We start from the raw sequence: 114,962 nt of genomic DNA, 5'->3' as shown, positions 1-114,962 counted from the left end.
CCAACAGGCCAAGCCCGATGAGGGGCAGCGAGATCATCGGATGGGCCTGGCTGAGCGTACCCATCAGGACCGAGGCGGTCTGCAAGGATTGCAAGCCCGAGCCGTAGAGATCGCCGAAGTAGGTCCCCGCGATGTAGTCGATCAGCTCCGATGTCGTCGGCGGCAGCGGCAGGTATTCAGAATATGCGGTCGATGGGGCCTGCGTGACCCAGGCCAGATAGAGATACTGGCTCGCCCCGGCCAAGAGCAACGCCAGAACCGCAAGCAGAACACGCGGGCGCAAGAGAATGCGGTGGTGGGTGGCCATCACCAGCAGGCCAATCGGCGCCAGCATGACCATCATGAGGTGATTACCGAAAGACAGCGCGTAGATCGCGCAGGCAATGATGAAATAGGAGGGCCGCTTTGTCTCGATGAAGAGGATCAGCGCAAACACGACCGAAAGGATGAAGGCAAGTGCAAGGGGATAGACCTCTGCCTCGGTCGATTGCACGGCCATCAGACCGGCACTGCCCAGCAGAAATGCGGCCGAAACGCCAAAGAGAGCACTACGGGTCAGCCGTCCAACGATCAGGAACGCCATCGCATTCGCCAGCGCGCCGGGCAGCGAAGCCAGGGCAATGGTCATGACGCGCCAGGGCTCAAACGGTAAATCCAGCGCCCGCACGACCGTCCCGATCATCAGGACAAACGGGTATCCCGGCCCATGGACGAGAATGGAGGTATGACCCAGGGTCTGGAACTTGGCGGAATCCCCCGCATTCAGCATTCCCCCGAGCCCGGGAAAGAGAAGGCTTGCATAGTAGGTCAGCCAGAAGAGAAAAATTGCGATGACCAACCAGGGGCTCTGGTAGGCGGGTCGATGGGAGGTCGGGGCGCTGGTGGACATCTCGTTCTCGCTTCACATGACCTGTTCGGCAATCACACCCTTGGGCAACTGCCATCCGGCATCGGAACACTGGACCTAATTTCGGATGGTGCTGCCTGGTCGTGTTAAGGGCGCGACGGTGCTGCGCGTCGCGATTTCAAACTGCGGCACGCCAGCAGCGAGCATAGGAGAAAAGACCGTCCCGCCGATCCCGAAGGGCAGATCGACGTTTCTGGCGACCTGCTCTGTTTCGGGCTCTGGTGTGGCGAACAGCTGGGCGTTGCCCATGACATACATCGCGCCGCTTTTCAGGCCGACTTCGCCCAGCATGTCGATCTCGAGCCGTTCGCCCACGATATTCAGCCGCGAAATCTGAACGGTTCCGGCCTCGATACCAACCTGACCCTCGATAAGGTCGAATTGGGTCCGGCCAGCGGCAGGAATGAGCGGGCCTTTTTCCTTGGTCATGAACTGACGGCCCTGCGCCAGTGTCTCAAGAGTTGCTGTCACATCGGCCCCCGTCAGGCTGCCGTTCACCATCGAGGCGGTTACCCAACCGGCAAGGCTTTCAAAGATCTCACCGGCCGTTTCACCCTGCCCCGCCAGTTTGAGTTCGGCGTTGAGCGCGCCCTCGGGCATTGGCAGCGTGCCAATCAACCGGGCCTGCATTCTGCGGGATATCGGTTGCATGATCTCGCTGACCGATGCATCGGAGAGGCTGGCCGACAGCGTGACCTCTGCCGCGGGGTTGATCGCGGTTCTTGCCTCAAGCCGACCAAGCGATTCGCTTTGCGCAGCCACATCGAGCGACAGGTTGTAGTCACGCGTATGGAGCGAAATGGCTACGGCGTCGAATGCGGCACCGCCGACCGCGATATCCCGACCTTCCAGATCAAGATCGATTTCCAATCCGTTGAGCCAGCTTGTGGTGATCGGTGTCGCTGACCAGTTGCCCGAACTTATCTTGTGCACCGCCTCGGAAAGCACTGTGTCGGCCGAAACTTGAAGCATCTGCACTTGCGGAAAAATCGGTGTGTCTGCGGTGGTGCGCAGGTCTAGATCGCCCTGCAATGCGATGCCACCTTTCGAGAAAGTTGCATTCGAAACCCTGATCGCTCCGGGCATTACAGCAAAGTGCCCATCAATCAGCAAGGGTCCTGATCCGAATAGGTTCAGGTAATCAAGGACACGCCGCAGTTCGGTGAAAACGCGGCTTTCGGATGCGGCGCCCGATGGATCAGCTTCAACGGATGCCGCCATTGTGTCAAAGCCGAAAGACAATGTGCCCTTGCTCCCGCCTTCTGAAAAAAGGGTTTGCGGATCGTCCAACTGCAGTTCCACGAAGGTTCGGCGCGCCCCTGTGACGAAATCACCTTTCACAGAGATCCCCGCCGACGCCGTCAGGGGACGAATGGAAAGGTTCAGATCGGAGATGACGGCGTCACCGGCGAATTCAAGGGTGCCCTCCGTGATGCCGATGGTCACTGGTGTGTTCCGGCCCTCCGTGTTGGTCTTGTCTGTTCCAGGCATTCCCGGCCCCAGGAAAACCGGCGCGTCAATGTGATCCATTGAGATGTGAGGCCCGTGCAGGTGTAGGCTCGCGATTTCCTCGCGCCCCAGTAACAGCGGCGCTATCCTGAGCCCCGCCTCGATCCGCGACGCATTCAGAAAGTCTTTAGGTCCGCCACCATCGACGCTTGCAAAAATCGGGTCCGTCACCACAACACGAAAATCCGGGCGTATCGACACCCTGGCATCACCACGCAATTTCAAATCCTCGCCGACCATACGCCCGATCTCGTGATTGATGCCGCTGCGTGCGACATTTTCGAAGTCCAGCTTTATCATCAGGAGCACCGCACCAGCGCAGATCGACAGCACGGCAAGTGCTGCGATGCCCCAGCGCCTTAAGCTAACGGGCCTTTGCCGATTTCGTATTTTCATCACATTCCTCCCAGCCGTTAGCGGTGCCACGGTGCTTGATGTATTTGGATCACGTCTGCAGATGGGTGCGCAGCCAGCGCTGGAGCATGTCCTGACGCGCAATCGATTTGGCGAGCTAAACCGCGTCGCCACCCTGAGAAATGAATCCCGAGATACACTGAAGTTTAGATAGGGTTTGGGATGCCCCACAGGCAATCCGTTCTGCCGGGTGAGTGTCGTTGGGGCCCGTTTTCCGGCCTTCTGCCGCCGATCGCCCTCTCAATTGGGCACATCCCTGCCGATGCGAAACCTGCTCGTGGAACCGGTTTGCAACCTTTTTGGTTTTACGAGGATGGTTTTGCAACCGTGTCATCAACCGCGTGTCGTGGCAACGCCGCGCAAGGCTTTTGGATGGGTTGGGCGGTCAGGAACACCGCAGATGTGGAACCGGAACTTAAGTGTGCGACCGGCGCGTCGGTCGCCGAGATTACGTCATGCAACAGGAACTATCAGAAAGATGCATGTATTTTCGATCCAGCAAAAGTCGATAGGATGCCCAGCTTTGAGCAACAACAGCCGCAGGGCAGGCATGGATTTTGTCGGTATTCTGAAAACTGCATCGGAGCTGGTTTTCAAGAAGCTGAAAGTTTGAGGTGACACAGGTGTCCAGGATAAGCGGTCTTTTCTCACCCATTGCGCTGGCCACGCTTGTGACCACGGTGATGTGCAGCGTTCTTTTGGTTCTGCCGGGAACGACCGCAACATCAATGTATTTCAACGACATTCTGATTTTCCTCGACGGTGCATATCGGGTGGTTCACGGTCAGGTGCCGAACCAGGATTTTCACACCGCTTTAGGGCCAATCAACTACTACATGCCTGGGTTTGGATACTGGCTGACCGGACGGCTCGGTATGGCGATGCCGGTCGGTATGGCCGCGCTGATGCTGGTGACAGCGCCGATCATGATCCATGTCTTGCGATCAAGGATGCGCCCGCTGATTGGTGTCCCGCTTGCCATCTTCTTCGTGCTCCTGCTCGCCACACCGATGAATACCGGCGAGATCCCTTCGAAGATCTCGTTTGCGATGTTCTACAACCGTATCGGCTGGGTCCTGCTGGGCATTCTGCTCGTCATGCACCTGCGGCCTGAGCGCGCGGTGCGGGGGCAAGGTTGGCTCGATGCCGCAGCGGCGGCCATACTGACGATGATGCTGACCTACACCAAGATGACCTACGGTGTGGTTGCCTTTAGCTTTCTGATCTTGGTGTTGCTGCAGCAGGCGCAGCGCCGCTGGGCTTTTGGCGCAATCGGCTTATGCGTCCTGATCGGGCTGGTGGTTGAGGCTTTCTGGGGCGGTACGCAGGCGTATATTACCGATTTGCTGGTCGCCACACAGGTCAGCGGTGTCATCGAGCCTGGCATTTACCTGCGCTCCTTTCTGGACACCTCCGGTGAATATGCGGTTTTTGTGCTGATCGCGGGTCTGGCACTCTGGCATCGACCACGCTTTACGGACTTTCTGTTCTACGGCTTTTGCGGGGCGGCGGGTTTTGCGCTGCTCAACCAGAATTTCCAGATCATCGGGATCGTCAGCATGCTGGTCGGGGCCGCTGTCGCAGCAGAGATACTTCTCCGCGATCAGCACCCCGCGCCATCGCGGAAGATGCAGACGGTCATCCAGGGCGTGCCCTTTGCCGTTATGGTGCTGCTTTTGCCCATCGCGCTGTCTTCGGCTGCCGCGATTGGCGTTCATACTGCAATTGCCACAACAAAGGCGGGCGTCGCGCTTGAAACGCCGAATGGCAAGGATTTGCGGATCGTCAACCTTCTCGACGAGTATCACTTCGACTTTTACAGCGACTATGTAGAGACCCTTGCCAGCGGATCGGCGCTGCTTGCCTCGCTCAATTCATCGGCGTCGCGGGTTCTCGTGATGGATTTCGTCAGCCCCTTCACGTCGCTTGCAGGATTGCCGCCGCCGGAGGGCGGCCCCGCCTGGATGCATTCTAATCGCAACTTTGATCTGGAGTTCCACCTGCCCGCTGAAGAGATGCTGGGCGGTGTTGATGTGGTCATGATCCCAACGCAACCTATTGCGGATGGGACGACCAAAAAGATGGAGCAGATCTACGGGCCCTACCTTGAGCGCCACTTCAGACTTACAAGGGTCAGCAAATTCTGGTCCCTCTACCAGCGCCGCGCGGCGCCAGGGGCAGATATGGGTCTGACCCGCCTCAACAGCAGCTAATTCAGGTACGACGCCGCGGCATCAAGGTGGACAGGCGGCTTAGCCCTCGCCACCACGCTCCACCCAGGCATCCGTCAGCCAGGTTTCAGTCAATGCGCGTTCCTTGTGTTGCAGGTAGGCGCGCAGACTGACGGGCTCAGGCCCCGTTTGTTCGAAATCGAACATCAGCCGCCAATGATCCGTTCCAACAACAGGATAGGCGTCAATCGGTTCGAGGATACGGCCATTCACGGCATCGATGACCGGAACCACCCCGCTGTCGCGATTAAGGCCATTCAGGGATGGCCCCTCAAAATCGACGACCATCTTCGCGACGCCTTCGGGCAGCGGATCACCCGGCACGCCGCCCTCCCCCTGACGCGTGGCGATGACACGGGCCACCCCATCAGGCAGTGGGTCGGTTTCGCGCCATTCGATCTCGTAGTCGAAATGGAAAGCCGCGCCCTTTTCCGTTGTGCCGTCCGGCACCCAATATGCGACGACGTTGTCAAAGGTTTCGTCACCTGTCGGGATCAGAACGAGCTGTACTTGCCCGGGTCCCCAATCGCCGATCGGTCTGATCCAGGCGGAGGGGCGGCGATTGTAGAAAACGCCGTCGTCCTGATAGTTTTCGAAAGTACGGTCGCGCTGGATCAGCCCGAACCCGGCGGGGTTTTCGTCCATGAAACTCGATGTCGTCACGCTTTCAGGATTGCTCAGCGGGCGCCAAATCCGCTCGCCGTTTCCTGTCGCCATGGCGAGGCCATCGCTGTCGTGGATTTCGGGGCGCCAATCGTCACCTCCGGCGCGATCGCGCTCCGAATACCAATACATGCTGGTGAGCGGCGCCACGCCCAGGCGTTCGATCCCCTCCCGCAGGAAGAGATGGGCGGATATGCGTGTCAGATGCCCGCCAAACGCCGCATTGCGGACCAGACCGAACCGGTAGGCACCGGTGATCGAGGGGCCATCCAGCTCTGCCCAGACCGAGAGCTCTTCATTCTCGGCTTCGGGCGGGCCGAGCCAGAACGCGGTGAACCGGGGAAACTCCTCCGGCATGTCCAGCCCGGTATTGACGGCGATGCCGCGCGTTGACAGCCCATACTGCGCCTCAGGCCCATCCGTGCGGAAGTAGGAGGCGCCCAGAAACGATATCCAATCGGGCTCAAGACCCGGCCGCATGATCCTGAAACCGGCAAAGCCGAACCCTTCGGGCAGATCACGCGCGGGGTTGTCCTCCGGCATCGAGAAAAACTCGGGGCCAAACGGCACCTCATGCGCGGTGCCTGCCTGGTCACGAATGAGGATCTTAACAGGTTCGGGGAAGTAGCGGCCCGGGTGGAAAAACTGCACAGGCGCTCTGTTTCTCCCGACATAAAGCGTTGCATCTTCACGAAACTGGATCTGCCAGTGCGCGCTGTAGTCCAGCTTCTCGATAAGGTCGGGCGCGGGGATGGTGGCTGGCTGAAATGGTTGAGTGGCCGCGTTGCGAGCCTTTTCGATGAGCCCCTCGAAGGTCATGGGCGCCGCAGGTGTGGTGCGGGACCTGGCACAGTCCCAAAGACCCAAAGCCAGAAACGCCGCCGATCCGACAAGGACGGCGCGGCGCGATGGTTTCGGGAACACAGTCTGTCGTCCTGTGCTATGGTTTTCCAAGGCGTTGGATGATGTATGGTCGGTCATTTTCATGTAGGGGCCTCACCGGGCTGGGGTGAAATGCTGTTGATTGGATGTATAGGCCGCTGTGGGGTTTGATCAATTTGCCCCTGCCGGGACCGGCGCAACTTTGCCGAAATTGCAATATGACGCCGATGCAAAGCCGTAAGGCATCCACGATGGGACGCAGGCCCTCAGCATAGGCGGCCGCAAGTGCATCCTGCATATGCCAAAGGCCGGGGATCGTTGCGGGTGATGAGGTCGTCCGTTCTTTGACTGACCAGTTTGCGGCGCCCAGAAGATCAATGCACTCGCCAAGATCGGTCGCGGGAGCCTGCCCTCTTTCCACCTTTGCCGCAAACATTTCTCTGATACCTTCCACGAAGGTTCTGACGCTTGCTTCTTGGCGTCGCTGCCTTTCTTCATCAGACCTCACGTCGCGCGAGTATCCGCTATGCTCCCGTGTATTGCGGTGCCCGCCGGTTGATCCACGCACTCAAACCTTCATGAACATCATCGGTCGCAGCCATTCTGGCAAACTGTTCGCGCTCGATGAGCAGCCCTTCGTCGATTGTCGTGTTGATCCCTCTGGTCACGGCGGTGATGATCCGCGACGCGGCGAGGGGTGAGTGACGGATAATACGTTCTGCCAGATCAAACGCGGTTGGCAGCAGCTTGTCATGCTGAACCACTTTGTTCACCAGCCCCATCTCATACGCCCTTTGGGGGGAGAAGGTGTCTCCGGTCAGAAGCAGCTCCAGCGCGCGCTTTCGCCCCGCCAAACGCGGCAACCGCTGCGTTCCGCCAAATGTTGGCGGTATCCCGATGTTTATCTCTGGCTTTGCAAAAAGGGCTTCTTCGCTTGCCACGGCCAGATGAACGGCCTCTGTGATCTCGCATCCACCTCCGAAAGCAATTCCGTTGACGGCGGCGATAATGGGTTTGGGAAAGGTTTCCAGTCGGGCGGTCATGGTCTGCCCCCTTTTGCAGAAATCCCTGACGGCGACGTCGATCCCCGCTTTGACACTTTCGGTAAACTCGTAAATGTCCCCACCCGCCGAAAACGCACGCTCGCCTGCACCGGTAAGGACAACCGCGCGTATGGACGGGTCGGTTTCTATTGATTCAAGCAACGCGAGTAATTGGTCGTTTGTTGCGTAATTGAGCGCGTTCAGTTTCTCGGGCCGGTTCAGGGTGAGAAGGGCAATCGCCCCTTTTTTGTCATATGTTATTAGCTCAGGCATGAGGATCTCCGTTGGATTTCGAGAATCCTACCGAGATTTGAATTTGACGTATACTCACTGAGTAGTATACATAGGTATGGCCTCAGAAACCCCCTCCGCAAAAGACCGTATCCTGGATGCGGCGAACCGGCTGTTTTATAGCGAGGGCATTCGTGCTGTGAGCGTGGATGCCATTGCCGCAAGAGCTGGTATCACGAAGAAGACGCTTTACTATCATTTCAAGAGCAAGGACGATCTGATTGCGGCCTATCTGGCGTCGCGCGACCAGCCTAATCTGGCACTCTTCAGAAAGTGGTTTGACGAGGCAGAGGGGGAGCTTGCGGACAAGGTTGAGGCGATTTTCCTGAACCTGGCGCAATCTGCTCATCATCCCAAATGGAAAGGCTGCGGCTTTTTGCGAACGGCGGCCGAGTTGGCAAACATGCCGGGCCACCCAGCCATGAAAGTCGGGGCTGCGCACAAAAAAAACTTCGAAGCTTGGCTTTACGAAGAATTCCGGGCTCGAAACTCGGATAACCCGCACGAGCTGTCCAGGCATGTCGTTCTGCTCATGGACGGGGCGTTTTCCACTGTGCTCGTTCATCACGACCCCGATTATATCGTTTCTGCCGGGCGCGCGGCCAGAACCATGGTTGCGAATGCCTCATGATGACCTCGTGGTCCGAGAACAAAAATACCGTGAAGCAATCATTCGAGTTCTCGCAGTGCAAACCCGGGTTTTCATCAATCACTCGGATCGTGGTGAGAGACAGCTTTGAGGACTCTGCGTCGGACGCCGGGGCCCCCTACGCATGGCAGTTGTTGCGGCGCAGATTGAAAACCACGAGCGAAGCCAAGCGTCTCCTCCGATCCGGTCAAGTCTAAAGCCGGATAATCGCTACCCGAATGTCGCAGGCCCTACCCCTGATTGCGCAGCCACTCCATCACCGAAGGGCGCACCGACATCTCACCCCGATGCCGCGCATCAGAAATGACCTTGCGCACCTCCTGCAGGTTGCTGCGCCTTAGCAGGCTTTTGACCGGCCCGATGGAAGCAGGGCGCATCGACAAGCTGCGCAAACCAACAGCGGCAAGGCACATGGCTTCGACCGGACGCCCGGCATCTTCACCGCAAAATGAGACAGGCGTATTGGTGAGCGCACAGCGTTCGACGATCCCCTCGATGAAGCTCAGGAAGGAGACGTTCAGCGTATCATAGCGACGTCGCACACGCTCGTTTTCACGGTCAGCGGCAAAGAAGAACTGCTTGAGGTCATTGCCACCAATCGAGAGGAAATCAACTTCCTCAAAGAACTTGATCGGCGCAAAGGCAAGGCTCGGCGTTTCCAGCATCGCCCCGACCTCAATGGATTCCGGCAGGACATGACCCAGACGCGCTTCCGCCGCGAGGGTCTTTTCCATCAGTTTGCGCGCTGCGCGATATTCTTCGAATTGCGCTACAAAAGGGAACATCACGGTCAAAGGCCGCCCGTCTGCGGCCCGGATCAGCGCCTGCAATTGCATCCGCATGATGCCCGGTTTATCGAGCCCCACACGGATTGCACGCCAGCCCAAGGCCGGGTTTGGCTCATCGTTGGGCTTCATATAGGGCAGCACTTTGTCGGAACCGATGTCCAAGGTTCGGAACACCACACGCTTGCCCCGCGCGGCGTCCAGCACCCGTGCATAGAGCGCCACCAGTTCAGCACGCCGTGGCATCTGATTACGCACCAGAAACTGCAGTTCGGTCCGGAAAAGGCCAACGCCTTCGGCCCCCGAGTTAGGTAATGACGGCAAATCCGCCATCAAACCTGCGTTCATGTGCAAAGAGACGACGGCACCGTCCAGCGTTTCCGCGCGCTTGTCGCGGATGGAGGCATACCGTTCCTGCGCAGCAGCCAACATGGCGATCTTGTCGCGAAACGCGGTGACCACGGTATCATCCGGGCGCAGATGCACGATGCCCTGCTCACCATCGACCATGATGTGATCACCATTCAGCGCTTCGGTGGTCACCCGGCTCGCATGAACTACCAAAGGAATGGCCAGGGCGCGGGCCACAATGGCGGCATGGCTGCCGACGGAGCCTTCTTCGAGCACGATGCCCTTGAGCGACCGCCCGTATTCCAAAAGCTCCGCAGGACCGATGTTGCGCGCAATCAGGATCGGATCGGCCGGCATTTCCGCACCTGTATCCGCCCCCTGCCCGGTCAGAATGCGCAGCAACCGGTTGCTGAGGTCATCAAGGTCGCTCAAACGCTCCCGCAGGTAATTATCGGTGACCTGACCGATGCGGGCCCGAGCCAGCGATTGTTCTTTTTCCACGGCCGCTTCGGCGGACAGGCCATTCGCGATGTCTTCCTCCATGCGCCGCATCCAGCCCTTGGAGTTGGCAAACATGCGGTAGGCTTCCAGAACCTGCTGCTGATCCTTGTCATGGCTACCAGCGATTTCCAGCATCTTGTCGACACCGACGCGCAGATCTTCCACACCCTCACGCAGGCGCTCCAACTCCCGCTGCGGATCATCCGCGATCGGGTTCGTGACCACCACCCGCGGTTCATGCAGCCAGACATGCCCTTCAGCGGCACCTTCTTGCCCGACCGTGCCGCGGAACATTGCGGGTTGCGAATGCCGCGCAGACATCGCAGCCCCTTCACCGACAAAGGCGCCCAGTTCCGTCATTTCCGCCAGAACCATCGCCACGACTTCCAGCGCATAGACCTCATCCAGCAGGAACTCGCGGGCGTTTCTGGATTGCACCACCAATACGCCCAGCGCTTCGCCCAATCGCTGCACCGGCACGCCCAGAAAGCTGGAATAGACCTCTTCGCCGGTCTCCGGCATATACCGAAAGCCCTTGGTCTGCGGCGCATCCGCCGTATTCACGACCTGACGCCTGCGCGCCACCATGCCCACAAGGCCCTCGCCGAGCTTCATCCGGGTCTGGTGCACCGCATCCTGATTGAGACCTTCCGTCGCACAAAGCTCCAGGGTGTCTTCGTCGCGGAACAGATAGATCGAACAGACCTCACAGCCCATGCTGTCGGCGATCAAATTGGTAATCCTGTTCAGACGTGCCTGTCCTTCGACATCGCCCGCCATCGCGTCTCGCAGCCGCCCTAGCAGCTTCCGCGAGCCGGTCTCAAGACGTTCAGCCACGCGTGCGATCCTCCCAAATCAGCCAGTTATCCGCACATGCTGTGCCGCTCAGGCCGCTTTTTCCAGCTCGAAGGCATCATGCAGTGCCTGCACAGCAAGTTCCATGTATTTCCGGTCGATCAGAACAGAAATCTTGATCTCCGACGTGGTAATGACCTTGATGTTGATGCCTTCAGCACTCAGTACCTGGAACATCTTTGCGGCAACCCCCGTGTGGCTGCGCATGCCAATGCCCACCACGGAAATCTTTGCCACATCGGTGTCGGCAATCACCTCATGGTAATTGATGATGCCCTCAGCCTTGGCGTCCGCGACAGCCTTTTGCGCCCGTGCCACCTGATCGGTGGGGCAGGACCAGGTCATATCGGTGCGCCCTTCCTCGGAGATGTTCTGCACGATCATATCGACATTTACCCCGCCTTCGCTCAACGCGGTAAAGATGCTTGCCGCGATCCCGGGACGGTCCGCGACACTCACAAGGGTCATCTTGGCCTCATCGCGTGAAAAGGCCACACCGGCCACAACATTGCTTTCCATGATTTCCTCCTCATCGCAGACCAATGTGCCAGCGTCATCTGATTGCTCTTCGAAACTGCTCAGAACGCGCAGCTTCACCTTGTAGCGCATGGCCAGCTCAACCGACCGTGTCTGCAGCACCTTTGCCCCCAGCGAGGCCAGCTCCAGCATCTCCTCAAAGGCGATCTTGTCGAGTTTACGCGCCTTTGCCGAGACCCGCGGATCGGTGGTATAAACCCCGTCCACATCCGTATAAATGTCACAACGCTCCGCTTCAAAAGCCGCGGCAAAGGCCACCGCCGTGGTGTCGGAGCCGCCCCGCCCAAGCGTGGTGATCCGTCCTTCCGGGCTGACCCCCTGAAAACCTGACACCACCGCCACGCGCATGCCTTCCGCAAATTTGGTCATGATATTTTCGGGCGGGATCTCCTCGATCCGCGCCGCGGAATGCGCCGAGGTCGTTTTGACCGGCACCTGCCAGCCCTGCCAGCTGCGCGCGGGTACATCCATCTCCTGCAGCGTCAGCGCCATCAGGCCCGCGGTCACATTCTCACCGGAGGAGACCACCGCATCGTATTCCCGCGCATCATAAAGCGGAGAGGTTTCCCCCACCCAGCCCACCAGCTCATTGGTTTTGCCGGACATGGCGGAGACGATAACGATGACATCGTAGCCTTTGGCGACCTCGACACCTACACGTTTCGCTGCCCGCCGAATGCGGTCCAGCGTGGCCACCGAGGTGCCACCGAATTTCATCACCAAAACAGGCATGATGCGCCCCTTGTATCGATCGCGGCGGGTTTACGCGCTGATGCGCCGACACACAAGGCACCCCGAACACTTATGATACGCCTTCGGGATCGAACACGCGCCATCCAGCTGCGGGACGCAGCTGACAGCATCATGTGGCGGCGCCAGCCGCCTCCTTTGGATCAAGATCAATAGGCGTGGGGACGCCCGTCCCAGGTTTCAAAGACACCCGTACGCGCAAGATCAAGCCCGTCAAACCGGGCCATGAGCCCATCAACGGCCTCGTCCACGGTGATTTCCGCCGAAGCGGTTCCCATATCCGTTTTCACCCATCCCGGATGATAAATACCCACAGCGATACCTTCGGATTTCAAATCCGTCGCCAGATTACGGCCAAGGTTCAGCGCTGCCGCCTTGGAAGCACGATAAATATAGCTGCCGCCCGGGGCGCGCTCGGATGATCCCATTTGCGACGAAATGACCGCAATCTTCGGGGTCTCTGCCCCGAGCAGATTGGGCAACAGCGCCTGCACAGTCAGGAAAACGCCCGTCACGTTGACGGCGAAACTCTGCGCCCACTGATCAGCAGGAAATCCGCCTTCCAAACCCTCGTCCTTGTCGAGGTAAACACCGGCGTTGCACACGAGCAAATCAACCGCGCGTCCCTGCAGACCCGCCGCAAACGCCGCGTGGCTTGCCGGATCAGTGACCTCAAGCGCATGCGCCCCGGTGCGGGTTGTTCCGATCACATCCTCGCCGCGCGCAGCATAGGCGGCAGCCAGCCCCGCCCCAATGCCGCGGCTGGCCCCGGTTATCACAACAGTCATGCGGTCAGTTCGCCTTTCGGTTCGGTAAAAACGGCAATGGCGCCACCGGCACCCCGTCCTCAATCAATGCCTTGGCTTCTGCACCATTGGCTTCCCCGTAGATCGCACGCTCCGGCGTCGTACCCAGATACATTGAGCGTGCTTCCTCGGCAAAACGCGGTCCGACATAGTCTGCATTTTCCTCGACGTGGCGGCGCAGTTCGGTCAGTGCCTTTTCCTGATCCGTCTCGACCTTCTGCAGCGGTTTGTCGGCCTTTTCCTCTGACACTGTGGCCACCCGCGGTGCCATGATCGCCTTGCTGACATCGCTGCTGCCGCAGACCGCGCACGACAAATGGCCGCCCGACTTCAGCGCATCAAACGCTGCAGCCGATTGAAACCAGCTGTCAAATGCGTGCTCCTTGTCACATTTAAGCGCATATTGGATCATCCGGCGCAAAATACTCCGTAAGTCTTTACCTTCCCTTTACGAAATGGGGCGCTTTTGCTGTGGCGTCAAGGATTTCCGGTGGCTGTGCGCGGGTCGAAGTCGCGCAAAATGCTCGCCAATTCAGGCTCTTCCACCAAACGCGCGGCTTTTTTCCGGCTCATCCAGCTGCGCTTTCGCTGCCCTGCTTCGGGGAATTCATCCGCCAAATGCTCGACGTCCACCGCGTAAACCATGGCCAGACAGGGCAGCGCGCCCAGATCATCCGCGTCCTTGCTGAAGGAATAAATACCCAGGCAACGCCCATCCGATTTGCCACGCACGCCCGCCTCTTCCCAGGCCTCCTGCATCGCTGATTCCGTCGGCGTGCGCCCGTCCATCGGCCAACCTTTTGGTACAATCCAACGCTGCGTACCGCGCGAGGTGATCATCAGAACCTGTATCTTGCCCTTCCTGACCCGGTAGCACAAAGCTGCAAATTGTGTGCGCACGTCCCGTTTCCGGGCACCAGAGAGCGATATGGGCAATTGTTTAATCATACGCGGGGCAAGCCGACAAATAAGAGCAGGGAACGGAGTGATTGCCTTTTAGGTAAAATATGCCCGAATCGCACTGTCTTGCCAACAATCTATGGTCCTCAGATTGAAAATACCCACAGGATATTGTGATTTCACTTTTTCTGTAGGTAGTTAGCGCACCGCGCGTGATTGCATCCGGGCCCGTAGTTGTGCGGCCAGGGTTTCCACCGGCACATCCGCGTCAATGCCGAGCTTGCGCAGGCCAAAATGCACATGCGCCATTTCCTGGTAATAATTGGTATAGGCATAGTTGGTCGCGGCTCCGGCAACCGCCCCCAGCACCGGCACGGTTTGGGCGGCGAGCTTCTGTCCCAGGACCGTGGCCAGACGGGGCGCGACACGCGCAATGATCCCTTGTAAAGCGGCTCCCGTAAGGGTCACACGCGCCGACAAAAAGCCGAGATCCGCACCATCATCATCTGCGAGGGGTCCGGCCGAGGCAAAGACCTCAATGCAATCAAATTGCACGCTTTCAGAGTTCGGATCGAAATCATATTCCACAGCCACGCCCTGAATGATCCGCAGCAAAAGCGTGGTTGTCACAGGCAGTTCCGCCAGCGCCGTGGGCAGCCCTCCAACGCCACCAACCGCGCCCATCGCAGCCCCAACGGTCGTATTGAGCCAGCTTTTCTGGTCGGGCACGACATCGCGGCTGGATTGTGCCGCCTTCAGGGCCTGTTCCAATGCCCGGCGTGTCGCATCCTGAAGCCCGGACTGCGCCGCCTGGGGGAGCCTGTCCAGAAGACCTTCGGCACGCCCGCCAATGACGTTCAGCAGATTAATTGCCCCGCCCCCCGCGCGCCGATAGCGCTCTGCAAGCGCATCGAGCTCCGCCTCGACATCAATCAACACCACGTTTGAAATATCTTCCATGATCATGCCCCTTTACCTGACAAAGTGGGGGCCAATCGTACGGATTTCAATCTGACAATGCGCGTCCGCCGGCCCAGCGGGTAACGTCTCCGGCGATCCCCTCCCAGGCGGAAGGGGTCAGCGCATGGCCCAAAACCCTGTCTGGATTGGTGGGTGGGGGCATCACGACGCCGCTCAATTTTTCAAACCCAAAACGCGCGTAATAAGGCGCATCGCCAACCAGCATGACCCGGTCCCATTGTCGTGCAGCGGCCCGCGCCATCGCATGCTGGATCAATTGGGCCGCCAACCCCTCCCCCTGCCGGGTCGGGTGCACCGCCACCGGACCAAGCAATAACGCGTCCGCCTGACCGACTGAGACCGGCCAGAACCTGATCGCCCCCGCAAGGATACCGTGAGGGTCACGCGCCACCTGATTGAGCGCTGCAACCGAGGGCACATCATCCCGCAACCGATAGGAAGACAAGGCCTCCCGCCCCGGCGCAAAACAAAGATCAAACAGCGCCTCGACCTCATGCACGTCGCGCGCAGTTTCCAGTTTTAATTCATACACGGCGGCTGCGCGGCCCCAGCTTGGGTTTCAGGTGGCTCGGCCCTAGCACATGCGCTACACCCGCTGCAAATACTCAGGAGTTTGCAATGTTCTACCGCCCTCAGGATGGCCACGGTCTGCCCCATAATCCCTTTAATGCCATCGTCGCCCCTCGCCCAATCGGGTGGATTTCCAGCAGAGACGTGCAGGGCCGTAACAATCTCGCGCCCTATTCTTTCTTCAATGCGGTGGCCTACACGCCGCCGCAGGTGATGTTCGCCTCAACCAGCGCCAAGGAAGACCAGGGCGACACCAAGGATTCCGTGGCCAACATCCGTGAAACCGGTGCTTTCTGCGTCAACATCGTGGAATACGCGATGCGGGATGTGATGAATATTTCATCCGGGATGCTGCCCAAGGACGTGGATGAATTTACGGCTGCGGGCATCACCGCTACTGAATGCAACGAAATTGATTGTGCCCGTGTCGCAGACGCGCCCGCCGCGCTGGAATGCCGTATGACCCAGATTGTCGCGGTGAAGGGTGAGAGCAACTTTGTCGTCTTTGGCGAAGTTGTTGGCGTGCACCTGCGCGACGACACTTTGGTAGAGGGTCGTTTTGACATTCGCACCTATCAGCCCCTGAGCCGCCTCGGCTACCGCGATTACACCCGCGTCACCGAGGTTTTTGAACTTGCGCGTCCGGACGAATAGCCCGCGCCCAATTTGCTGGCGCAACGGGCCTACAACCTGTGCTAGACTGCCCGCCACGCGGGTGTGAAATTGGTATTGTGACCTCCCGCGACTTATTTTGCGGAGGACATTATGACGAATTTCAACCATTCCATCATTCGGGCGGCGGTATGGAACCTGGCGGGGTTTTCCCGACCTGGTCAACCCGTGGGCATTTCGGCCCGCTCGAAAAAGGCAGAACGGCAAGCCGAAGGGCTGGCGCTTCTGGACGCAGAATTCGTCACCCTGGTCGAAGTCTCCCCGGCCAACTACATCGAAACGCTGGTTGAGAAACTGAATAAATACGGGGTCGAATACAACCACACCATACTGCCACAGCAGAGCGGCAATATTCACATCGGCTTTCTGCACAAACCGGGCATAGAGGTGACAAATCCGCGGTTCATCCCCGGATCAGAAGGCGATTATTCCGGTGGTCGCCAGGCCTTTGCGGTGGACATAAAGATCGCAAAGCTCAAGGCCATCGTCATCGGCGTGCACCTGAAGTCGGGGCGCGACAGGCAGGAGCAGAAAATGCGCGACAGCCAATGCAAAGTGATTGGCGAGTATATCGAACAAATCCACCAAACGCCGGGGTTGAAGCGCCGCGCGATCTTCCTGATGGGGGATTTCAACATGATCCCGGGGCAGGATGTATCCAATTTTCACCACTTGGGTGGTGATGATGCCATGGACTTTGTCTCCTCATGGGATTTGCAGGACCGCTTTTCGCATATACTTGAGAAAGGTCGCGCCAACCTGCTCGACGGCTTCGCGGTCAGCCGCAACTTCTCAACCGATTACATCAAGGGTAGCCTGAGGTTGTTTCCCATGCATTGGACCATGGACATGGGCCGCGAAGCTTTCCGCAAAGGGGTCTCGGACCACCTGCCCTTTGTCGCCAGCTTCAAAATATACTGACCAAATCGCTCACGCCGAGGCGACGCAAGACCCAAAACGCCCGCTCAACCGGTTACACGCTGCCTCCCCGGACATCGCAAATGGGACGGCGGGTGGGGCGCCTTGGCCGCAGGCCAATAGCGCCATCCGGCGTCAGTGCCCGCCCAGAATCCCGGTCCGCACCGAATAATCTACCGCAAGCGCGTAATCCGGGTCATCGTCACTGTCGATCATCAGCTGTCCGGCTTTCAGCAGCAGGCTGTGACAATCCCGGCTCAAATGCCGCAGCATCACCGTTTTCCCTGCCTCTTCATATTTTGCGGCAAGGGCTTCAATAGCCTGCAGCGCCGACTGATCGACCACGCGGCTTTCAGCAAAATCAACGATCACCGTGTCAGGATCACCCTCCACGTCAAAAAGCTCCATGAACCCATCTGACGACCCAAAGAACAACGGTCCGTTGATCTCATAGACCTTCGCCCCTTTTTCAGTGTGCGACTCGCGCGTTGTCGCGTGAATGCGCGTCGCATTGTTCCAGGCATAGGCCAGGGCGCTGACGATCACGCCCACAACCACGGCAACCGCAAGGTCCTCCATCACGGTCACAACCGTCACCAGCAGGATCACAAAAGCATCCGTAAAGGGCACCTTGCGCAGGATTGTCAGACTGTTCCAGGCGAAGGTCCCGATCACCACCATGAACATCACGCCCACAAGGGCCGCCAATGGGATCAACTCAATGACCGACGATCCCACAAGAATAAAGAGCAGCAAGAACACCGCCGCGGCGATCCCCGCCACCCGCGTCCGACCGCCGGATTTCACATTGATCATCGACTGACCGATCATCGCACAACCGCCCATGCCGCCAAAGAAACCTGTCACCGTGTTGGCCACGCCCTGCGCAATACACTCCTGTGACGCCCCGCCGCGCTGGTTGGTCATGTCGCCGACAAGGTTCAGCGTCAGCAGGCTCTCAATCAGGCCAATTGCCGCCAGAATGACCGCATAGGGCAGGATAATCTCAAAGGTTTCCCAATTCAGCGGTACCATCGGAATATGCAACGCTGGCAAACCGCCCTCGATCGAGGCCAGATCACCCACTCGCGGCACATCCAGGCCAAAGCCGATCACGACCGCGGCCACGATACCAATGCCCGCCAGCGGTGCCGGAACGGCGCGTGTGATCCGCGGCATTACCCAGATGATCGCCATGGTTGCGGCCACCAGCGTCAGCATCAGAAACAGCGGCTGCCCGCTCAGCCATTCGCCCCCACCCATGCCATGGCCGGTATCGACCATCGTGCCGGGCACCTTGAACTGGCTCAGTTGTGCGAGGAAAATCACGATCGCCAGACCATTCACAAATCCCAGCATCACCGGATGCGGCACCAGCCGGATGAACTTGCCCCACTGCATCACGCCCGCAAAGACCTGCAAAAGCCCCATCAAGACCACCGTCGCAAAGAGATATTCGACCCCATGCTGCGCTACCAGCGCCACCATGACCACAGCCAAGGCCCCGGTTGCACCGGAGATCATGCCAGGACGCCCGCCGATCAGCGCGGTGATCAAGCCCACCAGAAACGCCGCATAAAGCCCGACCAGCGGATGCACCCCGGCGACGAAGGCAAAAGCGACCGCTTCGGGCACCAGCGCCAGGGCAACGGTCAGCCCCGAGAGCAGCTCAATACGCAGACGGCCAAGTGAAAACCCATCCTCGGGCATCCAGCGCAAATCAGTGATTGCAAGGTTTTTTGTAAAGCTGCTGAACGTTGTCCGCGCCATTCTCAATATCCTAAACTCTGTTCAGAGGGCGGGCCGACCCTTGTCTGGCCCGTTTGCGCGTTGCCTAGACGGTTTCCAACAGAATGAAAACCCCGGGCAGGCTTTCCCAGATCATGGTAAAGATTTGATAAAGATACCTGTGCCGCGCGGACGCCGCGTCAAGAAATTCACAAACACGGTCCTGCAGACTGATCACAGGATTGCGCACAAATCCACGCTTTTTCCACCCCGACGACCGGTTGATTTCTCCGGGCAATCTCGCCACGATCCGCAAAACACAAACAATGGAGCCGTTCATGACCGCACCCAAAATCGCCGTGATTGGCGGCTCTGGCATCTATGACATCGACGGGCTGGAAAACGCCAGTTGGACAACCGTGGACACGCCATGGGGCGCGCCTTCCGATGCCATTCTGACCGGGGTATTGGACGGCACCGAGATGGCCTTTCTGCCCCGGCACGGGCGCGGCCATGTGCACAGCCCCACCACGGTGCCCTACCGGGCAAATATCGACGCGCTAAAACGGCTGGGCTGCACCGATGTGATCTCCGTTTCCGCCTGCGGCTCCTTTCGCGAGGAAATGGCACCGGGTGATTTTGTGCTTGTGGATCAATTCATTGACCGGACCTTTGCACGCGAAAAATCGTTCTTTGGCACCGGCTGCGTGGCACATGTCTCGGTGGCGCACCCCACCTGCCCGCGCTTGACAGAAGCCTGCGAGAGCGCCGCAAAGGATGCTGGCATCACAGTCCACAAGGGCGGCACCTATCTGGCCATGGAAGGGCCGCAATTCTCCACTCTGGCGGAGTCGAAGATGTACCGCGAAAGCTGGGGGGCCGATGTGATCGGGATGACCAATATGCCCGAAGCCAAACTCGCCCGCGAGGCCGAGCTTTGCTACGCCTCCGTGGCCATGATCACCGACTATGACAGCTGGCACCCCGACCATGGTGAGGTTGATGTCACACAGATCATCGCGACCTTGATGGGAAATGCCGACAAGGGACGCGATCTGGTGCGCCGCCTGCCTGCCCTGTTGGGACAGGAGCGTCTGCCCTGCCCGCATGGGTGTGACCGGGCTCTTGAACACGCCATCCTGACCGCGCCGGAAGCGCGCGACCCTGCAGTGATGGCAAAACTGGATGCTGTTGCAAAAAGAATACTGGCGTAGGGGGTCATGCCTACGCCAGTCAAAAGCTCACACACATATCAGTTGATCTTTACAATATTCCAATCGACTTTCATGCGGGTGAATGCATCCGCGTGAACAATGTCCCGCAAGGTCTTGGGTTGTGGACATTCCGTGCAGGTGCCCGGATCGATCATCAGGGGGTTTGCAAAACGCACCCATCTCGATTCACTTTCCGCATCCCGCACTTCGTAGATCGAGTCCACCACGAAAGGCGTCAAGGTGATGTTTGCGGCCACCGCGACAACGGTCTGCAAACAGGCCGGATCCATCGGCGCATTCACCGCAGGGCGGTGCGTTTTGGAATAGACCCATTCACGCTCGGGCGATTCCACTTTTGCAAAGCCGGTGATCTTTTCGCCAACCCATTCGCTGACTGACGCCATCGTCTTATTGACCCGCGTTCCCAGAACATTATGCGCGGACAATTTGTCTTCGACAGCCACGAAATTCGTTGAGAATTGCTGCAGGGAACACACCTTACTCTCAACAAAATCATTGATCTCGTGGTTGAACACATAGACATCGCCGGGATTGGGATTGCTGACGCGGTTGGCCTGCACGATCAGTCGCGCATATCCAATGTCATCCTCATCCGCATCCAAAACAAGCGTTTCCACAACGTTGAAGGCCAAAACAACCCCGACCATGCTGGCAATCGTCCAGAACTTGTAATCAAACTTCCAGCGTTTTTTGGGCTTTTCCTCAGTGGTTTCCGTGCTGACATCGGTCATTGGGGGCAACACAGGTTACTACCGCAGTTGTAGTATCCCTCCGGACAAGCCGCGTAGGCCGCGACGGCAGAAGATAGGAAAATTGCTGCTGTTAGCGTAGAAATCATACGCATGACGAAATCTCCAAGTTAAATTAAATTGTGACAGTAACCTATTGATTCCACGTATGCGGGAAATTGTCTGTGACAAAGATCACATTCGTATGGCTTGAAGTTTTATGTGCAATCTGGAACGACTGGCTCGTGTAATTATGGACCCTGCCCATGCCCCTTGATCTTTGGCTGACATTTGTCGCCGCTTCCACCGCTTTGTTGCTCATTCCCGGCCCGACGGTCTTGCTGGTGCTCAGCTATGCCTTGTCCAAGGGGCGCTCGGTTGCTGTGGCCTCTGCCGCAGGTGTGGCCTTTGGCGATCTTATTGCGATGACGGCATCGCTGGCCGGGCTCGGCGCCCTGGTTCTGGCATCCGCGACCCTTTTCACGGTGTTGAAATGGGTCGGTGCGGTCTACCTCGTCTGGCTGGGCTTCAAGCTGATCCGATCCGCGCCCAGCAAGGGTCTGGCGCCACAATCCGCGCAGATCAATGCGCGCGGGGTCTTCCGGCACACTGCGGCGGTCACCGCATTAAACCCAAAATCAATTGCATTCTTCATCGCTTTCGTACCGCAGTTCCTGCGCCCCGAGGCCCCGCTGATCCCGCAATTTATCATTCTCACAGCGACCTTTGTCACGCTGGCCGCCGTGAACGCGCTGGCCTATGCGCTGCTGGCAGACAGGCTCAGACGGGTGATTGCACGCCCGGCCATTTTGACCTGGATCACCCGCGCAGGCGGTGCAACTTTGATCGGCATGGGGGTTCTGACCGCCACCCTGCGCCGCGCCAACTGAAAGAGATTTCATGAAAACTGTTCAGGATTACATCCGCACGATCGTCGACTTCCCGCATGAAGGGATCATGTTCCGCGATGTCACCACGCTTTTTGCCGATCCGCGCGGGTTTCGCATGGCGATTGACCAGATGCTGCACCCCTACGCCGGGCTGGAAATCGACAAGGTCGTGGGCCTGGAAGCACGCGGTTTCATCCTCGGCGGCGCCATCGCGCACCAGCTTTCGGTCGGCTTCGTGCCCATCCGCAAGAAAGGCAAGCTGCCCGGCACCACGATCAGCCAGGACTACAAGCTCGAATACGGCGAGGCGATTGTCGAAATCCACGATGACGCCATCCAACCGGGAGAGAAAGTGCTCGTCGTCGATGACTTGCTCGCCACCGGCGGCACAGCGGAGGCTGGGATCAAGCTGATCGAACGTCTAGGCGGCGAAATCATCTCCACCGCTTTCATCATTGATCTGCCGGAACTGGGCGGGCGGGCCAAGCTTGAAGCCATGGGCATGGAAGTGCACGCGCTCTGCGCCTTCGACGGCCTTTGATCCAGGCGCCAAAACCAAATCCCGGAGGGATTTGAAAAACATCGTGCGGCGCGTCAGCGCCTCATGTCTTGAGGACCGCGCCCGGGTTCATGATCCCCAACGGGTCAAGCGCGGACTTGATCGCGCGCATGGCCGCGAGTTTCGCGGGATCGCCGTAGCGTTGCAGATCCGCCACCTTCAGCCGCCCAATGCCATGCTCGGCACTGACCGAGCCGCCCAATTCATGCGCCAGGTCATGCACAATCCGCTGCAACTCCGCGCGCTGGTTGGCATGGTCAGATGCCCGCCCCCCCGGCAGGGCAAAGATGTTGTAATGCAGGTTCCCATCCCCCACATGGCCAAAGCAGTTGATCCGGAACGAGCCCACCTGTGCAATCAACTCTTTGCCACGCGAAATGAACTCCGGGATGCTGCCCAGCGGCACCGATACATCGCTGGAAGTGATGGCGCCCACCCGCTTGTTGGCTTCCGGAATATGCTCGCGCACCGACCAGAAGGCATCCGATTGCTGCGCGCTTTGGGCAATCACACCGTCCAGCGCAAGGCCCTGTTCAGCGGCCCCCTCGAAGACATGTGCCAAGGCCTCCTGCGGATCCAATCCTGCGACGAGGCCAACCTCGATCAAAACCGACCATGCAGGCGCGGTCTCAAAGGGCTGGCGCACCTCAGGCACCGTCTCGGCCAGAAACGCCAGCCCCTGCCCACTGATCAATTCAAAGCCGCTGACCATCTCCCCTAACTGCGCCTGCGCCAGCGCCAAGAGCGACAGCGCCGCCGCCGGTGACGGCACCACAAAGATTGCGGTACCCGATGCCGTCGGGCGCGGACTTAGCTTCAAAGCGGCAGCGGTAATAACGCCCAACGTCCCTTCCGACCCGATCAACAGATGCCTCAAATCATAGCCCGTATTGTCCTTGCGCAACCGTTTCAAGCCGTGCCAGATCTGCCCGTCCGGTAATACCGCCTCCAACCCCAGACACAAATCGCGGGTATTGCCATAGCGCAGCACCGCCGTGCCGCCAGCATTGGTCGCTAGGTTCCCGCCGATCCGTGCAGAGCCTTCCGAGGCCAGCGACAGAGGAAACAGACGGCCAACGCCCTCCGCTGCGGCCTGCACCTCCGCCAATACAGTGCCTGCCTCGCAGATCAGGACATTTTCTTCCGGATGAAGACTGCGCACCGCAGACATGCGCTCCAGCGACAGGATCAGGGGCAAGGGCCCTTCGGGCGAGATTTGCCCCCCCACGAGGCCGGTGCCCCCACCATAGGGCACAATCCCCACACGTTCCTGCGCGGCCAGCTTCACGATTCTAGCGACCTCTTCCGCGGTTCTGGGCAAGGCAACAAGGGTTGTGCGTCCCTGCCAGCGGCCACGCGGCTCTTCCAGATACCGTTGTTCGGTCTCCCGAAGTGTCCCCTTCGGCAGGTTCTCATTCAAAAGGGTGGCGAAGGCGGAATCGGCTGACGTCAAACTCATGCGCATTGATCCCCCGCCGCGCGCGACGATGCAAGCGGGGACTACGGCTCCGAGAGCCAGACGGGACGCAGGACCATCACCGTGGGTCGCCCCGGCAATCGGTCCAACGACATATCCAACGACGGGCCACCGACCTCGACAACCGCAAAGTCATCCGACATGCCCGCCAAAAAATCATCCAGCGCAAAGAGTGAAAACCAATGCATCGGGATCACCACGGAGGAACGCAACCGTTTCAAAACCCGGATCATCGTCGGCAAATCGAGCGTATAGCCGCCGTCGACCGGGGCCATGACAACGTCCAGACGGCCAAGTGCCGCGTATTGCGCGGCATCAGGTTCATGGTGCAGATGCCCCAGATGCCCGACACATAAGCCCGCCAACTCGAACACAAAGATCGAATTGCCCTTGGTTTCAATCCCGGAAAACTGTGACCGGATATCCGTGGACACATTGCGGATCAGCACCTCCCCCAGATCCAGGTGGTGCGATATGCCCTCGCCGAACGGCCCCCATCCGGGCAACACATGCGGGATGGCAGGATCGGGGTTCGCGGTCCAATGCGTGTCATGGGCGTGGTTCATCGTCACCACATCCGGAATGAAGGGCGCAGACCCGGTGAACCCGGTGTAATCCGTCACCATGTTCAGCCCGCCATGGCTGCGGATCAGAAAACTGGCGTGGGTGATATAGTGGATGCGCACGGTCTCATCGGCCACGGGCCCGAGGCTTGCGGGCACCACGTATTCCAACCCCGGCGCATTTTCTGCCAGAGCGACGCAGTGACTGGGCGTGCGGTCCTGCGCCACAGCACTTTGCGCCACCAACACACCCAAAACGATACCAAATATCCGGATCCGCATGGCCATTCCTCCCATGGCGACAAGGATAGCGCAGTTGTCGGTATTTCCGGAACATTTTAAGCGCAGAGATGGCACGCCACCGCCTATTGCCTGAAAATCAGACACCCCCTGTTTCTTCTGGCCCAAAATATCCCCGCCGGAGGCAAAACGCGCCTTTTGGAAAAAGGCGCCTGCATCATGTGCGGCACAGCCGCGCCGCTAACCCGCGCCGGTCTTGCCGCGCCGATCCCCGCGCAGCGCGGCATAAAGCACATGGGTACGCCAGCGCCCGTCGATCTGCAGATAGCTCTGCGCGACACCTTCATATTTGAACCCGGAGGTTTCCAACAACCCGCGCGAGGCTGCGTTTTCCGGCAGGCAGGCGGCCTCGATACGGCTCAGGTCCAGTTGCGTAAAGGCATGATGCACCAGCGCCGTGATGGCCTCGCGCATATACCCCTGCCGCGCGAAGGGCTCCCCCGTCCAATACCCCAGGGTGCCAGCCTGTGCAGGCCCCCGGCGAATGTTGTCCAACGTGATGGCCCCCAGCAGCGCATCATCCTGACGCCGGATCAGAAACAGCGGCATCGCGGTACCGCCGGAAACAGATCTCTGCGCCCAGTAGACACGGTTGGTGAAGGCCTTGCGCGTCAGATGGTCCTTTGCCCAGCTTGGCTCCCACGACGTCAGATAGTCTTTGCTTTGCACACGCAGCGCGGTCCAGGCCCGAAAATCCGAATGGATCGGCGGGCGCAATGTCATGCGCTCTGTTTCGATCCTGAGTTTGCGAAACCCGCGCAGCATCACGCGGCTCGACGGGCCTGCAATTCCGCCAGGCTGGGGGCGGCATCAATCGGCCCGTAAAGCGCCAGGGCCGCAGGCGAGGCGGACGCCATGCTTTCCGCGAACTCGCGCACATCGCCCGTGGTCACCGCATCGATCAGCGCAACCGTCTCCTCCAGCGCAGGCACACGGTCCCAGATTTGCACCAGCCGCGCCAGCCGTTCCGCGCGGTTGGACGGGCTTTCCAGACCCATCAACAGCCCCGCTTTCATCTGCGCCCGCGCGCGCGCAACCTCCGCGGGGGACATATCGGTGGCCGCCCGTTTCATCTCATCGATTGTGATCTCGGCCAGCTGCGGCAGCTGCTCAGCCGAGGTACCTGCATAAATCGTGGTCATGCCCGTATCCGCATAGGCTCCGGCCTGTGCAAAGATCGAATAACACAGGCCGCGGTTTTCCCGGATTTCCTGAAACAGGCGGCTCGACATGCCGCCGCCCAGAGCCGAGGCATAGATCTGTGCGGTATAGATCATGTCTTCGCGGTACCCCGGGCTCTCAAACGCCAGCGCGAAATGCGCCTGCTCCAGCGCCTTGGTCTGGCGCCGCTCGCCGCCGGTGAAACGCGCCGCATCCACATCAAAGGCGGGTTTGTTTTCCATGCCGCCAAAAAGCTTTTCCGCCAGTTTGACAATCGCCTCATGATCCACGGCCCCAGCCGCTGACAGGATCATCTGTTCCGGCCCGTAGTGCTGCTTGATGAACCCTTGCAAATCCGCGCGGGTAAAATTCGCCACGCGCTCGCTGGGCCCCAATATGGTCCGGCCCATGGGATGATCGGGGTAGGCTTCTTCCTGTAACCAGTCAAAGATCACGTCGTCCGGTGTGTCGAGCGCCTGACCAATCTCCTGCAGGATCACGCCGCGCTCCACCTCGATCTCACTTTCCTCCAGTGTCGGGTTGAGCAGGATATCGGCAATCACATCCAGCGCCAGCGGCACATCGTTCTGCAACACCCGCGCGTAATAAGCTGTCACCTCGCGGCTGGTATAGGCGTTGATATAGCCCCCCACATCCTCGATGCTCTCGGCGATCTGCAATGCCGTGCGGCGCTTGGTGCCTTTGAAGGCCATATGCTCCAGAAAATGCGCAATCCCGTTCTGGGCAGGCGTTTCATGCCGCGCGCCGGCGGTGACCCAGACCCCGACAGAGGCAGAGGCCAGGCCGGGCATTTCTTCGGTTACGATGCGGAAGCCGTTTGACAGGCGGTGTTGGTTCAGTGTCACGCAGGTATCTGCCCTTTGATATGCGCGGTGAGCGCTGCCAGATCATTTGGCACCCGGCTCACCCGTTCCGCGCGTTCATACAGGTCTGCCATGCGCGGGGGCAAGGGGGGGCGTTGCCCTGAGGCTTGTTCCACTGCGTCAGGAAACTTCGCCGGGTGTGCCGTGGCCAGCGTGATCATCGGCGTGCCGGTCTCCCGGGTCTCATCCGCGACCTTCACGCCCACCGCGGTGTGCGGGCAAAGCAGCTCGCCGGTGGTCTTGAGCGCCGCGGCAATGGTCGCCATGGTTTCGGCCTCCGTGGCGCGCCCGGAGACATAATGCGATTGCAGCACCTGCATCGCGCCCTGGCTGACCTCAAAACCGCCGGCTTTCAATTCGTCCATCAACTGTACAATCGCCGGGCCCTCCCGGTCATAGGCATCAAAGAGCGCACGTTCGAAGTTGGAGGAAACCTGAATGTCCATCGACGGGCTGATCGATGGCACGGTTTCGCCCTTGTGGTACCCCTGCCCTTTCAGGCAGCGATCAAGGATGTCGTTCTGGTTCGTCGCCACCACCAGCTTGTCGATGGGCAATCCCATGCGCTTGGCGATATAGCCCGCGAAGATGTCACCAAAATTGCCGGTGGGCACCGTGAAGCTGACCGGGCGGTGCGGTGCGCCGACCGAGACCGCAGCGGAAAAGTAATAGACCACCTGCGCCAGCACCCGGCCCCAGTTGATCGAATTCACGCCCGCGAGCTTCACCGCATCGCGGAATTCAAAATCGTTGAACATGTCCTTCAGCCGCGCCTGGCAGTCGTCGAAATCGCCATCCATCGCCAGGGCGTGCACATTGGATTCGGTCGGGGTGGTCATCTGCCGCCGCTGCACCTCCGAGATGCGCCCGTGCGGGTAGAGGATAAAGACATCGACGTCGTCGAGACCCCGAAACGCCTCGATGGCTGCCGAGCCGGTGTCGCCCGACGTCGCACCCACGATCGTCACCCGCTCGCCCTTGCGCCCCAAGGCCGTCTGGAACATCTGGCCAATGAGCTGCATGGCAAAGTCCTTGAAGGCCAGTGTCGGCCCGTGAAACAGCTCCAGCAGGAAATGCCCCTGATCGAGCTGCACCAATGGCGCGCGCGCCGCATGGCCAAACCCCGCATAGGCGCGGTCGATGATCCCCTCGAACTCATCGTCGGTGAAAACGTGCCCCACAAAGGGCCGCATCACACGGTAGGCAATCGCCTCATAGCTCAACCCCTCCAGCCGGGAAATCTCCGCCGCCGTCATCTGCGGAATCGTCTCCGGCACATAAAGTCCGCCATCGCGGGCAAGACCTGTCAGCATGGCTTCTTCGAAATTCAGAACGGGCGCAGTGCCCCTGGTGGAGATATAACGCATGAGTGTCAGCTTTTGTTGGTGCCGGGTTTGCGGCGCAGAAAGATTGCGGTCATTGCCAGCCAGATGGCGGACAAAGAGAACCAGGTGATCGCGTATTGCAAGTGATCGTTGGGAATGGCGGCGGTGTCTACCGGCATTGGCGTCACGGGACCGCCTGATTGCGGCGCATCGCGGCGCACGACCAGCACCGGTTCGGTGTCGAGCGCTGCGGCCATGGCGGGCACATCACGCGCGAACCAGATGTTTTCCGCCAGATCGGGGGCGGGGGTATAGCTGTCTGTTTCCTGCGGCCATTGCAGATTGCCGGTGACAATCAGGGATGGGCCTTCCTCAAAGGTCAGGCCATCCGCATCCGCGACGGACACAAAGCCCATGTCGATGAGGATATCCCCCTCCGCACGCAGCATCGGGCGGATGATGCGATACCCTGCGCCCACCTGCTTTTTCGACACCAGGACCCGCAGATAAGGCGCGCCAAGGCTGCCCGTCACGGTCACCGGTAAATAGCTGTCCGTGGCGGCATCCGGTGTGGCAGGCAAGGGAACGGGTGCATCCGCGATGCGGGCTTCGATATTGGCAATCACGCCTTCCTTCCACGCAAGGCGCTGAACCTGCCATATCCCAAGGCTGATCAGGATCGCCGCCCCGCCCAATCCAAAGGTCAATAGAAAAGCCAAACGGCGCATGATGTCCCGCGTCCTCACAACGGAAAAGCGCGCGAGAGCCGCGCGCTTTGTTCTTGGAAACCGGGGCGGGCGTCTAGTGCGCCCCAGGCATCTGTCCTACGCCCCAGATGTACACCGCAAAGAAGAGGAACAGCCAGACCACATCGACGAAATGCCAATACCAGGCAGCCGCCTCGAAGCCCACGTGTTTCTCCGGTGTGAAGTGACCCTTCAATGCGCGCACCAGACAGACGGTCAGGAAGATCGTGCCGATGATCACATGCGCACCGTGAAAGCCAGTGGCCATGAAGAAGTTGGAGAAGAACTTGTCCCCGCCGAACTCCCAGCCCTGATAGAGCAGGTAGGAGTACTCGTAAGCCTGCAGTATGGTGAAGGCGACGCCAAGGATGATGCCGATGGTCAGGCCCCAGATCAGGTCCTTGCGGTTGTTTTCATGGACCAGCGCGTGGTGTGCCCAGGTGACCGCGCAGCCAGACAACAACAGGATCAGCGTGTTGATCAGGGGCAAATGAAACGCATCCACATGGTAGATCTCGGGCTGAATGTATTCTGTGCCGGCATATTCGCTCATCGGGTAGATGGCGTTCTTGAAAAAGCTCCAGAACCAGGCCGCGAAGAACATCACTTCGGACATGATGAAGAGGATGAAGCCATAGCGCAGACCGATCCGCACCACCGGGGTGTGATCACCGATCTTGCTTTCGGCCACAACCTCGGACCACCAGCCAAACATCACGTAAAGTACGGCGACAAAACCGGCCCAGAACAGGAACGGGGTGATGCCCTGCATCCACAGCACGGCGCCAAAGAGCATGAAGAACCCGGCGAGCGCGCCTAGCAGCGGCCAGATCGAGGGGTTCAGAATGTGATAATCGTGGTTCTTTTCATGGGCCATGACGTCGCTTGCCTTATCTTGGTCAGTTCAGACTTGTGTCTGAGGTTGGTTCCATGTCCTGCACGGCGGCATAGCCCTCGGGCAGGTCAATTTCGTAGAATGTATAGGAGAGCGTGATGGTATGTATATATTTTCCATCGCGATCTTCGACAATTTCGGGGTCCACATAGAAGGTGACCGGCATCTGCACCCGTTCACCGGGCTGCAGCACCTGCTCTTCAAAGCAGAAACACTGGATCTTGTTGAAAAAGCCACCCGCCTGATAGGGGGTGACATTGTAGCTGGCAGAGCCTGCAATCGGGCGGTTCGTCGGGTTGTAAGCCTCGTAGAAGGCCAGGCCGGTCTCGCCGATTCGCACCTCCATCTCGCGTTCGACCGGTTTGAAGGACCAGGCCATTTCGCTGTGCAGCGAGCCATCGAAGCGCACTTTGATCGTCTGATCCAGCACATCATCCGGGGCGACCTCGGACACCCCTGTGACGCCGCCAAATCCGGTCACCCGGCAGAACCAGTCATAAAACGGCACCGACGCCCAGGCCAATGCGCCCATGACGACCACCAGGCTCACGGTTTGTGCAACGGTTTTGGCAGGACCGGTCATCGCCATTACTGGGTCAACTCCTCTGCTTTGGGCAGTTCGAAATCACCATTCGTGACCTTGGTGAAGGTCAGTGCCAGCACCAGCACCACAAAGGCTGCGAGCATCAGGCCAACGCCGATGTTGCGCCCCTTGCGCCGCGTATGCAGTTCATGTTCAGGCTTGAAAGTCATGGATCACCAACCTGCCAAACCATAAGGGCGCAGCATCGCCTCAATCAGGATCACGCCGAAATGGGCAAAGAGATACCAGAGCGAGAGGCGGAAGAACCGCTTTTCGACCTTGTAGCTGTCCGCCTCGGACTGTGCCTCATCCCGGCGCCAGATATCGACGGCCCCCTTGAGGAACAGGATGTTCAGCACAACGGCTGTCGCCAGATAGAGCGGCCCGCCAATGGCGGTGAACCCTGTGCCCACGGCGAGAAGCGCCAGCAAAACAGTATAGACGATAATATGGACACGGGTTGTGCGACGCCCATGGGTCACCGTCAGCATCGGCACGTCGGCGTCGTTGTAGTCGGACTTCATGAACAGGGCCAACGCCCAGAAATGCGGCGGCGTCCACATGAAGATCAGCGCGAACATCAGCCATGCCTCGATCGAGAAACTCCCCGTTGCGATGACCCAGCCGATCACCGGAGGAAATGCGCCAGCCGCACCACCGATCACGATGTTCTGCGGCGTGGAGCGTTTGAGCCACATCGAGTAGACCACGGCGTAGAAGAAAATGGTGAAGGCCAAGAGCCCCGCGGCCAGCAGATTGGCCGAAAGGCCCAGCATCATCACCGACAGGCCCGAAAGCGCGAGCCCCAGCGAGAGCGCCTCGCCCGCTGGCACGCGACCTGAAGGGATTGGGCGTCTGGCCGTGCGCTGCATGACACCGTCGATGTCGGCATCCCACCACATGTTCAGCGCACCCGAAGCCCCTGCCCCGATGGCCACAAACAGGATCGAGGCGAAGGCGATCACCGGATGCACGGATACCGGGGCTGACAACAGGCCCACCAGCGCGGTGAACACCACCAGGGACATCACGCGCGGCTTCAGCAGCGCGAAGTAATCGCCCAGTTGTGTATCGTAGTCACCTGCCGGTGTGGTGTAGCTAGCGTCAGCCATTAAGCGCCTTCTTCATGCTGTCTGCTGGCGGGCGGCCTTTAGCGCCGCCCAACGGCGGTTCAGTTCGACGCGATCACGCGGGTTTGCGGAATGCCTGCGTATTCCTCTTTCGCCTCAGCCAACCATTCGGCGTAGGCCTCCTCAGAGACGACCTTCACGGTGATGGGCATATAGGCGTGGTTCAGACCACAAAGCTCAGAGCACTGGCCAAAATAGACGCCTTCCTGCTCTGGCTTGAACCACAATTCTGCCAAACGACCGGGGACAGCATCCTGCTTGACGCCGAACGCCGGGATGGTCCAGGCGTGGATGACATCGCCGCCGGTGACCTGCATCACGATGGTCTTGTTCACCGGCACCACCACGGAAGTGTCGGTTGCCAGCAGGAATTCCTCTTCCGAGAACCCGGCCTCTTCGAGCTGCGCAATCACCTCGGGGCTTTTCTGATTGGTGCCACCGGTCGCAGGCGCGCCGATCATGTAGCTGGAGAATTCGAACCCATCGTCCACGTATTCATAGTCCCAATACCACTGGTAGCCGGTCACCTTGATAGTGATGTCCGCTTCGGGAATTTCTTGCTGCTTGAACAGTATGGGCAGGGAGAACGCGCCAATAAACACCAGTATCACGATCGGAATCACCGTCCAGGCGATCTCGACCGGTGTGTTATGCGTGAAGCTAGCGGACTCAGGATTGCGCTTGGCGTTATAGCGGAAAGCGACCCAGAGAATCAGCGCTGTGACAAACAATGTGATCGCCGTGATGATCACCAAGATCATGCCGTCCAGCCATTGCAGGTCTTCGGCGAGCTCAGTTACCGCAGGCTGGAACCCCATCTTGCCATCCACCGGGCGGCCGATGATTTCAAGATTGTCCTGTGCATGTGCAGCTGTTGCGGCAAACCCGGCCATAAGGCCTGAGAGAGTGAAATAACGTTTCATGTGTCGTCCTGATCTTGGGATCAATGTTGCGCACGCAGGAAGAGGAAGCCTGTGCGCACCGTCCCTATCCGTTGTAATCTATGCTCTTACAATCATATTCTGATCACGAGATAAAGAGTTGAGCTTGCTTCAAAGAGACGCAGATCACATTTTTACCCGCCCAATTGAGGATAGACCGGATGACAGACACGCCATTCACGCCCTTCGACGATGCGTTGGACCGCGACACCGCCCTGACCATTTTGCGCGAGGCGACCCATGGGGCCGATGATGGTGAGCTGTTTCTGGAACGGCGGCGCTCGGAATCGCTGGTTTTTGATGACGGTCGCCTCAAGACGGCGAGCTATGATGCGGCACAGGGGTTTGGCCTGCGCGCGGTGCGGGGTGAGGTGGCGGGCTATGCGCATTCCACCGAGATTTCCGAACCCGCGATGCGCCGCGCGACCGAAACCGCGCGACTGGCCGTCGGCGAAGGCGGCGGCACCTGGGCGGATGCCCCGAACCCAACCAACACAAAGCTATACACCGACGAAGACCCGATTGCCGGGGCCAGCTTCCCGGTGAAAGTCGAAACCCTGCGCGAGATCGATGCCTTTGCCCGGGGCCTGGATGCCCGGGTGGTTCAGGTCTCTGCAAATATCGGAGCCAGCCTGCAGGAGGTGGAAATCCTGCGCCCGGATGGGCAGTCGCTGCGCGATGTGCGCCCGATGACCCGGGTCAATGTCTCCGTCATCGTGGAGCAGAACGGCCGTCGCGAATCCGGCTCGGCGGGAGGCGGCGGGCGCGTTGGGCTGGATGGGCTTCTTGATCCCACGGATTGGCAGGCGAAAACACGCGAGGCGCTCCGCGTGGCCTGCGTCAACCTCGACGCTGTTGCGGCCCCTGCCGGGGTGATGGATGTGGTGCTGGGCCCCGGATGGCCGGGCATTCTCTTGCACGAAGCCATCGGGCACGGTCTTGAGGGCGATTTCAATCGCAAGGGATCCTCGGCCTTTGCCGGGCTGATGGGACAGCGCATCGCCAGCACGGGTGTGACGGTGCTGGATGACGGCACGATCCCGGATCGGCGGGGCTCGATCTCCATTGATGACGAGGGCACCCCTTCCGGCAAAAACACCCTGATCGAGGATGGCATTCTGGTCGGCTATATGCAGGACCGCCAGAACGCCCGACTGATGGGCGTTGCCGCCACAGGGAACGGGCGCAGGCAAAGCTATGCCCACGCCCCGATGCCCCGGATGACCAATACCTATATGTTGGGGGGTTCTTCAGACCCACAGGATATCGTGGCCGATCTGAAGGATGGCATCTACGCCGTCGGGTTTGGCGGCGGTCAGGTGGACATTACCAATGGCAAATTTGTCTTCAGCTGCACAGAAGCTTACCGCGTTGAAAACGGCAAGGTCGGCGCGCCCGTGAAAGGCGCCACGCTGATCGGAGACGGTGCCACAGCGCTCAGACAGATCCGCGGCATCGGCAATGACATGGCGCTTGATCCGGGCATGGGAAATTGCGGCAAGGACGGGCAATGGGTGCCGGTTGGGGTGGGCCAGCCGACCTTGATGATCGGTGGGTTGACCGTCGGTGGATCGGCTTCCTGAAAAGGAACCTCCCCATAAATAGCGAGAGCATCTTAGCTATTTGATTCATGCGTTGTTAACCAACTCGCCTTAAACCTGATTCTGCAACGGACGGAGACCAGGATGACTGAAAAGGACCACAATCCTTCTTCCACTCACCCCCCACTCCCACCCACCTCGGAAGACGAGCAGTTCTCCCGTCTCCGTCTGTTGCGATCCCGCCGGGTTGGCGTAACGACGTATAAACGACTGCTGACTGAACACGGCACCGCGCAGAACGCGCTGGCCGCGCTGCCTGAGGTAGCGCGCGCCGCCGGCGTTGAGAAATATGAAATCTGTCCCGAAGCTGTTGTGCAGGCCGAACTCAATGCGGCCCGTGCCGCGGGAGCGCGCCTGATCATGCATGGCACCCCCGCCTATCCAGAGATTCTCAGCGAATTGGACGATGCCCCGCCGTTTTTATGGGTGCTGGGCGATCCCGATCTGCTCAACCGCCCGATGATTTCGCTGGTGGGCGCGCGCAACGCGTCCTCCTTGGGCACCCGGATGGCCAAAGCACTGGCGCGCGATCTTGGCGGGCAAGGCTATGTGGTTGTGTCTGGACTTGCGCGCGGCGTTGATGCGGCCGCCCATCTTGCCGCCCTGCCGACAGGCACCGTCGCCGTGCAAGCAGGCGGCGTGGACGTCATCTACCCGGCGGAGAACACCCAATTGGCGCAGGATATCGCGGAGTCCGGTCTGCGGCTTTCAGAGCAACCCATCGGGCTGCAGCCCATGGCGCGGCACTTTCCAACACGCAATCGCATTATCTCCGGCCTCAGCCGGGCAACGGTCGTTGTCGAGGCCGCCGCAAAGTCCGGCAGCCTGATCACGGCACGTGACGCGCTGGATCAGGGCCGCGATGTGCTCGCGGTCCCGGGTAACCCCTTTGATGCCCGCGCGGCCGGGTGCAACCAGTTGATCCGCGAAGGGGCCACGCTTGTCCGCTCCGCGGCCGATGTGATCGAAGCTCTCACCCCCCTGCATGGTGAAACACCGCAATTGCCGCTGGGCATCCCTGATAAACCTCGGGCAAAGCGCAGCCCGACGAAGAACAAGGCGTTAAAGGACGTCGCCACATTGCACCGCAAGATCCTCGCACGCCTGAGCCCGTCGCCTGTCGCCGAAGATCAATTGATCCGCGATCTGGCCGTGGCCCCGGCAGAGGCCGCGCCTGTTTTGCTTGATCTGGAGTTGGACGGGCAGATCACGCGCCAATCCGGCGGTTTGCTGTCGCGCGGTTGATCCGGTTTCTTTATTCCGCATTTCAGGTCGCAGGCCCGGCGAATTCATGCCTTCCGCCGGGGTGAGCATCTGCGCGCGCACCCGCGTCACAATCCAGAACTGCCAGGCAAATATTGTACCCGGTTTTGGGGTGCGACAAACGTAAGCGGATTGACAAATCCACTTGCACACCACATTTGGCAAAGCCATAGACGCTACAGATTTTTACCCAGAGGTGCCGCAGTACATGCCAGTTGTCGTCGTTGAATCGCCCGCAAAAGCCAAGACAATCAACGCCTATTTAGGCAATGATTACACCGTTTTGGCGTCCTACGGACACGTGCGCGATCTGCCTCCCAAAGACGGCTCTGTCGATCCCGATCAGGAATTCAAGATGCTGTGGGAAGTCGCCAGCGATAGCAAAAAACACGTCAAAGCCATCGCCGATGCGCTGAAAGACGACAATGCGCTGATCCTCGCCACGGACCCGGATCGCGAAGGCGAAGCGATCAGCTGGCACCTGCAAGAAGCGCTGACCAAGCGCAAGTCGATCAAAAAGGACACGCCCGTGTCCCGCGTCGTGTTCAACGCGATCACCAAGACAGCTGTAACCGAGGCGATGAAGAACCCCCGCGAAGTCGACATGCCGCTGGTGGAGGCCTATCTCGCCCGCCGCGCGCTCGACTATCTGGTGGGCTTCAACCTGTCGCCCGTGCTCTGGCGGAAGCTGCCAGGCGCGAAATCCGCAGGCCGTGTACAATCGGTTACCCTGCGCCTGATCGTCGAGCGCGAGATGGAAATCGAAGCCTTCCGCAATCGCGAGTACTGGTCGGTCAAAGCGTTGCTAGCAACGCCCCGAGGTCAGGAGTTCGAGGCACGTCTGACCGTGCTGGCGGGCAAGAAGCTCGACAAATTCGACATCGAAAACCAGACACAGGCCGAGATGGCGGTGCAGGCCATCACCAGCCGCAATCTCAGCGTCAAATCGGTGGAGGCCAAACCCGCCAACCGCAACCCCTCCGCCCCTTTCATGACCTCCACCCTGCAACAGGAGGCCAGCCGCAAGTTCGGCATGGGTGCGCGCCAGACGATGAGCACGGCGCAGCGGCTGTATGAGGCAGGCTACATCACCTATATGCGGACGGACGGGATCGACATGGCGCCCGAAGCCGTGCAAGCCGCCCGCGCCGCGATCGAGACGCTTTATGGCAAAGACTACGTGCCCGGCAGCCCGCGCATGTACAAAAACAAGGCCAAGAACGCGCAAGAGGCGCATGAATGTATCCGTCCCACCGAAATGATGACCAAGGCGGAGGACCTGAAAACGTCTGATGCCGACCAGCGCAAACTCTATGACCTGATCTGGAAGCGTACGCTGGCCTGCCAGATGGAAGCCGCCCGGATGGAGCGGACCACGGTTGACGTAGGCAGCGCCGATGGTCAGGTCGAACTGCGCGCTACGGGTCAGGTTGTGCTCTTCGACGGCTTTCTGCGTGTCTATGAAGAGGGTCGCGACGATGTGGTGGATGAGGACGACAAGCGCCTGCCCCAGATCGATCAGGGTGATGCGATGGACAAACGCTCGGTCACGCCGGAGCAGCATTTCACCCAGCCGCCCCCGCGTTATACCGAGGCCACGCTGGTCAAGAAGATGGAAGAGCTCGGCATCGGGCGCCCCTCCACCTACGCCTCGATCGTGACCACGATTCAGGACCGCGAATATGTCCGCAAGGACAAGAACCGCCTGATCCCCGAAGACAAGGGGCGGTTGGTCACCGCCTTTCTGGAGAATTACTTCCGCAAATACGTGGGCTATGGCTTCACCGCCGATCTCGAAGATCAACTGGATGACGTCAGCGCGGGCGATGCGGAATACAAAGAGGTGCTGCGGCGCTTCTGGCGCGACTTCTCGGCGGCTATCGCCGAGACCGCCGATCTGCGCATCACCGAGGTGCTGGAGAAGATCAACGAGGTGCTGGAGCCGCATCTCTTCCCCCCAAACGAGGACGGGACCGACCCACGGCTCTGCCCGAACTGCGGCGCCGGACGCCTGTCGATGCGCACCGCGCGGTCGGGCGGGGCGTTTATCGGCTGCTCCAATTATCCGGAATGTCGCTATACCCGTGCCTTTGGCCCGCCGGGCGAGGAAGACGACAGCGGCATCCCACCCGAAGGCAAGCTGCTGGGCGAGGACGCGGGCGACAAGATCTATGCGTTCAAGGGACGGTTTGGCCCCTATGTGCAGCGTGGCGAGGTCACCGAGGACAACAAGAAGCCACCGCGCCAGTCCATTCCCAAGGATTGGCCGCCCGAAGACGTGGACCTGCCCCAGGCGCTTAAGCTGCTGTCGTTGCCACGTGAAATTGGCCCCCATCCCGAAGATGGCGTGACCGTCTGGTCAAACATCGGGCGCTACGGGCCTTACCTCAAACATGCGGCCAGCACGTCCGAGCGGGGCGGCACCAATGCCAACCTGGAAAGCATCGACGAGGTTTTCACCGTTGGCATGAACCGCGCTGTCCAGCTTCTGGCAGAAAAAGTCGCCAGCCGGGGTGGACGTGGCGCCGCGGCCAAAACCCTGCGCGAGTTGGGGGAACATCCCGATCAGGGTGGCCCGGTGAGCATCATGGAAGGTAAATACGGCCCCTACGTGAAATGGGAAAAGGTCAACGCGACCCTGCCCAAGGGCTCCGAACCGGATGATGTGACACTGGAGGCTGCCGTCCTGCTGATCGAGGAGAAAGCCGCCAAGAAGGGCACAGGGCGCCGGAAAGCGCCTGCCAAGAAAAAGGCCCCGGCAAAGAAGAAGGCGGCGACAGCCAAGAAGGCCTGAATCTGGGGACAATCTGCACGATAGTGCAGTTTCGGACAATTCTTGATCAAAGCGGTTTGACCTAGATCAACCGCACATTGTAGGCTTTTGCTTGAATGTATGCGCTAGGCAAATCGCCTTGCTTCAGTGCTGTTCATGGGAGGACGTTCGGTTAGCCGACCGAATGAAGGAAGCACAATGAAGAAAGTCTATAGCTCTGCGTCTGAGGCGCTGGATGAGGTGTTTCAGGACGGCATGCTTACCGCGGCCGATAGCTTCGAGCCCTGCGGCATCCCTGGTTTTTATACGAAAACCGGCGTCGGCAAGGTGATGGCCGAGGGCAAGGAGCACAAAGACTTTGATGGCGAGACCTACATCATGCAGCGTGGGATCGTTGCGGATCTGTCGATCGTGAAGGCCTGGAAACGGGATGAGACGGGCAATCCGGTGTTCCGCAACTTCAACCCGCCCGTCGCGATGTGTGGCCGCATCTGCGTGGCGGAGGTCGAGGAGATCGTGCCGCTGGGCTCGCTTGATCCCGACGCCATCCGCCTGCCGGGCATCTACGTGCACCGCCTGATCCAGGGCGCACATGAAAAACGCATCGAACAACGCACCACACGGGTCGCCTGAGGAGAGAGAGTATGGCCGATTCCTTAAACAAACTCTTCACCGAAGATGCGTCCTTTGACGATTTTAGCCGCACCCAGGTCGCAATGGTCGTCAGCGACCCGTATCTTGAGGACAACCCGATCATCTACGTCAACCGTGCCTTTACCATTCAGACCGGCTATGCGCGCAGCGCGGTAATCGGGCGCAACTGTCGCTTCCTTCAGGGCGAAGACACCGATATTGCAGCCGTGAACCATATTCGAGAAGGCATTGCGCGGCGCGAATCCGTCACGGCGGATATTCTCAACTACCGCGCCAATGGCGAACCCTTCATGAATCGCCTGCTGATTGCACCCCTGACCGACAAGGCGGGCAAACTGCGCTACTTCGTCGGCATCCAGAAAGAGATGGATGCCGGACTGAAAGATACGGCAACCGAAATCGCCGACGTACAACTCTCCGAAATCCAGGATCGTGTCGAAAACGATATCTCTCTGATCATTAGTATGGTCCGACGGCAATCCAATGCCGCATCAGCGCCCACCGAATACGTGGCCCTCACCCGTCGCATCGAGACATTTCAGCTGCTCTATGAGGAAATGAAGCTGTCAGACAATCAGGCAGACCGGGATAACATTCACATTGGCAGTTATCTGTCGCGCCTCTGCTGTGCCATCGGGCACGCTTACGGACGGTCGGGCATTCGTTTGAACGTGCAGCTTGAATCACTGGACGTACCGATCGAGACTGCATCGCGGGTGGGCCTGGTGGTTTCAGAAATTCTGACGAATGCCTTTCAGCATGCTTTCCACCGCATTGAAACCGGCCTGATCGAGGTACGCATGTCCAAGCTGAGTGCGGGCGGCTTGCGACTGACAATCTCCGACGACGGGCTGGGCATTCCAAATTCGATGAAATGGCCTGACCCATCGACGGCAGGCGGTCGGATCGTGACCGGGCTGATCGAAGGGATGGAGGGCACACTGCAGCTTAGCCGTGGCGCTGCGGGCAGTCTGTTCACGATCGAGGTGCCCGCGGGGGCATCTTTGCAAGGCTGACCGACCATCACACTTTTTAGAGTGCCTGGATGGGCGCAACGCTTGGACTGCCAGAAGCATGGGCTGAGGCGCTCTTGTGCGCAGAGCCATTTCCGTGGGCGCAACCGGGCGCTCAGGTTGCTCTAATTCATCGCGGCAAAGACACAGCCATCGGTGATCAGTTCGGGTGGCGTCAGGCAAAGACCCCGCGCCACCTGAAAAGCGGCGAGAACCTTGGGCACATAGTCGCGGGTTTCAGCGAAGGGCGGAACGCCCGCGTGAGTGCGCACGGACCCTTCGCCCGCATTATACCCGGCCAGAACCAGTATTGGATCGCCCCCGAACTCGCCCATCAGCCAATCAAGGTATTTCACCCCGCCCAGGATGTTTTCAGACGCGACCAGGCTATCCTTGACGCCAAAACGCGCCGCAGTGTCCGGCATGAGTTGCATCAACCCCTGCGCCCCGGCTGTGCTGACCGCGTCTGCCTTGCCGGAGGATTCAACGGAAATCACCGCCAGAACCAAAGCAGGCGAGACCTGCGTGCCAACCGTTGATTTCAGAATATCCACACCATTGGTCTGCGCGATCGTCTGCATGTGCTGCAAACGCGGCGCCGCGATATCGTCAGAGCCACTGAGGATGTCCATGACGCCGTCCAAACGGCCCGGCTGGGTGTCGAAGATCGACGGCGATACCCGGTCCCAAAACCAGCTGTAGCGACCAATAGGGTCAGCGCCCGATGAGGGCGGCTGAGCGGTCGCCTCAGGGTCGGGGCGCGCATCGGGGAGCGCCAGAGCCGCGCGCTGCTCTTCAGGATCGATCTGAACCCGAATACGCTTTTGGCCCGTTTGAGGTACGCCAATGCGTTTCGCTTCAAAGGTGGGAAACGGCTTGGGAGAATCGGCAGCCCCCGCATGGGGGGCCAAAACCGCGCCAATCAGCCCGATCATCAGGAATGCACGCATTTGAACTGCTCTTTGCTTGTTTTTTCGCGCTATTTGGCGCTCAGCATCGCAGAGATTCCACCGTCGCACCAGAAAATCCAGCCTCTGAACGCGGCGTTTTTGCCACATTCAGACCTTCCTTTAAGGAAATGTAAAGATCAGGAAGTTTTCTTTTCCATATAAATCATGCGGTTAGCTTTTTTTGCGGGTTTTTCCGGCCCTCAACCGCAAAAGTCACAATTGCCGCCAAAATCATGCCCCAATCCCTTGGCTATATAGCTGCATACCAAGTCGGACGGACCAAACGAGAGAACTGGTCACTGAGGACGGCAAGGTTAGCAAGTGAAATCTAAGTGATCCTTTGGAGGGACATACCATGATGAAATTTATCAAGAACTTCCGTAACGACGAAGACGGCGCCGTAACAGTTGACTGGGTTGTACTGACAGCCGCTGTTGTTGGCCTGGCAATCGCTGCCTACACATCCATCGAAGAAGGCGCGACCGCTCTGACGGCAGACACGTCGACCTATCTTGACACCACCATTGGTGACAACATCGGCAACGTCGGTGCACCACCTGCTGCAGCCGAATAATTTTCAGTAAAATAAACTAGGTTGGGGGGCCGCATTCTGTTCGCAGGACGCGGCCCTTTTTCCAACAAATGATCCTTTGAAAGGATATAACGAGATGAAATTCATTAAGAAGTTTCACGATAACGAAGACGGTGCCGTAACAGTTGACTGGGTTATTCTGACGGCAGCAGTGGTCGGTCTGGCGATTGCCGCTTACACATCCATCGAAGAAGGTGCGACAAGCGTGACGCAAGCGACCCAAGAGTTCCTGGATACGCAAACCGTTGGCGACATCGGCGCACCAGAAGCCGAATAGTCTTCAGTCAGGATAATGTAGCTTGGGGGCCGCATTCTATTCTCAGAACGCGGCCCCTCTTGTTCGTCAGAGCAATCTCGCGTTTCCTCAAATCACCACAGGGAATTGGCATAGATTCATTGCCAGCCGTTCCGCATACTGCGCTCAGAGCCACCGCCCCTACCGCCTTGTATGACCCCAGGGTTTTAATGAGGCGTCACCCTCCAAATTTTGGAGACGTGTTCGGGCTTTTCGCATCCAAACGTCTGTCACCGGTTCGAAAAAATACTTCTGATTGTTGCGATACCGGGGAAAAAGCCGCGCCTTGGTCATGGGTTAATCCCGAAAATGCCACAATCGAATGACAGTTTATCATGGAATTAGCGCGGGTTTTCATCGGGCTATGCGATCTACGAGGTTAAGATTATGCGAATGATATTCGGACTGGTGCTTGTGGCCGGCATGGCGCTCGCTGGCGGCGCTGTATACATGGCAAAAAACTACATCGGCGCGTATCAGGCTGAATTGGCCCGCGCGCAGCAAAATCAAAAAGCGGTGGTGCCGACGCAGACTGTTTACGTCGCAAACCGGCCCCTGAAATACGGTGAGGTCCTCAAAGAAGAGGACGTTCGCGCGGTTGCATGGCCGCAAACGGCAATTCCTGAGGGCACTTTCAGCGACATGGCGGTGATCTTCCCAGAGGATGAAGAAGAAGTTCGACTGATCATGCGCGCGATGGAAAAAGACGAAGCCATCATGGAGGTCAAGGTGACCGAACCCGGTGAAGACATCGGTCTGACCACGCGACTGGAAAGAGGCATGCGGGCCTTTGCCATCCGTGTGGATGTTGCGAGCGGTGTTTCGGGCTTTCTGCGCCCGGGTGACCGCGTAGACATCTATTGGACCGGGAGCATCAATATCGGGCCCGATGCTGGCGAGGTCACGAAACTGATCGAATCCGCGGTGAGCCTGATCGCGGTTGACCAGAACGATGCTGAACTCAGCAGCGCACAGATTGCGCGCACTGTGACGGTCGCGGTCAATCCCAACCAGGTTGCGGCGCTGGCACAAGCACAGTCAACCGGCAAGCTGTCCTTGTCGCTGGTTGGCGCTGGTGACGACACGCAATTGTCGGAAATCGAGGTGGATCAGGTCTCCCTCTTGGGTCTCAAAGAAGCTGCTCCTGCCCCGATCGCTGAGAAAAAGCGCGAGTGTAGCATCAGAACCCGCCGCGGGGCGGAGGTCGTCTCGATCCCGATCCCTTGCACAAACTAAAGCAAAACCAACGTTTTAGAGAGGCGCTGCAGACCCCTGCGGCGCCTTTGCCTTTGCCCCCTGTTGCCATTTATCCACATAAAGCAAACCTCAGAACCCATTGATTCTTGCAAAAAAATCAAAACCGGCGCACAGTACCATCTATGCGGGCATTAAGACCCGAAACCGAGGCGTGATCAAAAAGGGCAGGTCACATGAAAATTGTTGGAATGTTTAAGGCGGCCCTTCTGGGGCTGACACTCAGCGTGTCACCGCTGGCGTTTACCGCGCCGGTCACGGCACAGGCAGACACATTACGTGTGGTCACCAAGGGCACCAATAAAACACTCGCCGTGCCGATGAATCGCGCGGTTGTTGTTGAAAGCGAAATCCCCTTTGCGGAACTCAGCATTGCCAATCCAGGCATTGCCGATATTTCGTCGCTGTCGGATCGCAGCATCTATGTTCTGGGTAAAACGCCCGGGATGACGACGCTGACGCTGCTTGATGCAACCGGGCAGTTGATCACCAACGTGGAGGTGCGGGTCGCGCCGGATGTCACCGAATTCAAGGAACGTCTCGGACAAATCCTGCCTGGTGAAAGGGTAGAGGTTCGCACCGCAAATGACGGGATCGTGCTTTCCGGGACGGTCTCAAGTGTCCAGCGGTTGCAAAAGGCGCTGGATTTGGCGCAGCGCTATGCACCTGATCGGGTCTCAAACCTGATGAGCGTCGGTGGTGTTCAACAGGTTATGTTGAAAGTGCGCTTTGCCGAGATGAACCGCACCGTCTCCAAGTCGCTCAGCTCCTCGCTGGCCTTGGGCGGCACCGACGCGCAGGCAGGGATCGGCACGACAAACACCGCCGGCAGTGTTGCCAACTCACTTGCCGGGAATATTCCCGCCGGCAACGAAAACTTTGGCGCGGCCCTCTTTGGATTTAACGTTGGATCCGTGCAGGTTGGCCTGTTGCTCGAAGCGCTGGAGCGCAAGGGTGCGGTACGTACTTTGGCGGAACCAAACCTGGTTGCACTGTCAGGACAGGAAGCAAACTTCCTGGCGGGTGGCGAATATCCGGTTCCGGTGGCGCAAGACAACGACACAATCAGCGTGGAATTCAAACCTTTCGGTGTTGAACTGAACTTCGTACCGCGCGTCGTAGATCAGGACCTGATCAATCTGCAGCTTTCAGCTGCGGTCTCCGCGATTGACCCGTCCAATGGTGTTTCGCTCGGCAACGGCTTCGAACTTGACGCCTTCTCGCGTCGCGAAACAGCAACAACGGTTGAGATGCGCGACGGCGAAAGCTTTGCAATTGCTGGGCTTTTGCAGGATGACTTCACCGATCAGTCGTCGCAACTGCCATGGATCGGCGATGTGCCGATTTTGGGTGCCCTCTTCCGCAGCGCAGACTACCAGCGCAGCCAGACGGAATTGGTGATCATCATTACAGCACATCTGGTCTCTCCGACACGCGGCGAAGCGCTGGCCTTGCCAACCGACCGGATCAAGCCACCGACCGAACAGGATCTCTTCCTCTTTGGCCGGACCACCCGAAATGCCAATGCGCCCCGCAAGGGTGCAGCCGGCGAAGTCGCCAAGCAAGACTTCAGCGGTTCCTATGGCTATGTGATGGAGTGATAGGATGGAACGCCTGACATATCAAAAATCCCGCGCAATTGCTTTGCTGGCCGGTCTTGCCACGCTGGCGGCCTGCGGCGAACAAGGCAGCGGCGGGCAGTGGTTTCGCGAAGCTGGCGCACAGGTAGACAGCGGCGAGTTCGGGACGGCAACAATGCAGAACATGGTCGCTCAGACCTGCAAGACAAGCGGCTTTGGTGCCGGTAAAGCAGGCGGCAAGCTGGGCACGGTCGGGGATCCGGTCGTCGTTCTCGATCCCTCAAGCACGACGTCCAACCCGGTCTACCGGATCCATTGTGACGGTCGTCTCGACGGAAAATATGCGGAAGTCATCTACCGTGAATACGTAGAAAGCGCGACGCAAAAAACCATCACGGAAGACGCCGAAGCAGAGTAGAGCCAACTGGCTCTACTTTTACAAATCCACGGTCAAACGTGGTTATTGTGTCTAGATACCCAACAATTGGGCGGATTAAGCCCTAATCTCGCCCAAGTTCACTGCGACTTTCCCTCTAATGGGACACTTATGTCCGGCCGAAAAGCCGGGCACGGGCGGTCGCAGGGGACGTTGGGGTAATATAAAAATCATTCCTCTACAGCTCTGCCTCGCCCTTTGAACATAAAGGAAGACGAGGCAATGAGCACAATGCCGCAACCAGATACATCCCTTATCGTCGCCTGCACGGTCAGTCGCGATGTACAGAACTTCGATCTTCTGATCGAGGACATGGAGTTGGCTCTTGGGGAAAGCTGGGGCGACCTGGGCTTTGCCGAAGCTCTCGCATTTTTTGGACAACCAGAAGCGCAAGCCCTTGAATTCGTTGCACTTGCCATTGACGAGGCGGATGAGGACAACCTCGGCCTGATGGGCGAGATCATCACCCAGGCCAAATCGCGCAACATCAAGGTCATTCTGATCGCGGAAGACGTCACGCCCGCCTCCCTGCACTCCCTGCTGCGTCAGGGTGCCGATGAATTTGTCCCCTACCCGCTCCCCGAAAATGAATTGGGCGAAGCCATTGAGCGTGTCCGGGCGCAGGATGCCGCAGTCTCCGCTTCGGCTGCCGCCCCGGCACTGAAATCCGACAGCCAAAAAGAAGGCGCTGTGATTGTCGTACACGGGTTGGCCGGCGGCACCGGGGCAACCACGCTTGGCGTCAACCTGGCCTGGGAATTGGCCACGGCGGAAAAAGAAGGCGGCCCAAGCGTGTGCATGCTGGATCTCGATCTGCAATTTGGTGCGGTGGCGACCTTCCTCGACCTGCCGCGCCGCGAGGTCGTCTACGACATGCTGTCCGATACCGAAGGCATGGATGATGAGATTTTTGGTCAGTCTCTGCTGACGTTTCAGGATAAGTTACAGGTACTTACGGCGCCGATGGAGATGTTGCCACTTGACCTGATCACCTCCGAGGATGTGAACCGGGTGCTCTCCATGGCGCGTCGACACTTCGATTATGTCGTCATCGACATGCCCTCCACGCTGGTGAGCTGGTCCGAAGCGGTGCTCAGCGCCGCTCACGTATATTTCGCAACCGTTGAACTGGACATGCGCTGCGCCCAGAACACGCTGCGTTTCAAACGTGCGTTGCAGGCCGAAGAGCTGCCCGTGGAAAAGCTGCGCTACGTCATGAACCGCGCGCCGAAATTTACCGACCTTAGTGGTAAGGCCCGGGTGAAACGCATGGCGGAAAGCCTGGGCATTTCCATCGACGTGCATATGCCGGATGGTGGCAAACCCATTACGCAGGGGGCGGACCATGGTCTGCCACTCGCGGAATCCGCGCCCAAGAACCCGCTGCGGCGCGAAATTCAGAAGCTGGCGGCCTCCATTCACGAACTCAACAGTAACGACGCCAAGGCGGCCTGATCCCGCAAAGGAAACCGCGCATGTTCTCCAAGTACAAAAAACCATCGGCAGGCACCCCGCCCGCCCCCGCCAAGGACGCAGCGCCGGTTGCGGATATTGCCGCGGCGCAACCCAGCGGGGTCACCCGCAAGTCTGCACCGCAGGGGTCTGCGCAGGTCACGCCGATGGACAAGGAGCGCAAGCGCAAGGAACGCATGGGCGAGATCAAGCTGGATCTGCACCGTGTGCTCTTGGACAATCTCAACCTGTCCGCTTTGGAACATGCGACAGAACAGGACTTGCGCCAGGAAATCAGCGCCATTTCCAGCGAGTTCCTTGAGGAACGCAGCATTGTTCTCAACCGCGAGGATCGTCAGAACCTGACTTCCGAGCTCTATGACGAAGTGACCGGCCTCGGCCCGCTTGAGACGCTGCTGAAGGATGAAACCGTCAACGATATTCTCGTCAACGGACCACAGCAGATTTTCGTGGAACGCTCCGGCAAGCTGGAACTCACCGACATCACGTTCAAGGACGAGCGGCACCTGCTGCGGATCATCGACAAGATCGTTTCCGCCGTTGGTCGGCGTGTGGACGAGTCCAACCCTTATGTCGACGCCCGCCTCAAGGATGGCTCACGTTTCAACGCGATGGTGCCACCTGTTGCAGTCGACGGGTCGCTGGTTTCCATCCGGAAGTTCAAAAAAGACAAGCTGGGCATTGATGATCTGGTGCAATTCGGTGCCTTTACCGAGGAAATGGCCGCATATCTGCAAGCGGCGGTGGCCACACGCCTCAACGTGATCGTCTCCGGCGGTACCGGTTCCGGTAAAACCACGACGCTCAACGCGCTGTCCTCCTTCATCGACAACGCTGAACGCATCCTGACCATTGAGGATACGGCGGAACTTCAGCTGCAGCAGACCCACGTGGGCCGGATGGAAAGCCGCCCGCCGAACGTGGAAGGCAAAGGCGAGGTGTCCCCCCGCGACTGTCTGAAAAACGCCCTGCGGATGCGCCCTGACCGGATCATCGTCGGCGAGACGCGTGGCGAGGAAGTCATCGATATGCTGCAGGCCATGAACACCGGCCACGACGGCTCGATGACCACGATCCACGCCAACTCCGCGCGCGATGGTGTCAGCCGTCTGGAAAACATGATCGCCATGGCCGGGATCGAGATGCCGCTCAAGGCGGTGCGCTCGCAAATCTCCTCTGCTGTGAACCTCATCGTTCAGGCCTCCCGCTTGCAGGACGGCTCGCGGCGCATGACCTCCATCACCGAAATCACCGGGATGGAGGGCGAGGTCATCTCCATGCAGGAAATCTTCCGCTATCAGCGTGTCGGGCTGACCCCGGACAACAAGATCATCGGCCACTTCACGGCCACTGGCGTGCGCTCTGCCTACGCCGAACGCTTCCGCATGTGGGGCTATGATTTGCCGCCTTCCATCTATGAACCCATCGCGGCCGAATAAGGATCAGGATTATGAGTGCAGAACCAATTATCTATGGCTTGATCTTCATTGGCGTGCTGGCGCTGGTTGAAGGTCTCTATCTTGTCACCTTCGGCAAATCCATCAGCCTCAACAGCCGCGTCAACCGCCGGTTGGAAATGCTCGACAAGGGCAATGGCCGCGAGGAAGTGCTCGAAAAGCTGCGCAAGGAAATGCAGCAGCACATGAAATCGCGCTCGATCCCGCTCTATTCGCTTCTGGGAGAAAAAGCGCAGAAAGCCGCGATTGCATTCACCCCGCGCCAGTTGATCATGATCATGGCGCTTTTGGGCGGCGTGGCCTTCATGGGTCTGACCGTCGGCACACAGACCGAGGTTGGGGTGCGTGCCCTTCTCTCCGTCGGTATTGGTGTGGGTGCGGTATACTTCTGGGTCTCCGCCAAGGCCAACAAACGCATGTCGATGATCGAAGAACAACTGCCCGATGCGGTCGAACTCATGGTGCGCTCCCTGCGCGTGGGGCACCCCTTTACCTCCGCTGTTCAGATCGTCGCCAAAGAGGTTCAGGACCCTCTGGCCTCGGAATTCGGGATGATCGCGGATGAGGCCGCTTACGGCCGTGACGTGGGCGATGCGCTCAAGGAAATGGCGGAACGTCTGGACATGCAGGACTTGCGGTTCCTTGCGGTCGCCGTGACCATTCAGCAGACCTCTGGTGGTAACCTCGCAGAAATTCTGGCCGGTCTGGCCAAGGTCATCCGCGCCCGTTTCCGCCTTTTCCGTCGGGTGAAAGCCATCACGGCCGAGGCCAAATGGTCAGGCAAGTTCCTGTCGGGTTTCCCGGTTGTGGCCTTAATCGTCATCAACATCGGCGATCCGAATTACTACGATGAGGTGCGCGACCACGCATGGTTCATTCCGGCCTGTTTCGTGGTGGGCATTCTGCTCGCGCTGAACCTCTTGGTCATGCGCATTCTGACCGACATCAAGGTGTAAGGAACTGATCCAATGGAAATGCTGAAGTCTGTAAACACCATGATTGTCGATCTTCTGGGCCCCTTGGGGCCGATGATCCTGCTGGGCACCGTTGGCCTGATCATGGTCGCCGTGACCGTCGCGCTGATGCTCAATCAGCCCGAAGATCCGATGGCCAAGCTGAAAAGATCGGTCCAGACTCCCGACGCTTCAAAAGAGCCACAACAACGGCTGCGCCAGGGCGAACGCAACGAGCAGTTGCAAAAATTCGCAAGCTTCCTGGAGCCGAAAGACGTTGCCGAGCTGAGCAAGAAGCAGTTGCAACTGCGTCAGGCCGGGTACCAGAGCAAGGACGCGGTCCGGTTCTTTCACTTCGCGCAGTTCGCCCTGGGCATTCTGGGCATTCTGGGTGCCTTCATCTACCTCATCCTGCTGGATGGCGGCGAGGGCTTCAGCAGCAACAAGATGATGATCTATTTCGTCGTGCCCGGTTTCTGCGGCTACTACCTGCCCACCTACTGGATTACGCGCCGCATCGATATGCGCAAGGAAGAGATCACCCAAGGTTTTCCAGACAGCCTCGACATGATGCTGGTCTGTGTGGAAGCAGGCCAGTCCCTGGACCAGAGCATCGTACGGGTTGCGCGTGAACTGCACGCCTCCTACCCCGCGCTGGCGCAGGAATTTGATATGGTTGCCTATGAAATGAAGGCCGGTAAGGACAAGACAACCGTTCTGAACGATATGGGTGAGCGCTGCGGCGTACAGGATGTGTCCTCCTTCGTGACCGTGCTGGTTCAGTCGGCCACTTTCGGGACCTCCATCGCCGAGGCCTTGCGGGTCTATGCCGCCGAGATGCGGGATAAACGTGTGATGCGCGCCGAAGAGGCCGCAAACAAGTTGCCAACCAAGATGACCCTTGCAACAATGATGCTAACGGTGCCGCCGCTGCTGATCATCCTGGTCGGACCTTCGGCGCATGGCATCACGCAACTTGGAAATATGGGCGGACCTTAATGACCAAAAGGCACTGGCGGGTGCGCACGCCCGCCGCCTTGCTTTTGCTGAGCCTAAGTCTCGCCGCCTGCGCGCCGGGCGGCGATGCCATTCCTGAAGGTCAGGTTGACGCGCCCGGCGTGGACCTTGACGCAAAGGCCGTGGACGGTGTTGAGGTCGGGCACCGGCTGATTGCCGCCGGGGAATACGAACTGGCGATCAAAGCCTTCAACCGCGCAGCGCTCGACCGTGGCAAGATCGACGCTGAAATCCTCTCCGGCTTGGGCAGTGCAAACCTCGGGCTTGGACGGTTGGGTCAGGCTGAAAGCCTGCTCAGACGTGCCATCGACACCGAAGGAGCGCAACCGGAGGATTGGAACAACCTCGGCGTCGTCCTCATGGAAGCTGGCAAAACCGCCGAGGCGGAACAGATATTCCGCCGTGCCTTCGCGCTCGACAATGGCGAAAGTGTCGCAATTCGAGACAACTTGCGCTTAGCGCTCGCAAAATCTGAAAATTCTGCTACAAGTAGAGTTGAAACCGACGACTATAAGTTGGTTCGGCGCGGCAGCAGTGAATTTCTGATACGTCCGACGCCATAATTGAGGTAAGAGCAGTAAAAGGACGCACAAAATGCGCCACCCTATCCTTCTGTCCGCTTGTCTGGCGGGTGTGGTTCTCATCGCAGGCTGCGCCGAAAAAGACGATGAAACCGTGGAACGTGCCTTTCAGGACGTGAACGTGGTCGATGAATCCAATCTCAGTGATGTCATGCTAACCGTCGCGGATCCCAATGAGGCGGTGAATTATTTCAGCCGCACCGCCAAGGAGAAGCCCGATCGCATCGACCTGCAGCGCGGACTGGCCTATTCGCTGGTGCGTGCGAAACGCTTCTCCGAAGCCGCACCTGCCTGGGAGCGAGTCACCGAAATGGAAGAAGCGACCGCAGAGGACAGCGTGAACCTCGCGGATACGCTGATCCGCACCGGTGATTGGGCCAAGGCAGAGCAAACACTTGATGCCCTGCCACCCACCCACGAAACCTTCAACCGCTACCGTTTGGAGGCGATGTTGGCTGACAGCAATGAAGAGTGGACCAAATCCGACAGCTTCTACGAGATCGCAACCGGCCTGACGACAAAACCGTCGGGCGTGCTGAACAACTGGGGCTATTCCAAGCTCACACGCGGCGACTACAAAGAGGCCGAGCGTCTTTTTGGCGAAGCCATCCGTCAAGACCCAACGCTTTTCACCGCCAAGAACAACCTCGTTCTGGCCCGTGGCGCACAGCGTGACTACAACCTGCCCGTGATCCCGATGGATCAATCTGAACGGGCACAACTGTTGCACACAATGGCCCTGTCGGCGATCAAGCAAGGCGATGTGAGCGTGGGCAAGGGTCTGCTGCGCGACGCGATTGAGACGCACCCGCAGCATTTTGACGCCGCAGTACGCGCGCTGGAAGCCCTCGAAACCTAAATGGCGATTACAGCCTACTCCGCCTGGTGGTTTCTGCCGTTTGTGCTGCCGCTTTGCGTCTATGTGGCCTATACGGATCTTTCGCGCATGAAGATCACCAACAAGGCCGTGCTGGCGCTCGCAGGCGTCTTTGCGGTTTTGGGTCTGATCGCGATGCCCAGCTTTGATGTCTACCTCTGGCGGTTGGCGCAACTGGGCATCATGCTCGCCTTTGGCATCTTGCTGAATGCGGCTGGCACCATGGGGGCGGGTGATGCGAAATTCATTGCCGCATCAGCGCCTTACGTGGCGCTTGGCGATCTGCGATTGGTGATCGCCCTGCTGGCGGCCTCACTCCTGGCGGCCTTTGTGACACATCGCATCGCGCGGCATACACCGCTGCGAAAGCTGGCACCGAACTGGCAAAGCTGGGATCAAGGCAAGAAGTTTCCCATGGGCCTCGCCCTTGGTATGACACTTGCCCTCTATCTGATCCTCGGTGCCCTTAATGGTGCCTGATTTACGCCATTTTCACCCTCTATCGTCACTCTGATCGCGCTCTGCGCGCTCTGAGCAGACGGATGTTATTGAGGGCCCCAAAATGAACATGCAAACCGCCAATGTCATGGCACCGCCACCGCCACGCACGCTGGACGAGATGAAGCTGTCGACTGTCATGATGCGCGACATCGTCCTGAAAACGATGTTTCGCAAGAATGTGGATATGGTCAGCGATCTCAGCAAGGCGGTGTGCCTGCCCATTCCGGTCACGCAGGAACTGGTGGACATGGCCCGCGAGCAGCGCCTGCTGGAAGCGACCGGCACGCTTAACGCCAACAATGGCAATGAAATGGGCTATCAGCTGACGGAGCAGGGTAAGGCGCGCGCGCTTGATGCATTGGCCCAGTCGGAATACTTCGGTGCGATGCCCGTGCCGCTCGATGTCTACCGCGAGCAGGTCAAACGCCAGTCCGTACGCAACATGCAGATCACCCGCAGTCAGTTGACCGGCGCGATGGGCCATCTGGTCTTGCCCGATATGTTGCTGGATCAGTTGGGGCCTGCGGTTTCCGCGGGCCGCTCGATCCTGATGTACGGCCCCCCCGGCAATGGTAAATCCTCGATCTCCAACGGCATCCGCGATGCGCTTGGCGACAATGTCTTTGTTCCCCGCGCCATCGAATACGCCGGTCAGGTGATTACCGTGTATGACCCCATCGTGCATGCCGCCGTGCCGATTGAAGAAGACGATCCAAATTCACTGCGCCGTGCGACCAAATTCGACATGCGCTATGTGAAATGCGAGCGCCCCACCGTCATCACCGGTGGTGAATTGTCGCTCAACATGCTCGATCTGGTCTACAACCCCACGGCGCGGACCTATCAGGCGCCGCTGCAGCTGAAATCCACCGGTGGTATCTTCATCGTGGACGACCTTGGCCGTCAGGCTGAACCGCCGCAGTCGCTGGTGAACCGCTGGATCGTACCACTGGAAGAAAGCAAGGACATCCTCGCCCTGCAATCGGGTGAGAAATTCGAAGTACCCTTCGACACCCTGGTGATTTTCTCCACCAACTTCCACCCGAATGAAATCTTTGACAAGGCGGCCCTGCGCCGGATCTTTTTCAAGATCAAGATCGACGGGCCCAATCAGGAAAACTTCCTCAAGATTTTTGCGATGGTCGCGAAGAAGCGGAAAATGCCGCTGGACGAGGCGACGCTGGTGCACCTGCTGAAGGTCAAATACCCCGAGATCGACAATATCTACGCGAATTATCAGCCGATCTTCCTGATCGACCAGATGATCTCTATCTGCGACTTCGAAGGCATCCCCTACCAGATGTCACCGGAGCTGATCGACCGGGCCTGGGCCAACATGTTCGTGAAGGACGAGCACATCGTGAAATGATCGAGCCGCGGCACGCCGCCGAGTGATCGGAAACCGCCACATATTGTGCAGTCGCGGTTTGGCCCTCAAGCTTGCCGTGACTGCCAGCTTTCAAACATCGGCTTTGCTTTGTCCGGCGTGATCACTCACGCGCCTTGTGTCAAATCTTCCGCAAGCATGAGCGCGTTGCCATCGGGGTCGTAAAAGGTTGCGGTCTTGACCATGCCCTCGACGACATCTGTTTCGCCATCAAACTTGACCTGCGCCTGTTCCAATTTGTGGCGCGCGCCATCAAGATCGCCGATCCCGAAAACGGGCACGCAGTTGCCGGGAGCGGGCTTGGTATGCTCGCCCAGGCCAAGGGTGACACCTGTGGTTTTGGTCCGAAGTTCGGACCAGCCCGCTTCATCCGCATGATAGAGGGTCTGAAATCCGAGCATGTTTTCATACCACTTGGCACTTGCATGACGATCTTTGACCGACAGAGCGATGGTGATGGTGTCTTCCAGCGAAATGAGCGACATCGTCTTTCCCTATGATGCGAAGTATACTAACTATACTTTATGTACATAGAGCTTTTTGTCAACGTCACGTCTAAGGCCTGGGCATTGCCCATCTTGTCGAGCCTGCATGCAGGGATTCCCGGACGGCAGGCGACACTCTTGACCGCAACAGGTGCCAGCAGGACGTCTTTCGCCCAGAGCATGGAACATCTTATTGAGCTTGGTTTGCTGGAGCGGAACCCGGGGCATGGTCATCCGCTGAGACCAGAGTTTCGGCTCACCGAATTCGGCAAAGAGTCTGCAGCCATCGCGCATAAGATTAACAGCGTCTCCCAAGACGAAGATCAGGATTTACTGCGGCGGGCCTGGACATTGCCGGTATTGGCATCGCTCCATACGCCAAGCCACTTCAACGATATCAGACGAAGCCTGTTGACGATCACCGATCGTGCCTTGTCGCAGTCCCTGAAATCCATGGAAAACCGCAATTGGGTGCATCGAAGTGTCAACGTCGACGCACGCCCGCCAAGGCCGATCTACAGCGCCATCAACACCGGGGGCAGAATATGTCAAATAACTGCGCCCGAAATCAGTTTTATGCAATGCTGACCCCAAGTTGATATCGCCGCATAGGCAAGTCGAACACACATCGAACAAAAAGATCGATGCCGCTTCCCTCTTTTACGGCTGGGGCTTTTCCCTGTGGCCTCCTGCGCTACACTGCCCATCATGCGCGCGCTTCCCGACATCTTTGCCCATTGGTTCGCCGAGAAGGGATGGGCTATCCACCCGCACCAACAGGCCATGCTGGACCGCGCCGATGCCGCTGCGTTGTTGCTCATCGCGCCGACCGGGGGTGGTAAGACGCTGGCCGGTTTCCTGCCCACGCTGGTCGATCTCGCCGAAGGCTCGCACGACGGTCTGCATACGCTCTACATCTCGCCGCTGAAGGCGCTGGCCGCTGATATCAAGCGCAATCTTACCACCCCGGTGACCGAGATGGGCCTGCCCATCCGCATCGAAGACCGAACCGGTGACACACCTGCCAGCCGCAAGAAGCGCCAGCGCGCCGACCCGCCACATATCCTGCTGACGACACCGGAAAGCCTGGCTTTGCTGGCCTCTTACGAGGACGCGCCGCGCATGTTCAAGGGTCTCAAGCGCGTGGTTGTCGATGAAATCCACGCCCTCGCCGAATCCAAGCGTGGCGACCAGTTGATGCTCGCCCTGGGGCGTTTGCAACGGCTCTGCCCTGATCTGCGACGTGTGGGCCTCTCGGCCACCGTGGAAGATCCAGCCGCGATCGCCCAGCAACTCGCGCGCCATCCGGATGCCTGTGACATCCTCCGCGCAGACCCCGGCCCGGCACCGGATATTTCCATGCTGACGACGCATGAGGCACCACCCTGGTCCGGGGGGAACGCCGCTTACGCGATCCCGGCTGTGCTGGAGGAAGTCCGCAAACACAAAACCACGCTGATCTTTCACAACACCCGCGCGCAGGCGGAGATTTTCTTTCATAATCTATGGCTTGCCAATGACGACGGTCTGCCGATCGGCATCCACCACGGCTCCCTCGACCGCCAGCAGCGCGAAAGGGTCGAGGGCGCGATGGTGCGCGGTGAATTGCGCGCCATTGTTTGCACCGGCAGCCTCGATCTTGGCATCGATTGGGGGGATGTGGATCTGGTCATTCAGATCGGTGCCCCCAAGAATGTCAAACGGCTGATCCAACGCATCGGTCGGGCCAATCACCGATATAATGCGCCCTCAAAGGCGCTGCTGGTCCCCGCCAACCGGTTCGAGGTCGTGGAATGTGTGGCAGCCCTGGAAGCCGTGCGTGCAGGCGAATTGGATGGTGATCCGCGCGGTTCCGGGCCGCGCGACGTGCTCTGCCAGCATATCCTGATCACCGCCGCGGCGGGCCCTTTTGAGGCGGATGCGCTGTTTCATGAGGTCACCAGCGTCGGCGCCTACGCTGCGTTGATCCGCGCAGAATTCGATGCCTGCCTCGATTTTTGCGCAACAGGCGGCTATGCGCTGCGGGCCTATGACCAATGGCAACGGCTGCAACAGCGCCCGGACGGGTTGTGGCAGTTGCGAGACCCGCGCGCGGCGCAGAAAATCCGCATGAACATTGGCACCATTCAGGACACCGACACCCTGAAAGTCCGGCTGCGCCGCAATCGGGGCGGCAAACCACTGGGCGAGATCGAAGAAGGCTTCGCCGCTTCACTGACGCCGGGTGATACGTTTCTGATCGGGGGACAGATCGTGCGCTACGAGGGGTTGCGCGAAATGACCGTTGAGGTCAGCCGCAATGCGGCCAAAAAACCGAAAGTTGCCACGTTCATGGGCACCAAATTCGCCACCTCGACACAGCTCAGCGCGCGTGTGATCGAGATGTTTCAGCAGGCGGAGTGGCCGGAACTCCCCGCCCATACCGCGGAATGGCTGGCCCTGCAGCGGGAGGTCAGCCAGTTACCGAAACCCGGCCGCTTGCTGATCGAGAGCTTTCCACATGACGGTCGCGAACAGACCGTAATTTACGGCTTTGCCGGGCGCAATGGGCAACAGACGCTGGGGCTGCTGCTGACCAAACGTATGGAAGAAATGGGCCTGAACCCGATGGGGTTTGTGGCCACAGATTACGCCACCTTGATCTGGGGACTAGATCCTGTTGAGACGCCTGCCCCCCTGTTTGATCTCGACGCGCTGCAAGATGGATTGGAAACCTGGCTCGCGGGCAATGCGGTGATGAAGCGTACCTTTCGCGCCAGCGCCACCATCGCAGGGCTGATCCAGCGCAACACCCCGTCAGCCCGGAAATCCGGTCGGCAAGCCACGTTCAGTTCGGACATCCTCTACGACACTTTGCAAAAATATGATCCCGGTCATCTGCTGCTGGACATCACCCGCGAGGAGGCCCTGCGCGGGTTGGTTGATTTCGGCCGGATCGAAGAGATGGCGGAACGGGTTGCAGGCCGCATTGATCATTTGAAGCTGACGCGCGTGACACCGCTGGCTGCCCCAATGTTTTTGGAGATGGGGCGCGTGCCTGTGAAAGGCGCCGCGGAAGAAAGGCTGCTGGCCGAGGAAGCCGCACGGCTGATGGAAAGCGCTGGCATCGCCGATATCACGCCACAGCCAAGCAACACGCCGCGCTGGCGTGTCGGATATTGAACGGCTTGCAACACACGCGCTGATGCGCCATGAACAAATCATGAACTGCCATCCCTTTACCTTCGCTGGAACGGCTATCAAGGCGCTTGGCTCTGGCGCGCTCTGGTGGCCCGAGAACGAAATGCTATGCGTTTCAGACCTGCACCTGGGCAAATCCGAGCGGGTTGCGCGCCGCAGTGGGCAGTCGCTGCCACCTTATGAGACCCGCGATACGCTCGCCAGGCTGGCGGCAGATCTGGATCAAACCGGGGCGCGCATCGTGATCTGTCTGGGCGACAGTTTCGATGACCTGATGGCGGCGGCCACGCTACCCGAAGCCGAACGCCTTTGGATCGCGCGTTTGCAGGCGGGGCGCCGTTGGATCTGGATTGAGGGCAACCACGATCCCGGTCCAATTGAGTTTGGCGGCGAACACCTGCAAGACATCACGCTCGGCGCACTGACCTTTCGGCACATCGCAGCGCCCGGCTGCACCGCAGAGGTCTCAGGCCACTATCATCCAAAAGCGGCGATTCAGACCCGCGGGCGGCGCATTTCGCGGCCCGCTTTCCTCTATGATGACGATCGCTTGATCCTGCCGGCTTACGGCACCTACACCGGCGGGCTGCGCAGCCACAGCGATGTTCTCGGCCATCTGCTGGGGCCAAAAGCGCTTGCCATTCTCACCGGCCCCGTGCCCACCTGTGTGCCAATGCCACGATAGGAAAACGCGATGGAAGACCGTCAGAAGGCCCGCATCCAAAAGAGTTTTGCCGCGCAGAGCATGATGACCACTCTGGGGGCCGAAATTCACAGCATCGCCGAGGGCACCGTCGTGATCACCGCGCCGCTCCTGCCGGGATCGCTGCAACAGCAGGGTTTTGGCCACGCGGGCCTCACCTTTTCCATCGGCGATAGTGCCGCAGGCTATGCGGCGTTGACCACCCTGCCGCTGGACAGCGAGGTGGTGACGGCGGAGATCAAGATCAATCTGCTGGCCCCCGCCAAGGGGGATTTCCTCCGGGCCACCGGCCGGGTGGTGAAACCCGGCAGGCGGTTGGTTGTGGTGACCTCCGAGGTTCACGCCATTAAAGACAACACGGAAAAGCTGATCGCGGTATTGCAGGGCACGATGGTGCCGGTACCGCTCTAGCGCTTAAGCGGTCAGCCCCTCAGGCTCCGGCAGATCATTGGCCCGGCAACAGGCCGTGACCGTGTTCGCCAGCAGGCAGGCGATTGTCATTGGCCCCACGCCACCCGGTACGGGGGTGATCGCGCCCGCCACTGCGGCGCAGCTTTCGTAATCGACATCGCCGACGAGGCGTGTCTTGCCCTCGCCGCGCTCCGGCGCATCCAGACGGTTGATGCCAACGTCAATCACCGTGGCACCCGGCTTGATCCAATCCCCCGGTACCATTTCGGGGCGCCCGACGGCAGCCACAACGATATCGGCCCGGCGCACGGCATCCGGCAAATCCTTGGTGCGGCTATGCGCGATGGTCACCGTGCAGCTATCCCCCAGCAGCAGTTGTGACATCGGCTTACCCACAATGTTAGAGCGCCCGATCACCACGGCATCCATACCGGACAGGCTCCCATGATGATCGCGCAGCATCATCAGACAGCCCAGTGGCGTGCAGGGCACCATGGATTTCTGGCCGGTACCCAGCAGACCGACGTTCGAGATGTGGAACCCGTCCACATCCTTTTCCGGCGCAATCGAATTGATCACCAGATCCTCATCAAGGTGTTTCGGCAGCGGCAGCTGCACCAGAATCCCGTGGATCTCAGGATCATTGTTCAGCTGATCGATCACCGCCAACAGATCCGCCTCGGAGGTCTCCGCATCCAGCTTGTGCTCAACAGATTTCATACCCACTTCGACGGTCTGCTTGCCCTTGGAGCGGACGTAGACCTGGCTTGCAGGGTCTTCGCCCACCAGGACAACGGCAAGGCCGGGGGTGATCCCATGGCCCTCTTTGAGCTTGGTCACATGCTCTGCGACCTGGGCGCGTACTGTGGCAGCAAAAGCTTTTCCGTCGATGATCTTGGCTGGCATCTGTTGTCTTCCTATTGTCGTTTGAAAGTGACCTTATGGGCCCATGAGTGACCATCTGTGATCACCAACTCGTCGAACTGCATCAGCTGCAGCAAATCGTAAAACGTTGCGACGTATTGCAGTTCTTCCTGCCGGAAAAACCCACCCTGACGCACCGCAACTGTCATCTGCGCCATTATCGCGCGGGCTCGGTAGAGGGTCGAGAAAACCTCATCATCAAGCGCTGTGAGAATGAGTGTGGAGGAGGTTTCGCCTTTGGAAAAGAACACGAAACGCGGGCTTTCCGGCGTATCGAGCTGCGCCGTGGTCAGGACATTCACAAAATCGATGCGCACGGCCTTGCCCGCCCCCTGACTGGCTCGCACGACGCGGTCGAATGTCTCCTCAGACGTGACCTTGGGGTAGTAATATCCAACGTAGCGATCCTGCGCGGCCACAGCCCCCGCAAACACCACCGCGAACAGCACGGCAATCAATCTGGTCATCATGGTCTCCTTGAATGTCATGACGCGCAGCTTGGCGGTGCGAGGCGCAAGGGGCAACCTTTTGCTGCCCCTTTTCACATCACGGGTGACGCCTTGGCCTTAGAACAGGCCTTCGACGTCACCATTTGCGTTGAGTTTGATGTTTTCAGCCGACGGCACGCGCGGCAGACCGGGCATCGTCATGATCTCACCACAGATTGCCACCACAAATCCGGCCCCTGCGCTCAGGCGGACTTCGCGTACCGGAATGTCAAACCCTGTGGGCGCACCGCGCTCATTGGGATCGGTGGTGAAGCTATACTGGGTTTTCGCCATGCAGACCGGCAGGTTGCCGTATCCCTGATCTTCCCAATCCTTAAGCTGGTTGAGGATTTTCTGATCCATCTGGGCGCTGTCGGCACGGTAGATCTTGGTCGCGATGGTGTTGATCTTCTCCGCAAGGCTCATGTCATCAGGGTAGATCGGCGCGAAATTCGCCTCATCCGCATCGATGACTTCGGCAACTTTGGTGGCCAGATCAGCTGATCCTTCGGAACCGAGCTCCCAGTGACGGGACAGAACTGCCTCAGACCCCTGACTTGCGACGTAGTCTTTGACCGCCTGCACTTCCGCATCGGTATCGGTGACAAAGTGGTTGATGGCGACCACCACCGGCACGCCGAAGGATTTGACGTTCTCGATGTGACGACCCAGGTTGGCGCAGCCGTTTTTCACCGCATCGACGTTTTCCGCACCCAGGTCCGCTTTGGCGACGCCGCCGTTCATCTTCATCGCGCGCACGGTGGCCACAACCACAACACAAGACGGGGCAAGCCCGGCCTTGCGGCATTTGATGTTGAGGAATTTCTCGGCCCCGAGGTCCGCGCCGAAACCCGCTTCGGTCACCACGTAATCCGCCAGTTTCAGGGCCGTTGTAGTGGCGATCACGGAGTTACAGCCGTGCGCGATATTCGCGAAGGGGCCGCCGTGCACAAAGGCGGGGTTGTTTTCCAGCGTCTGCACCAAGTTCGGCTGCATCGCGTCTTTCAAGAGCACGGTCATCGCGCCATCGGCTTTGATGTCACGCGCGAAAACGGGCGAGCGGTCACGCCGGTAGGCCACGATCATGTCGCCCAGACGTTTCTGCAAATCATCGAGGTTCTTGGACAGGCACAGGATCGCCATGACCTCGGAGGCCACGGTGATGTCGAAACCGGCTTCGCGTGGGAAGCCATTGGCGACACCGCCCAGAGAGGTGGTGATTTGACGCAACGCACGGTCGTTCATGTCCACAACACGGCGCCAGACAACGCGGCGAGTGTCGATCTCAAGCGCATTGCCCCAGTAGATGTGGTTGTCGATCATCGCCGACAGCAGCGAATGCGCGGAGGTGATCGCGTGGAAGTCGCCGGTGAAATGCAGGTTCATTTCTTCCATCGGCACGATCTGCGCGTAGCCACCGCCAGCAGCACCGCCCTTCATGCCGAAGTTTGGCCCGAGGGAGGCTTCGCGGATGCACACAGCGGCCTTTTTGCCGATGCGGTTCAGGCCATCGCCCAAGCCCACGGTTGTCGTGGTCTTGCCCTCACCGGCTGGCGTCGGATTGATCGCGGTCACGAGGATCAGCTTGCCGTCGGGACGGTCCTGCACGGAGTTGATGAAGGACTGGCTGACCTTTGCCTTGTCATGGCCATAGGGCAAAAGGTCGTCGCTGGAGATGTCCAGTTTCGCGCCAATCTCCTGGATCGGTTTTTTCGACGCTTCACGCGCGATTTCGATGTCAGTTTTGTAAGCCATGAGAGAATCCCCGTTGAAATGCCGCGCACGGCAATGTTGCTGGAGCATGCATACGAGCGCGCAGGTGCGCACAGAAGGGCAATTCCGACATTTCCAAGACGTCTTGCGGCGGGAAGCGCGCCAATCGTTTCGTTTCGGAAACGAATGTTACGTACGCACGTCCCCAAAATGCGCCCATACGGGCTGGTCCGGAATGTGCAATGTGACGGTATCGCCAACCGCGATGGATCCTTCCCGTTCCACCCAGGCTGTCACGCCACGCCGGTTTTTCGCCGCGGGTTTGAAGGCCGGGCCAAAGCCCGGACGGTCCTTTTCAATCTCGCGACCGGGGTAGATGCAGGGGCGGTTTTCCATGTCTATGGTGATGCTGGCACCGCTGGGCACCTGCAGCCGCGAGGAGGGTGGGACATGGCTGAAATCCGGGATCCCTTCGATCACCATCGATGCGCCCATCCAGGCGGGATTCATCTCATCCAGCCCCATTTCCGAGGCGATCAGGGCCAGTTCTTCGGCAGAGAGAACAGAAAGCTGCCGCACATTCCGGATTTCGGTACCCTTGGGATACTGCGCCTTTGTGCGGACGCAAGACGGACGCGTCAGACCGCCATGACATTCGCCTTCAATGCCAGCAAAGGTCAGCTCTGCGGATTTGAGCCCCTCCGCGCGCAGGGTCTCTTCGCTGTCGATGACCCGGCCCAACCATGTGACGGTTCCGGTGAAGTGTGTGGGCAATAGCGCGGGCACAAGGCAACTCCTGTTCTGGTTCAGGAGTGATCTGACCAAAGACCCATGCAAAAGAAAAGGCCCCGCCGAAGCAGGGCCTCATGATTTTTTGTGACGGCACCATCGCGCCGCGTGATCAGGTCGAAGGTTCAGGCTCCAGACCACCATCCGATGGTGGCGCCTTTTTGCTCTTCGCCTTGGCTTTGGGAATGCCGGTGACGCTTGGCGCTGATCCGCTGTCAGGCTTGTCCGCTTCATCCGATGGGGGCACCGGTGGTTCGCCGTCCATCACGCGTTTGATCTCATCGCCGGTCAGCGTCTCATACTCCAGTAGACCCTGTGCCAGACGTTCGAATTCGGTCTCGCGTTCCACGATGATCTTCAGCGCCCAGTCGTATCCATCCTGGATAAAGCGGCGCACCTCTTCCTCCACCGTCTCCTTGGTGTTGGCAGAGACGGAGAATCCCGCCGTTGCGCCCTGATACCCCTGGGCCGCTTCGGAATAGTCGATGTTGCCCACCTTGTCCGACATGCCCCATTGCAGCACCATCGCGCGTGCCAGGGCGGAGGCCTGCATGATGTCGCCCGCCGGACCATTCGATACGGCCTCTTCACCGTATTTGTGAATTTCAGCGGCTTTACCAGCCATGGTCATGGCCAGACGCTGGTGGCATTCATCCTTGAACATGTTCAGGCGATCCATCTCCGGCAGGCTCATCACCATACCAAGCGCACCACCGCGCGGAATGATCGTCGCCTTGTAGACCGGATCGCATTTCGGCAGGGTCATCCCAACAAGGGCGTGCCCGGCTTCGTGGTAAGCGGTCATTTCCTTTTGCTCAGGCGTCATCACCATGGAGCGACGTTCAGCCCCCATCATGATCTTGTCCTTGGCCTGCTCAAAATCGATCATGGTCACGAAACGACGTCCGACCCGAGCCGCGCCCAATGCAGCCTCGTTCACGAGGTTTGCCAGATCGGCACCTGAGAAACCGGGTGTGCCGCGCGCAATGATCCGAAGATCCACGTCTGGTCCAAGCGGTGTTTTACGGGCGTGCACACCGAGGATTTTCTCACGGCCCTTGATGTCTGGATTGCCGACGGTCACCTGACGGTCAAAACGGCCCGGGCGCAACAGTGCGGGGTCGAGCACGTCTTTACGGTTGGTCGCGGCGATGATGATCACGCCTTCGTTGGCCTCGAAGCCATCCATCTCCACCAGCAACTGGTTGAGCGTCTGTTCACGCTCGTCGTTGCCGCCGCCATAGCCCGCCCCGCGGTGACGACCCACAGCGTCGATCTCGTCGATGAAGACGATGCAGGGCGCGTTTTTCTTGGCTTGCTCGAACATATCGCGGACACGGGACGCCCCCACACCAACGAACATTTCAACAAAATCGGAACCGGAGATCGTGAAGAACGGCACACCCGCCTCGCCCGCAATCGCGCGCGCCAGCAGTGTTTTACCGGTGCCGGGAGGGCCCTCAAGCAGCGCGCCTTTCGGAATTTTCCCGCCCAATCGACTAAATTTCTGCGGATTACGCAGGAATTCAACGATTTCTTCGAGCTCTTCCTTGGCCTCATCGATTCCCGCCACGTCGTCAAAGGTCACGCGACCATGCTTTTCGGTCAGCATCTTGGCTTTGGATTTGCCAAAGCCCATGGCGCCGCCTTTGCCACCGCCCTGCATCCGGTTCATGAAGTAAACCCAGACACCGATCAGCAGCAGGAACGGCAGGAGTGACATCAGGAAGGTCTGAAACCCTGACTGCTGTTGTTGCTCAGCCCGCACGGCAATGTTGTTTTCGATCAAAAGGCTCGTGATTTCAGCGTCTTCCGGCTTGATCGCGATGTAATCGACGCCGTCCTCCTGACGGAATCGCACCTGCTCACCATCCAGCGTGACATTGCTGACATTGCCGGATTCCACCGCATTCACGAACTCAGAATAGCTGATCTCGCGGCTTTGCAATGTGCTGCCGGGGCCGCTGAACAGATTGAACAGAGCCAGGATCAGAAGGAACAGAACGACCCAAAAGGCGATGTTGCGTGCGTTACCCAACGAAATTCTCCTAAATATGCGCGTGGTGCGCACCGCAATGGTACCACCACCCGACTAAGATAGACACTGTGCCGACATGTTCAATGCGATAAAAGTGCGGCAAAAAATGCTTCTTCGTCGTTTTCCAGCTGCGCGTGCCATCCGTTGGCAAAGCCCGCCAAGGGTGCCGCAACCACTTCGGACCCCTTCCAGATCGCTGGCGTGCTGCACAAGAGCGCGCGCGGCCTGCCGGTTTCGCGCCAAGTCTCGATCTGGGTCAATCCTTCGGAGCCCAGGGCCGCGATGCGGGCGGCCCCATCCATCGCGCCTCCCCGCATCTGCCATCGGCCATCCCATACCTCGTTCAGCGGACAGGTCAGGTCGCGCACCGGATTAAACTCCCGAAACACCCAGAGCTTCTCGGGATCACGCCATGTCTGACAACCGTCAAGGGTCGCGGTCACACCTTGTTTCAGCGCCTCTATCATCCCCAGAACGGCCTTGCGGCGCGGTGGGTACTCTGACCCGCCAACCCAGCCAATCGCGCTCACCAGAATGCGGCGTGCCGTCTCATCCGGCAGGGTTCTGTAGGCGCGCCAGTCGATACAGACCGCGCCCGCATCAATGGTGACCATCGACCGGGCGGAGAGAAACGCCTGCCATGCCAGAGCATCCCGCGCGCGCGCCATGTTGAAGGCCACCTGCCCCAGCGTCTGCGCGTCGATGCCAAGGGGTTCCAACACCGCCAAAGCCTGACGGGTTTTGATACGGTCATATCGCGTGTCGTCATTGCTTGGGTCGTTGCACCAGGCAACACCGCGGGCTTGCAATTCGCCTCTCAGCTGGGCCCGGCGAATGGTCAGCAGGGGACGAATCCAGGTAATCCCGTCAGCCGTTCGGCGCGGTGACATGGCAGCGAGGCCATCCACACCGGCACCGCGCGCCAGGCGCATCAAAACCGTCTCTGCCTGATCATCACAGGTATGGCCCAACGCCACAAACCGCAGGCCGCGTTCACGTGCCCATTCCGAAATCAGCCGATACCGGGCCCGGCGGGCTTCGTTCTGCAGGTTTCCGTGATTGTCCCACCCTGTCCAATGCACAATCTCATGGGGTAGCTTCAGATCCCTGCAAATGCGTTTGACAAAAGCCGCTTCTTCCGCCGCTTCTGACCGTAGCCCGTGATCCACCGTAACCACATGCAGTTGCGTCCCATGAACGCCAGCGAAATCATGCAGCAAATGCAAAAGAGCGAGGGAATCGCTGCCGCCGGAGACCGCAACGCCAAGGGCGCTTGGCGGATTGGGCAGCAGGTGTTTTGCCAACACCCCGCCCGGATCCGGAGGCATTACATCATGCACAGCCCAGCGATTGCATCTCGGTACGGGCCTGTTCTGCGGCGGGATCGCTGGGGAACCGCAATCCAACCTCGCCCAGCGTGATGCAAGCCTCCTGCGTCTGTCCCAGCCCGCCAAGGGACCGGCCCAGACGGTAAAGCGACTGTGGCGCCACCGGGCCCGTCGGATCCACGCTGAAACTGTTCAGATAGGCGCGGGCGGCCTCGCGCGTGTCCCCCAGACCTTCAAGCGCTTCGCCCCGGCCAAGGTCGGCCCCGGCCGCCAGTGGCCCGCCCGGATAGGTCGCGCTGAACGTGGCAAACAGCGCGGCCGCGTTCTGAAAATCGCCTTCCGCCAAGGCAGCCTGCGCCTTTTTGAAATCTTCCTCTTCGCCAACGGCCAGTTGCGTGCCCCCTTCCGGGAGGACCGGCGCGCTACCCGCGCCGGGCGTGGGCGTCGCGGTTGTGGCAACATCACCGCCAAGGGTGGTGGTTTCGCCGAGCGCGGCAATATCGCCACCCTCCAGCTCCACCAGACGGAACTCCAGATCACCGATCCGGTTGGTGCCATCCTCGACGATCCGATTGATGCGGAACTCAAGCTCCTCGGTCTTGGAGGTCAGCCGCTGCATCTCGCTTTCGATCACGTTCATCCGGTCAAGCACGGAGCCGCCCGTCTGATCCACGGACGGCGCGCCCGTGGTCGATAACTCGCGCCGGAGCTTCTGGATTTCGACGTAGAGCACCGTCATTTCCTGACGGATGTCCGCAAGGGTCTGATCGTTCTGCGCCGCCGCGCTCAGCGGGGCCAGGGCGATACAGGTTACAAGTGCAGCTAGGATCCGCATGGCGTTACCCTGTCAATCCACCCGCCAGCACCGTCACCGCGCGGCGGTTCTTGGCGTAGCAGGCCTCGTTGGAACAAATCTCGATCGGGCGTTCCTTGCCGTAGCTGACGGTGCGCAGCCGATTGCCCGCAACCCCCTTGGACACCAGATATTCGCGCACGGAATTGGCGCGGCGGGCACCCAATGCGACGTTGTATTCGCGGGTGCCCTGTTCGTCCGCGTGCCCTTCGATGATCGCGGTAAAATCTGTGTTGGTCAGCAGCCATGTGGCCTGCCCGTCCAGAACCACCTGACCCTCAGGTGTCAGGTTCGACTGATCCACGGCAAAAAGCACCCGGTCACCGATGGTCTGGTTGAAATAGGCCGCAGATGTCGGGTCATTGGCGCTGCCCGGAACAATGGGGCCGCCCGCACCGCCGATACCCCCGCCGGCGCCATCGCCGCCCAGGCGGCTCGGGTCGGTACAGGCCGCAAGCGCAAGGCCCGCAACCAGAAGAAGAATTTTTGCTGTCGTTGTCATGGTCTCTGCCTCATATTCCAAGTTTGGTTGTTATTTTATTGGTGTTTTATCACAGGCAGACGCCCATGGAAACGATTTCAAGGGGGTCAATTCTGCAAAGGCGACCATGACGGGTCCGACCCGCCATCCGGCGTACTGATGGGTCGCAGATTACGGCCTGAAATATCAACGGAATAGAGCGACGAGCGCCCGCCTTCTCCCTGGGTTTCGCGAGTAAACATGATCACACGACCGTTCGGGGCCCATGTCGGCCCTTCATCTAGGAAAGAGGCGGTCAAAAGCCGTTCTTCGGATCCATCCGTGCGCATTACGCCGATATGAAACCGTCCGCTGTTCTGCTTGGTAAAGGCGATCAGATCCCCACGCGGTGACCAGACGGGCGTGCCATAGCGCCCGGGGCCAAAGGAGATCCGCTGCGCCTCGCCGCCGCCTGCAGGCATGATGTAGAGCTGTTGCGAGCCGGACCTGTCACTTTCAAAGACGATCTGGCTACCATCGGGCGAAAAACTCGGCGCGGTTTCAATCGACGGCGTGGAGGTCAGCCGCGTGGCCCCGCCCCCGGCGATATTCATCGCCCAGATATCGGTATTGCCGCCCTGGCTCAGCGAGAAAACGATGTTCTGCCCATCGGGGGCAAACCGGGGCGCAAAGCTCATGGTGCCGTCCTGGCTCTCCAACTCGCGGCGCTGCACCGAGCCCACGTTCAGCACATAGATGCGCGGGAAACCCGTTTCATAGCTGGTGTAGAGCACGCGGTCGCCGTTGGGCGAAAACCTCGGGGCCAAAACAATCGCGCTGCTGTCGGTCAGGTACTGCACGTTGGCCCCGTCGTAATCCATGATCGCCAGCCGCTTCTGCCGCGCATCCTTGCCGCCCGTTTCAGACACATAGACCACCCGGCTGTCGAAATACCCGCCCTCGCCGGTGATCCGGCTATAGACCGCATCCGCGACCTTATGGGCCATACGGCGCCAACCGTCGGTCGTACCGGTGAATTGCAGGCCCGAGCCCATCTCGGCCCCGGAGAACACGTCATAGAGGCGGAACTTGACGTTCAACTGCCCGCCTTGGACGGCCACCGCCCCGGTGATCAGCGCCTGTGCGTTGATCGCTTTCCAATCGGCATATTGAACGGGGGCTGCAAAGCTGCTGATGTTGCTGATGAAGGCATTTGCCGGAATTTCGCGGAAAAGCCCGGTGCCCGAGAGATCGGCGGAGACCACCTGGCTGATCTGTGCTGCCAGACCGCCAGCATCGCCGGTTTCCGCTTCAAAGATCGGCAGGGCAAAGGGCAAGGGTTCGATCACGCCCTCGGTGATCTCGATCCGCAACGGGCCGTCACTTTGCGCCTGCGCTTGGCTTACGGGCATTGCGGTCAATCCAAGGGCCGCAACCAGCATCATTCCCAGAAGTCTCATTTGATACGCATCCTTTCGGGATTGAACGTCATCTCAATATCCTGCCACTGACTATATTTTTCTACGGGTAATTCGAAACCTTTTGCGCCACATCTGATAATTGCGCGACGTGCCGCCTCAAAGGCCTGACGCGCGGCCTGCTCGGCGCCGCCGGAACTCGATGCCATGCGGATTGACGAGGTGACCGGCTTGCCATCCTGTGACATCGCAACACTGACCACCACGGTTGTCGCCAGCGCGTCCGTGGACAGCGAGCCGACGTTCCAACAGCTGGAGACCGCTACCCGCAGGGCTTCCTTTTCACCCGCCGACAGAGGCGGGCCTTGCGGCGTGGATGGTGCACTAGACTCGGTAGCCAACGCTTCGGCAAGCGCGGAGGCCACCGCATCCTCAGTAGTGTCGGAGGGCGGTTCCGCGGCGGGCGTCTCGGGTTCGGGGGTTTCAGCCGGTTGCGCCGTCTCTACCGGCGCTTCCGGTCGGCGCGCCGGAGGCCGGGCGGATGTGGTCGGCAAAGCACTCGGCTTTTCCGCCTCGGTCACGATTTCTGTTGCGGCGGCTTCGGGCGCTGTGGCTTCAGCGGGATCTTCAGGTGTCTCCCCCGCCTCATCTGGAACCACCGCTTCCTGCTCCACCGGGTCTGGTATGGCTTCGGGGTCGGGCTGAGCCACGGCTTCGGGCGCAACGCGTTCGGAAGCCTCCGGGACAGGTGTATCGCTGACCTCAGGTACCAAGACGGCCACATCCGCAGGAGGTTCCGGCAAGATTGGCGCCTCATCACTCACATCGGCCTGCGGCGGGGCCAGCTGCGACACATCCGGCGCATCCTCGGCATCCGGCGTTTCCGCCTGCGCGGGGGGCGTCTGTTCGGTTGTTGCATCATCGGTCGCCGCAATCTCCGGCGCATCCGGGGTGACTTCGGGGCTGGAAGGCTGTGCGACTTCGGTGGTCGATTGTGGCGCTTGTCCGGCGGCAACCATCGCGGCATATTCCGCGCCCGAAATCACCGAGACCGCACTTGCCTCAAACGGCAGGGGTTCAGCGGCAAAGACATCGCCAAAGATGAGCCACCCGATCAACAAGGTGTGACCCGCGCCCGAGATATAATGACCGGTATGCACCTCGGCCCTACCGATCCGCCCCGCCAGCGGCCCCATCCTGGCCGTCGAGCGTGGGCCCGCCGATATCCGTCACCAGCCCAATGTTGGAAAACCCACCCGCGTTCAGCGCGCCCATCACTTCCATCACCCGGGAATAGGGCACCGCACCATCCGCGCGCAGAAACACCTGATCACTGGTCCGTTCGGCGGCAATGGCGCGCAGTTTCGGGATCAATTCGCCTCGGGCGGTCTCGGTGGTCTGGATCTGCAGGCTGCCTTCGGCGGTAATCGTGATGGTCAGCGGCTCTTCCTGATCTGCAGGCAAAGCGCCAGCGGCGGTTTTGGGCAGCTCGACCGGCACCCCCACGGTCAGAAGGGGCGCTGCCACCATGAAGATGATCAGCAGCACCAGCATTACATCTACGAAAGGGGTGACATTGATCTCGGACATCGGCTGCGGCTTACCGCGCCCGCGACGTCTGCGCCGCGTGCCCTCGCCCTGATTTTGTATGACCCCCGCGCCCATCGGTCAGCTGTCCAACTGGCGGCTGAGGATGGTGGCAAATTCGTCGGCAAAAGCCTCGTAGCCGGAGAGGATCTTGTCGCAATCCGCACTCAGCTTGTTGTAGAAAATCACCGCCGGGATCGCCGCCAAAAGGCCAAGCCCCGTGGCCAGCAGAGCCTCGGCAATGCCAGGCGCCACAACCGCGAGGTTGGTGTTCTGCTGCTCCGCGATCTCGATAAACGCATTCATGATGCCCACGACGGTCCCGAAAAGGCCAATGAAGGGTGCGGATGACCCCACGGTTGCCAGAACGGTCAACCCACCGCGCAAGTAATCAGCCTCTTTGTTGATGGCCACATCCATCGACCGGTCAATCCGCGATGTCGCCCCCGCGATAAGCCCACCATCATCTCGGTGCGAGCGCCGCCATTCCGTCATACCGGCCGCGAATATCTTTTCCGAACTGCCTGAAGGGGCCGGGCCAACGGCCTCAAAGAGCCCGTCCAACGGTTCACCGGACCAGAACGCCTGATCAAATTCACCGGCCTCGGCACGGGCGCGCCGAAAGATCAGCAGCTTCATCACAATGATCGACCAGGACCAGAACGAGGCCACGATCAGCATGATCATCACGAGTTTGACGATTAATGTCGCGCGGGCAAACAGCCCCCAGAATGAGAAATCAATCTCATGCGCCAGTGCCAGCGTTTCTGCTTCCATGATGCCTGCTCTTTACTTTGTACCGCTTTGGGCCGTTTTGCCGACCTCAATTTCACGCGATTCTAACGAAGAACAACCGGGATTGCTATCACTATGCTGTCATGAGGCAGGACTAATTGGCATTAAGCGGAGTTCTGCTGGCAGCCGGACGGGTTTTCCCCCCGCCCCGATGCAGGCAATTGTCACATCGGCGGTAAAGAGCACGTCATCGCCGCGCAGCACTTTCTGCGCCATGATCATCCGGGCTGGTGTCAGTTTCACCAGCGCGGTGTGGACGTCCAGCGCATCGTCAAACCGCGCGGGTTGAATATAATCGGCCTCGACCCGGCGCACGGCAAAAACGACGCCCTGCGCCTTCATCGCCAACTGGTCGATGCCTATCTCGCGCACCCAGTCGCTGCGGGCCCGTTCGATGTAGCGCAGGTAATTGGCGTAATAGACAATGCCCGCCATGTCGGTGTCTTCATAGTAGACGCGGATCGGGAAGCTGTGCATCAGCCGTCTTCCGCACGATGACAAGCAGCGGCCTGCACCACCAGCCCATCAGCGCCGAAATATAGGGTTTCGGCGGCAAGCACCCCGTGGTGATTCAGATAACTGATCACCATCATGTCGTGCCCCTCGAACACGTCCTCAACGGTGAAGATCAGGTCAGGCTGCGCCTCCAGCGCTTGCGCCCAATAGCTTCGCAGCGCCGCCTTGCCACGGATCACGCCGCTGCCGGTCGACGCCTGCGCCTTGCGCGAATGAAAAAGGATATCCTCGCTATAATGCGACAGGATACGATCCAGATCATGGCTGTTCCACCCCGCTTGCCACGCTTTGGCAAAAGCCTGAAAATCCATCTCCCTCATTGCATCTGGCCCACCCGTGCCGCCAGCCTCAATGCGTGGCTGGGGTCTTGCGCAGCCGCTGGCAGGACCGGATCATAGGCCGCACGGATCAACGTGGAAATATCGGGGCGCAAAATCGTTTTATCCCCGGCCACCGCCAAGGGCGACTTTGCCCGAAACGCCGTATCTGACCACAGCAACACCGACTGCACGATCTGGCTCAGCGCCAGGGTCTCGGCAGGCACCACACTTAACTCTTCGTCCATCCGCAGGAACACAAAACACGCCTTGATCGCCCCATCCGGATCAAAGTGGAAAATCCGGTACTGATTGGCCTCAACAGATTTCAGCCGCGCCACCAGCGGGCCGAGTTCAGGGATCAGCCGGTCCAGCCCCGGCACCTCGGGCAATTCGTCCCATTCGCGAAAAAAGAACACCATCAGATTGCTGCCCAGCTCCGGATCCGTCTCCGCCATCTGATGCCCTGACAAAACCATCACCGCTTCCAGCGCCCCTTTGACAACGGACAACGTCTCATCCGTCACCCCAAAGACGATCGGGGCAATGGGCCGCCCCCACCGGGCAAAGGCAAAATCACCGCTTTCTCGGGTAAACAGCGCTTCTATCTCGGCAACCTCCATCATGCGCTTCTTCTGGCCCGAAATATCCCCGCCGGAGGCATAAATCTCTTCTCCACCCTATTTCTCGAACAAATCGGTCTGTGTTTTGGGCGGCTGCATCCCCAGATGCGTCCAGCCTTTTTGCGCCAACATCCGCCCGCGCTGGGTCCGCTGGATCAGCCCCTGTTGCAACAAAAACGGCTCGATCACCTCTTCCAACGCATCCCGACTTTCCGACAATGCCGCACTCAGCGTCTCGATCCCGACCGGGCCGCCCGCGTAGTTCTCGGCGATCAGCTGCAAATACCGACGGTCCGCCCCATCTAGCCCCAGATGATCCACACCCAGCCGCGTCAGCGCCATATCGGCAAGGTCACGGGTCACATGGCCATCCCCCTCAACCACGGCGAAATCCACGACGCGGCGCAACAACCGTCCGGCAATCCGCGGGGTACCCCGTGCACGGCGCGCAATCTCCCGGGCGCCGCCTTGATCCGCCGGGGCCCCAAGCTTGCGGGCATTGCGGTCCACAATGACAAAAAGCTCGTCCTCGGTGTAGAACTGCAGCCGTGTGGGAATGCCGAACCGGTCGCGCAAGGGCGTGGTCAGCAACCCCATACGCGTGGTCGCCCCCACCAGCGTAAAGGGCTGCAATTCGATCCGCACGGTGCGCGCCGCAGGGCCTTCGCCAATCACCAGATCCAGCTCGAAATCCTCCAGGGCCGGGTAGAGCACTTCTTCCACCGCCGGGTTTAGCCGGTGAATCTCATCGATAAACAAAACATCGCGTGGTTCCAGATTGGTCAGGATTGCCGCCAGATCACCCGCCTTGGCCAGAACCGGCCCACTGGTCATGCGGAACCCCACGCCCAGTTCCCGCGCCATGATCTGGGCCAATGTCGTCTTGCCTAAGCCCGGGGGCCCGTGGAACAGCGTATGATCCATCGCCTCCCCACGCTGCCGCGCCGACTGAATAAAAACACGCAGGTTTGCGCGGGCCTCCGCCTGCCCGACAAATTCATCGAGCATCTGCGGCCGCAGGGCGCGGTCCACATCCTCAGGCATCGGCTCGGGCCGCACGGTGGGGTCGATGTCGCTCATAAGATGTCCTGTACCGGGCTCACCGCACCCTAGCCCTTGGGCGCCAGAAGTTTCAACGCCGCACGGATCAATGCAGGTGTATCAGCGTCCGGCGCTTCCCCTGCCGCCTGCGCCACTGCCCCCGCCGCATCACCAGGGCCGTAGCCAAGGTTGCCCAGGGCCGAAAGCGCATCCGCCTGTGCGGAGGAGGCCACCTGCGCAGCAGGTGCAGCCGGGGGAGAGGTCTCGATGACCTCCGCCACGGCTTCTCCACTGGCGGCGGCAACGGTCCCGCCCATCGCCATCACGCCGGGGGCCTTGTCTTTCAAATCAAGCACAACGCGCTGTGCGATCTTGGGCCCGACGCCCTTGGCCGCCTTGACCGCATTCCAATCACCCAAGGCAATGGCCCGGCTCACCCCGTCGGGTCCCAAAGTGCCCAGAATGGCCAGGGAAGCTTTGGCACCCACGCCCTGAACCGAGGTCAGCAATCGGTGCCATTCCTTCTCCGCCAATGTGGTGAAGCCGAAAAGCTGCATCAGGTCCTCGCGCACCACCAGATCGGTGAACAGAGCCACGACCTCTCCAACCCCGGGCAGCGCCGCCATGGTCCGATCCGAGCAATAGACCAGATAGCCGACACCGCGCACATCGATCAGCACATGGTCGGCGGCTCTGTAATCAATCCGCCCGGTAATCTTGCCAATCATGCACGCGCCCTTTCGATGGCTGCACTCAACCCGCCGGCACCGCTATGATGCGCGTGGCAAATCGCAATCGCCAGCGCGTCAGCGGCATCCGGTCCCGTAATCTCCGCGCCGGGCAGTTGCAGCTGGACCATGTGCAAGACCTGGGCCTTGTCCGCATGGCCGACACCAACCACGGCCTTTTTCACTGTATTCGGCGCATATTCACCAACGCTGATCCCCGCCTGCGCGGGCACCAGCATTGCGATCCCCCGCGCCTGACCGAGCTTGAGCGTGCCTGCACCATCCTTATTGACAAATGTCTGTTCCACCGCCGCCTGTTGTGGCGCGAATTCTGCGATAATGACAGATAGCTGCTCGTGCAGTGACAACAGCCGCTGGCTCAGATCTGTCCCTGATGATTTGCAGATTCCATTGGCAACATGCGAAATCCGGCTGCCGGCAACATCCACCATGCCCCAACCGAGGTTGCGCAACCCCGGATCGATACCAATTATGCGTATCACAAGCCCTGCCCCGACATTTTGATGCTTTTTGTACGCATTAGCACGAAAGGCGAACATCCGCCAAGCAGTTCCTTTATCCTAAGGCGCAACACCGGTTTTGACGTGGCAGCAGGTCTCACGGTCCAAATGCGGCATGATCCGGCACGTTTTCGACAGACACCACCAAAGATTTTCCATTTTTTTACGGTGCGTTAACCACGTATTCGACCCATGCGAAAAATGCATATCACACATGCATTTTCACATCTTGCTGAAAATCTAGGCAGGTCCTATCTGAGCCTCACAACACACCGGCCAGACCGGTTCACCTTCAGACAAAGGACGGCTAACATGACTACTTTTGACACTTCCCGCACCACCTATGGCTCCGCATCCGTTGCAAGCCGTTTCTCCAGCTTCATCAACACCACAATCGCTTCTGTGGTGGCATGGAACGACGCGCGCGTCACACGCAACGCGCTGGCGACATTGTCCGATCGTGAGCTTGAAGACATCGGCCTGAGCCGCTCCGACATCGACACCGTCGCGGAAAGCCACATCATCCGCTAAGCGGTATCGCTCTTCAAACGACAGAGCCTTTTGAAAAGAAAAACCGCCCCTTCTTGATTGAAGGGGCGGTTTTTTTACCAGTGAACATCATTGGAGGGACATTCGATTACACACTCGGAACGCGTCACGCGCGCTCCGTACCAATTCAAGGTATCATCTTCGTGAATGTTTCCGCCAGATAGCGCGAAACGACATCGGGTTGCATCACCCAGGCCGCAGCCTGTTCAAAAACGGTCCCGGAACTCAGCGCTGCAATGCGGTTTTCATAGGTGGCAAGCCCGGTCGAGGTCAGCAGCAGGGCCTTGAACAAAAACACACCGACACCCATCAGAACAATTGTGCGCGGGCGGATCGGCGACCGTACCCGCTTGGGCTCGACCATGATAAGGCCGTCTTCGCCAATTTTTGCGGTATATCCACGCGCCATTTTTCTGTGCTTGGTTGTAAGCACCGCAAGGCGTTTTTCAAATTGAGCGTAATCAGACACCACACTCTCCTGACAATCAGGCCCCCACCGGATCATCATCAAATTGGCTTAAAAACGCATAAAACTCAACGCAAACAGGTCAAATAAGGCGGAAGTGAGGCAATTAAGGCAGTTCTCTACTCAGAGTAAGCGTCGTCCAGTCAACAATCTCTTCTCGGTGCTCAAGATTGATGCCAGCCTGCGCATAAACTGCGATCACCTCATCCGCCTGTTCATTCAAAATGCCCGATAGAATCGCATGTCCGTCCGGTTGCAAGTGACGTGCCATATCGGGCGCGAGCGCCACCAGAGGCCCTTTCAGGATATTGGCAAAGATCAGATCAAAGGGGGCCGCCGCCAACAAGTCGGGATGGTCAAAGCCTGCGGCTTCCACGCATTTTACCCCTCCCTGCAGACCGTTTGCGGCCACATTGCTCGCGGCAACATCGACAGCCACCTGATCAATATCGCTGGCCAGCACCGGGTTCGGCCAGATCCGCGCCGCCGCCATCGCCAACACCGCCGTACCACAGCCAATATCGGCGACGTTCAGCCCCGTCTTGCCCGCCGTCGCGAGCCTGTCCAGCGCGCGCAGGCATCCCAATGTCGTACCATGGTGACCGGTGCCAAAGGCCATCGCCGCCTCGATCAACAAAGGCTCACAACTTGCGGGCACCTTGTCCGCGTCATGGCTGCCGTAGACAAAAAAACGTCCCGCCGCGACCGGTGCCAATTCGCGGCGCACGTGGGCCACCCAATCGGTTTCCGGCAGTTCGGATATGACGAATGGCTTTGCCCCCATCGCGGTCGCCAGCAGGGTCAGCGCCGTGTCATCCGGCGTTTCGGTGAAATAGGCCCCGACTTCCCAGAGACCGGAGCCATCCTCGACCTCGAACACCCCGACACCCGTCGGTTCCGGATCAAGCCGCTCCATCGCCGCTCCCAGTTTTTCAGCGGCAGCTTTCCCCGGCAGGGTTGTGAGGGCAGTGAAGGTTGGCATCAACGTCTCCGATATCGGTCGGGGTTCGGGTAGGGCCGCGCAGGCGGAAGGTCAAGCGCCTCTGGCGGTACGGGTCTGAGGCCTTGCACGTACCGCCATCCCCAGAGCGCCGAGGCAAGACCGACACATGCACCGGCCGCCGCCTGCCCATAGATCACGCCGGGCGCACCGTAATACGTCGCAAGGAACGCAGCGGACGGCCAGCTGAGCAGGCCATCCTTGATCCAGTTCACAAGCGTGGACCGCCCCGGTTTGCCCAGATTGTTGAAGGCGGCATTTGAGACAAAAAGCGCCCCGATGAAAATAAACCCACCCACACCGATCATCGTGAAGGCGTAAAGCACGTCAGCCCCCTGCCCGGTCAATCCGAAGGCACGGGTGAAAAAAGGGGTGGCCAGTGCCAGCAGCGCCCAGGTGACCAGCGTATAGGCCAGACAAAAGATCAGGGCATCGCGATAGGTGCTGCGCAGCCGGTCACAGTGGCCAGCGCCGAAGTTTTGCCCGAAGATACCGCCAATCGCGCCCGAAAGCGCAAAAATCCCGCCAAAGGCCACCACTGTCAGTCGGCTCACAACGGCCCAGGCGGCCACGGCATCATCCCCAAAGGGTGCGATGACGATGGTCAGAAAATAGTTGCCTGCTGGGGTTGCCATTTGCGTAGCGATGGCGGGCAGCGCCACCACCATATAGGGGCGCAAAATTGTGCGCGTGCTGGCCAGTGTCGGCCATGCGATCAGATTGTGCTGAACCGCCGCGAAATAGAGGCCCAACCCCATCAGCGCGATGCGAAAGCTGACGAGCCCAATGGCGGCACCGTCAAGCCCAAGGCCCAGCCAAAGGATCAGGATCGGGTCGACCACCATCAAGAGGGTGCCAGACAGTAGCGTCACATACATCGCCTTGGCGCCAAGCCCCTCTGCCCGCAGCGTACCTGATGCGATCATGCCAACGGCCATGAAGACAAGCGACGGCATGGTGAAGCCGAGATACCGTGCTGCCAGCGCCGCCGTTTCGCCCGAGGCCCCGGCGAAGGCCACCAGATCATGTCTGAAAATCACCACAAGGGCGGCAACGCAGGCCTGAATGCTGGTCGCAATGACAATGGCCGCCCCTGCCTGCGCCCGCGCGGCGTCCCGCTTACCGGCCCCGATGCTGCGCGACACCAGCGCGGTGGCGGCGATCATCAGGCCAACGCCGGAGGAGACCGAAAAGAACTGCACCGCAAAGGCAAAACCAATGGCGGCCACCAGCGTGGGATCGCCCAATTGCGAAATCCACAACAGATTGGCCGCATCCACCAGGAAAACAAATGTGATGCCCAGTGCGCCGGTTGCGGTCATCCGCACGACATGCCCCATGGTGGAGCCTGTCAGAAAGCGCGCGTCGCTCATTCCGCCGCGGTCGGCACCGGCCGCGAAAAGATCGTCTCATTGCCCGCTTCGGGATGGCGCGGGATGAGCGTCGCTAGGATCAGTGACACCCCCGCCATCGCCGCCGCCAAAAAGAAGACGGCCGCAGGCGACACCAGCCACATCAGCCCGAGCATCACCGGCAGGAACACCGCAGCGATATGATTGATGGTAAAGGCGACCGCTGCGGTCGGGGCGATATCCCCCGGATCACCGATCTTCTGGAAATAGGTCTTCATCGCCAGCGCCAGCCCAAAGAACATGTGATCGATCACATAGAGTGCTGCGGCGACGGCAAACCCCCAGTCAAAGAAATAGACACCGCCATAAGCCAGAAACACGCAGACCAGCCCGGCGTATTCGAAAACCAGCGCATTACGCTCCCCGTAACGGGCCACGATATGCCCCAGAAAGGGCGCCACACACATGTTGATCACCAGGTTGATCAGATAGAGGCCCACAACCTCATGCACCTCAAAGCCAAACTTCTCGACCATCATGAAGCCCGCAAAGACCATGAAGATCTGCCGCCGCGCGCCGGACATGAACTGCAGTGCGTAATAGAGCCAGTAGCGTTTGCGCAGCACCATCTTCTTGATCTGCGGATGCGGGGCCTCGAACTGCGGATAGGCAATCAGCGCAAAGAGGGCGATGGCCGCGGTGATCCCGCCACCGAACATGAAGACGATGTTGTAGCTTAGCCCCAGAGGCTCCCACAGGATCATGATCACGAAGTAGACAATGAAAGTCGCAGCAGAGCCGGTGGCCAGCAACCATCCCAAAATCTGCGGCGCGCGGTCCTTGGGCAACCACTGCAATTGCAGCGACTGGTTGACCGTCTCATAATAATGAAAGCCCACGGAGCTGAGGAAGGTGAGGATCAGAATGCCCGTCAGCTGCGGGAATTGCGCGGTGATTGCCGTTGCGGCACCCAGCAGCACCAGGGACACCAGCCCCAGCACTTGTTCCCGCACAAACAGGATGACGGCAATGACCCCCACGGCCAGAAACCCTGGTATTTCCCGGATCGTATGCAGCAGGCCAATGTCGGCGCCATCAAAGCCTGCGACTTCCTTGGTGAAATTGTTCAGCAGCGCGTACCAGGTGAAAAAGGCCACCGGCATCGCGAAAGCCATCAGAAACAGCAAGGTGATCGGACGCCGCCAAAACGGCATCTGTCGCGCGTCTGAGAGAGGAACAAATTGGGCCATGAACCCGGCATATGCTGTTTGCCCCCCTTTGGCGAGGCGCAAAAAAGCACAAGCTCTGTCCGGTGACGCGCAGGGGTTTCTTCTGGCCCTAAATATTCCCGCCGGAGGCGGGTCTGGTGCGTCAGCACCAGACCCATAAAACTCAATAGAAACTCTGCGGATCGATATCAACGGCCAGACGCAAATCCCCCTTGATCCGCAGCTGTCCGACCCATCTGGCCAATGCGTCCTGCAGGGGCGCGGTTTTCTCGGCCTTGACCAACAGGCGCACCCGGTGGCGCCCGCGCACCCGGGCGATCGGGGCCGGTGCAGGCCCAAAAACCTGCGCCCCTATAGCGCGCAGCGGCCCATCCTGCCGCGCCAGCTGGTTGCCCGCGTCGAAGACACGCGCCACATCCGGGCCGCTGAGGATGATGCCTGCCATGCGGCCGTAGGGAGGCACACCTGCCACCTCTCGTTCACGCGCTTCCGCCGCCCAGAACCGATCTTCATCGCCTGCCAGAATGGCGCGAATGACCGGGTGCTCAGGCTGGTAGGTCTGCAAAAGGGCGGTGCCGGGCTTTTCCGCGCGTCCCGCGCGCCCCGCCACCTGTCGCATCAGCTGGAACGTCCGCTCCGCAGCCCGCAGATCGGAGCCTTGCAACCCCAGATCGGCATCAATCACCCCCACCAGCGTCAGCTTGGGGAAGTTATGCCCCTTGGCCACCAGTTGCGTGCCGATGATCACATCCGCAGCCCCCTCGGCAATCCCCTCAATCTCGGCTTTCAGCGCCCGGGCAGAGCCGTACATGTCGGAACTTAACGTGGCGATCTTTGCCTCGGGAAACAGCGCTGCGGCTTCTTCTCCCAATCGCTCGACCCCCGGCCCCACGGCGGCCAGACGCCCCTCGACTTCACAGGCGGGGCAGACATCCGGCATCGGTTTGGTCTCGCCGCATTGATGGCACACCAGCCGCTTGAGAAACCGGTGTTCCACCATGCGCGCATCACAATGATCACAGCCAATCTGATGCCCGCAGGCCCGGCAGAGCGTGATGGGCGCATAACCGCGCCGGTTGATGAACAGCAGCGACTGTTCCCCCTTCTCCAGTCGGGACGTCACCGCGTCCTGCAGCTCTTTGGACACCCACCTGTCGGACGGCAACGCCTCTGCGCGCATGTCAATCGCACGCATCTGCGGCATCACGGCGGGGCCAAATCGCGAGGTCAGCTCCAGGCGTCGGTATTTGCCCGCCTCGGCATTGGCCCAACTTTCCAGCGATGGCGTGGCGGAGGCCAGCACCACCTGCGCGCCGCAGATCGAGGCCCGCAGCACCGCCATGTCCCGCGCATTATAAAGCACGCCCTCTTCCTGCTTGTAGGAGGTGTCATGCTCCTCATCGACCACAATCAGCCCAAGGTTCTGAAACGGCAGAAACAGCGCCGACCGCGCGCCGATCACCAATTGCGCATCGCCCTGCCCGACCATGCGCCAGATGCGCCGCCGCTCGGTCATGGTGGCACCGGAATGCCATTCCGCGGGCTTTGCGCCAAAACGTTCCTCGACACGGGTCAGGAACTCCGCGGTCAGGGCGATCTCCGGCAAAAGCACCAGCGCTTGCCGCCCGGCGCGCAGGGCTGCGGCAACCGCCTCCAGATAGACTTCCGTTTTGCCGGACCCGGTCACCCCCCGCAGCAGCGTGGTACCATACCGCCCGCCGGTGACCGCCGCCTCCAGTTGCGCGGCACCCGCGGCCTGATCAGCGGTCAGTTCCTTGCCGGGCAGCGCCGGATCGAGCCGTGCAAACGGCAAATCGCGCGGGCTGTCTTCTTCGGCAACGGCGTTCTGCGCCACCAGCCCCTTGACCACGGAGGTTCCAACCCCCGCCATTTCCGCCAGTTCCTTGAGCGTGAAGGACAGATCGCCATAGGAACTCAGCGCCTCCAGCACCTTGCGCCGGGCAGCGGTCATCTTGTCAGGCTCGCCCGGCCCGCGCCGATAGATCTTGCGCATCGAGGGCGGATCGCCCAGCCCTGGCGCACGCGTTGCCAGCCGCAGCATCGCGGGCATCGGGGTAAGCGTATAATCCGCCGCGCGTTCCAGAAAGCTGCGCATCTCTTCGCGCATCGGGGCCACATCCAGCACCCTCATCACCGACCGGATCTTCGCCAGATCATAGTCGCCTTTCCCGGGCCCCCAGACCACGCCCAGCACCTTGCGCGGGCCCAGAGGCACCTCCACGAAGGCCCCCAGATGGCAGCCGCCTTCCGGCGCGCGGTAATCCAGCGCGCGGCCCAAAGGCTGAGTTGTAAGCACGCCAATCAGATCGCCATGGTCGTAAAATTGCGGCAGCGTCAACAGGCATGCTCCGGCAGGGGTGGACAATTGAGGGTTTAAGCATCGCAGATCATGCGGTAAAGCCAAGCGCAAGAGAGAACGATGTTAGCGTTCACATACACCTTCGAAAGGAACAGCAGCGATGAAATTCTTTGTCGACACGGCCGACACCCAGGCCATCAGCGAACTGAACGATCTTGGCATGGTAGACGGGGTCACGACCAACCCCTCCCTGATCCTGAAATCCGGGCGCGATATCCTCGAAGTGACCAAGGAAATCTGCGGCATCGTCGAAGGCCCCGTCAGCGCGGAAGTGGTGGCGCTCGAAGCTGAGGCGATGATTGCAGAAGGCCGCAAGCTGGCCGAGATCGCCGAAAACATCACCGTCAAGCTGCCGCTGACATGGGACGGGTTGAAAGCCTGCAAGGTCCTCTCGGGCGAAGGCAAGATGGTCAATGTCACGCTTTGTTTCTCTGCCAATCAAGCGTTGCTGGCCGCCAAGGCGGGGGCCACCTTCATCAGCCCTTTCATCGGGCGTCTGGACGACATCAACCTCGACGGCATGGACCTCATTCAGGACATCCGCACCATCTATGACAACTACGGGTTTGAAACGCAGATCCTCGCCGCCTCCATCCGGTCCGTGAACCATGTGCAGGATGCCGCCCTGATCGGCGCCGATGTGATGACCGCCCCGCCCGAGGTGATCCGCAAACTGGCCACGCATCCCCTGACCGACAAGGGGCTGGAGCAGTTCATGGCCGATTGGGCCAAGACGGGTCAGAATATTCTCTGATCGCGGATCGCGATCCTTCCCGGAAATCGCCAGCGCTGACCCGGCGCTGGCACCCATCGGCAACACCTCGCGGGTCTCCGGCCAGCCCGCAAATTTCTTGGCAGCTTTTGCGCATAGATCATGTTATGACCTTGCAAAAACATAAGAGCACGAGATGAGCAGCAGCCCAAAAATCGAAGATGCCTTGCGAGAGGCCATCATTTCGCGACCCGATGTGATCCTTGACGATACCGATGTGATGAACGCGTTGATTGCGGCGAATGAACGGTCCATGGGGGCCAATATCGTCGATCTGCGCGGCATCGCGATGGACCGGATGGAATCCCGTCTTGATCGCCTCGAAGACACGCACCGGTCCGTGATTGCGGCCGCCTATGAAAACCTTGCCGGCACCAATCAGATCCATCGCGCCATCCTGCGCATGCTGGATCCGATCGCCTTCGAGGATTTCCTCAAAGAGCTCAGCGGCGAGGTCGCCGAAATCCTGCGGGTGGATGCGGTGAAGCTTGTTCTGGAATCCACCCAGGGCGATATGGATTTGGTGCTGGGCAGCCTTGATGGTGTGTTGGCGGTGGCTGACCCGGGGTTTGTCGAGGACTACCTCGCGCAAGGCCGTCATGGCGCGACGCGTCAGGTCACCCTGCGGCAAATCCAAGGCGGTTCCGAATTTCTCTATGGCGACAAGGCGGATTGGATCAAATCCGAGGCCTGTCTGATGCTGGATTTCGGCCCCGGCAGATTGCCCGGCCTGTTGGTTCTGGGCGCCGAGGATCCACATATGTTCGGGCCGCAGCAAGGCACCGATCTTCTGACCTTCTTTACCGGCGTTTTCGAACGGATCATGCGCCGCTGGCTGTCGTGAGCCTGATCAGCCCCGCCGCGCGCGATGCGCTGGAGATGTGGCTGAGCCATCAGCGGGCATTAAAGGGGTCTTCGGACAATACGATCATCGCCTATCAGGGCGATGTCACGGAATTTCTGGCGTTCATCACCGAATACAAGGCAGAGCAGCAGGGCCTGGCGCCGTTGGCAAGGATCACCGTGACCGACATGCGCGCCTGGATGGCGCAGGCCCGCGGGACAGGCATCGGCGCCCGGTCATTGGCGCGCAAACTCTCCGCGGTCAAGGCCTTCTACCGCTGGCTGGCGGAGCGTGAAGGGTTTGAGCCAACCGCTGTCTTATCCGTCCGCGCGCCCAAGTTTCAGAAAAAACTGCCCCGCCCGCTGGCCGAGGATGCCGCCCGCAGCCTGATCGACGCCATCGAGATGCAATCAGAAAAGCCCTGGGTCGCGCTGCGCGACGTGGCGGTGGTGACCTTGCTCTGGGGCTGCGGCTTGCGCATCTCCGAGGCGCTTGGCCTGACCGGTGCCGATGCGCCGCTGCCCGAAACGCTGCGGATCATCGGGAAAGGCGGCAAGGAACGGGTGGTGCCGGTGGTGCCCGCCGCCCGCACAGCCGTGGATGCCTACCTGCGCGCCTGCCCCTATCCACTGGAGCCCAATGCAGCGCTCTTTCGCGCGGTGCGGGGCGGGCCGCTGGCCCCCGGCGCGATCCAGAAGGTGATGGCGCGGGCGCGGATGCAGCTGGGGCTGCCTGCCAGTGCCACGCCCCATGCCATGCGGCACAGTTTCGCAACGCACCTGCTGGATGCGGGCGGCGACCTCCGGGCCATTCAGGAATTGCTGGGCCACGCCTCCCTGTCCACGACGCAGGCCTACACGGCTGTGGACACCGCCCGTTTGATGGAAGTCTACGACCGGGCACATCCCAAAGCCTAGAAATGCTCACGACAATGTGCGCGAAGGTTTACCGCATGCCGCATGGGTTATGTGTCAGGGTCCTGCTGCGGCATACCGCCGCATACCAAAATCCGAGGGATTACAATGACACGTTTCAGCCTAGCCGTATTCGCCATGGCCTTTTCACTCACCGCGACTGCTTCCTACGCCGCCGACTGCCCCGTGGACGTCGAGAGCGCCTTCGATCTGGAAGAGGCAGAGGTTGTGGCCCTCTATGATTGCGTCAAGGATGCCATGGCAACGGGCTATGCCAAGCAAGGCGATGAGGTTGGCAGCACCTATCGCAGCTGGGCCGTGACATCGACCCGCCCTGCCGTCGCCGGCCCCCATGGCAATCGTCTGTTACAGACCTTCGCCAATGACGTGGCCGCAGAGCAATATCTGAAGTTCGCCGAAGAAGGGGTGGAGATGCCCGTCGGCTCCGTGCTGGCCAAGGAGAGCATCTCCATCAGCAAGAAGAAAAAAGCCGCCCGCCCCGGACCGTTGTTCATCATGACCAAACTGGACGCAGGCGGCGCGCCGGAAACAGACGACTGGCTCTATGCCGGGCTGCAGCCAAATGGCAAACCGATGAAATTCAAACAGGCGTTCTGCCACGATTGCCATGCCGGGTGGGAAGATCAGGATTCGCTCGCGTATCCACTGGAAGACGTGCGCATCAGCAACTGACGCGATATCCCGAAGTGTTGCGGATTGGCCCATCCTAATCAGTTATGGGCCTTTTCCTTTTGCATCCCTCAGCCGCTTGCGGCAAGAACATTGGATGACACTTCGACTACGCGCGCTTGGCGTGCATCTCTTTACCGCCACAGGTGCCGTTTTTGCGATGCTGGCGATGCTGGCCGCCGTGGATGCCAAGTGGGATCTGATGTTCCTGTGGCTTGTCGTGGCCTTTTTCGTGGATGGGATCGATGGCCCCCTGGCCCGCCACTACCATGTCAAAGTCAATGCGCCGGAATTCGATGGTGTCCTGCTGGATCTGATCATCGACTATCTGACCTATGTGTTCATTCCCGCCTTTGCGCTTTTCAAGAGCGGGTTGATGGATGGGTGGACAGGGTGGTGTGCGATCATCATCATTACCTTCGCCTCGGCTCTCTATTTTGCAGATACCCGCATGAAAACGAAGGATAATTCTTTCTCCGGCTTCCCCGGCTGCTGGAACATGCTGGTGCTGGTGATCTTTGCTCTGCAACCCAATTTCTGGGTCTCGCTGACCATGGTGACGGTGCTGGCGATCGCGATGTTCGTGCCGCTGAAATTCGTGCATCCCGTTCGCACCGAACGCTGGCGATTTATCACGCTGCCGGTCGCGCTGGCCTGGACCTTCTTTGCGGGCTGGGCGGCCTGGGTCGACTTTCACCCTGAAAGCTGGGCGCATTGGGGCCTTGTTACAACATCGATCTACCTGGTCTTTGCGGGCATCGCACAGCAGATATTCCCCCCTAGAAAAGCGAGCGCTCTGCAGCAACAGCGGTAAGATTACGGCCCCCACGCCTGGGTCAGATCAGCAGCCCTGCCGCTTTTTCGTGACGCAGCAAGGCAACCTTGGTCTCCACCCCACCTGCACCTGAAAACCCCGTCAGGCCCTTTGCGCCCATCACGCGGTGGCAGGGAATGATGATCGGGATCGGGTTGCCGCCGCAGGCCTGCCCCACGGCTTGCGCGGGGACATCCAGCGCCTTTGCGATATCGCCGTAGGTGCAGGTGTCGCCGAACCGGATCGCGTAGATCGCATCACAGACATCACGCTGAAAAGCCGACCCCTCGACACGCAGCGGCAGATCGAACACCTCCCGCGTGCCAGCGTCATATTCTTCGATTTGCCGCACCGCCTTCTTGAGCAATTCGGTAGTGTCATTGCGCGCCGAGGTCCCCCAGCGCAGGGCAACAATGGCATCGTCCTTTTCGACGATGACCAGGGATCCGAATTGCGTGTGGACGGTGGTTTCAAACACGACCCGAACCTGTCGGATGTGCCGGGTGAGAGCAACCCGGTTCCTGCGCAACATGCCAATATGCGAATTTTCTGGCCACCCGAGCCCTCAGGGGTCATCCTGAGTGCATTGGTAAAAATGCACATAGCTCAAATGGATACGGATCATGACCCTCGACGAAAAAGCCCGCGATTATACAGCGGCATGGAATTCCGCAAACCCCGGCGCGGTTGCTGCCCATTTTGCGTCCGACGCTCAGATCATCATCAACCGGGGCGATCCGCACAAGGGCACACAGGCCCTGCATGATATGGCGGCCGGGTTTCATGCTGAATTCCCAGACCTGCAGCTTACCTGCGACGCGGTGCGCGGCAACGGAAGTCATGCCGTCTATCTCTGGACGTTGCGCGGGCACCATGCCGAAACACGCAATCCGGTCACTGTATCCGGTTGGGAAGAATGGGACCTGACCCGCGACATGGCAATTGCCGCGTCGCTGGGGTGGTTTGACGCCGAAGATTATAAGCGGCAGATCGACGGCACGACCTGAGCCCGCGGCGGGCAGGTAGTGATACCGCCTGCCCCTTTTGCTTATCCGATGGCGTCGTTGCAGCGACCGCAAACACCTGCGTGGCGGTGCTGTCCGACATCGGGCAGGACCTTCCAGCAGCGCGCACATTTCTCGCCTTCGGCCTTGGCGAAAGTAAAGCCATGCTTTACCCCGATCTCGTCTCCCGGCACGCCTATTTCGATCTTCACGCCGGAAGTAATGCAAATATCCGCGAAGTTAATCTCCTCAAGATAAGCCTTTGCGTCTTCAGCGCTGTCCCAGAAATGGATATCGTTCCCTAGGTACACGATTGGGGAAGCTTCCAAACTCGATCCAATCAGCTTCTCAACTCGCTTTTCTTCGAGTTTTTCCGTCACGGTTTTTCTGATGCTCCGCACAGCATGCCACTTGTCATCCAACTCTTGATCGCGCCACTCCAATGGCGTCTCAGGAAAGTCCTGCAGATGCACCGAACTATCCGCGCCGGGGAAGCGTTCCAGCCAGACCTCTTCCATGGTGAACACCATGACAGGCGCCAGCCAGGTGGTCAGGCGATGGAACAGCAGATCCAGCACGGTACGCGCGGCACGACGCTGCAGCGTATCGCCATCGCAATAAAGCGCATCCTTGCGGATATCGAAGTAGAAGGCCGACAAGTCCACCGTCGCAAAGGTAAAGACCGCCTGCCAGACACCCTGAAAATCGTATTTGGCATAGCCATCGCGCACGGTTTTATCGAGCTCGGCCAGACGGTGCAGCACCCAGCGTTCCAGTTCCGGCATCTCCGCAGGATCTACCCGGTCCGCATCGCTGAAGTCACTCAGCGAGCCCAGCATGTACCGCATGGTATTGCGCAGGCGGCGATAGCTGTCGGCTACCCCTTTCAGGATTTCCGGCCCGATCCGCTGGTCCAGCGTGTAATCCGTCTGCGCCACCCAGAGCCGCAGGATGTCCGCGCCATATTGCTGCACGACCTTTTCCGGCACGATGGTATTGCCCAGGGATTTGGACATCTTCATGCCCTTCTCATCCAGCGTAAACCCGTGTGTCACAACGTTGCGATAGGGCGCGCGCCCCGTCGTTCCCACCGATTGCAACAAGGAAGAATGGAACCAGCCGCGGTGCTGATCGGTGCCTTCCATGTAGACATCGGCAATGCCGTCCTCGGTGCCATCCGCGCGGTCGCGCAGGGTGAAGGCATGGGTGGAGCCGGAATCAAACCAGACATCCAGAATATCCGTGACCTGATCATAGTCATCAGGGTTGTAGTCATTGCCGAGGAACCGCTCCTTGGCCCCGTCTTCATACCAGGCATCCGCCCCTTCGACCTCAAAGGCCTCGACGATCCGCTGATTGACCGCCGGGTCGCGCAGCAGGAAATCATCATCCGTGGGCAATGCGCCTTTCTTGGTGAAACAGGTCAGCGGCACGCCCCAGGCGCGCTGGCGGCTGAGCACCCAGTCCGGGCGCGCCTCCATCATCGAATGCAGACGGTTGCGGCCCGACTTCGGGGTCCAGTTGACGTTGTCGATCTCGGTCAGCGCGCGTTCGCGGATGGTAGTGCCATGCATGTCCTGCCCGTCCCCGACAGGCTTGTCGATGGCGGCAAACCACTGCGGGGTGTTCCGATAGATCACCGGCGCCTTGGAGCGCCAGGAATGCGGATAGCTGTGCTTGATCTTGCTGCGCGCCAGCAGGCCCCCAACCTCCGCCAGCTTGTCGATCACGGCAGCGTTGGCATCGCCTTCCTTGCCCTTGCGGTTCAGGATGAATTTGCCTCCAAAGAACGGCAGGCCCTCGCGGAACATGCCCTCATCGGTCACATTATAGGTGATCACCTGGCTCAACATGCCAAGATCACGGTAGAGCTCGTATTCCTCCATCCCGTGGGAGGGCGCACAATGGACAAAGCCAGTGCCTTCGGTATCGGTCACGAAATCCGCCGCGCGGAAATCGCGGATGTCATCCCATTCGCCTGCGCTCCCCTCAGCACCGCTAAATGGATGCGCCAACCGCAGATGGCTGAGTTCTTCCGCCGTCACGTCCCGCAACCGGCGATACATGGTCTCATCCAGCCGCGCACGGCCCAGCACATCCGCCGCCATGCTGTCAGCGAGCAGATAGCGCTCCCCGATCCGGGCCCAGCATTCCTCAGGCCGCCCGGTGATTTCATAAAGCCCGTAGGAGATGTCCGACCCATAGACCACCGCCTTATTTGACGGGATGGTCCAGGGGGTGGTCGTCCAGATGACGACGTAGGCACCGTCGATACTTTGAATAGCCGCTCGCGTAGTTTCGCCTAGATCGTCACCTACAAAAGCATTTTCCGCGACAACCTTGAACTTTACCCAGATGGTGAAGCTTTCCTTGTCGTGGTACTCCACTTCGGCCTCGGCCAGCGCGGTTTGCTCCATTGGCGACCACATCACCGGCTTGCTGCCCTGATAGAGCGTGCCGTTCATCAGGAATTTCATGAATTCCTCGGCAATCACCCGCTCTGCATGGAAATCCATGGTCAGATAGGGGTCAGCCCAATTGCCGGTGATGCCCAGACGCTTGAATTCCTCGCGCTGGATGTCCACCCAACCGGCGGCAAACTTGCGGCATTCGGCGCGAAAATCGTTGATCGGCACCTCGTCCTTGTTCTTGCCCTTTTGCCGGTACTGCTCCTCGATCTTCCACTCGATGGGCAGACCGTGGCAGTCCCAGCCGGGGATGTAGCGTGCGTCAAAGCCCATCATCTGATGGCTGCGCACGATCATGTCCTTGATGGTTTTGTTGAGCGCATGCCCGATGTGCAAATGCCCGTTGGCGTAAGGAGGGCCATCGTGCAGCGTGAAAGGCGTGCGGCTCGCCTTCTTGCGCAGCTGGTCATAGACCCCGATCTCCTCCCACCGCTGAAGCCAATCGGGTTCGCGCTTGGGCAAGCCCGCGCGCATCGGGAAGTCGGTTTTTGGCAGGTTCAGCGTGGACTTATAGTCAAGGTGTGGGGCGGTGTCGGTCGTGTCGGCGCACATTGCGGGCGTCCTTCGGATGGGTCATTGAACAGGAAAAAGCGGTCGGTGCGAGCGGCTCAAACACCTTGGCCCGGCGTCTCAAAGCTCAGAGCGCCGGGGATATAATTCGAATAATGATAGCGCGGACTTTTGTCATGCGGGCCTTATAAGCAGAGGCGCCAAGGGGAACAAGTCCCAAGACCACCCGGAGCCGCAAACACCAATGCAGCGACCAGCCAAGTCGCCTCTTACAGGGATCAGGCATTCACGTGTTCCCACGCGGCGGACATCACCACCGACCCTTCGCCGACGGCTGAAGCGACGCGTTTGACGGAGCCCGCACGCACATCACCGACAGCAAAGACCCCCGGGCAGGAGGTTTCATATTGAGAGCGGCCGCCAGCCTCGGCCCCGGTCAGCACAAACCCCTTGTCGTCCAGCTTGATCAGCCCCGAGAGCCAACCGGTATTAGGGGCCGCACCCACCATCACGAAAAGGGCCGCCGTGCGCAGATCCCAGTTCTGCCCCGATGCCCGGTCGCAGATCGTGATCTTTTCCAGCGTGTCGCGCCCGTGCAGTTCCATCACTTCGGTACGAGTGTGAATGGTGATGCGTGGATGTGTGTTCAGCCGCTGCAGCAGATAATCCGACATCGAAGCGGCCAAGGATCCCCCGCGGATCAGGACATGCACGTGGCGGGTGGTGCGGGCCAGAAACATCGCTGCCTGACCTGCCGAGTTGCCGCCCCCAATCACCGCAACCTCGGTATCGCGACAATAGCGTGCTTCAACCTCTGTGGCCGCGTAATACACGCCTGCGCCTTCAAATCGCTCCAATCCCGGCAGCGGCAGGCGGCGATACTGCACACCTGTGGCCACGATCAAGGCCTTGGCGCTGACCTCCTGACCATCATCGAGCGTTGCATGAAACCATTTCTCATCACACTGACGCAGCGCCGCCGCCCGCCGGGGCACCGAGAACCGAGTGCCGAATTTCATCGCCTGCACTTCGCCACGCCCGACCAGATCGCCGCCGGAAATGCCGGTGGGAAAGCCCATGTAATTCTCGATCCGGCTTGATGTGCCCGCCTGGCCGCCGATGGCCATATCTTCCAGCACCAGCGCGCTGAGCCCTTCTGCGCCTGCATAAACCCCCGCGGCCACACCGGCCGGACCGCCGCCGACGATCAGGACATCAAAGGCATTGTCGTCAGCGACCTCAAGATGCAAACCCAGTGCTTTTGCAACACCGCGCGGCGTCGGGGGATCAATCTTGCGTTCGCGCCCGAAAATCACCCCCGGCTGCGCCTGTTCGATGCCGCATTGCGCGGCCAGGGCCATCGCCTCTTCCGAGGTGACCTCGATCTCACGGAAAGGGATGCGATTGCGCGCTGCAAAGCTGGCCACATGACGGATGTCGCGGCTGATTTCCGACCCGATCAAGGTCAGCGCGGAATCCGATGCTTCGACCGCCCGCCTGCGCCGCGCCGCCAACACGGTTACGATAATATCGCTCATCTCTGGCATGTCCGACATCAACCGCAACATGTCGGCGCGGGGCACGCATAAAACCTTGCTGTCCTGAATGGCACGCGCGCCCGCCAAGGACAGCCCGCCCGAGAGAAATTGCAGATCGCCAAAGAACTGGCCCGGACCAAGCGTCGCAATCCCGACGCGCTCCAACGTGTTGGGGTCAACCGCCTCCAATTCACCTTCGATCAGATAGTGAAACAGCTCGGTCGCTTCCCCCGGCTCCTGCACAAAAGCCCCGCGCGGAAAATCGAAGAGTTTGCCGTATTTTTGCATGGCCGCAACATGCGCAGGCTCCAAAGGTCTGCGAACCATCGTGGCCAGATCAGCGGCAAAGCTTTCCATCAGTCACTCCTTTGCGTGCGCGGTCATCGCGCCTGTCTGCATTCAGGATTTTGACGTCGAAAACAGTCCGCCAAGGCTCCTCTTGATGATATCGCGCACTTTTGGCTTTTTTCCAGTGGCAAACGGCAGCGGTCGGCACACTTCCATCGCCGCAACGCCCACGCGAGCGGTCAAGGCGCCATTGACCAGCCCCTCACCGAACCTGCGGGAGAGTTTTCCCAGGATGGACCCACCCAAGACCGGCTCCAGCAGGTCATCTCCGACGGCCACCGCGCCGGTGGCCACCAGATGCGCCATCACTGCACGGGTCAGCCGCCATCCGCCCAGGAACCCGGAGCGCCCGCCATAGACTTCGGCAATCCGCCGGATCATCCGCAGGTTTGCGGTCAGCGCTGCCGCGACGTCGGCCAGCGCCAACGGGACAAGTGCCGTGACCGTGGCCACCTGACGGGCTGCGGCCTCCACCTCGCGCGCTGCCGCCACATCCAGCGGGCCGAGAATTTCGCTATCTGCCAGCACCAGAAGGCTCGATGCATCCATCTGGTCGCGCTGCAATTCCTCAAACCGACCGCGGCCCCAGCGCGTGTCCTCACGCCCTTTGTAGAGCGCAAGAAGCCGATCCGTGACGGCGCGGGCCGCCGTCAGATCCTCCGCTTCAAGCGCGGTATCTGCAGCGCGGCGCAATCCATCCAGCCGCCCTAACCGGCCCAACGCCGCAAATTCACGCAGGCAGATTGCAACCAGCACCAGCAAAAAGGCTCCGGTCAGCGCCGTCACCCCCCACCCCAAAATCGGGTTGCGCAGCACCAACCCGGTCAGAAAGTCCCAGGCGGCGATGGACGCCACGGCCCCGATCAAGGCGACCGCCAGCGACCAGAACCAACGTACCAGACGCGAGGGCTTGCGCGCAGCAATGCCCGCGGCCACTTGCATCGCCTGACCCTGTGGAAGTGCCAGATCCTCGTCCGGCACCGGCGGCGCATCGGCAACGTTCGGCCCGGTGCGGTCTTCCGCGTCTATTTCAATAAGAACCGGCCCCTTGGCCATCAGAAGGCGCCCTTGGCCCACTCGAACCGGATATCGGGCAGGCCCACGTCATTTTCGCTGCCATCCGTGCGGGCGGTCTCGATAAACCCGCGCAGCCCGTAAAACCGGGTCGCTGACGAATTCGCCTGATAGCTCCACAGCGCCAGGAAATCACATTCCGTCTTGGCATCATCCAGCAGCGCGGTACCCACGCCACAATCCTGTGCCTCCGGCAGGACATAGAGCGCGTGCACATCGCTTTCGTGCCGTGCAATGAAGCCCACGACCTTCCCATCGATTTTCGCCACGCGCACCCATCCGGCTTCGATCATGTCGCCAGCATACATGATTTCCTCAGCTGCGGAGTGAAGTCGCGGCAGCCAGGGCATGGTGTCATTGGACACTGACAAAATGTGGCCCACGGCGCCTGCATCAAGGCTGCGTGCCGGGGTGATCATGATCGTGCTCATAGCCTATCCCCTAAAAGGAATTGGGCTGCCTTATCAAGCCGGATGTGCGGTGGACCATCGCCGGGGCGCAAAGTAAGCGGCGAAGGTGCGAAATTCATCACACGGTAGTCCTGGTCCAGCCAGTTTTCGGCTCCCTCGCGCGCAGGCGTTAACAAATGGCTGGGATCCTCGGGCAGCGCACCGGGATAAAATGCTGCCTCTTTCCCGCTGTCCAAAAGGGTGCCGCGGACCACGTCCAGCGCCTGACCATCATGGGTGATGCTGTCCTCGGTCGTCGCCCGTAAAGAGGCAATCGCCATGGCGGAGGTTTCGGCACCGGCAAACCGCGCGCGATCCGCCGCCCCACGCAGGAAGGCCTCCATGATGGCGGTGAGACGCTTGTGCTGTTTGTGATGCAGGTGATCTGCCTTGGTCGCAGCAAAGAGGATTTTCTCCACCCGCTTGCCCTGAAAAAGCTGCGTCAAAAAGGCGTTTTGCCCCGGTCTGAAAGCGCCCAGAATATCGGCCATCGCATCGCGCATGTCTTCGACGGCGCGCGGTCCCTTGTGGATCGCCCCCAAGGCATCGACCAGCACCACCTGACGGTCAATGCGGGAAAAATGATCCCGGAAAAACGGGCGAACAACTTCGCGTTTATAGGCCTCATAACGGCGGTTCATCTCGCGCAGCAACGAGCCGCGGGGTCCCGTGCCCTCCCCCGGCAGCGGCGCGAACGTCAGAACGGGTGATCCAGCAAGATCCCCCGGCAGCAGGAAGCGACCCGGCGTGCAATCGTAAAACCCGGCGGCGCGCGCCGCATTCAGATAGTCGGTGAATCGGGCGGCCAGTGTTTTCGCGGTGGTTTCTTCCAAAGACGCCGTGGCATCGGTGTCACCCACCAGCGCCGCAAACTCCTGCGCTGCCTCGCGATTTCGCAACCGGTCGAGCGTTTCACGCGACCACTCGGCGTAGGATTTATCCAGCAGGGCCAGATCCAGCAGCCACTCGCCGGGGTAGTCGACGATATCAACGTGGATCGTACGCGGCCCTTGCAGCCCGGCCAGCAAGCCCGCACGGCGGACGCGCAGTGACAGGCGCAATTCGGAGATGGCGCGCGTGCTGTCGGGCCATTTCGGGGCCTGCGCGGTAAGCTGCGACAGATGTGTTTCGAAATCGAATCGCGGCACGGTGTCATCTGGCTGTGGTTGCAAAAACGCTGCCTCGATGCGACCCTCAGCGGCGGCGACAAGATGCGGCATCCGTCCACGGTCCAGCATATTGGCCACCAGTGACGTGATAAAAACCGTCTTGCCAGAGCGCGCAAGACCGGTCACGCCAATTCGGATCACGGGTTCAAATAGGGTCTCGTTGACCGTGTCCTGCACCGTTTCAATCTGGCGCAGCACCGTATCGGCGAGTGACGAAATGACCAAAGCCTGACTGCCCCTGCGGTTCTGTTTCCAGATACATAAGCCCTGCTGCAGGGGCACGCCAGTGCGAACAAAGGCATTTGACGCAATGGGCGGCACAGGCTAGGGGCAGCGCCATGCCCCGCTATGCACTGAAAATCGAATATCACGGCGCCCCCTTTGCCGGCTGGCAACGCCAGAAAGACCAGGTGACGGTTCAGGGATCCATCGAGGCCGCTCTGGCCCGGCTGGAGCCGCGCGCGCATACGATTGCCGCCGCCGGGCGGACGGATGCTGGGGTTCACGCGCTGGGTCAGGTCGCTCATTGCGATATGGCTGCGACCTGGACTCCGTTTCGTTTGTCCGAGGCGCTCAACTACCATCTCAAACCTGCGCCTGTTGCAATCATCGACTGCGCGGAGGTAACGGAAGACTGGCATGCAAGGTTTTCAGCGCAGGAGCGTCAGTACCAGTTCCGCATCCTGACCCGCCGCGCGCCCGCGACGCATCAGGAGGGGCTGGTCTGGCAGGTCAAACACGACCTTGATGTCGATGCGATGCAGGCCGCGGCACGTCATTTGGTCGGACGCCATGACTTCACGACCTTCCGTTCAACCATCTGTCAGGCCGACAGCCCGGTGAAGACACTGAACCGGCTGGAGGTGACGGCTGTCGACACACCGCACGGGCGCGAGGTGCATTTCGATGTGCGCGCGCGATCTTTCCTGCACAATCAGGTCCGCAGCTTCGTCGGCACGCTGGAACGGGTGGGCGCGGGATCTTGGGACCCCGACCAGGTGGTGCTTGCGTTGGCAGCCCGGGACCGCGCGGCCTGCGGCCCGGTTTGCCCGCCCCAGGGCCTCTACCTCGCGCATGTGGTTTATGAGACGGATCCGTTCGCGGGCGCGTAAGATCCTGCGAGGGTCAATTCGACTTACTTAGTCATTGTCCGTGAGACCGGCACCCGCGCCAGCAAGACGCGAGGCCTCGCTCTCCGGGACAAAAGTGCGCGCCGCCAGGGTCGTCATCTTCTCAATCGCAAGGTCGCAGCCGGTGATCCGGTCCAACGAGACACCCGGTGCCGGAACGGCCGATTCTAGCACAACATGAAAGGTCTCAGGCGTTCGCGCAGTAATCGTGGTCTTGCACGGCAAGCTTTCCAGATAGCTTTCGAAAAGCGCCGCATAGGCTCCAACTTCGACACTGGCATCGATGCTCTGCTGTCCCTCTGCGGAGATCATGACCCGGCTGATCTCAACCGGTATCTGCAGGATCGGTCCTGAGGGCAGCTGCTCCAACGCGCGCAGCAGATCATCCGCCGACCGTCCCCGACCCAGATGTTGCGCAGCGGCTTGGCCAAATTGAGCGGCCTGCCCCGGTGGCGCCGCTGCCCCGCGCGCGGCTTTTGTGGCCAGGGCCAGGATTTCCGCACGCGACCAGCTCATGGGCCAAAAACCGGCAACCACCAATCGTCTGCGCGCGCGTCCAACTCATCCGCCAAAGGCGCCCCTTGGCACAGGGTAATCCGCGTCCAGCGATCCGACTTCGGGTCAAACTTGGAGGCCCCGAAAAACGACAGCTTGCACCGCAGCATATCAATGGGCAGACAGTTTTCTGCGATCAGATTGTCGCGGATTTCCGCATAGGGGTAGTGACCTGCAAGACCCGCGCGCGACACCGCCAGAAAATGCTCGGGGTGACGCTCCAAAAACGCGCAAATGCCAACGGGTTCCGACGGCAGATCATCGTATAGCGCTCTGATCCGACGCGCGATATCCAGCGGGCTTTCCAATTCCGCACCCGCTTCGGCGAAACGGTTGCCCAGCCGGGGTTCCTGTTTCGCCGAACTCACATACCAGAATTGCTGACATTGATCCGTCGCGGCATAGTCCAGCTGAAGCGCCCAAACGAAATGCGCCTCAATGGCGTCGCGCAGCGCATTTGTATCCCTGGGCAGCGCCGCCATCGGCCCGATAGGATCAGCCATACAGTCCGTCAATCCGTCCACCAGGTCCGGGAAGAGTTCAATCACAAGTGCTACAATCAATTCCTGCACATCTTCGGTCTGGTCCGATGACCAACTCAGCAGGGCCTCTATCGCGTGATCGGCCATCATGTTTTCTGGCGTCAGCCAAGCAAGAACCCGCGCCCAATCCCGCCGCAGGTCGTCGATGCGCTGCTGATGCCGGGTGTCAGGCACCTGCCATTGGCTCAGATGCTGCGCCGCACGGGTCGCCAAATCGTGCAACCGCTGCACGGATGCAGAATCCAACCTCGGCACCGCCCGCACCCGCGCCAATGCCGTTTCCCGTGCCAGCATCCAGTTGTTCAGCAAAACCGGATGCGTCACCAGAAAGGGCGCCATGCCCAGCCCGGTGGAATTGCCGATGCCCAGGTGTCGTTTGAGCCTGCGGTCGAGCGTGCCCTGGCCCACATGCTCCACCAAGTCATGCGTAAAGTGGCGGATCAGCCAGACGGTCAGCATTTCGGCCATGAAAGGCCCGGAAAGACCGGGGCGCGTTTCAATGACCACGCGATCGGCGATGCCAAACTTGCCGTTGCCGTAAACGGCCGTGGTGCGCATCAGGTATCCGATCTGGCGCACCATTGCGGCATCCGGCTGCTGGCCAGCGCGCAAACGCTCCACAACATGCGCAAACAACCTGACCGACTTATTAGCGCGGCTGAGCACCAGATCACGCTCGGTAAAACGGGCCGCCTCCTGTTTTGGGGCAGCGCTGCAAATCCGCGCAATTTCATCCGCATCGGGCACGCCGTCATAGAGCACATAGGCGGTGTCCCAGGCGGTGGCGATCACCCGGTCGGTGCGCTCTTCGGGGGCGAGCTGCGTTGACACCGCAACGAGCGAATAGGTGTATCCGCCAAGGGTCACGCAATATACCGCGTGACCGTAGCCCTCGGGACACATCTGCCAGACATGCCGCGTTACCTGGGCGTTTTCAGCTGCCAGAAACCGCGTCAGCGTGCGCAGAAAGGACAGGCGCGTGGGAAACATCGACCCCATCCGCGACAGGCGCATCACCTGACCGGGCGAGCGCAGCGGCGCTTGTGGCGGGGCAGACAGATCCTTCATAGCGGACCGAAGCTTTCTGTGTAGAAACGGTGCCAGTTGCCGCCCATGATCCCGTCTACCTCCTCCGTGGTCATACCCTGATCCAGCAACCCTTTGCGTATATTGCCAAAATCCCTGTTGTCCTCAAACCAGTCTGGCATCGGTGGGAAGCCCGCGTTTGCGGCTGATCCCTCGCCGTAGTCTATGGTTTTTGACCACCGCCCCACCCGCATCCATTCCACGACGCTATCGGGCTGATCCTGACAGAGGTCCGATCCAAGACCCAGATTGCGCGCGCCGTACCGCTCCGCGGCCTCCGCAATCATACCACAGAAGCTTTCCAGCGTGCAGGCACCGCCGCCCGCCAGATGATGCGGATACATCGAAAAGCCCAGCATCCCTCCGGCCTCCGTCAGCGCGGACAAAACACGGTCGGATTTGTTGCGCAGCGCCGCATGCCACCAATGCGGGTTGGCATGGGTGATGGCGATGGGACGGGTCGACTGCGCAATCGCCTCAAGTGTGGAACGCTCCGCGGAATGCGACATGTCGACGACCATGCCGACCCGGTTCATCTCGGCCACCACCTGCTTGCCCATCCGTGTCAGGCCGGTGTCATCCTCCTCGTAACAGCCCGTCGCCAGCAGCGACTGATTGTTATAGGTCAGTTGCATGAAGCGGATGCCCAGTTGGTGGCAAATTTCCACCAGCCCAATGTCATCCTCAATCGGGCTCGGGTTCTGGAAGCCAAAGAAAATCGCGGTGCGCCCGGTCTCTTGCGCCCTGCGCACATCCTGCCCTCTTGTTCCTTTGAAGATCAAATCGGGATGATCCTCGAACCACCGGTTCCAACGCTCCAGATTAAGCACCATTTCACGGAACGTCTCATGATAGGCGATCGTGACATGCACCGCATCGACGCCGCCCTCGCGCATTTGCTCAAAGATGCGAGGTGAAAAATTTGCATATTGCAGATTGTCTATGAGTGGCGCGCGCATGTGTGCACTGTGAGAGAGAAACCGGCGCCGCTCAATTCAAAAAACGACCGAAATGGCTGTAGACCGGCATCTCGTGTGATTGAACTCGCTTAAACGAATTGATGTTAATCAATTATATGACTTCAAAGCCTCCATCAAAAATTCACAAAATTGATAATATGCGATATTATGGCCGAAACCAGCGGGTATAGCGGGCCGTCGCAAAACGACTGTCAAAAAACTCAGATCTTTTCCTGCGTATGCTTTCGCAACTCCGCGCGCGCGACCTGTCGGCGGTGCACCGCATCGGGCCCATCCGCAAAACGCAGCGCGCGTTGCCAGGTCCAGGCCATGGCCAGCGGCGTGTCCTGGCTGATGCCCTGCCCGCCGTGCATCTGCATCGCCTCATCGATCACCTTCAACGCCATGCGCGGGGCAACCACCTTGATCTGGCTGATCCAGGGCGCTGCCGCGCGGGCGTCCCCCTGATCCATCATCCACGCCGCTTTCAGGCACAATAGCCGCGCCTGTTCGATCTCCATACGCGCCTCCGCAATGATGTCGAAATTCGCACCCAACTGCACCAGCGGCTTGCCAAAGGCCTCTTTCTGCAAAGACCGGCGGCACAGCAATTCCAGCGCGGCCTCCGCTTGCCCGACCGACCGCATGCAATGGTGGATCCGCCCCGGCCCCAGGCGACCTTGTGCAATCTCAAAACCGCGCCCTTCGCCCAGCAACATGTTCTCCGCAGGCACGCGCACGTCGGAAAAACGGATATGCATGTGCCCGTGGGGCGCGTCGTCATGGCCAAAGACCTTCATCGGGCGCAGTATCTCAATACCCGGCGTCGCGGCGTCCACCACGATCATCGAATGGCGCTTGTGTTTGGCGGCGGCGTCGTCGCCGGTGCGCACCATCACGATATAGACCTTGCAGCGCGGATCGCCGGCGCCAGAGGCCCAGTATTTCTCGCCGTTCAGGACATAATCATTGCCCTGCCGCACACAGGACATCGCGATATTGGTGGCGTCTGACGAGGCAACCTCCGGCTCCGTCATCAGGTAGGCAGACCGAATCTCACCTTCCAGCAACCGCGCCAGCCACTGCTCTTTCATCGCAGATGTCCCGTAGCGCTCGAACACCTCCATGTTGCCGGTGTCCGGTGCCGAGCAGTTGAAAACCTCCGCGCCCAGCGGCGTCTTGCCCATTTCTTCGGCGAAATAGGCATATTCAACGGTGGTCAGGCCGAATCCCTTTTCGGAGTCGGTGAGCCAGAAATTCCACAACCCCGCCGCCTTGGCCTTGGCCTTCAACCCTTCGAGAATTTCCGCTTGTCGGTCGGTATATTGCCAGCGATCCCCCTTGCCAATCTCTGCATGGTATTCTGCCTCCATCGGCATCACATCATCGCGGATCATCGCCGCCACACGGCCCAGAAGGTCGCGGTTTTTCTCCGCCATGCCAAAGTTCATATCCACGTCGCACTCCTCCTTTGACACGATCGGGACTTTCCCCGCCGCCGCAGACTTGCTTAGATCACCGGGACTTGTCCATGGGCCATGAAGGATTTCGCGATGCACCGGTACGACCCAGACGCGCTTGCAGCCTATCTTGCCGACCATGTGACAGGGTTTGAGCGGCTGGACAGCATCGAGAAATTTTCTGACGGGCAGTCCAACCCCACCTATCTGATCAAAAGTGGCGCGCAGGCTTTTGTGCTAAGGGCAAAACCGCCGGGCAAGCTCCTGAAATCCGCCCATGCGGTGGACCGCGAATACCGGGTGATGAAGGCGCTGGTCGACACCGACGTGCCGGTGCCGCGCGTCTATCACCTCTCGGGTGAAGAGAGCCCGATGGGCACGCAGTTCATGGTCATGCAGATGGTGGAGGGGCGTATTTTCTGGGACCCGGCCTTGCCGGAGCTGGAGATCTGTACCCGCGCTCAAATCTACGATGCGATGAACAGCGTGCTTGCGGCACTTCACAGCATCGATCCCAAATCGGTCGGGCTGGAGGACTATGGCAAGCCCGGCAATTACTTCGCCCGGCAGGTCGGGCGCTGGTCCGGCCAGTATCGTGATACGGCAACGGAGGTGCTCGCGGATGCGGAGTGGCTGATGGATTGGCTGGGCGAGCATATGGTGGCTGATGACGGGGCCAGCAGCATCGTGCACGGCGATTTCCGCATCGATAACATGATCTTCGCCCCGGAGCGCCAGGAGGTCGTTGCCCTGCTCGATTGGGAGCTGAGCACGCTGGGGCACCCGCTGGCCGACCTTGCCTATCAATGCATGCACTGGCGATTGCCGCACAAGGGACACTTTCGGGGTCTTGGCGGCGTGGATCGCGCGGGCCTTGGCCTGCCGGAGGAGGAGGCATATGTGGCCGCCTATTGCGCGCGCCGCAACATCCCGACGCCCGCGCATTGGAATTTCTATGTCGTCTTTTCCTACTTCCGGTTGCTTGCCATTTTGCAGGGCGTGTTGCGCCGGGGGCTGGACGGCAACGCCTCAAACCCAAAAGACACCGGCCGGTTGCGCGACGTGATCGCCTTGATGGCCAAAGATGCGCGCAACCTGGCGCAGAAAGGATGATCAGATGAAAACCATTGAGTATTTCTATTCCTGCCACTCGGTCTTTGCCTATCTGGGCGCGTGGCGGCTGGCCGAAATTGCCGATGAAAAAGGGGCAAAGGTCATTCACCGCCCGTTTGATCTTGATCCGGTCATGGTGGCCGCGGGCAGCACACCGTTCAAGGCGCGCTCCAAAGCCCATAAAGCATATTATTTTGGCCGCGAGATCATGCGGTGGGCGGAGTATCGCGATCTGCCGTGGATCAAGCGTCGCCCCAAACATCACGACAACCCGCTGGCTCTGGGGAATGGGGCGATCATTGCCGCGCAATCCGCTGGCCTGGACGTCGACGCACTGTCGCGCGCGCTGCTGCAGGCGCATTGGCGGGACGACGCGGATCAGGCCGATCCGCAGATGATATCTAGCGTCGCAAACTCTCTGGGGCTGGACGGCCATGCGCTGCTGGATGCGGCCCGCAGTGAGGAGACACAGCAACAGCATGACGCCAATACGGCCGACGCCATTCGTCTGGGTGTCTTTGGCTCTCCGACCTATTTTGTGGACGGCGACATGTTCTATGGTCAGGATCGGCTGGAGCTTGTGGCACGCGCGCTGGACCAGCCCTTTTCAACATGAGAATTCACAAAGCTTGACGAACCCATATCGCCCGTGTTCCAGAGGCAACGCGGACGTGGGGGGATCATGACACAGCAGCATTCATCTTATGATGTCGTCATCATTGGCGGGGCCATCTATGGGTCAAGCGTCGCATGGTGGCTGACACAGATGGCCGGGTTTGACGGTCGCATTCTGGTGGTCGAAAAGGACCCCAGCTATGAATTCGCCGGTACCAGCCACACCAATAGCTGCATCCGGCAGCAGTTCTCCAACAAGGTCAACATCGGCATTTCGCAGTTCGGGGCGGACTTCATCAAGAATTTCCAAAGCTTCATGGGCGACGACCCGGACGTGCCGGAACTGGTGCTGCAAAGCTACGGCTACATGTATATGGCCGATACGCCGGAATTTGCGGACACCCTGCGCGATAGCCAGAAGGTACAGGCAGGCCTTGGGGCGGGGACAAGATTCATGACCCCGGAGGAGATCGCGGCAGACTACCCCTTCTATATGCTCGATGACATTCTGGGGGCGAACCACAACCTGATCGACGAGGGGTATTTTGACGGCGGCACGATGTTTGACTGGTTCAAACGCATGGCGCGAAAAAACGATGTGGAATATGTGGCCGACGAGGTCATTGCCATCGCGCGCGCAGGCAATCGCGTCGCAGGCGTGACGCTCAAGACGGGCGGCAATGTGGCCTGCGGCACGGTGGTCAACGCCTCCGGCACACGCGGGGCGCAGACCGCGCAGATGGCGGGGCTTGATATTCCGATCGAGCCGCGCAAGCGCTACACCTATATCTTCGATGCCGCGCACCCGTTGGACCGTGATCTGCCGCTGACCATTGACCCCTCGGGCGTACACATGCGCACCGACGGGCGCTATTATCTTGCGGGCGGGCCGCCGGATGATGACCCCGCGGTGGCACATGACGATTTCAACGCCGATCATGCGTTGTGGGAAGATAAGTTCTGGCCGATCATCGCCACCCGCATCCCCCAGTTCGAAGAGATCAAGCTGATCAACATGTGGGTCGGGCATTACGACTACAATACGCTGGATCAGAACGCGATTGTCGGCCCGCATCCGGAGGTCGGCAACTTCATGTTCATCAACGGGTTTTCCGGTCACGGGTTACAGCAAGCACCGGCTTTGGGGCGCGGGCTGGCGGAACAGATTGCCTATGGTGAATACCGCACTCTGGACCTCGCACCCTTCTATGTGGACCGGGTTCTGCGCGGTGAGAAATTCTTGGAAAAGGCCGTCATCTGACGGCAAGGAAGGACAACTATGAAACTGGTTTTGACAGGGGCCGCAGGCCGTTTGGGGTCGTATTTGCGTGAACCGCTGGCGGCGATGTGCGACACGCTGGTCAGCACGGATATCGCCGAAGACATCGGCACGCTCTATGACGGTGAAACCTATGTGCAGGCCGATCTGGCGGATATGGCACAGATCGCCCCCGTCCTCGAGGGCGCGGATATGGTGATCCACTTCGGGGCCATCGTCGATGAAAAACCCTTCGAAGAGCTGCTCGGCCCCAATTTCGTTGGCTCCTATAACATCTGGGAGGCGGGCTACAAAGCGGGGGTGAAACGGATTGTCTACGCCTCCTCGATCCACGCGGTCGGCATGTACCCCAAATCCGAATGCATCGGCATCGACGTCCCGCATCGCCCCGACACCTTCTATGGCCTCGCAAAATGCTTCACCGAAGATCTGGGCCGCATGTATTGGGAAAAGCGCCAGCTGGAATCGGTGCATCTGCGCATTCTCTCCTGCGCGCAGGTCAGCAACACCCGCGCGTTGGGATCGTGGCTCAGCTACGATGATCTCATTCAGTTGGTCACCCGCGCCATCGACACCCCCTCGGTGGGCTTTGCCATCATCTACGGCGTGTCCAACAACGACCGCGCGCCGGTGGACAATGCCAAAGCCGCCTTTCTGGGCTACCGGCCCAAAGACAACGCCGAGCAATTCGCGCAAACTGTGCTCGCCGAGGCGGGGCCCGTAGATGTGACCGACCCGGGGCAGATGTGCCACGGCGGACCGTTCTCCTCGGTCGATCTGGGGCAAAGCGGCATGGCGCAGTTGAACATCGTCGACGACCGCAAAGAGACCTGAGCCATCAGATCTCGGTCTGCATCCGGTAGCCGGGGGCAAAGCTCAACCGCACAAAAGTGACGGAGCGCGCTTCAAACCACGTGGTGCGCTCTGTCACGAAAACGGCCGCGCCGACCTGCGTTTGCAACAGATCGGCGGTTTCGGCGGAAGCGTTTTCTGCTGCGAAGGCAATATCGCCACGCGAGAACGGCGCGTGTTGCAACAGCCATTCATTGGCACTGACCTGTGAAAAATCCTGGCTGGACGCAGCCGGCACCGTTTCCAGATTGATCCAGCGATCCTCTGCCACAAACGGCACGCCATCTTGCAGGTGCACCGCACGGACCTGCAAAAACCCATCCGATCTTGCGCGCATATAGGTTTGCAGCGCAGCGTCTGGCACCGCCCGCCCAGCCGAAATCAGGTGATAACCATAGGCGTGGCCAGCCTGCTCGATCTGTCGTCGGATCATCGGAATTTCAAGCGTCGCGCGCCGGACGGGGTGCAGCGCCACCCGCGTGCCCGCTTTGCGCCGACGCTCCAACAGCCCGGCATCAGAGAGCGCCCGCAAGGCCCGGTTCACCGTGACCCGCGCGCAGCCCAGTTCATCGGCCAGATCCGCCTCATTCGGGATCATCTCGCCGGGGCGCCAGATCCGCGCTTGCAGTCGGCGCAACACCTCGTCGCGCACCGCCTGCCAGCTGTTGAAGACGGGCGCTGTCACATCACATCCCGGAGCTTGGCGAGGGTCCTGACATAGCGGTCACAGATCGCGCGATGGCGAATGTGTTCTCCGTCCTGCACCAAATGCCGCCCCGCGGACCAGACATCGCGGATCATCCGGTGGTCGCCCGCAAAGATGAAACTGTCGAGGATCGTATCCCCCTCGCGCCCCATCAGGTCAGGCGCGGCGCCGTCGAGCGCCAGCAGATCCGCCCAGGCGCCCGGTTGCAGCCCCCCGCGCCCCCGCGCCGCAGCCTGCGCCCCACCCGACACCACCGCGTCGAACAAGACCCGACCGGTCGACTGCGCCTGCGTTGCAAATACCGCTCTGCCGTGATCGCGCAACCGTTGCGAATACTCCAGCGTGCGCAGTTCCTCGACCAGGGAGATGCGGATATTGCTGTCTGACCCAACCGCCATGGCCCCGTCTGCGGCCTGCCAGCCCACCCCGTCAAAAATCCCATCGCCAAGGCTGCTTTCGGTGATCGGGCACAGCCCGGCAACCGCACCGGTTGCCGCCAACCGTACCACCTCACGCGGCGACAGTTGCGTGCAATGGATCAGGCACCAGCGCCCGGTTACGTCGATGTTGTCGAGCAACCATTCGGTTGGGCGTGCGCCCCAGGCGGCCTCCACTTCTTCGACTTCCGCTTGCTGTTCTGCCAGGTGCATATGGATCGGGCCCTCTTTCGCAAGCCCGGCAATTGTGGTCAGATCCTCCCGAGCGACAGCGCGCAGGGAATGGGGTGCGACACCTATTGCCGCATCTTTGGACAGGGTTTTTACGGCCTGCTGCGCCCCCTGCCACAGTTTCGCAAATCGCTCAGGGTCATTGCCAAACCGCACCTGCCCCGGCCCCAGGCCGCGTTTGTCACAGCCACCGTATTGGTAGTGCACGGGCAAAAGCGTCAGCCCGATACCGCTTGTTTCCGCCGCGCTCACGATCTGCTCTGACATCTCGGACAGGCGGTCATAAGGTGCGCCGCCCGGCTGATGGTGCAGGTAGTGAAACTCGACCGAAGCGCCGAACCCGGCCTCCAGCATCTCCATCTGCACAAAAGCCGTGATCGCTGCCACATCATCCGGGGTCAGTTGATCAAGAAAGCGGAACATCAGCTGTCGCCAGGTCCAGAAGCTGTCGCACGGGTCGGGGCCCCGCCGCTCGGAAAGCCCGGCCATCGCCCGCTGAAACGCGTGACTATGCACATTCACCGGCGCCGGCAGCAAGATGTCAGCGCGCGTGCCCTGCGCCATTTGCTCTGTCTGGACATCCGTAATGCGCCCCGCGTCATCAACATCGACGCGGACGTCTCGCGCCCAACCCTCCGATGTCAGCGCATGTTTCGACCAAATCACCGGCACCGGCTTCTCCGTCTTGACAGAAAAATATGTACATACATAATAATAAAGCCACTCTGTTCCGCAAGAGGTTTGATGCATGATTCTGTCCAATCTCACCCTCATGGCGATGACCGGCGCGGCCCCGCCGCTGCCGGATGCCGCCATCGTGATGCAGGGGGATCGGATCGTTTGGGCCGGGGCCCGCACCGCCCTGCCAGCGGAATATCACAAAGGCGATCATATTGATCTGGGCGGGCGCCTGGTGACGCCCGGCCTGATCGATTGCCATACCCATGTTGTCTTTGGCGGCAACCGGGCAACCGAATTCGAAATGCGGCTCGAAGGCGCAAGCTACGAAGACATCGCACGCGGTGGCGGTGGCATCATGTCGACCGTGACGGCGACACGGGCAACCTCTGAAGAGGCGTTGATTGAACAAGCCCTGCCCCGCGTGGATGCCATGATCGCCGAGGGCGTGACCCTGCTGGAAATCAAATCCGGATACGGGCTCGATCAGGAGACCGAGTTGCGCATGCTCCGCGCCGCGCGCGCCGTTGCCGAACATCGCCCCATACGCATTTGCACCAGCTTTCTGGGCGCGCATGCGCTGCCGCCGGAGTACGCAGAGAATGCGGATGCTTATATTGATGAGGTCTGTATCCCCACGCTTCAGGCGGCCCATGCCGAGGGGCTGGTGGATGCGGTGGATGGCTTTTGCGAAAACATCGCCTTTGACACCACCCAGATCGCGCGCGTCTTCGATGCCGCCCATGCCCTTGATCTGCCCATCAAGCTGCACGCCGAACAATTGTCTCATCAGGGCGGCACGGCCTTGGCCGCTGCCCATGGCGCGCTATCGGCGGATCATCTGGAATATGCCACCGAGAAAGACGCCAAAGCCATGGCTGCAGCGGACATGGTGGCGGTGATCCTGCCCGGCGCCTTCTATACCCTGCGGGAACGCCAGAAACCGCCGGTTGAAACCTTCCGGGCCATGGGGGTGCCGATGGCGATCAGCACCGATTGCAATCCGGGGTCGTCGCCGATGACTTCGCTGTTGCTTGCGATGAACATGGCCTGCACGCTTTTCCGCATGACCCCGGCGGAGGCGCTCGCGGGCGTGACCTGCCATGCCGCCCAGGCCCTTGGGCAAAGCAACGCCGGGAAAATTGCCACTGGGTGTCACGCCGATCTGGCGATCTGGGATGTCACGCATCCTGCGGAGCTGGCCTACCACATCGGGTTCAACCCGCTGCATGCGCGGGTCTTTGGCGGCCAACTGGAAGGGCCCGGGGCATGACGCAAATTCTGGTGCCCGGCGCGACCACGCTGCGCGATCTTCATGCGGTTTGGACGGGTACGGGACTTGTGACGCTGGCCGCAAGCGCCCGCGCTGGCATTGATGCCGCCGCGGCACTGGTGGAACGGGCAGCACAGGGCGACGTCGCCGTTTATGGCGTCAACACCGGGTTCGGCAAACTTGCGAGCATCAAGATCGCGGCCCGTGACACCCAAGCCCTGCAACGCAACCTGGTGCTTTCCCATTGCTGCGGTGTCGGCGAACCGCTGGAGGCCAACACCACCCGGCTGATGATCGCGCTGAAGCTGCTGTCGCTGGGGCGCGGTGCATCGGGGGTGCGCTGGCAGACTGTCGCGCTCCTTCAGGACCTGCTCGCCCATGATGTGATGCCCGTCATACCGGTCCAAGGGTCGGTGGGGGCCTCTGGCGATCTGGCGCCCCTGGCACACATGGCCGCGGTGCTGATCGGCGAGGGAGAGGCGGTTTTTCAGGGCAATCTGATGCCCGGTGCGGCGGCCCTGAAAGCCGCTGGCGTGTCCCCGGTCACGCTGGGGGCAAAGGAAGGCTTGGCCCTGATCAACGGCACGCAATTCTCCACCGCCTGCGCTTTGGTGGGTCTTTTCGCCGCCTGGGAGAACGCCCGCGCCTGTATCCTGACGGCGGCCCTGTCCACCGATGCGATCATGGGATCGACAGCGCCTTTGGTCCCCGAAATTCACCTGCTGCGCGGGCATCAGGGCCAGATTGAAGCCGCCAGTGCGCAGCGCGCGTTGATGCAGGGGTCAGAGATCCGCGAAAGCCATCGCGACGGTGACACCCGTGTGCAGGACCCTTATTGCATTCGCTGCCAGCCGCAGGTTTCAGGGGCCGCGATGGACCTGCTGCGCGTGGCTGGCGCGACCCTGGAGACAGAGGCCAATGCGGTGACGGACAACCCGCTGGTCCTCGTGGATCCGTCGCATCCGACAGGCGGTCAAATCGTGTCGGGCGGGAATTTCCACGCTGAACCCGTGGCTTTTGCCGCCGATCAGATCGCCGTCGCGCTGGCAGAGATCGGGGCCATCGCGCAACGCCGCGTGGCGCTGATGGTGGATCCCACGCTCAGCTTTGATCTACCGCCTTTCCTGACACCTGATCCGGGTCTGAATTCCGGGCTGATGATCGCCGAGGTGACGACCGCGGCACTGATGAGCGAAAACAAGCACCTCGCGACCCCCTGTGCCACCGACAGCACCCCAACCTCGGCCAATCAGGAGGATCACGTTAGCATGGCCGCACATGCCGCGCGCCGTCTTCAGAAGATGAATACCAATCTCAATGTAATTCTCGGGGTCGAAGCCATCTGTGCGGCCCAGGGGATCGAATGCCGCGCGCCGCTCAAAACCAGCCACGCCCTGCAAACTGCGATGAACCTTCTGCGGGCGGAGATCGCCCCCCTCGAAGCGGATCGCTATCTGGCCCGGGATATCGAGACCGCAGCTCGTATGATATCAACGGGCACGTTGGTGCAGGATCTTGACCTGCCCTGCCTGCAAGAAGGAACAAGACCTGATGCCCGTTGATGTCACTGTTGGGTCAAGCCCGCTGATCCTTGCGATCCCGCATGCCGGGACCGAAATCGCGGACCCGATCCTGCAGCGGCTGAATGAGATCGGGCGCCGCTTGGCGGATACCGACTGGCATGTTGATCGGCTGTACAGCGATCTGATTGATGATGTGACAACCTTGCGCGCGAATTTTCACCGCTACGTCTGCGATGCGAACCGCGACCCCAGCGGCGCCAGCCTCTACCCGGGGCAAAACAGCACAGGTTTGGTACCGCTGACGAGTTTCGACGGGGAAGACATCTGGGACGACCCGCCCAACAAGGTCGAAATGGCCACCTGGCGCTCTGCCTGTCACGCGCCCTATCATGCCGCCCTCGCCGCGCAAATCGCGCGCCTGCGCGCCAAACACGGATTTGCCGTGCTCTACGATTGCCATTCGATCCGGTCAAAGATCCCCTACCTGTTCGAAGGCACCTTGCCCGATTTCAGCATCGGCACCTACATGGGCGCGTCCTGCGATCCGGAAATCGCGGCGCAGGTCACGCAGGTTTGCAAGCAGGCGGCAGATTACTCCACTGTCGTCGATGGGCGTTTCAAAGGCGGCTGGACCACCCGCAAATTCGGCCGTCCGGAAAACAACGTGCATGCCATCCAGATGGAATTGGCCCAATCCACCTACCTGACCGATGAGGCAGCCCCATGGCAGTATGACGCGGCCAAGGCAGCCCCTCTGCGCGAAATCTTGAAAGACGTATTGACCTATCTGAAGCACTGGAGGCCCGCATGAGTGATCCGCGCAAGAATATCCGCGACGTTTTCCCGGCCACAGGGCCGAAGATCACCGCCAAAAGCTGGCTGACCGAAGCGCCGATGCGGATGCTGATGAACAACTTGCACCCGGATGTGGCGGAGAACCCGCATGAATTGGTGGTCTATGGCGGCATTGGACGCGCCGCACGCACCTGGGCGGATTTCGATCATATCGTCGCCAGCCTCAAAACGCTTGAGGAAGACCAGACGCTTCTGGTGCAGTCCGGCAAGCCCGTGGGCATTTTTCAGACCCACAAGGACGCCCCGCGCGTCCTGATTGCCAATTCCAACCTGGTGCCGCATTGGGCCAATTGGGACCACTTCAATGAACTCGATAAGCGCGGTCTGGCGATGTACGGCCAGATGACGGCGGGATCGTGGATCTACATCGGCTCGCAGGGCATTGTGCAGGGCACCTATGAGACCTTTGTCGAGGCAGGCCGACAGCACTATGGCGGCGATCTGACCGGGCGCTGGATCCTGACCGCAGGATTGGGCGGCATGGGCGGTGCGCAGCCACTTGCCGCGGTCATGGCCGGGGCCTGCTGCCTGGCGGTCGAATGCAACCCGGATAGCATAGATTTTCGCTTGCGTACCAAATATCTAGACGAGAAAGCTGAGACTTTGGATGAAGCACTGACGCTCATCGAAAAATGGACAGCGGCAGGTGAGGCGAAGTCCGTGGGTCTGCTCGGCAACGCGGCGGATGTTTTCCCGGAACTGGTGCGGCGTGGGGTACGGCCCGACATCGTGACCGATCAGACCAGCGCGCATGATCCGGTCAACGGCTACCTGCCGCAGGGCTGGAGCCTTGGCGACTGGAAGGCCAAGCGCGAGAGCGACCCCAAGGCCGTGGAACGGGCCGCGCGCGCCAGCATGAAGGTGCATGTCGCCGCCATGGTGGATTTCTGGAACGCCGATGTGCCGACGCTCGACTATGGCAATAACATCCGGCAGGTCGCGCTGGAGGAAGGCCTCGAAAACGCCTTTGCCTTTCCCGGGTTCGTCCCGGCCTACATCCGCCCGCTCTTTTGCCGGGGGATTGGGCCGTTTCGCTGGTGCGCCCTGTCGGGCGATCCGGAAGATATCTACAAGACTGATCGCAAGGTCAAAGAGCTGATCGATGACCCGCACCTGCACAATTGGCTTAATATGGCCCGTGACCGGATCAGCTTTCAGGGGCTTCCCGCGCGAATCTGCTGGGTCGGTCTGGGTGTGCGCCACAAATTGGGGCTGGCCTTCAACGAGATGGTGCGCAGCGGCGAGCTATCCGCCCCGATTGTGATTGGGCGGGACCATCTGGATTCCGGCTCCGTCGCCTCGCCCAACCGCGAGACCGAGGCGATGAAGGACGGCTCAGACGCGGTCAGCGATTGGCCCTTGCTGAATGCGCTGCTGAACACGGCCAGCGGGGCCACCTGGGTATCGCTGCACCACGGCGGTGGTGTCGGCATGGGGTTCAGCCAGCATTCCGGCATGGTGATCTGCTGCGATGGTACCGAAGATGCGGACCGACGGATCGCGCGTGTGCTTTGGAATGACCCTGCAACCGGCGTGATGCGGCATGCGGATGCGGGCTATGCCGAGGCGCTCGATTGCGCCCGCGAAAATGAGTTGAACCTGCCGGGCATACTTTAGCTATGACGCGTAAGCATCTGCAATCACAGGGCGCCTGAGCGCTGCGAGATCATGTGCCTCAACCCTCAGGCCCTGCCGCATGAGGCAGGCCAGCAGGCTGTGCTCCACCAGATCACGCTGTGCGCGACTGCCGCCGATGCGCGCGGTATCGGCCATCGCACTCTTGAAATGACGCGCGGCAGCGGCCCAATCGCGGCGCGCCATGTCCTGAAACCCTTGCGCGATGCTGGGCACCAGATCCGAAGCGGGACCTGCGGGCTCCGAGATGATCCGGGAGATGCCCGAGGCCTCACCGGCCATGGCATGCGACACCGCGACATGCATATCGACAAAAGCATTGCCCGTGCGCGGAAAGGCCCGGGCGGCGAATTCGCTGATGGACACCCACCGCTCCTGCGGCACGGTAATACCCGCCAATTCCGCTCGATGCAGCAATGACGCCGTATCCACCAGCACACTCAGGGGCGCGCCACCGATCGCCGCTTCCGGCGTCACGGCATCATCCAGCAGTGCCCACATGCCCGCGACATCGCCGGTCTGTAGCATCCAGAGAGCCTGGTGCCAGCTGAGATGCCCGTGCATCACACCCGCCTTGGCATAGCCGGGCAGCCACGCCTTTAAATAGGCGATCCCGCTGTCAACATCCCCCTCTTCGTATGAAACGTGGCTGCGCACATGCGCGCCATGGGCGTTGTCGGGGTTGAGTGCCAGCGACCGGTCGATCATGTCACCCGCCTGCGCCAGCTGCCCCGTTTCGCAGAGCGCAAAGGCGTATTGGCTCATCAGCCACCAATCCTCACCGTAATGCGGCATCAGACGCGACAGAAAAGCCAGCATCTGCGCTTCGCGCCCGGGCTGGCCGGAAAACCCGATCAGCCCGTAGATCGAGGAGCTGGTCTGTGCGACAACGGCGTCCCGCGGGAAACGGTCCACATGGTCATAGACCGCCTGCAGCGCCTCGGCCCCCTTGCCGCCCATCATCAAGGACAGCATGTGGATTTGCGAGGCTTCGCGCGCAGTCACGCCACCAGCAAGCGTCTGTGCCTGGGCGATGGCGGCCTGCGCCCCCGCCATGTCACCAACCGTTTGCCGGGCGCGGGACAGGCCCGCGTATGCGGCGGCGAATCCGGGATCGGCCTCGATCGCGGCGAGAAATCCTGCGTCCATTTCCGGTCGCCCGGCAAGCAGCCGGTCAAGCGCGCGGTCATAAGCGTCGGCCGCAGCCTGAGACGTGGTCGTCAGCGCGTTGCCATAGCGATCTTTGTACATGAAGCCCCCCGGATATCAGGCGAGACGCTAGAACGGCTGAGGCGGTGGCGCAAGCCGCACCTCAGGCGGCTGCTGTCTTGAGCCTGCGCAGGGCGAACCCCCAGAACCTTGCCGACAACAGCAGGGCGGCAACGCCGAGGCCAATGACCAGACCGGCCCAGACCCCGATACCCTCATAGCCCAGCACAAAGCCAAGCACATAGGAGCAGGGGATGCCGACACCCCAATAGCTCAGCGCGGCACAGATCATCGGCACCCGGGTGTCCTGCACACCGCGCAGCAATCCAAGGGCAATCACCTGAGCGCCGTCGACCAATTGAAAAAGCGCGGCCATCGCCAGAAGCCCGGTCCCAATCAGCAGGATCGTGTCCCTTTCCGGTTCATCCTTCTGCATGAAGATCGAGATCAAAGGCTCTGGCATCACAAGGAAAAGTACCACAGTCATCATGGCGATGATCAGCGACATTGCGGTCACCATCCGCGCGCCTTTGTCCATGTGGTTGGGGTCATGGCGGCCGTAGGCATTGCCCGCGCGAATGGTCGCGGCATTGCTCAGCCCCATGTGCACCATGAAAGCAAGGGCCGAGAGCTGCACCGCAATACCATGCGCGGCCAGCGGCACAGTGCCCAGCCATCCCATCATCATGGCGGAGGCGGCGAAAAGACCCACTTCGCTGAGACCCGTCAGCCCAATGGGCCAGCCCAGACGAAACACCTGCGCCAGCATCTGACCGTCTGCGCGCCACAGGCGTTGGAAAAGCGCGTGTTCCGGCAGCGCCACCCGCGCGTAGATAACGATACCAATGAGCGCACAAATCTGGGTCGCGACAGAAGCAATCGCGGCACCGGTGATGCCAAGTTCCGGCGCCCCCCAATTGCCGAAAATCAGCGCGTAGTTGACGACAGCGTTCACAACAGCGCTGAACACCGTGATCCACAATACCACCTGTGTCCGCTCCAGCGCCGCCAGATAGGATTTGATCACCATGACCAGGAGCGCCGGCAGAATGCCAAAGCCTGCGACGCGGAGATAGGCGCTCGCATCGGCTGCAAGGCCCTCGCCCTGTCCCAAAGCGATGAGCAAGGGCTCCGACCAGAACATGGCGGGCAGTGCCAGCACGGCAAATCCGAAACTCAGCCAGAGCCCCATCCGCGTGGCCCGACGCAGTCCGACCTCGTCGCCTTCCGCGTCAAAGGAGGCGACCATCGGCATCACCGCCCAGGCGAAGCCCGAGCCAAAGATGAACAGTACAAAGAAGAAGGTTGAACCCAGCGTCACGGCGGCCAATGCCTCGACACCATACCAACCCAACATGACGGTATCGGTGACACCGATTGCCATCTGGGCCAGATGCCCGCCGATCAGCGGCAGGCCAAGGGTCAGGATAGCGCGACCGTGTTCGGGATATGTCATCACTTTGCGCATGAAACTGCATTACGCCCAGTGCGCGCCGGGGGGAAGAGGTCTCGATGATCCTCGCTCAAAAAACCTGCCGCGGTGGCAGGGGCATCTCAGCTTCAAAGCCGAAAACCGAAGCTCCAGCCTTGATGTCGAAACCGCTGAATGCCACCGGATACCCCCTCCGCAATAGCAAAACGGTGCAAGGCCACAGGCCGTTTGCACGGGATAGAACGCGATGGACACTGGCCGCAGCAGGAACAAATCCGGGACACCGGTCACAAATCTGAAACAGATGCTGTTCTGTAGCGGGTCGAAAATCTTGGAGTTCGACACAAATAACACACCATAAGTGCTTGAATGGCGGAGAAAACCTGTCAATCTGGCGGCGCGAGTACGATAAGACATCCGCGCGGAGCACGACGATGACGACCAAACGAAACCTTGCTGCCATCGCAGCCTTCATGGCGGCGCCGGCGCTTGCCAATCCCATCGACTTGATCCGCCCAGATGCTCCCGAACTTGCAGACTACGGGCTATTGCCCATCGGGGTGCAAACCCTTGAGCTGGTGCACTCGAGCCAGATCGATATCGTCAACACGGATGGCGACAAAGAGCCGGTTTACGACAGATCACTCACGGCGGAGATCTGGTACCCGGCGGCGGACGGGACCGAGCCCGGCGGCAGCTATCAGGCGATTCTGCGCGACGGCAAAACCGAGGTGACACTCACCGGGCGAGCGGTGCGCGACGCGCGCCCTGCCAGTGGGGAACGCTATCCGCTGATCATCATCAGCCACGGCTATCCCGGCAATCGCTTCCTGATGTCACATCTGGGGGAAAACCTTGCCTCCAAGGGCTTTGTCACGGTCTCGATCGACCATACCGACAGCACCTACTCCGATCAGGCCATTTTGGGCTCGACCCTGTTCAACAGGCCCCTCGATCAACGGTTTGTGCTGGATCAGATGGCGGCTCTTGACGGGGATCTGGGTGCAATCATTGACGCCAGCGCTGTTGGTGTGATCGGATATTCGCTGGGTGGCTATGGCGCCTTGATTTTTGGCGGCGCGGGTGTCACGCAATCGGCCACCGAATACAGCTGGGGCACCCCCAACGGGCTTCTGTCCCGCCACCTTGCCGGATCTGAAAGCCACGAGGCGCTGATCGATCCACGCGTCCGGGCGATCATTGCCATTGGCCCATGGGGTCGAAACGCCGGGTTCTGGGATGCCAATGGCATGGGCGGTCTGCGCGTCCCCACCATGTTCATGGCAGGCGGCGCGGATGATGTGTCCGTCTATGATGCCATTCGCACGATTTTTCAGGAGGCCAGCGGCACGGACCGCCATCTTTTGACGTTTGATCACGCCAATCACAACGCCGCCGCCCCGATCCCGGCGCCGCGCGAGGCCTGGGTGCCGGTCGAAGACCTGGAATTCGTGCCCTTTGAGCACTATGCCGACCCGGTTTGGGACACCACGCGCATGAACAACATCGCGCAGCATTTTGCCACCGCCTTCATGGATTTGCACCTCAAGGGCGATGTCAGCAAACGCCCCTATCTGGAACTGATCCCGGATGCGGAGGCTGGCATTCTGGCACTGGATGAGGAAGCCAATCCGACCGAAGATCACACCTATTGGACGGGGTTTGCGCCCCGCACGGCCAAGGGGCTGCGATTCGAGACACTGCTCAAGGGCGAGTGATCCACAACCGCGCTTTTCGGCACCACGAAGGCGCCAGGTTCTGTGCCCTACCGGTGGCCCCAGTCGTTCGGATCATCGGAATTGCCGGGGGACAGCCCGATGATGTCGCCCTCCGTCGAGCATCCCAGCCCCAGGACAGTTCGGTTGGCATAGGCGAAGTAACTCACCA

Annotated in this window: 112 protein-coding genes (2 of these 112 running past the window's edge); 47 read left to right on the top strand and 65 right to left on the bottom strand. The window is 60.1% G+C overall.

The genetic code is table 11. The annotated features are described in order from the left end of the window. Positions 1-889, bottom strand: partial view of a DUF2723 domain-containing protein gene (locus Q1A63_RS12320; protein ID WP_298972305.1) — the 5' portion only. 659 nt of this gene lie to the left of the window's left edge; 889 of the gene's 1,548 nt are visible here — the first part of the coding sequence; its start codon is at positions 887-889; its stop codon lies off the left edge, out of view. A gap of 75 nt (positions 890-964) precedes the next feature. After that, a complete protein-coding gene (locus tag Q1A63_RS12315) occupies positions 965-2,812 on the bottom strand; it encodes an AsmA family protein (RefSeq protein ID WP_298972302.1) in 1,848 nt (615 codons plus the stop codon). 180 nt (positions 2,813-2,992) lie between these two features. Here Q1A63_RS12315 and Q1A63_RS12310 point away from each other — a divergent pair, with 180 nt between their 5' ends. Continuing rightward, positions 2,993-3,448 (top strand): hypothetical protein, encoded by a 456-nt coding sequence (locus Q1A63_RS12310; protein ID WP_298972300.1) that lies wholly within the window; start codon positions 2,993-2,995, stop codon positions 3,446-3,448. A gap of 5 nt (positions 3,449-3,453) precedes the next feature. After that, on the top strand, positions 3,454-5,043 hold the full coding sequence (locus Q1A63_RS12305; RefSeq protein ID WP_298972298.1) for a hypothetical protein: 1,590 nt from the start codon (positions 3,454-3,456) through the stop codon (positions 5,041-5,043). A gap of 39 nt (positions 5,044-5,082) precedes the next feature. On the opposite strand, the gene Q1A63_RS12300 is transcribed toward Q1A63_RS12305, so the two are convergent. Together Q1A63_RS12300 and Q1A63_RS12295 are read right to left on the bottom strand one after the other, a co-directional pair. Next, positions 5,083-6,705, bottom strand: coding sequence for a glucan biosynthesis protein (locus Q1A63_RS12300; protein WP_299631754.1), 1,623 nt, complete (start codon positions 6,703-6,705; stop codon positions 5,083-5,085). A 425-nt stretch (positions 6,706-7,130) separates the two neighbouring features. Further along, positions 7,131-7,922: a crotonase/enoyl-CoA hydratase family protein gene (locus Q1A63_RS12295; RefSeq protein WP_298972292.1), complete on the bottom strand. Its 792-nt coding sequence runs from the start codon at positions 7,920-7,922 to the stop codon at positions 7,131-7,133. Between the two features lie 76 nt (positions 7,923-7,998). Here Q1A63_RS12295 and Q1A63_RS12290 point away from each other — a divergent pair, with 76 nt between their 5' ends. Next, positions 7,999-8,571: a TetR/AcrR family transcriptional regulator gene (locus tag Q1A63_RS12290; RefSeq protein ID WP_298972291.1), complete on the top strand. Its 573-nt coding sequence runs from the start codon at positions 7,999-8,001 to the stop codon at positions 8,569-8,571. Between the two features lie 248 nt (positions 8,572-8,819). On the opposite strand, the gene ptsP is transcribed toward Q1A63_RS12290, so the two are convergent. From ptsP to Q1A63_RS12255, 7 genes are all read right to left on the bottom strand, one after another. Further along, the gene (gene ptsP / locus Q1A63_RS12285) at positions 8,820-11,063 is read right to left on the bottom strand and encodes a phosphoenolpyruvate--protein phosphotransferase (protein WP_298972290.1); all 2,244 of its coding nucleotides are present in this window, start codon (positions 11,061-11,063) and stop codon (positions 8,820-8,822) included. Between the two features lie 48 nt (positions 11,064-11,111). Beyond that, positions 11,112-12,350, bottom strand: coding sequence for an aspartate kinase (locus tag Q1A63_RS12280; protein ID WP_298972289.1), 1,239 nt, complete (start codon positions 12,348-12,350; stop codon positions 11,112-11,114). 167 nt (positions 12,351-12,517) lie between these two features. Further along, entirely contained in the window at positions 12,518-13,156 is a 639-nt protein-coding gene (locus Q1A63_RS12275; RefSeq protein WP_299631750.1) for an SDR family NAD(P)-dependent oxidoreductase, read from the bottom strand. Between the two features lie 4 nt (positions 13,157-13,160). Beyond that, positions 13,161-13,586, bottom strand: coding sequence for a DUF1178 family protein (locus Q1A63_RS12270; RefSeq protein WP_299631748.1), 426 nt, complete (start codon positions 13,584-13,586; stop codon positions 13,161-13,163). Positions 13,587-13,651: 65 nt separating this feature from the next. Further along, positions 13,652-14,122, bottom strand: a complete 471-nt coding sequence (locus Q1A63_RS12265; RefSeq protein WP_299631746.1) for an NUDIX hydrolase — start codon at positions 14,120-14,122, stop codon at positions 13,652-13,654. A gap of 150 nt (positions 14,123-14,272) precedes the next feature. Next, a complete protein-coding gene (locus Q1A63_RS12260; protein ID WP_299631744.1) occupies positions 14,273-15,034 on the bottom strand; it encodes an EcsC family protein in 762 nt (253 codons plus the stop codon). A gap of 46 nt (positions 15,035-15,080) precedes the next feature. Beyond that, complete coding sequence (locus tag Q1A63_RS12255; protein ID WP_298972274.1) at positions 15,081-15,587, bottom strand: N-acetyltransferase; 507 nt, start codon at positions 15,585-15,587, stop codon at positions 15,081-15,083. An 86-nt stretch (positions 15,588-15,673) separates the two neighbouring features. On the opposite strand from Q1A63_RS12255, the gene Q1A63_RS12250 reads away from it, so the two are divergent. After that, complete coding sequence (locus Q1A63_RS12250) at positions 15,674-16,279, top strand: flavin reductase family protein (RefSeq protein WP_298972273.1); 606 nt, start codon at positions 15,674-15,676, stop codon at positions 16,277-16,279. Between the two features lie 111 nt (positions 16,280-16,390). Further along, on the top strand, positions 16,391-17,218 hold the full coding sequence (locus Q1A63_RS12245; RefSeq protein ID WP_298972271.1) for a GMP synthase: 828 nt from the start codon (positions 16,391-16,393) through the stop codon (positions 17,216-17,218). A gap of 132 nt (positions 17,219-17,350) precedes the next feature. Here the strand turns inward: Q1A63_RS12245 and Q1A63_RS12240 are convergent, their stop codons facing one another. Together Q1A63_RS12240 and Q1A63_RS12235 are read right to left on the bottom strand one after the other, a co-directional pair. Further along, positions 17,351-18,985: a SulP family inorganic anion transporter gene (locus Q1A63_RS12240; protein WP_298972270.1), complete on the bottom strand. Its 1,635-nt coding sequence runs from the start codon at positions 18,983-18,985 to the stop codon at positions 17,351-17,353. 64 nt (positions 18,986-19,049) lie between these two features. Then, positions 19,050-19,283, bottom strand: coding sequence for a hypothetical protein (locus Q1A63_RS12235; protein ID WP_298972268.1), 234 nt, complete (start codon positions 19,281-19,283; stop codon positions 19,050-19,052). On the opposite strand from Q1A63_RS12235, the gene Q1A63_RS12230 reads away from it, so the two are divergent. Continuing rightward, the gene (locus tag Q1A63_RS12230) at positions 19,282-20,157 is read left to right on the top strand and encodes an S-methyl-5'-thioadenosine phosphorylase (RefSeq protein WP_298972266.1); all 876 of its coding nucleotides are present in this window, start codon (positions 19,282-19,284) and stop codon (positions 20,155-20,157) included. The genes Q1A63_RS12235 and Q1A63_RS12230 overlap by 2 nt on opposite strands. A gap of 38 nt (positions 20,158-20,195) precedes the next feature. On the opposite strand, the gene Q1A63_RS12225 is transcribed toward Q1A63_RS12230, so the two are convergent. Then, the gene (locus Q1A63_RS12225; RefSeq protein WP_298972263.1) at positions 20,196-20,909 is read right to left on the bottom strand and encodes a hypothetical protein; all 714 of its coding nucleotides are present in this window, start codon (positions 20,907-20,909) and stop codon (positions 20,196-20,198) included. A gap of 263 nt (positions 20,910-21,172) precedes the next feature. Here Q1A63_RS12225 and Q1A63_RS12220 point away from each other — a divergent pair, with 263 nt between their 5' ends. Both Q1A63_RS12220 and Q1A63_RS12215 read left to right on the top strand, forming a co-directional pair. Continuing rightward, a complete protein-coding gene (locus tag Q1A63_RS12220; RefSeq protein ID WP_298972260.1) occupies positions 21,173-21,796 on the top strand; it encodes a LysE family translocator in 624 nt (207 codons plus the stop codon). A gap of 10 nt (positions 21,797-21,806) precedes the next feature. Then, the gene (locus Q1A63_RS12215; protein WP_298972257.1) at positions 21,807-22,337 is read left to right on the top strand and encodes an adenine phosphoribosyltransferase; all 531 of its coding nucleotides are present in this window, start codon (positions 21,807-21,809) and stop codon (positions 22,335-22,337) included. Between the two features lie 61 nt (positions 22,338-22,398). Here the strand turns inward: Q1A63_RS12215 and Q1A63_RS12210 are convergent, their stop codons facing one another. The 11 genes from Q1A63_RS12210 to coxB all read right to left on the bottom strand — a co-directional run bounded on the left by Q1A63_RS12210 (position 22,399) and on the right by coxB (position 32,342). Continuing rightward, on the bottom strand, positions 22,399-23,814 hold the full coding sequence (locus Q1A63_RS12210; protein ID WP_299631738.1) for an FAD-binding oxidoreductase: 1,416 nt from the start codon (positions 23,812-23,814) through the stop codon (positions 22,399-22,401). Between the two features lie 41 nt (positions 23,815-23,855). Next, on the bottom strand, positions 23,856-24,683 hold the full coding sequence (locus Q1A63_RS12205) for an MBL fold metallo-hydrolase (protein WP_299631736.1): 828 nt from the start codon (positions 24,681-24,683) through the stop codon (positions 23,856-23,858). 192 nt (positions 24,684-24,875) lie between these two features. After that, on the bottom strand, positions 24,876-25,460 hold the full coding sequence (locus tag Q1A63_RS12200) for a GNAT family protein (protein WP_298972253.1): 585 nt from the start codon (positions 25,458-25,460) through the stop codon (positions 24,876-24,878). Then, complete coding sequence (locus tag Q1A63_RS12195; protein WP_299631734.1) at positions 25,460-26,722, bottom strand: pitrilysin family protein; 1,263 nt, start codon at positions 26,720-26,722, stop codon at positions 25,460-25,462. Before Q1A63_RS12195 ends, Q1A63_RS12200 begins: the two co-directional genes overlap by 1 nt. Further along, the gene (thrC, locus tag Q1A63_RS12190; RefSeq protein WP_299631732.1) at positions 26,719-28,107 is read right to left on the bottom strand and encodes a threonine synthase; all 1,389 of its coding nucleotides are present in this window, start codon (positions 28,105-28,107) and stop codon (positions 26,719-26,721) included. The genes Q1A63_RS12195 and thrC overlap by 4 nt, the downstream gene beginning before the upstream one ends. Before the next feature lie 5 nt (positions 28,108-28,112). After that, entirely contained in the window at positions 28,113-28,793 is a 681-nt protein-coding gene (locus Q1A63_RS12185) for an SURF1 family protein (RefSeq protein WP_299631730.1), read from the bottom strand. 73 nt (positions 28,794-28,866) lie between these two features. Continuing rightward, a complete protein-coding gene (locus Q1A63_RS12180; RefSeq protein WP_298972244.1) occupies positions 28,867-29,688 on the bottom strand; it encodes a cytochrome c oxidase subunit 3 in 822 nt (273 codons plus the stop codon). A gap of 22 nt (positions 29,689-29,710) precedes the next feature. Further along, a complete protein-coding gene (locus Q1A63_RS12175) occupies positions 29,711-30,295 on the bottom strand; it encodes a cytochrome c oxidase assembly protein (RefSeq protein WP_298972241.1) in 585 nt (194 codons plus the stop codon). Continuing rightward, positions 30,295-30,459 carry a cytochrome C oxidase assembly protein gene (locus Q1A63_RS12170; RefSeq protein ID WP_298972239.1) on the bottom strand — a complete coding sequence of 55 codons (165 nt, stop codon included), beginning with the start codon at positions 30,457-30,459 and terminating at the stop codon, positions 30,295-30,297. Before Q1A63_RS12170 ends, Q1A63_RS12175 begins: the two co-directional genes overlap by 1 nt. Positions 30,460-30,462: 3 nt before the next feature. Next, on the bottom strand, positions 30,463-31,401 hold the full coding sequence (gene cyoE, locus Q1A63_RS12165) for a heme o synthase (protein ID WP_299631727.1): 939 nt from the start codon (positions 31,399-31,401) through the stop codon (positions 30,463-30,465). A 59-nt stretch (positions 31,402-31,460) separates the two neighbouring features. Continuing rightward, positions 31,461-32,342, bottom strand: coding sequence for a cytochrome c oxidase subunit II (gene coxB, locus Q1A63_RS12160; protein ID WP_298972237.1), 882 nt, complete (start codon positions 32,340-32,342; stop codon positions 31,461-31,463). Between the two features lie 179 nt (positions 32,343-32,521). Between coxB and tldD the strand changes: the two genes are divergently transcribed. The 5 genes from tldD to Q1A63_RS12135 all read left to right on the top strand — a co-directional run bounded on the left by tldD (position 32,522) and on the right by Q1A63_RS12135 (position 39,667). After that, entirely contained in the window at positions 32,522-33,943 is a 1,422-nt protein-coding gene (tldD, locus tag Q1A63_RS12155; protein ID WP_299631725.1) for a metalloprotease TldD, read from the top strand. 102 nt (positions 33,944-34,045) lie between these two features. Then, complete coding sequence (dprA, locus tag Q1A63_RS12150; RefSeq protein WP_298972235.1) at positions 34,046-35,206, top strand: DNA-processing protein DprA; 1,161 nt, start codon at positions 34,046-34,048, stop codon at positions 35,204-35,206. A 226-nt stretch (positions 35,207-35,432) separates the two neighbouring features. After that, entirely contained in the window at positions 35,433-38,018 is a 2,586-nt protein-coding gene (gene topA / locus Q1A63_RS12145; RefSeq protein WP_298972234.1) for a type I DNA topoisomerase, read from the top strand. A gap of 177 nt (positions 38,019-38,195) precedes the next feature. Continuing rightward, entirely contained in the window at positions 38,196-38,630 is a 435-nt protein-coding gene (locus Q1A63_RS12140) for a CoA-transferase (RefSeq protein ID WP_298972233.1), read from the top strand. A gap of 11 nt (positions 38,631-38,641) precedes the next feature. Continuing rightward, positions 38,642-39,667 (top strand): PAS domain-containing protein, encoded by a 1,026-nt coding sequence (locus Q1A63_RS12135; RefSeq protein ID WP_298972231.1) that lies wholly within the window; start codon positions 38,642-38,644, stop codon positions 39,665-39,667. Between the two features lie 122 nt (positions 39,668-39,789). Here the strand turns inward: Q1A63_RS12135 and Q1A63_RS12130 are convergent, their stop codons facing one another. Next, complete coding sequence (locus tag Q1A63_RS12130; RefSeq protein ID WP_298972230.1) at positions 39,790-40,614, bottom strand: lytic transglycosylase domain-containing protein; 825 nt, start codon at positions 40,612-40,614, stop codon at positions 39,790-39,792. A gap of 355 nt (positions 40,615-40,969) precedes the next feature. On the opposite strand from Q1A63_RS12130, the gene Q1A63_RS12125 reads away from it, so the two are divergent. From Q1A63_RS12125 to Q1A63_RS12065, 13 genes are all read left to right on the top strand, one after another. Further along, a complete protein-coding gene (locus Q1A63_RS12125; RefSeq protein ID WP_298972229.1) occupies positions 40,970-41,188 on the top strand; it encodes a hypothetical protein in 219 nt (72 codons plus the stop codon). A 94-nt stretch (positions 41,189-41,282) separates the two neighbouring features. Then, entirely contained in the window at positions 41,283-41,483 is a 201-nt protein-coding gene (locus Q1A63_RS12120) for a hypothetical protein (protein ID WP_298972227.1), read from the top strand. A 405-nt stretch (positions 41,484-41,888) separates the two neighbouring features. Continuing rightward, entirely contained in the window at positions 41,889-42,737 is an 849-nt protein-coding gene (cpaB, locus tag Q1A63_RS12115) for a Flp pilus assembly protein CpaB (protein ID WP_298972225.1), read from the top strand. A gap of 194 nt (positions 42,738-42,931) precedes the next feature. Next, positions 42,932-44,356 (top strand): type II and III secretion system protein family protein, encoded by a 1,425-nt coding sequence (locus tag Q1A63_RS12110; RefSeq protein ID WP_299631720.1) that lies wholly within the window; start codon positions 42,932-42,934, stop codon positions 44,354-44,356. A 4-nt stretch (positions 44,357-44,360) separates the two neighbouring features. Beyond that, positions 44,361-44,753, top strand: a complete 393-nt coding sequence (locus Q1A63_RS12105) for a hypothetical protein (protein ID WP_298972221.1) — start codon at positions 44,361-44,363, stop codon at positions 44,751-44,753. A 249-nt stretch (positions 44,754-45,002) separates the two neighbouring features. Continuing rightward, positions 45,003-46,226 (top strand): AAA family ATPase, encoded by a 1,224-nt coding sequence (locus Q1A63_RS12100; protein WP_298972615.1) that lies wholly within the window; start codon positions 45,003-45,005, stop codon positions 46,224-46,226. Positions 46,227-46,246: 20 nt separating this feature from the next. After that, positions 46,247-47,683 (top strand): CpaF family protein, encoded by a 1,437-nt coding sequence (locus Q1A63_RS12095; protein ID WP_298972219.1) that lies wholly within the window; start codon positions 46,247-46,249, stop codon positions 47,681-47,683. A gap of 11 nt (positions 47,684-47,694) precedes the next feature. Next, positions 47,695-48,657, top strand: a complete 963-nt coding sequence (locus tag Q1A63_RS12090; protein ID WP_298972216.1) for a type II secretion system F family protein — start codon at positions 47,695-47,697, stop codon at positions 48,655-48,657. A 12-nt stretch (positions 48,658-48,669) separates the two neighbouring features. Continuing rightward, the gene (locus Q1A63_RS12085) at positions 48,670-49,653 is read left to right on the top strand and encodes a type II secretion system F family protein (RefSeq protein WP_298972215.1); all 984 of its coding nucleotides are present in this window, start codon (positions 48,670-48,672) and stop codon (positions 49,651-49,653) included. Next, positions 49,653-50,234, top strand: a complete 582-nt coding sequence (locus Q1A63_RS12080; RefSeq protein ID WP_298972213.1) for a tetratricopeptide repeat protein — start codon at positions 49,653-49,655, stop codon at positions 50,232-50,234. The genes Q1A63_RS12085 and Q1A63_RS12080 overlap by 1 nt, the downstream gene beginning before the upstream one ends. A gap of 31 nt (positions 50,235-50,265) precedes the next feature. After that, positions 50,266-51,111, top strand: coding sequence for a tetratricopeptide repeat protein (locus Q1A63_RS12075; RefSeq protein WP_298972211.1), 846 nt, complete (start codon positions 50,266-50,268; stop codon positions 51,109-51,111). Continuing rightward, entirely contained in the window at positions 51,112-51,609 is a 498-nt protein-coding gene (locus Q1A63_RS12070; RefSeq protein ID WP_298972209.1) for a prepilin peptidase, read from the top strand. Positions 51,610-51,691: 82 nt separating this feature from the next. Continuing rightward, positions 51,692-52,999, top strand: a complete 1,308-nt coding sequence (locus tag Q1A63_RS12065; RefSeq protein ID WP_298972206.1) for an ATPase — start codon at positions 51,692-51,694, stop codon at positions 52,997-52,999. A gap of 125 nt (positions 53,000-53,124) precedes the next feature. Here the strand turns inward: Q1A63_RS12065 and Q1A63_RS12060 are convergent, their stop codons facing one another. Continuing rightward, entirely contained in the window at positions 53,125-53,502 is a 378-nt protein-coding gene (locus Q1A63_RS12060; RefSeq protein ID WP_298972200.1) for a VOC family protein, read from the bottom strand. Between the two features lie 39 nt (positions 53,503-53,541). On the opposite strand from Q1A63_RS12060, the gene Q1A63_RS12055 reads away from it, so the two are divergent. The 4 genes from Q1A63_RS12055 to Q1A63_RS12040 all read left to right on the top strand — a co-directional run bounded on the left by Q1A63_RS12055 (position 53,542) and on the right by Q1A63_RS12040 (position 57,796). Further along, on the top strand, positions 53,542-54,090 hold the full coding sequence (locus Q1A63_RS12055) for a winged helix-turn-helix transcriptional regulator (RefSeq protein ID WP_298972197.1): 549 nt from the start codon (positions 53,542-53,544) through the stop codon (positions 54,088-54,090). Positions 54,091-54,210: 120 nt separating this feature from the next. Further along, positions 54,211-56,664, top strand: coding sequence for a ligase-associated DNA damage response DEXH box helicase (locus Q1A63_RS12050; RefSeq protein ID WP_298972194.1), 2,454 nt, complete (start codon positions 54,211-54,213; stop codon positions 56,662-56,664). Between the two features lie 40 nt (positions 56,665-56,704). Then, the gene (gene pdeM / locus Q1A63_RS12045; protein ID WP_299632100.1) at positions 56,705-57,367 is read left to right on the top strand and encodes a ligase-associated DNA damage response endonuclease PdeM; all 663 of its coding nucleotides are present in this window, start codon (positions 56,705-56,707) and stop codon (positions 57,365-57,367) included. A gap of 9 nt (positions 57,368-57,376) precedes the next feature. After that, the gene (locus Q1A63_RS12040) at positions 57,377-57,796 is read left to right on the top strand and encodes a PaaI family thioesterase (RefSeq protein WP_299631714.1); all 420 of its coding nucleotides are present in this window, start codon (positions 57,377-57,379) and stop codon (positions 57,794-57,796) included. Between the two features lie 3 nt (positions 57,797-57,799). On the opposite strand, the gene folD is transcribed toward Q1A63_RS12040, so the two are convergent. The 18 genes from folD to ruvC form a co-directional block, all read right to left on the bottom strand. Continuing rightward, the gene (folD, locus tag Q1A63_RS12035) at positions 57,800-58,702 is read right to left on the bottom strand and encodes a bifunctional methylenetetrahydrofolate dehydrogenase/methenyltetrahydrofolate cyclohydrolase FolD (protein WP_299631712.1); all 903 of its coding nucleotides are present in this window, start codon (positions 58,700-58,702) and stop codon (positions 57,800-57,802) included. A gap of 11 nt (positions 58,703-58,713) precedes the next feature. Beyond that, entirely contained in the window at positions 58,714-59,187 is a 474-nt protein-coding gene (locus Q1A63_RS12030; RefSeq protein WP_298972187.1) for a hypothetical protein, read from the bottom strand. A 99-nt stretch (positions 59,188-59,286) separates the two neighbouring features. After that, the gene (locus tag Q1A63_RS12025; protein ID WP_299631710.1) at positions 59,287-60,963 is read right to left on the bottom strand and encodes a formate--tetrahydrofolate ligase; all 1,677 of its coding nucleotides are present in this window, start codon (positions 60,961-60,963) and stop codon (positions 59,287-59,289) included. Positions 60,964-61,110: 147 nt separating this feature from the next. After that, entirely contained in the window at positions 61,111-61,707 is a 597-nt protein-coding gene (locus tag Q1A63_RS12020; protein WP_298972182.1) for an MOSC domain-containing protein, read from the bottom strand. Between the two features lie 115 nt (positions 61,708-61,822). After that, a complete protein-coding gene (ftsH, locus tag Q1A63_RS12015; protein WP_298972180.1) occupies positions 61,823-63,748 on the bottom strand; it encodes an ATP-dependent zinc metalloprotease FtsH in 1,926 nt (641 codons plus the stop codon). A gap of 80 nt (positions 63,749-63,828) precedes the next feature. Then, positions 63,829-65,076, bottom strand: a complete 1,248-nt coding sequence (gene tilS / locus Q1A63_RS12010) for a tRNA lysidine(34) synthetase TilS (RefSeq protein WP_298972178.1) — start codon at positions 65,074-65,076, stop codon at positions 63,829-63,831. Between the two features lie 4 nt (positions 65,077-65,080). Beyond that, positions 65,081-65,911: a tol-pal system protein YbgF gene (gene ybgF / locus Q1A63_RS12005; RefSeq protein ID WP_298972175.1), complete on the bottom strand. Its 831-nt coding sequence runs from the start codon at positions 65,909-65,911 to the stop codon at positions 65,081-65,083. A 4-nt stretch (positions 65,912-65,915) separates the two neighbouring features. Beyond that, a complete protein-coding gene (gene pal, locus Q1A63_RS12000; RefSeq protein WP_298972173.1) occupies positions 65,916-66,431 on the bottom strand; it encodes a peptidoglycan-associated lipoprotein Pal in 516 nt (171 codons plus the stop codon). Positions 66,432-66,517: 86 nt separating this feature from the next. Beyond that, on the bottom strand, positions 66,518-67,849 hold the full coding sequence (gene tolB / locus Q1A63_RS11995) for a Tol-Pal system beta propeller repeat protein TolB (protein ID WP_298972171.1): 1,332 nt from the start codon (positions 67,847-67,849) through the stop codon (positions 66,518-66,520). Next, complete coding sequence (locus Q1A63_RS11990; RefSeq protein WP_298972168.1) at positions 67,846-69,003, bottom strand: energy transducer TonB; 1,158 nt, start codon at positions 69,001-69,003, stop codon at positions 67,846-67,848. The genes tolB and Q1A63_RS11990 overlap by 4 nt, the downstream gene beginning before the upstream one ends. Further along, the gene (gene tolR, locus Q1A63_RS11985; RefSeq protein WP_298972165.1) at positions 68,975-69,472 is read right to left on the bottom strand and encodes a protein TolR; all 498 of its coding nucleotides are present in this window, start codon (positions 69,470-69,472) and stop codon (positions 68,975-68,977) included. Before tolR ends, Q1A63_RS11990 begins: the two co-directional genes overlap by 29 nt. Positions 69,473-69,475: 3 nt before the next feature. Beyond that, complete coding sequence (gene tolQ / locus Q1A63_RS11980) at positions 69,476-70,171, bottom strand: protein TolQ (protein WP_298972163.1); 696 nt, start codon at positions 70,169-70,171, stop codon at positions 69,476-69,478. Positions 70,172-70,270: 99 nt separating this feature from the next. Further along, positions 70,271-70,669, bottom strand: a complete 399-nt coding sequence (gene ybgC / locus Q1A63_RS11975) for a tol-pal system-associated acyl-CoA thioesterase (RefSeq protein ID WP_298972609.1) — start codon at positions 70,667-70,669, stop codon at positions 70,271-70,273. After that, positions 70,666-71,016 (bottom strand): nuclear transport factor 2 family protein, encoded by a 351-nt coding sequence (locus Q1A63_RS11970; RefSeq protein WP_299631704.1) that lies wholly within the window; start codon positions 71,014-71,016, stop codon positions 70,666-70,668. Before Q1A63_RS11970 ends, ybgC begins: the two co-directional genes overlap by 4 nt. A 5-nt stretch (positions 71,017-71,021) precedes the next feature. After that, entirely contained in the window at positions 71,022-71,645 is a 624-nt protein-coding gene (locus tag Q1A63_RS11965) for a hypothetical protein (RefSeq protein ID WP_298972607.1), read from the bottom strand. Positions 71,646-71,702: 57 nt separating this feature from the next. Further along, on the bottom strand, positions 71,703-72,725 hold the full coding sequence (ruvB, locus tag Q1A63_RS11960; protein WP_298972159.1) for a Holliday junction branch migration DNA helicase RuvB: 1,023 nt from the start codon (positions 72,723-72,725) through the stop codon (positions 71,703-71,705). Positions 72,726-72,754: 29 nt separating this feature from the next. Next, positions 72,755-73,414, bottom strand: a complete 660-nt coding sequence (gene ruvA / locus Q1A63_RS11955) for a Holliday junction branch migration protein RuvA (RefSeq protein WP_298972157.1) — start codon at positions 73,412-73,414, stop codon at positions 72,755-72,757. Next, a complete protein-coding gene (gene ruvC, locus Q1A63_RS11950; RefSeq protein ID WP_298972155.1) occupies positions 73,411-73,917 on the bottom strand; it encodes a crossover junction endodeoxyribonuclease RuvC in 507 nt (168 codons plus the stop codon). The genes ruvA and ruvC overlap by 4 nt, the downstream gene beginning before the upstream one ends. A 330-nt stretch (positions 73,918-74,247) precedes the next feature. Between ruvC and Q1A63_RS11945 the strand changes: the two genes are divergently transcribed. Continuing rightward, a complete protein-coding gene (locus tag Q1A63_RS11945; protein WP_298972153.1) occupies positions 74,248-74,466 on the top strand; it encodes a DUF1127 domain-containing protein in 219 nt (72 codons plus the stop codon). 145 nt (positions 74,467-74,611) lie between these two features. On the opposite strand, the gene Q1A63_RS11940 is transcribed toward Q1A63_RS11945, so the two are convergent. The 5 genes from Q1A63_RS11940 to Q1A63_RS11920 form a co-directional block, all read right to left on the bottom strand. Further along, positions 74,612-74,953: a hypothetical protein gene (locus Q1A63_RS11940; protein ID WP_298972151.1), complete on the bottom strand. Its 342-nt coding sequence runs from the start codon at positions 74,951-74,953 to the stop codon at positions 74,612-74,614. Positions 74,954-75,056: 103 nt separating this feature from the next. Then, positions 75,057-75,932, bottom strand: coding sequence for a 50S ribosomal protein L11 methyltransferase (locus Q1A63_RS11935; RefSeq protein ID WP_298972149.1), 876 nt, complete (start codon positions 75,930-75,932; stop codon positions 75,057-75,059). After that, on the bottom strand, positions 75,932-77,323 hold the full coding sequence (locus Q1A63_RS11930; RefSeq protein ID WP_298972146.1) for an MATE family efflux transporter: 1,392 nt from the start codon (positions 77,321-77,323) through the stop codon (positions 75,932-75,934). The genes Q1A63_RS11935 and Q1A63_RS11930 overlap by 1 nt, the downstream gene beginning before the upstream one ends. After that, a complete protein-coding gene (locus Q1A63_RS11925; protein WP_299631699.1) occupies positions 77,320-78,552 on the bottom strand; it encodes an MFS transporter in 1,233 nt (410 codons plus the stop codon). Before Q1A63_RS11925 ends, Q1A63_RS11930 begins: the two co-directional genes overlap by 4 nt. A gap of 142 nt (positions 78,553-78,694) precedes the next feature. Continuing rightward, complete coding sequence (locus tag Q1A63_RS11920; protein WP_299631697.1) at positions 78,695-80,890, bottom strand: primosomal protein N'; 2,196 nt, start codon at positions 80,888-80,890, stop codon at positions 78,695-78,697. Between the two features lie 121 nt (positions 80,891-81,011). Here Q1A63_RS11920 and fsa point away from each other — a divergent pair, with 121 nt between their 5' ends. The 5 genes from fsa (at position 81,012) to Q1A63_RS11895 (ending at position 84,945) form a co-directional block, all read left to right on the top strand. Continuing rightward, on the top strand, positions 81,012-81,665 hold the full coding sequence (gene fsa / locus Q1A63_RS11915) for a fructose-6-phosphate aldolase (protein ID WP_298972141.1): 654 nt from the start codon (positions 81,012-81,014) through the stop codon (positions 81,663-81,665). Between the two features lie 154 nt (positions 81,666-81,819). Continuing rightward, complete coding sequence (locus Q1A63_RS11910; RefSeq protein ID WP_299631695.1) at positions 81,820-82,527, top strand: DUF484 family protein; 708 nt, start codon at positions 81,820-81,822, stop codon at positions 82,525-82,527. Next, positions 82,524-83,444 (top strand): tyrosine recombinase XerC, encoded by a 921-nt coding sequence (locus tag Q1A63_RS11905; RefSeq protein WP_298972136.1) that lies wholly within the window; start codon positions 82,524-82,526, stop codon positions 83,442-83,444. The genes Q1A63_RS11910 and Q1A63_RS11905 overlap by 4 nt, the downstream gene beginning before the upstream one ends. A 105-nt stretch (positions 83,445-83,549) precedes the next feature. Continuing rightward, positions 83,550-84,134 carry a cytochrome P460 family protein gene (locus Q1A63_RS11900; protein ID WP_299502772.1) on the top strand — a complete coding sequence of 195 codons (585 nt, stop codon included), beginning with the start codon at positions 83,550-83,552 and terminating at the stop codon, positions 84,132-84,134. Positions 84,135-84,228: 94 nt separating this feature from the next. Beyond that, positions 84,229-84,945, top strand: coding sequence for a CDP-alcohol phosphatidyltransferase family protein (locus Q1A63_RS11895; RefSeq protein WP_298972134.1), 717 nt, complete (start codon positions 84,229-84,231; stop codon positions 84,943-84,945). A gap of 22 nt (positions 84,946-84,967) precedes the next feature. Here the strand turns inward: Q1A63_RS11895 and Q1A63_RS11890 are convergent, their stop codons facing one another. Then, complete coding sequence (locus tag Q1A63_RS11890) at positions 84,968-85,423, bottom strand: methylated-DNA--[protein]-cysteine S-methyltransferase (protein ID WP_298972130.1); 456 nt, start codon at positions 85,421-85,423, stop codon at positions 84,968-84,970. A 145-nt stretch (positions 85,424-85,568) separates the two neighbouring features. On the opposite strand from Q1A63_RS11890, the gene Q1A63_RS11885 reads away from it, so the two are divergent. Continuing rightward, on the top strand, positions 85,569-85,952 hold the full coding sequence (locus Q1A63_RS11885; protein WP_298972127.1) for a nuclear transport factor 2 family protein: 384 nt from the start codon (positions 85,569-85,571) through the stop codon (positions 85,950-85,952). Positions 85,953-85,993: 41 nt separating this feature from the next. On the opposite strand, the gene ileS is transcribed toward Q1A63_RS11885, so the two are convergent. From ileS to Q1A63_RS11860, 5 genes are all read right to left on the bottom strand, one after another. Continuing rightward, complete coding sequence (gene ileS, locus Q1A63_RS11880; protein WP_299631691.1) at positions 85,994-88,969, bottom strand: isoleucine--tRNA ligase; 2,976 nt, start codon at positions 88,967-88,969, stop codon at positions 85,994-85,996. Positions 88,970-89,205: 236 nt separating this feature from the next. Further along, positions 89,206-90,822: a cyclic nucleotide-binding domain-containing thioredoxin-disulfide reductase gene (locus Q1A63_RS11875; protein ID WP_299631689.1), complete on the bottom strand. Its 1,617-nt coding sequence runs from the start codon at positions 90,820-90,822 to the stop codon at positions 89,206-89,208. A gap of 42 nt (positions 90,823-90,864) precedes the next feature. Next, positions 90,865-91,869, bottom strand: coding sequence for a TIGR01620 family protein (locus tag Q1A63_RS11870; RefSeq protein ID WP_299631687.1), 1,005 nt, complete (start codon positions 91,867-91,869; stop codon positions 90,865-90,867). Continuing rightward, the gene (locus Q1A63_RS11865; protein ID WP_298972122.1) at positions 91,869-92,318 is read right to left on the bottom strand and encodes a GNAT family N-acetyltransferase; all 450 of its coding nucleotides are present in this window, start codon (positions 92,316-92,318) and stop codon (positions 91,869-91,871) included. The genes Q1A63_RS11870 and Q1A63_RS11865 overlap by 1 nt, the downstream gene beginning before the upstream one ends. Beyond that, entirely contained in the window at positions 92,315-93,730 is a 1,416-nt protein-coding gene (locus Q1A63_RS11860; protein ID WP_299632099.1) for a YcjX family protein, read from the bottom strand. The genes Q1A63_RS11865 and Q1A63_RS11860 overlap by 4 nt, the downstream gene beginning before the upstream one ends. A 113-nt stretch (positions 93,731-93,843) precedes the next feature. Between Q1A63_RS11860 and truA the strand changes: the two genes are divergently transcribed. Then, positions 93,844-94,617 carry a tRNA pseudouridine(38-40) synthase TruA gene (gene truA / locus Q1A63_RS11855; RefSeq protein WP_298972120.1) on the top strand — a complete coding sequence of 258 codons (774 nt, stop codon included), beginning with the start codon at positions 93,844-93,846 and terminating at the stop codon, positions 94,615-94,617. A gap of 27 nt (positions 94,618-94,644) precedes the next feature. Here truA and Q1A63_RS11850 read toward each other — a convergent pair whose 3' ends face one another. From Q1A63_RS11850 to Q1A63_RS11835, 4 genes are all read right to left on the bottom strand, one after another. Then, complete coding sequence (locus tag Q1A63_RS11850) at positions 94,645-95,151, bottom strand: hypothetical protein (RefSeq protein ID WP_298972119.1); 507 nt, start codon at positions 95,149-95,151, stop codon at positions 94,645-94,647. Beyond that, positions 95,148-96,800, bottom strand: a complete 1,653-nt coding sequence (locus Q1A63_RS11845; protein WP_298972118.1) for a hypothetical protein — start codon at positions 96,798-96,800, stop codon at positions 95,148-95,150. Before Q1A63_RS11845 ends, Q1A63_RS11850 begins: the two co-directional genes overlap by 4 nt. Beyond that, complete coding sequence (locus tag Q1A63_RS11840; RefSeq protein WP_299631684.1) at positions 96,797-97,777, bottom strand: membrane dipeptidase; 981 nt, start codon at positions 97,775-97,777, stop codon at positions 96,797-96,799. Before Q1A63_RS11840 ends, Q1A63_RS11845 begins: the two co-directional genes overlap by 4 nt. A gap of 221 nt (positions 97,778-97,998) precedes the next feature. Further along, positions 97,999-99,234, bottom strand: a complete 1,236-nt coding sequence (locus Q1A63_RS11835) for an acyl-CoA dehydrogenase family protein (protein ID WP_299631682.1) — start codon at positions 99,232-99,234, stop codon at positions 97,999-98,001. An 81-nt stretch (positions 99,235-99,315) separates the two neighbouring features. On the opposite strand from Q1A63_RS11835, the gene Q1A63_RS11830 reads away from it, so the two are divergent. From Q1A63_RS11830 to Q1A63_RS11815, 4 genes are all read left to right on the top strand, one after another. Beyond that, a complete protein-coding gene (locus Q1A63_RS11830; protein ID WP_299631680.1) occupies positions 99,316-100,350 on the top strand; it encodes a phosphotransferase in 1,035 nt (344 codons plus the stop codon). Positions 100,351-100,354: 4 nt separating this feature from the next. Continuing rightward, on the top strand, positions 100,355-100,966 hold the full coding sequence (locus tag Q1A63_RS11825; protein WP_298972108.1) for a 2-hydroxychromene-2-carboxylate isomerase: 612 nt from the start codon (positions 100,355-100,357) through the stop codon (positions 100,964-100,966). A 66-nt stretch (positions 100,967-101,032) separates the two neighbouring features. After that, positions 101,033-102,226, top strand: a complete 1,194-nt coding sequence (locus tag Q1A63_RS11820; RefSeq protein ID WP_298972106.1) for an FAD-binding oxidoreductase — start codon at positions 101,033-101,035, stop codon at positions 102,224-102,226. An 18-nt stretch (positions 102,227-102,244) separates the two neighbouring features. Beyond that, complete coding sequence (locus Q1A63_RS11815) at positions 102,245-103,078, top strand: NAD(P)-dependent oxidoreductase (RefSeq protein ID WP_298972104.1); 834 nt, start codon at positions 102,245-102,247, stop codon at positions 103,076-103,078. Between the two features lie 4 nt (positions 103,079-103,082). Here Q1A63_RS11815 and Q1A63_RS11810 read toward each other — a convergent pair whose 3' ends face one another. Together Q1A63_RS11810 and Q1A63_RS11805 are read right to left on the bottom strand one after the other, a co-directional pair. Continuing rightward, a complete protein-coding gene (locus Q1A63_RS11810) occupies positions 103,083-103,781 on the bottom strand; it encodes a GntR family transcriptional regulator (RefSeq protein ID WP_298972102.1) in 699 nt (232 codons plus the stop codon). Next, positions 103,778-105,142, bottom strand: a complete 1,365-nt coding sequence (locus Q1A63_RS11805; RefSeq protein WP_298972099.1) for a formimidoylglutamate deiminase — start codon at positions 105,140-105,142, stop codon at positions 103,778-103,780. Before Q1A63_RS11805 ends, Q1A63_RS11810 begins: the two co-directional genes overlap by 4 nt. A gap of 76 nt (positions 105,143-105,218) precedes the next feature. Between Q1A63_RS11805 and hutI the strand changes: the two genes are divergently transcribed. From hutI to hutU, 4 genes are read left to right on the top strand one after another with little or no spacing between them, the layout of a single operon-like run. Continuing rightward, positions 105,219-106,421 (top strand): imidazolonepropionase, encoded by a 1,203-nt coding sequence (hutI, locus tag Q1A63_RS11800; protein ID WP_298972097.1) that lies wholly within the window; start codon positions 105,219-105,221, stop codon positions 106,419-106,421. Continuing rightward, positions 106,418-107,983: a histidine ammonia-lyase gene (hutH, locus tag Q1A63_RS11795; protein WP_298972095.1), complete on the top strand. Its 1,566-nt coding sequence runs from the start codon at positions 106,418-106,420 to the stop codon at positions 107,981-107,983. The genes hutI and hutH overlap by 4 nt, the downstream gene beginning before the upstream one ends. Further along, entirely contained in the window at positions 107,973-108,755 is a 783-nt protein-coding gene (gene hutG, locus Q1A63_RS11790) for an N-formylglutamate deformylase (RefSeq protein WP_298972092.1), read from the top strand. The genes hutH and hutG overlap by 11 nt, the downstream gene beginning before the upstream one ends. Beyond that, positions 108,752-110,416: a urocanate hydratase gene (gene hutU / locus Q1A63_RS11785; RefSeq protein WP_299631675.1), complete on the top strand. Its 1,665-nt coding sequence runs from the start codon at positions 108,752-108,754 to the stop codon at positions 110,414-110,416. The genes hutG and hutU overlap by 4 nt, the downstream gene beginning before the upstream one ends. Here the strand turns inward: hutU and Q1A63_RS11780 are convergent, their stop codons facing one another. Continuing rightward, the gene (locus Q1A63_RS11780; RefSeq protein WP_298972087.1) at positions 110,417-111,685 is read right to left on the bottom strand and encodes a tetratricopeptide repeat protein; all 1,269 of its coding nucleotides are present in this window, start codon (positions 111,683-111,685) and stop codon (positions 110,417-110,419) included. Between the two features lie 61 nt (positions 111,686-111,746). Next, positions 111,747-113,111 carry an MATE family efflux transporter gene (locus Q1A63_RS11775; protein WP_298972085.1) on the bottom strand — a complete coding sequence of 455 codons (1,365 nt, stop codon included), beginning with the start codon at positions 113,109-113,111 and terminating at the stop codon, positions 111,747-111,749. 398 nt (positions 113,112-113,509) lie between these two features. Between Q1A63_RS11775 and Q1A63_RS11770 the strand changes: the two genes are divergently transcribed. Next, positions 113,510-114,793 (top strand): dienelactone hydrolase, encoded by a 1,284-nt coding sequence (locus tag Q1A63_RS11770; protein ID WP_298972083.1) that lies wholly within the window; start codon positions 113,510-113,512, stop codon positions 114,791-114,793. A 47-nt stretch (positions 114,794-114,840) separates the two neighbouring features. Here Q1A63_RS11770 and Q1A63_RS11765 read toward each other — a convergent pair whose 3' ends face one another. Next, positions 114,841-114,962, bottom strand: the final stretch of a protein-coding gene (locus Q1A63_RS11765; protein WP_298972081.1) for a peroxidase-related enzyme. 487 nt of this gene lie beyond the right edge of the window; only the last 122 of its 609 coding nucleotides appear in the window; its start codon lies off the right edge, out of view; the stop codon is at positions 114,841-114,843.

Origin of the sequence: uncultured Roseobacter sp. (assembly GCF_947499265.1) — a bacterium.
GTDB lineage: Bacteria > Pseudomonadota > Alphaproteobacteria > Rhodobacterales > Rhodobacteraceae > Roseobacter.
Note: the sequence above shows the minus strand (reverse complement) of the source record. Positions and strands in the feature narration are given on the sequence as shown.

Bases quoted from the DNA above. Each gene is read 5' to 3' on its own strand.
- Q1A63_RS12315 (WP_298972302.1), bottom strand. From the start codon at position 2,812: ATGAAAATACGAAATCGGCAAAGGCCCGTTAGCTTAAGGCGCTGGGGC.
- Q1A63_RS12310 (WP_298972300.1), top strand. From the start codon at position 2,993: ATGCCCCACAGGCAATCCGTTCTGCCGGGTGAGTGTCGTTGGGGCCCG.
- Q1A63_RS12300 (WP_299631754.1), bottom strand. From the start codon at position 6,705: ATGACCGACCATACATCATCCAACGCCTTGGAAAACCATAGCACAGGA.
- Q1A63_RS12295 (WP_298972292.1), bottom strand. From the start codon at position 7,922: ATGCCTGAGCTAATAACATATGACAAAAAAGGGGCGATTGCCCTTCTC.
- Q1A63_RS12290 (WP_298972291.1), top strand. From the start codon at position 7,999: ATGGCCTCAGAAACCCCCTCCGCAAAAGACCGTATCCTGGATGCGGCG.
- Q1A63_RS12280 (WP_298972289.1), bottom strand. From the start codon at position 12,350: ATGCCTGTTTTGGTGATGAAATTCGGTGGCACCTCGGTGGCCACGCTG.
- Q1A63_RS12275 (WP_299631750.1), bottom strand. From the start codon at position 13,156: ATGACTGTTGTGATAACCGGGGCCAGCCGCGGCATTGGGGCGGGGCTG.
- Q1A63_RS12270 (WP_299631748.1), bottom strand. From the start codon at position 13,586: ATGATCCAATATGCGCTTAAATGTGACAAGGAGCACGCATTTGACAGC.
- Q1A63_RS12265 (WP_299631746.1), bottom strand. From the start codon at position 14,122: ATGATTAAACAATTGCCCATATCGCTCTCTGGTGCCCGGAAACGGGAC.
- Q1A63_RS12260 (WP_299631744.1), bottom strand. From the start codon at position 15,034: ATGGAAGATATTTCAAACGTGGTGTTGATTGATGTCGAGGCGGAGCTC.
- Q1A63_RS12250 (WP_298972273.1), top strand. From the start codon at position 15,674: ATGTTCTACCGCCCTCAGGATGGCCACGGTCTGCCCCATAATCCCTTT.
- Q1A63_RS12245 (WP_298972271.1), top strand. From the start codon at position 16,391: ATGACGAATTTCAACCATTCCATCATTCGGGCGGCGGTATGGAACCTG.
- Q1A63_RS12240 (WP_298972270.1), bottom strand. From the start codon at position 18,985: ATGGCGCGGACAACGTTCAGCAGCTTTACAAAAAACCTTGCAATCACT.
- Q1A63_RS12230 (WP_298972266.1), top strand. From the start codon at position 19,282: ATGACCGCACCCAAAATCGCCGTGATTGGCGGCTCTGGCATCTATGAC.
- Q1A63_RS12235 (WP_298972268.1), bottom strand. From the start codon at position 19,283: ATGAACGGCTCCATTGTTTGTGTTTTGCGGATCGTGGCGAGATTGCCC.
- Q1A63_RS12225 (WP_298972263.1), bottom strand. From the start codon at position 20,909: ATGACCGATGTCAGCACGGAAACCACTGAGGAAAAGCCCAAAAAACGC.
- Q1A63_RS12220 (WP_298972260.1), top strand. From the start codon at position 21,173: ATGCCCCTTGATCTTTGGCTGACATTTGTCGCCGCTTCCACCGCTTTG.
- Q1A63_RS12215 (WP_298972257.1), top strand. From the start codon at position 21,807: ATGAAAACTGTTCAGGATTACATCCGCACGATCGTCGACTTCCCGCAT.
- Q1A63_RS12210 (WP_299631738.1), bottom strand. From the start codon at position 23,814: ATGAGTTTGACGTCAGCCGATTCCGCCTTCGCCACCCTTTTGAATGAG.
- Q1A63_RS12205 (WP_299631736.1), bottom strand. From the start codon at position 24,683: ATGGCCATGCGGATCCGGATATTTGGTATCGTTTTGGGTGTGTTGGTG.
- Q1A63_RS12200 (WP_298972253.1), bottom strand. From the start codon at position 25,460: ATGCTGCGCGGGTTTCGCAAACTCAGGATCGAAACAGAGCGCATGACA.
- thrC (WP_299631732.1), bottom strand. From the start codon at position 28,107: ATGCGTTATATCTCCACCAGGGGCACTGCGCCCGTTCTGAATTTCGAA.
- Q1A63_RS12185 (WP_299631730.1), bottom strand. From the start codon at position 28,793: ATGCGCCGTTTGGCTTTTCTATTGACCTTTGGATTGGGCGGGGCGGCG.
- Q1A63_RS12180 (WP_298972244.1), bottom strand. From the start codon at position 29,688: ATGGCCCATGAAAAGAACCACGATTATCACATTCTGAACCCCTCGATC.
- Q1A63_RS12175 (WP_298972241.1), bottom strand. From the start codon at position 30,295: ATGGCGATGACCGGTCCTGCCAAAACCGTTGCACAAACCGTGAGCCTG.
- Q1A63_RS12170 (WP_298972239.1), bottom strand. From the start codon at position 30,459: ATGACTTTCAAGCCTGAACATGAACTGCATACGCGGCGCAAGGGGCGC.
- cyoE (WP_299631727.1), bottom strand. From the start codon at position 31,401: ATGGCTGACGCTAGCTACACCACACCGGCAGGTGACTACGATACACAA.
- coxB (WP_298972237.1), bottom strand. From the start codon at position 32,342: ATGAAACGTTATTTCACTCTCTCAGGCCTTATGGCCGGGTTTGCCGCA.
- tldD (WP_299631725.1), top strand. From the start codon at position 32,522: ATGACAGACACGCCATTCACGCCCTTCGACGATGCGTTGGACCGCGAC.
- dprA (WP_298972235.1), top strand. From the start codon at position 34,046: ATGACTGAAAAGGACCACAATCCTTCTTCCACTCACCCCCCACTCCCA.
- topA (WP_298972234.1), top strand. From the start codon at position 35,433: ATGCCAGTTGTCGTCGTTGAATCGCCCGCAAAAGCCAAGACAATCAAC.
- Q1A63_RS12140 (WP_298972233.1), top strand. From the start codon at position 38,196: ATGAAGAAAGTCTATAGCTCTGCGTCTGAGGCGCTGGATGAGGTGTTT.
- Q1A63_RS12135 (WP_298972231.1), top strand. From the start codon at position 38,642: ATGGCCGATTCCTTAAACAAACTCTTCACCGAAGATGCGTCCTTTGAC.
- Q1A63_RS12130 (WP_298972230.1), bottom strand. From the start codon at position 40,614: ATGCGTGCATTCCTGATGATCGGGCTGATTGGCGCGGTTTTGGCCCCC.
- Q1A63_RS12125 (WP_298972229.1), top strand. From the start codon at position 40,970: ATGATGAAATTTATCAAGAACTTCCGTAACGACGAAGACGGCGCCGTA.
- Q1A63_RS12120 (WP_298972227.1), top strand. From the start codon at position 41,283: ATGAAATTCATTAAGAAGTTTCACGATAACGAAGACGGTGCCGTAACA.
- cpaB (WP_298972225.1), top strand. From the start codon at position 41,889: ATGCGAATGATATTCGGACTGGTGCTTGTGGCCGGCATGGCGCTCGCT.
- Q1A63_RS12110 (WP_299631720.1), top strand. From the start codon at position 42,932: ATGAAAATTGTTGGAATGTTTAAGGCGGCCCTTCTGGGGCTGACACTC.
- Q1A63_RS12105 (WP_298972221.1), top strand. From the start codon at position 44,361: ATGGAACGCCTGACATATCAAAAATCCCGCGCAATTGCTTTGCTGGCC.
- Q1A63_RS12100 (WP_298972615.1), top strand. From the start codon at position 45,003: ATGCCGCAACCAGATACATCCCTTATCGTCGCCTGCACGGTCAGTCGC.
- Q1A63_RS12095 (WP_298972219.1), top strand. From the start codon at position 46,247: ATGTTCTCCAAGTACAAAAAACCATCGGCAGGCACCCCGCCCGCCCCC.
- Q1A63_RS12090 (WP_298972216.1), top strand. From the start codon at position 47,695: ATGAGTGCAGAACCAATTATCTATGGCTTGATCTTCATTGGCGTGCTG.
- Q1A63_RS12085 (WP_298972215.1), top strand. From the start codon at position 48,670: ATGGAAATGCTGAAGTCTGTAAACACCATGATTGTCGATCTTCTGGGC.
- Q1A63_RS12080 (WP_298972213.1), top strand. From the start codon at position 49,653: ATGACCAAAAGGCACTGGCGGGTGCGCACGCCCGCCGCCTTGCTTTTG.
- Q1A63_RS12075 (WP_298972211.1), top strand. From the start codon at position 50,266: ATGCGCCACCCTATCCTTCTGTCCGCTTGTCTGGCGGGTGTGGTTCTC.
- Q1A63_RS12070 (WP_298972209.1), top strand. From the start codon at position 51,112: ATGGCGATTACAGCCTACTCCGCCTGGTGGTTTCTGCCGTTTGTGCTG.
- Q1A63_RS12065 (WP_298972206.1), top strand. From the start codon at position 51,692: ATGAACATGCAAACCGCCAATGTCATGGCACCGCCACCGCCACGCACG.
- Q1A63_RS12060 (WP_298972200.1), bottom strand. From the start codon at position 53,502: ATGTCGCTCATTTCGCTGGAAGACACCATCACCATCGCTCTGTCGGTC.
- Q1A63_RS12055 (WP_298972197.1), top strand. From the start codon at position 53,542: ATGTACATAGAGCTTTTTGTCAACGTCACGTCTAAGGCCTGGGCATTG.
- Q1A63_RS12050 (WP_298972194.1), top strand. From the start codon at position 54,211: ATGCGCGCGCTTCCCGACATCTTTGCCCATTGGTTCGCCGAGAAGGGA.
- pdeM (WP_299632100.1), top strand. From the start codon at position 56,705: ATGAACTGCCATCCCTTTACCTTCGCTGGAACGGCTATCAAGGCGCTT.
- Q1A63_RS12040 (WP_299631714.1), top strand. From the start codon at position 57,377: ATGGAAGACCGTCAGAAGGCCCGCATCCAAAAGAGTTTTGCCGCGCAG.
- folD (WP_299631712.1), bottom strand. From the start codon at position 58,702: ATGCCAGCCAAGATCATCGACGGAAAAGCTTTTGCTGCCACAGTACGC.
- Q1A63_RS12030 (WP_298972187.1), bottom strand. From the start codon at position 59,187: ATGACCAGATTGATTGCCGTGCTGTTCGCGGTGGTGTTTGCGGGGGCT.
- Q1A63_RS12025 (WP_299631710.1), bottom strand. From the start codon at position 60,963: ATGGCTTACAAAACTGACATCGAAATCGCGCGTGAAGCGTCGAAAAAA.
- tilS (WP_298972178.1), bottom strand. From the start codon at position 65,076: ATGCCTCCGGATCCGGGCGGGGTGTTGGCAAAACACCTGCTGCCCAAT.
- ybgF (WP_298972175.1), bottom strand. From the start codon at position 65,911: ATGCGGATCCTAGCTGCACTTGTAACCTGTATCGCCCTGGCCCCGCTG.
- pal (WP_298972173.1), bottom strand. From the start codon at position 66,431: ATGACAACGACAGCAAAAATTCTTCTTCTGGTTGCGGGCCTTGCGCTT.
- tolB (WP_298972171.1), bottom strand. From the start codon at position 67,849: ATGAGACTTCTGGGAATGATGCTGGTTGCGGCCCTTGGATTGACCGCA.
- Q1A63_RS11990 (WP_298972168.1), bottom strand. From the start codon at position 69,003: ATGGGGCCGCTGGCGGGGCGGATCGGTAGGGCCGAGGTGCATACCGGT.
- tolR (WP_298972165.1), bottom strand. From the start codon at position 69,472: ATGGGCGCGGGGGTCATACAAAATCAGGGCGAGGGCACGCGGCGCAGA.
- tolQ (WP_298972163.1), bottom strand. From the start codon at position 70,171: ATGGAAGCAGAAACGCTGGCACTGGCGCATGAGATTGATTTCTCATTC.
- Q1A63_RS11970 (WP_299631704.1), bottom strand. From the start codon at position 71,016: ATGGATTTTCAGGCTTTTGCCAAAGCGTGGCAAGCGGGGTGGAACAGC.
- Q1A63_RS11965 (WP_298972607.1), bottom strand. From the start codon at position 71,645: ATGGAGGTTGCCGAGATAGAAGCGCTGTTTACCCGAGAAAGCGGTGAT.
- ruvB (WP_298972159.1), bottom strand. From the start codon at position 72,725: ATGAGCGACATCGACCCCACCGTGCGGCCCGAGCCGATGCCTGAGGAT.
- ruvA (WP_298972157.1), bottom strand. From the start codon at position 73,414: ATGATTGGCAAGATTACCGGGCGGATTGATTACAGAGCCGCCGACCAT.
- Q1A63_RS11945 (WP_298972153.1), top strand. From the start codon at position 74,248: ATGACTACTTTTGACACTTCCCGCACCACCTATGGCTCCGCATCCGTT.
- Q1A63_RS11935 (WP_298972149.1), bottom strand. From the start codon at position 75,932: ATGCCAACCTTCACTGCCCTCACAACCCTGCCGGGGAAAGCTGCCGCT.
- Q1A63_RS11930 (WP_298972146.1), bottom strand. From the start codon at position 77,323: ATGAGCGACGCGCGCTTTCTGACAGGCTCCACCATGGGGCATGTCGTG.
- Q1A63_RS11925 (WP_299631699.1), bottom strand. From the start codon at position 78,552: ATGGCCCAATTTGTTCCTCTCTCAGACGCGCGACAGATGCCGTTTTGG.
- fsa (WP_298972141.1), top strand. From the start codon at position 81,012: ATGAAATTCTTTGTCGACACGGCCGACACCCAGGCCATCAGCGAACTG.
- Q1A63_RS11910 (WP_299631695.1), top strand. From the start codon at position 81,820: ATGAGCAGCAGCCCAAAAATCGAAGATGCCTTGCGAGAGGCCATCATT.
- Q1A63_RS11900 (WP_299502772.1), top strand. From the start codon at position 83,550: ATGACACGTTTCAGCCTAGCCGTATTCGCCATGGCCTTTTCACTCACC.
- Q1A63_RS11895 (WP_298972134.1), top strand. From the start codon at position 84,229: ATGACACTTCGACTACGCGCGCTTGGCGTGCATCTCTTTACCGCCACA.
- Q1A63_RS11885 (WP_298972127.1), top strand. From the start codon at position 85,569: ATGACCCTCGACGAAAAAGCCCGCGATTATACAGCGGCATGGAATTCC.
- ileS (WP_299631691.1), bottom strand. From the start codon at position 88,969: ATGTGCGCCGACACGACCGACACCGCCCCACACCTTGACTATAAGTCC.
- Q1A63_RS11875 (WP_299631689.1), bottom strand. From the start codon at position 90,822: ATGGAAAGCTTTGCCGCTGATCTGGCCACGATGGTTCGCAGACCTTTG.
- Q1A63_RS11870 (WP_299631687.1), bottom strand. From the start codon at position 91,869: ATGGCCAAGGGGCCGGTTCTTATTGAAATAGACGCGGAAGACCGCACC.
- Q1A63_RS11865 (WP_298972122.1), bottom strand. From the start codon at position 92,318: ATGAGCACGATCATGATCACCCCGGCACGCAGCCTTGATGCAGGCGCC.
- truA (WP_298972120.1), top strand. From the start codon at position 93,844: ATGCCCCGCTATGCACTGAAAATCGAATATCACGGCGCCCCCTTTGCC.
- Q1A63_RS11850 (WP_298972119.1), bottom strand. From the start codon at position 95,151: ATGAGCTGGTCGCGTGCGGAAATCCTGGCCCTGGCCACAAAAGCCGCG.
- Q1A63_RS11845 (WP_298972118.1), bottom strand. From the start codon at position 96,800: ATGAAGGATCTGTCTGCCCCGCCACAAGCGCCGCTGCGCTCGCCCGGT.
- Q1A63_RS11840 (WP_299631684.1), bottom strand. From the start codon at position 97,777: ATGCGCGCGCCACTCATAGACAATCTGCAATATGCAAATTTTTCACCT.
- Q1A63_RS11830 (WP_299631680.1), top strand. From the start codon at position 99,316: ATGAAGGATTTCGCGATGCACCGGTACGACCCAGACGCGCTTGCAGCC.
- Q1A63_RS11825 (WP_298972108.1), top strand. From the start codon at position 100,355: ATGAAAACCATTGAGTATTTCTATTCCTGCCACTCGGTCTTTGCCTAT.
- Q1A63_RS11820 (WP_298972106.1), top strand. From the start codon at position 101,033: ATGACACAGCAGCATTCATCTTATGATGTCGTCATCATTGGCGGGGCC.
- Q1A63_RS11815 (WP_298972104.1), top strand. From the start codon at position 102,245: ATGAAACTGGTTTTGACAGGGGCCGCAGGCCGTTTGGGGTCGTATTTG.
- hutI (WP_298972097.1), top strand. From the start codon at position 105,219: ATGATTCTGTCCAATCTCACCCTCATGGCGATGACCGGCGCGGCCCCG.
- hutH (WP_298972095.1), top strand. From the start codon at position 106,418: ATGACGCAAATTCTGGTGCCCGGCGCGACCACGCTGCGCGATCTTCAT.
- hutG (WP_298972092.1), top strand. From the start codon at position 107,973: ATGCCCGTTGATGTCACTGTTGGGTCAAGCCCGCTGATCCTTGCGATC.
- hutU (WP_299631675.1), top strand. From the start codon at position 108,752: ATGAGTGATCCGCGCAAGAATATCCGCGACGTTTTCCCGGCCACAGGG.
- Q1A63_RS11780 (WP_298972087.1), bottom strand. From the start codon at position 111,685: ATGTACAAAGATCGCTATGGCAACGCGCTGACGACCACGTCTCAGGCT.
- Q1A63_RS11775 (WP_298972085.1), bottom strand. From the start codon at position 113,111: ATGCGCAAAGTGATGACATATCCCGAACACGGTCGCGCTATCCTGACC.
- Q1A63_RS11770 (WP_298972083.1), top strand. From the start codon at position 113,510: ATGACGACCAAACGAAACCTTGCTGCCATCGCAGCCTTCATGGCGGCG.